We start from the raw sequence: 115,343 nt of genomic DNA, 5'->3' as shown, positions 1-115,343 counted from the left end.
AATCAAGCAATTGATGGCTGCTGGCGGAAAGGGACAATTGATTTCATATAAACGAATGACCGGATCGACGTTGTCTACTTGTTCAAGAGAGTCTGCCAACGCTTCAGCTGTCGCCACATGGTCCGGATGGGCATCAACAAATGTGGTAGCATAAATAATATCCGGCTGCAGGCGTTGGATGTGCTCCGCAATTATGCCGCTCAACTCTGGCCGATCTCTGACATGACCATCCGGCAAATCACAATAGGAAACCTGATTGATTCCGAGAATCGGCTGGATCTGGTTGATTTCCGCCTTCCGGACTGTTGACAGTTCTTCGCCGGGGAGTCGGCTGACACTTTGTCCTCCATCTGTAATAAACAAACAAGTAACCTTTGAACCGGTATTGGCATGACGGCGTATCGTTCCGCCAAGTCCGATCGTTTCATCGTCCATATGCGGGGCTAATACCAGGACGTTTTGATTCGGGACTACGTCTGTGAGTTTTTGGCTGTTCTGATAATGTTTTTTCATCACCAGCCTGGTAACTGGAACGACTACCGGCTCCGCTGATTTTAGTAAGGTATCTTTCATCATCATTGTTATGTCTCCCTTTGCTTCGTTTTGCTGCGCAGGCTTCCTGTAAGGTATTGCAAGGAGTGTGTTTTCAGGAGCCAGACTGACCCGATAAATAGTCCCGATCCGACTAATGCGATCATGATGATATGCAACAATACGGGCCAGTCTGTGACCACCCGGCTTAGCGGGATAATGACTGCTGCCATGATTCCTGTAGCGGCAGTGATCTTGGCAAACTCACCTGCCAGTATGCCTAGCGGCAGTCCCTTTACAAGCTTCAGGAAAAGAACGAATCCTGTCGCTGCATAAAGCAGACCGACTACAGAGGATGCGAGTGGAATGCCGACAAACCCCAAAATCTTTGTAAATAAATAATTGAATAGTAGATTCAGCACCACGGAAACGGCGCCGATTTTCATGATTAGTTTGCCCTGTTTTACTGAGTAAAAGCCCTTATTGATCATCGTATTTAAACTGAAAAACAGCACCGAGCCAAAATAGTAATAGGCGACCTGGCTTGTCGCCAGTGTAGCCTGATGCGTAAAAGCACCCCGCTCATACAACAGCTCAATGATTTGCGGCATAAGGATCATCATCCCGGTAATTGCCGGGAGGACAAGCAAATACATCAGATTAAGTCCCTCTACCATCGTTTGATTGAATTGCGCCTGATTTCGGATAGCCTGAGCCTTGGCAAGTGCCGGAAAAACCAGGGTCGCAATCGTGACACCGAAAATCGCCTGCGGAAAGTGGACCAGGTTTTTAGCATAGTTGATATAGGTCACGGTACCTTCGGGAAAGTAACCGGCAAATATATTGTCGACTGTCAGATTGATTTGTCCCACCATTACGGTCAAGCCAACAGGCAGGAACAACTGGTAAAACTGCTTGATTTCCGCCCTGTTGATTTTTTCCTTTAACCGGATTGCTTGTTTGGGAACGGCCAAAATCAGTTTGAAGAACAAAGAAACAATCGTACCCGAGAGATAGCCGGCTGCCAGTGCGTATGGACCAGCCGATTCCGCAAACAGAAAGGCGCTGGTTATCATGGCGGCTATCACGATGATTTGCGATGCTGCGGAAGTGGAAAACCGCTGTCTGGCATCCAAATAAGCTTCCAAAACAGCATTTAATCCGACAAACACCAGTGCGCCCATCAGCCAGACGGAAACCCCGACCGCAACCTTTGTCGCCTGCTCGCTAAATTCCGAATAAAGCAGCGGAATCAGGTACGGGGAAAGCAGTACGCCGATTACAGCAGCAATCGTCCCTCCGATGGCTGTCGACTTGAACACCTGTGATAAGTGGCTGTTTTCCCTGCCATTGGCAGCTGCCTCCAGATAGCTTGGCACTAAGGTGTTCTTCATCCCGTTCGTCATGAAAAGGAACAGCATATTCGGAATGATAAACGCAGCAAGAAATGCATCCGCCTGATAACTGTCTCCGAAGTAATAGGCGATCACCATGTCGCGGACCAGTCCGGAAATTTTCAATAACAGTGTCATCAACAAAAACAATAGTCCGGCTGCTCCCAATTTCGACTTCATCCTAAATACCCCGCAGTGTGCTTCTCGTTTTGTATTTTTGACAGCCCGCCAGAGGCGGAACTGTCTGTAATTCACCTCAAATATACCAAAGCTAAACAAAAGAAAAAGGAAAATTCATGATTCTTAACGTACTCTTAACGTACTTCATATTAGCTTAGTATTCTGTGAATCTTTGTTATTGGAACAGTCCTTCCAGTTCGTTTCTGACAGATGGTGATATGGCACTGTTCCCGCCCAAATAGTAATAAACTGGATCCCCGGGCAGCCCTTTCAACCAGCCTGCAAGCGCATCAGGCACTTCCTTCTCTTTCGTCAACAGAAGCGGTGCCTGTTTCCGAGTTGCCAAGGCTGTTCCGGACAAGGAATCGGCCATTCCATATCCTCTGGCAAAAAAGGCATTAGAAACTGCCTGTTTTGGATAATACTTCTCGGCAATCGCAACACTTGTCTCAAATCTAGTTTTACCTGATACCCGTTGTACTATACTGACCTTTTGCCGCAAAGTCTTTTCGACAGCTGTTGACACAGCGTCCGTTCCTCCAATGATGGTAACCTTGCGTATATTGTTATCCTTTATAAATTGTGAAACTTGATTGCTTAACCGTTCTTTTTCCGTCAACAGAATCGGAATCTGTTTTTCCGCTGCATAGGCAGCAATGGATAGCGCATCAGAAGATTTTTCGTCACCAGTCGTGATATAAACCTCGTTGGTTGTATTTGACTGAATCGTTTCCTTGGCAATGATGGCAGCCGTTTCATATCGTGTTGCCCCTGATAGCCGGATAACACTGGCATTTCCATAGCGGGACTTCAGTTTGTTTTCTATTTTTGAAGAGACTGCCGCAGTGCCCCCAAGCAAATAAATTTTGTAGGGCTTGGATCCTGAAACATAATGTTCCGGATTAAGCCGGTCGACTTCCTTCAAGGTAACCTCTTGCAGCGTATCTCGAGTGGTCAACAACAACGGGGAGTCAAACTTTGCTGCCAACACGCTCCCGGTCAGTGCATCGATTGGTAAGTCACCCCTTCCCAGTACAACACCATTGGCATTATTCCAGTGCCAACCGTAGTTGGCTATGCTGGCACTCGTTTCATACCGCCGGCTTCCTTCCAAGGCATATGTGAGGAGGTTCTGTGAACTGCTTAAGTAACTACTGGCGACGTAGCCATTTTTTCCACTGCTTGTCCTTACCGGATACCAGACAAATTGGGAAGTACTACTGTTCGAGGATTGAAATGAACCAGTAATTGTTACCCTTTCCCCTCGTTTTAACGAACCGATTTGCGAACCGGAGGGACTGTCCCTCAACGTCAAACTGTCAGCTGTAACATAAACAGGCTGATTGACGGAATAGTCTTGCCTGGTCGTTACCGGATTAGCTTTATAATGGATTGTTTCCTCGTCAAATCTTAGAATGCCATCGATTCTCGGACTTAATAGATAAGTAGGAAATGGCGGCAGGTCCTCTAAGAGACCGTAGTCAGCAATGTGTTGGTAGATTTTTTCCTGATAAGCAGATGCCGGATTTGTTTGCGGATTATTCCGGGAGGACAATCCATTATAAGCAAGAATGGCAAAATACCAATTTTCCAGCTTGTATTTATCATGGTCATTTATCTTCGGTATCAATCCTGCATTGGCATAGTTCCATTTTTGCTGTAAAATTTTCAACCCTTCCCGTATGTTGTAACGAATATCAGTAGAAAGCTTGTTGATTTCCCGCTGTTTTTCTGTTGGGTCCTCTATAAATCGATAATCGGATACTTGCATGATCCCGATGCCTATGCAATCGTAGCCTAGTTTGACATTGGTGCCGTCCCAATTCGGACAGTTTTTGCTATAGTGTGATTCTGGCGTTTTCCCCGCAGGCCAATACTGTTGCCAGCCGCTTTCCTGGTAGGCGATTGCCTTGACGATTTCCGGGGGAATGTCGGCGTTGATCGCCTCCTGAGTGAGGATCCGCGAAATTTCACTGTAGGAGGGGTTTTGGTACTTTTCCTCAACCGAAGCCAGGGCAGCAAATCGACTTGCGCTTTTCGGCATAGTTGAACGCTGATCGTTGCCCAGCTTTTCCACCTCTCCTTGTTCTAGTTTAAAAGTATCATCGAGTATCTGGGTCGGCTCTGTCATGATATCGTCGTTTTCGAATACTGGATAACTCACTGTTATCTCCGACCCTTCCATCTCTACGGCTGCTCGTGGATAGGTAGGAGAAGTGAAAACTTTTTGATAGTCTCGGACACCAGACAGCACTTCAAAATATACTTCCTGGCCAGTACCATCTAATCGATATTCCAAAAGCAGGTAGTGATTGGAACCCTCGGTCAATAACTGAACATCTGCAACATTCGCCAAAGTGGCTTTATTGCTATATAAAACATTGGCGTTTCTCATCACTTTAATCGAGGATGTTGTTTGGTCGTTGTTTACTTCAACGGTCACTCCGCCCTCAAATTCCAGGTATGTTTCCCCTCCCGGTATTCCGTCTTCCTCAGCGGCAGTCAATTGACTGGCCGTAATAAACAAAAATAGCAAGCTCAGGACAAAGCAGCCTGCTTTCTTTACACTTGTTTTATTCGCATAGTACTTCGACAAAATGTAACACCCTCTCCCTTTTTTTAACTCTATGAATCTTATAAAAAACGGAGATAAAGGCTTTGTCAACGCAGCTTTGAGGATTGTAAATCAAACGGGTCCACTTAGAAGTCAGATTAATTTTCCACATGTTAACTGCCGGTTCGGATAAGGCACTTTGTTCAATTTTGCTGGTTTACCAAAACTTCAAGAAAGCTAAACAATGTAAACAAACGTTTACTGTAAATCTTTTATGAACTTTGTTTAAGTTTTTGTAATTTTCTCCAAATAATATTCGGATTCTTTTACACTGTTGAAAAGTCCAATCATCAAAGGAAAAGGGGTAAACAGGATGAGGATTGCTGTATTGATTCCGTGTTATAACGAAGAACATACCATCGGAGCGGTTATTGACGATTTCCGGCGGGAACTGCCGGAAGCGGTAATTTATGTATATGACAACAATTCATCGGACCGAACGTATGACATTGCAATTGAGCATGGTGCTGTGGTCAAAAAGGAACCGAAACAAGGAAAAGGGAACGTAATCAGAGCGATGTTCCGCGATATAAATGCAGACTGTTATGTCATGGTAGATGGCGATCATACCTATCCGGCTGATACGGTTCATCAGTTGATTGGACCGATTGTACGGCGCGAGGCCAGCATGGTTATCGGTGATAGATTGTCGAATGGGACCTACGGCAGTGAAAACAAACGCAGGTTCCATAACTTGGGGAACTCGCTTGTGAAGCGGTCGATCAATTTTCTATACAAAAGTGATCTGGAAGATATTATGACAGGGTATCGTGCGTTTGATAAGGTTTTTGTGAAATCGATGCCGGTGATGAGTCCAGGCTTTGAAATCGAAACAGAAATGACCATCCACGCACTTGACAAACGCCTGCCCATCAAAGAAGTCCCCATTCGCTATAGGGACAGGCCTGACGGAAGTGAGTCGAAACTGAGTACGTTAAGCGATGGCTTAAAAGTACTGGGTAAAATCTTCACCTTGTTCAAGGAATATCGACCCATGATGTTTTTCAGTGCCTGGTCTGTCCTTTTGTTATTGTGTGGGTTGGCAACAGGGCTGCCGGTGGTTGCAGAATTTTTTGCCACAGGATACATCACCAAGATACCCTCTGCCATTCTGGCGGTCGGATTGGTGATTTTGTCGATGTTGTCCTTTGCCAGCGGGCTGATTCTCGACACAGTCGCTTCCACTCATAAAAAGCAGTATGAATTGGAACTTAATCGCATGTTTGATTTGTCTGGGGGATTTAAAGGTGATCAGTAATTGGGTGATTCTTTTGCTTAGTGTTATATCTGGAGTCTTGAGCGGAACAGCCTGTATATCGTTGATTCAATCCTTTACCCAGACAGCAATGGCAGTGATTATTACGGTTTATGCGCTAATGACCGTTTTTTTCTTAGTAGGTTTTCGTGTGATGGTAAATAGGTGGAAGTTGGCAAAAAGGCTGATGGGCCATCCACTATCGGCAGGCTTTATAGGTATTTTTTCATTGGCCGTGTTGTTCAGCTTAAAAGGTTCGCTCGATCATTTACAGGATAATAGCTGGCTAATTAGGTTGTTTGTCTGGTTTGGTTCCTATGCTACGATTTTCGTAGGAGTAACCCTCATCATACTCCTGCTCTATCCTATACAGATTAAAATAGCCTCAAGCAGCGCTTCCAGGTGGAAGATCATCGGCTATGCTCTGCCTTGCCTGGTGGTTTGGATTATTTACTTAGCTGCTTTCTATCCAGGAGGGATGACACCAGACTCCCTTTCTCATTGGCGACAAATCCACACACATGAGTTCAGCAGCTGGCACCCCGTATTTTATACATGGTTCATGATGCTGACGACGACATTCTGGCATTCTCCTGCTGCGACAGCTCTCGGCCAGATTTTTTTCCTTGCGGGCGTATTTGGTTTCGCGATGTACAGCTTTGAGAAAAACGGTTTAAAACCAATTTTGTTATGGGTAGTGACAGCAGTCTTTGCGCTCTCACCGGTCAACAGTGTTTTTTCAATCATGATATGGAAGGATGTCCTTTTCAGTACTTTTTTGCTATTCTTCACTGTCATTTCCTGCAAAGTTGTCGTCACAAAGGGAGAATGGCTTTATCCGTTAAGCAGCCATTTTCTGTTGGGCGGAGCTGTTATCGGCATTATTTTCATTCGAAACAATGGACTGCCAGTTTTTCTGGCCATGGCCCTTCTGCTGATGATTACATATCGGAATCAAGCTAAGCGGTTATTGATGACAACTCTAACGGTATGCGGTATCTATGTCATCGTTACCGGACCTGTATTTGATGTCTTGGAGGTGAAGCCGGCAGATCCTAATGAGGCGTTAGGTATCCCTACGCAACAGCTGGCAAGAGTAATTGCCCTCGACGGAGAACTGACCGTGGAGCAGGCAGAATACCTGAATCGCATTTTACCCTTAGCTGAGTGGAAGGAACATTACCACCCTTACTTAACAGATCGGATAAAGTTTCTCGACGATTATAATCGGGAGGTCATTTACGAGGATTACGGAAAATATTTTTCTACCTGGTTTTCTGTTGTTTCCAATAATTTTTCTATTGCGGTTGATGCCTACTTAAAACAAACGTCGCTCGTTTGGCAGATCAATGAACCACAGCATGGGTACACTAGCCTTTATTCTACAGAAATACATCAGCCAAATGATTATGATTTGAAATCGGCCTCTCTACTTCAGGGTGTTAAAAGTCTGCTGACAAGTTGGCAAACATTTACCGAATCCCATTTAAAACAATTAGTATGGCGGCCTGCTCTATACACCTTTTTGATTGTATTGTTGGCTTTTATCGGCTTTATAAAAAACGGATGGACAGCCTGGCTGGTGGCTTTGCCTGTTTTATTGAATACGGGCACCATTCTGGCCGGTTTACCAGCTCAAGATTTCCGCTATCAATATGCCAACTCAATGGCATTGTTCATCATTGGATTATTTGCCCTGCTCCTGTACAACCAACCTTTGCTGAAAAGGACAGATGACGATGATGAAGCTGCTTAATTCTTTGAAGGAGAATAAATGCGGGATTGCCATCATGATTGCCGCCTCCGCCTGCACTGCACTTGGCCAGCTTTGTTGGAAGCTGTCACTGGGGGAGATCAATCTCTTCCTCATCGGGGGACTTTCTCTCTATTTCCTAGGAGCTGTCGGAATGGTCATCGCCTTTCGGTTTGGCAGCTTGTCCGTCCTCCATCCTCTACTAAGTCTTGGCTATGTATTTGCGCTGTTCTTGGGGAGCATATTTCTTGGGGAAATCATCACCTCCAAAAATTATATTGGGACAGCATTGATCATTACCGGAGCTGTCCTGATCGGTGGTGGTGATGATTAAGTGGCTGATGATGATTGTTTTATTCACTCTTTTCGGCGCACTTGGCGGCTTCTTTTTTAAAAAAGCCAGCGGGCAGGATTTCACTTTGAATAGCAAATTGATAATTCATTTAATGGCGGGCGGCATGTTTTACGGAGCTGGAGCGATTCTTAATGTTTGGACGCTCAAGCACCTTCCGTATACAATCGTTTTTCCGCTGACATCCCTTACGTACGTATGGACGCTGCTCCTTTCTTTCATCTGGCTGCGTGAAACTCTTACAACCAACAAAATTGTCGGAGTACTCCTAATCGTAGCCGGTTCCATCTTTCTGGTTACTTAAAAGAGACCCAGCGCGGTCAACAAATCGGAGGTAAAGCAGGCTGAGAAGCTGGGGTCAGTCCCCCAACACACTGTCGTGGCAATGCGACGCAGTGTTACTATGTTGGGGGACTGACCCCATAGGTATGTTAGTTAAATAAAAAAAGAGCCGTTCAGTCGGCTCTTTTTATTTTTGGTTATTCTTTTTCTTGTATGGTTTAGCAGAGCCGGTGAATGGATTTATTTCATATGTTAAGTCGCGTCCGGCTTCCTTTTCTTCTTGTGATATGCTTTTTCCAAGTGCTGCATAGTACCAAATCCATGCACCTAATGACAGTAACCCGCCGATAGTTGTAACCCAAAATACAGCGTCTCCGTCCATGCTCCACCTCCATGTGGTTTATATTTCCATTTTACATGGAATATCGTTATTTCAACTAGTCAATTAACCTGATGACTCGCCAATGAAGAAACCGTTTCTTGGGAATTGACTATCGGGCGCCCGATGGAATGGTATTCGATGACGCTTGCCTTTGCAGCTTCCAAGTCGAAGCAGTTACGCCCGTCAAACAGAAGTGGTCTGGCTAACAGACGTGCGTATTCCGTTAAAGGGAGGTCCTTGACTTGTTTCCAATCCGTGATAATGACGGCACAATCTGCACCTTGTATTGCCTCCTGCAGGTTGTCGGTTAGCCTGACTGTGGCAGGCATCACTTGTCTTGCCCGTGACACAGCAACTGGATCATAGCCGCGAAGCGTTGCGCCTGCTGCCTGCAGTTGTTCTGCAACACGAATGGCCGGTGACTCCCGCATGTCATCTGTATTCGGCTTGAAGGTGAGTCCGAGCAATGCAATCGTTTTGCCCTCAAGAATTCCTAAGCGGGTTTGAATCATTTTCACCAGCCAATCACGCTGCTTGTCATTGACATGCTGGACACTGCCAAGCAACGGCATCGGGTAATCATGGCTTCTTCCCATGGCAATCAAAGCATTGGTGTCCTTAGGAAAACAAGAACCGCCATAGCCGACGCCGGCTTGGAGAAACTTACCTCCTATTCGCGAATCCATGCCCATCCCTTCTGCCACGTTATCGACATTGGCTCCAACATGGGCACATAAATGGGCCATTTCATTAATAAAACTAATTTTAGCCGCCAAAAAAGCGTTGGAAGCGTATTTAATCATTTCGGCGCTACGTAAATCCGTTTTGACGATCGGCAACTGAAATGGCCGGTTGATTTCTTCTAACAATGCTAGTGCATCCGGATCATCAGAACCTATTACGATTCGATCTCCGTGAAAAGTATCGTGAACAGCTGTACCCTGACGGAGAAATTCCGGGTTGGAAACAATGCGTATGTGAACCGGTTCTGCCAACGCTGACTCTATCATCCGTTTGATAGATTGATTGGTTCCGACGGGAACAGTGCTTTTCGTTACAATCACTGCATTCTGCTTCAAATGGGCAGCAATCGCTCTGCCTGCAGCCTCAATAAAAGTCAAATCGGCGGAGCCATCAGCCGTTTCCGGTGTGCCGACAGCCAGGTAGATAACCTCTTTTCCAGCCAGCCCTTCCCAATAATCGGTAGTGAAATCCAGACGGCCGCATTGAAGATTTTTTTCTAGTAAATCCTCCAGCCCCTCTTCAAAAATCGGGGATTTGCCGTGATTCAACAGGGCGATTTTTTCCTCATCAATATCCAAACAGGTAACCGAGTGGCCGATTTCGGCTAAACAGACACCCGTGACCAAGCCGACGTACCCTGTTCCAATGACCGCTATGTTCATGGCAGTTTCACCGCCTTTTTCTGCTTTCCGTATCCAATGGAGAGGAAATCAACCAACGGATGCTTCAGTATTTTCTTTCGTTTGCTTCCAGAAAATGCTACAGTTCGGGACGATTGCTCTTTCCTATTCATCAGATCGCTCTCCTTTGTCAGGCGTTACTTCTATTTATATTGAGCTGCATGTGAATCCATTCATGCATGGCCGTTGATTTCATCGTACCCGGTTGAAGGAGTCGCTACAATCCCCATGAGCATGCGGTTTTCCGTGCATTTACAATGTTTACAAACAAGAAAAACACAATAAAAGGCGCCCCTCTCGTCTAAAAAGGGACGCCTTTTACTTATTTTCTGTACTACCGAGTGTTTATTATGTTTTTGTTAACTTTTCTTCATATTCATCCGCGGTCATTCGTACGCTTCACCAGCTTATGCATGCTGTTGATCAACGGTTTTTTTCTTTTTTCCACTGCTCCGATTTCTGCAATCAACGCAAGCAGCAGCAAAATGAAGAAAGAAATAACCAACGAAAAGGTGAGCGATGCATTGGAAAACATAATACCGAGAATTCCGAAGACAGCACTGAAACCATAAATGATGAGGACGGTTGTCCGATGGCTGAACCCTGAAGCAAGCAATTGGTAATGGATATGCTTCTTGTCGGGAAGCATGATGTTTTCATGATTGTACAGCCTTCTCACAATGGCAAACAACGTATCGAATATCGGCACTGCCAGCACGATCACGGGAATGATAAAGCTGAACAAGGTCACATTTTTGAACAGGCCTAACAAGGATATCACGGCTACTGAATACCCAAGAAACATCGAGCCGGTATCACCCATGTAGATTTTTGCCGGATAGAAGTTATGAAATAAGAAACCGATATTGCTGGCGATCAATACAACACAGAAGTAAACAACGACCACGCGATAATCACCAAGTGCCATGATCAGCACGCTGATTAATGCAATTGCCGACACGCCGGAAGCCAATCCGTCCAGTCCGTCAATTAGGTTAATGGCATTGGTAATACCGACAATCCACAACAGAGTGACGATAAAACTCCAATTCCCAAGCTCCACTAAGCCGAATAGCGGAACATTGATCCGCTCGATGATCAGGCCGCCGTAAATCAACACCCCGGCAGCTGAAATTTGCCCAATCAATTTATACAAAGGACGAAGCTGAAATTTATCATCCAGGATTCCAAGTATGACGACGATGATCGCTCCGATACTGATTTCGAACATATGGCGGTGAACCGGCTGTAAGTAAACCAGGCCGAGAACCGTTCCTAAAAAAATGGCCAGTCCGCCAAGCCTCGGAATCGCGACTTTATGAATTTTTCTAGCCTCCGGCTTATCCATTGCACCGATTTTAACAGCGAGTTTTTTCACAGGAAAAACGAGCAAGGCAGTCGCCAACAAGGAAATCAGAAACGCAATGACAAGCTCTGATAGGTTAACCATAGAATCCCTACTTTAGTTGATTTCTCTCATTTTTAATATAAATCAAACTATCGATACTATTACAATTATGCAACACTCTATTTCAATTATTCACCGAGAGATACCTGCCCAAACATTCCAATGAAATGATGGAAGCAGGCAAAGACGTATGCACCGAGTAAGCACATACGTCTCTTTGCTGATTAAGCCTTTTCCTCCCGCTTTTTGTCACGGCGGAACAAACGGACGATTCGTCCCGACAATCCATCAAAGTAGGTGTAAACAACCGGAATCAACAGCAAGGTGAAAATGCTGGAAATTCCAAGACCGAAAATGATGGTGATGGCCAAGGGCTGCTGGGATTCGGCTCCTTCGCCTAAACCGAGTGCCAATGGCACCATTCCGAGAATCGTCGTCAGGGTTGTCATCAAAATCGGCCGCATTCTGCTGGCGCCTGCCTCGAGGATGGCATCGAAACGGGACAAGCCACGTCCTCGCAGAATATTGATATAGTCGACCAGCACGATGGCGTTGTTGACGACAATACCTGCTAGCATGATGATCCCGATGAACGCAGTGATGCTCAGCGGTTTACCTGTCAGGAACAGTCCCAGCAGAATACCGACGACTGTTGCCGGAAGCGAGAACATGATAACCAGCGGTGTCAGGAAGTTCTCAAACTGAACAGCCATTACGGCGTACACAAGAAAGATCGAGAATACCAGCGCTATGGCCAGATCAGAGAATGCCTCGGCCATATCCTCTACTTCACCGCCCATTGAATAGGAGTATTCATCCGGGAAGTTCAGCTGGTCTAATTTTGTTTTAACATCGCCGCTGATGCTGGCCAAGTCACGTCCCGAAATATCACTGGAGACATTGACCTGCGGCTGCTGGTTTTCCCGGGACAACGTAGCAGGACTTTGAATTTGCTCAAAGTCGGCCACTGAATCCAACGGAATCATCGAGCCTTGCGGTGATTGTATGTTCAAGTTTTCTAAATCAGCGATCGTGCTGCGTTGGTCTTCCGGGAAGGTTAGACGTACGTTCATATCATCGCCGTTTTCTCGATAGTTCATGACCACCTGGCCGCTGAACGCCATTTGAATCTGGCTCATGATTTGCTGGTGTGTCAGGCCTTGCTGTGCAGCAGCTTCCCGATCAACCGTCACGTTCAGCTCCGGTTGTGTGTCAGAAATAGAGGAGGTTGGATTTAGTACTCCATCCACTTCGCTAATTTCAGAAACGACTTGGTCCGCAAGCTCACGCAGTACTTCGTGCTCCGGACCGGTCAGTTGAATTTGAATCGGAGAACCGGTGCTCATTCCCGAACCGCCAAGTGAATTGACTGATATATCGGCACCGACGATATCTTCCATGTCCTTCTGCATATCGGCGATAACTTCATCGGTCGTTTGACTACGATCTTCTGAAGAAACCAGCTGCAAGGTATAAGAGGCTTGGTTTCCTCCTCCTCCACCGCCCATCATCTGGTTACCGCCGCCAATACTCAAGTAACTCGTGTCGAGGACGTCTTGATAATTCTGCAGCCGCTCACTGACTTCGGCAGCAATTTCTTCGGTCTCTTCTGTCGATGTACCGGTAGGCGTTTCCAGTGCAATCTCGATCTGTCCTTCGTCGGATGCAGGCATGAATTCAGCTCCGATGAACGGAATCAAGGCCAGACTTCCGACGATGCACAGGAAGGTCACAAAAACAGTCGTCTTTCGGAATTTCAATACTTTGCGAAGCACGCCTTTGTAGCCATTATTGACCTTATCCAGGAACCGGTCGAACCAGTAACGCCGGCCGTGGTCTTGCATGGCTTTGCTCAGCAGCTTGGATGACAGCATCGGTATCAACGTGATCGATACAACCAGCGATGCGATCAATGCAAACGAAACGGTCAAAGCGAACGGTGTAAACAGGCTGGATGCAATGCCTTCGACAAAGACAATCGGCAAAAATACGACCAGTGTTGTCGTCGTCGATGCAATCACGGCAGGAGCCAGTTCCGAGGCGCCTTTCTTGGCAGCTTCCACCATCGTAAAACCGCGCTGGCGATAGGTAACGATATTTTCTAATATGACAATCGAACTGTCGACCATCATTCCGATACCGAGAGCCAGTCCGCCCATGGTAAGGACGTTCAGTGTTTCGCCAGTAAAGTAAAGCAGCGTGAAGGTGGAAATGATCGCGATCGGAATAGACAAACCAATGACGATGGTTGCCCGAATGCTCTTCAAGAACAGCAACAGGACAAGAACGGAAAAGATTCCACCGATAATCATATTTTGTACCACGGAGCTGATCGATGATTTGATGAAAGTCGATGTATCGATCACGACATCGAGAGATACGCCTTCCGGCAGCTCTTCTTTCAGGTCATCCACAGCTGCCGTGACATTGTCGGAGACGTCGACGGTGTTGCCATCGGTCTTTTTCATGACGGAAAGGACAGTGGCCTGCTTTCCGTTGACCATGGTTGTTCCGTTTGACTCTTCAAATGTATCTTTTACTTTGGCAATGTCTTCTACGTGTACTTGGGTGCCGGACTGTGATTGGATGATCGTCTCACGGATATCATCGACCGAGTCGAAATCACCATTCACCCGGACTTGCAGATCCTGATCGCCTTTTTGCACGGTTCCCGCCGACCCGGATTGGTTCACCCCTCCGAGGGCTTGTGAGATATCCTGGGTGCTTAAGCCGTACTGTGCCATTTTCCCTTGATCCAGTTCGAGCTGGATTTCTCTCGTCTGTCCTCCTTCGACGGTAACCGAGGCCACGCCTTCCTGCCGTTCAAAGTATGGGACGACTTGATCTTCAGCAACGTTTTGCAGCTGGGACAGATTTTCACCTGTCAGTCCAACCCACATAATCGGCATTTGATCCGGATTGAAGCGGAGGACGGACGGATCGTCGGCACTGTCCGGCAGCATCCCTTTGGCTGAATCGACCTGTTCACGCACCTCGAGCAGGGCATTGTCCAGGTTGGTACCGGTCGAGAACATAATGATGACAAGGGAGGAACCCGATTGGGATTGGGATTGGACCGATTCCACCCCTTCTATCGAACTGAGTGATGCTTCGAGCGGCTGACTGACTTGCTTTTCGACTTCTTCCGGAGCAGCATCTGGATAATTGGTCGCTACTACGGCAATCGGCAAGTCAATTTTCGGAAACAAATCGATTGCTAAACTGCGTAATGAAACAAAGCCCAGCGCCAGAATGGCCAGGACAATCATGACCACACCTACCGGGCGCTTGACGGATGTATCTACTAACTTCACGGTTATTGCTCCTCCTTCTTGATGCTGACTTGCCCGCCATCAGTTAAGGTGAGCTGGCCTTTGACGACCACTGTATCCCCTTCAGCAACATCTGCTTCAATCGCTGTCACATCCGATTGGGTTTCGACTATTTCCACAGGCACTTCCACTGCCTGATCATCTTTCACAATATAGATGAATGATTTTCCACTGTCATCCACCAGTGCTGCAGTTGGAACAAGCAATGTATCCTTGACTACTTTTTCAGCCAATTGGACTACCGCAGTCATGCCCGGTTTGATATCATTGTCTTCATTTTCAAATGACAGCTCGACAGGATACAAGCCGGTATCGTCCGGAACCGACGCAGCATATTCAATCGTAGCAGTCAATTCTTTGTCCAAACTGGTAAACTGCACTTTCGCCTCATCGCTATCCTCAAATAATGCCAGGTCTTCTGCGGTTACGGTCACTTCCACTAATAGATTATCCAAATCGACTATGGTGACAAATGGTTCGGAGTTGGAGACCATTCCACCCTCGTTTGCTTCAAGCGAAGTAACTTCTCCGTCTGCAGGCGCTTCGATGTCGACGTTTCCCATCCCTTCCGCAGATTTGATGGTGGCAATGACATCTCCCTCTTCCACCTGCTCGCCTTTTTCCACTTCCAGCGATTCTACTTCACCGGGGGTCGGAGGAATAACGGGGGCTGTGGATTCGGGGGTTACCCTGCCATAAAATTGTTTATCCACGGACAAGTCCCCTTGTGTTATTTTCTCCACCTCAACGGGGGTGACGCTTTCTTCTTCTCCACTGTTATCAGTTTCCTGTTCAGAACAAGCTGCCAGTACCAGGGCAATTAGTGCCAGCAGCGGCCATGCGAATTTTTTCATGATTATTCTCCTCTCCATTTGCTGACATATGTATAATCCATATCCGACAGAGTATGCCGATATTGTCTAAAGTTCGGCCGTTAATGTCAAATCTTGCAGTCGAAGCAGCTCCGTGTTTTTTCGATTGCTTTGGTGCTTCATACTGAAAGAATTTCCCCACTGTGACTATACGACTTGGCGATGGTTTTGGTTTCAATTGATTTTTTGGGTAAATTTATTGCGAAAAACAGGCCATAATGACCAGTCAGTCGAGTCTTACTATATCACGTATCTGCCAGCATGACAATTACAGGGCATATTGGATAAAAGCGAAAAATATCCTGCCTCCTTTTTCGTGGTGGCAGGATATCGAATGCTTATGGATTATTGATTTTTGTCGTCTTCATTCATCGTGTCTTCATTGGTGGCATCATTGTTTTCATCGGTCAGGTCACCGGATTCCTGGTCTGTATCCCCTTGATCGTCCTGGTTGCCTTCCCCTTGATTTCCTTTGTCATCTGTGATGCCTTCGTCGGCGTTGTCCTCGTCCACATTGTTGTCGCCTTGATTCATGTCATCTTCATCATTGCCATTGTCCTCTACCGGTGCATCATTATTCTCTTCCGGCGGTGGATTGTCATTATCATTGTTACCGCAGGCAGCCATCAGCAGCAAGGCCAGCATGGACGCGCCTAACTTTAATAGCAAATGCTTTTTCATTGGTAAAACCCTCCTTTATGTTGTCTTCCATGTATAGCCTTCCCATTTTTCAAAAAAAGTTTCTAAAGTTTTTGTAAGGATGCACAAGCTTTGTCTCTTCTTATGAAGAGTTACCGGCCTGCTGTCTGGGAAAGTCTGAAAAAGAAACCTCTTAGCAAATGAGAACAGCTTACTCCTTTTCAGCACCTATCCCATTTGAGGGAATATGCCAAAGGACTCTTCCCTAGAATGCCATTCCCATAGAAAAAATATACATAGAAGGAAAAGAAGGAAGCATATAAGGAAGGAATAATAAGAAGAAACAGCGGGGATGAATAACGGAAAGAATAATGGAGAAGTAAAATGGGGTCAGAAAATGGGGTCAGAAAATGGGGTCAGTCCCCCAACACAGTAACACAAAATCGCGTTACCACTGTAAAGCGTTGGGGGACTGACCCCTCGAAGTTGTGTTATTGTTCTTGATCTTCTTGATCGGAATCGTCAGTCGTGGAGTCTTCGTTCATCGATGAGTCTTCGTCTGAACTGCTATCCTCTTCACTTTCTACATCATTTTCGGATGAATCACTGCCTTCGCGGTTCGGATCGCCCGTTCCGCCTTCTGTTCCATTGTCACTAGTGCCTTGGTCATTCTGGCTATCTGTGTCGCCCGAATTCCCATTGTCTTGTTCAATTTCACCGGTTTGCTGATCACTGTTTTCTTCCACGGGAGAGTCGGGAGACTGATCATCTTCCGGCGGAGGCTGCTCTTCATCTCCACTTCCGCAAGCAGAAATGATCGACAGCGCCAATACAGGTGCACCTAGTTTAAATAGTAAACGACTGTTCATGTTTCAGACTCCTCCTTGTTGTCTTTGCTTTTTTGCATCCGTCTGACGCAATGAATCGGTAAATTCTATCATGGTACACTATATCCCCATGGCCGGGAAGTTAAACCAGCGTCTAAAACGAAAATAGGGACAGTCCCTTCAGTGTGCCGATAAACGAAATTCGGCTGCAGGAGGGACTGTCCCTGGTGACTCCATCGTATTTATTTAATGGCGAACATGATTTCTGCTTCGCATGCCGTTTCGCCGTCGACGGTCGCGATCGCTTTTCCTTTTCCAATCGGCCCTTTTAGCTTAATGATTTCCACTTCCAGTCGTAATTGGTCACCTGGTTTCACTTGCCGTTTAAATCGACATTTATCAAGACCGGCTAAGAAGCCAATTTTCCCTTTATTCTCTTCTTTGTTAAGGATTACAACAGCCCCTACCTGTGCCAATGCCTCGACAATCAATACACCCGGCATGACAGGATAGTCAGGGAAATGCCCTTGGAAAAACGGTTCATTGATGGTTACATTTTTTTTGCCGACTACTCGCTTGCCCTCTTCGATTTCGGTTACTTCATCCACCAACAAAAATGGGTAACGATGCGGGATTATGTCCTTGATTTCATTAATATCCACTATTTCTTTCTCCTTTCATCCATCAGCGGGCAGAAAGCAACGTCTGTTTGATCAAAGATTTCTTTCTGCAACCTGCCTGTCTACTACAAAGTATAAAGAAAACTAGCTTTTCCGCCAAGCACCAGCAGAATCTTTTTTGTTTGAATCGTAAAAGCTAAAGAAAAGGTTGGCAAGTTTTTATAATTCTTTTGCCTAAACCAAATGTTTCAGGGAAATGGCAAGAAGGGAATGACTTTAATAGTTGGATAACTTATAGAGGAGGTAAAACCAGATGCTTTGGACCATATTGGGCATCATCCTGGCGATATGGCTGCTCGGCTTTATTTTTAACGTAGTCGGCGGCATTATCCATATCCTATTGGTGATCGCTGTCATCGTACTCGTTATAAAATTCATCCGCGGACGGACCACGTCTTAGCCAGGCTGATGATAAAGGGGACTGACCCCAAAAACCGCCCGAAGGCGGAAAAATCGTTGTTTTTGGGAATATGGGGTCAGTCCCCAACACGGCGAAAAAAGGGTGATCCTACTAAAAAAGCTGGGATCACCCTTTTGTTATTTATAAATTTTTTTTAAGAGTCGGTGCATATCTTCTTATTCTTGTTTGCCTGTTACGATGTTGACGATGTGCTCCCAGGTTGATACCTCCAGGGCCTCTGTAGGTTTTCCGTCTCCCAATACGCCATAGCCGAACATCAACCCGCAAATCAATGCCAACCCACACAGCACAAACACTACCACCAGCCGCAGCCAAATCGGAAAAATTCGGCGCCTCGCCTTTGGCAGTTTCTCTGTTCTTTTTTCCTTCTTTTGGTCCGAAGTTTCTTGTTTCTGCTCAGCAGACTTTTGTTGCTTTTTCTGCTGTTTTAACTCCTTGCGCTTGGCTGGACCTTGATTCACTTCTTTTGTTGGATTGTTCGTTTGCATGGCTTTGATGACTCCTTACTATTCATCTTCTGCGGCTTCTAAAACGATTGGATGCTTCTTCTCGAAATTACCGCAGTTGGTTTACCAATCCTGCCATTTGATCGCTCATGGAAATAGATCGGGCATTAAATTGGTAAGAACGCTGTGTCAGCAGCATATCAGTCATTTGCTTGGAAATATCCACATTGGAACTTTCCAGGGAACTAGTTTTCACACGCAAATCATTTTCACCGACTTGCTGAATGATTTCCCCCTCCTGGTAATTCAATGCGTCCAAGTCCGGAAGGCGGAAACTGTTATCCCCGGTTGGTTCTAACACGCGGGGACGTACCGCTTCGACAACCGCCAGTCTTCCTTCCGGTGCTGTTTGTCCGTTCCGAGTAACTTCAATTATTCCATTACCCGTAATGTGTATGTCTTCAAACCCGTCAGCAAAAGTCAACGGTCCGTTTTCTCCGATAATCGGATTGCCATCCTGATTGGTAAGCATAATCTGACCATTTTCCAACGGGTTCAAATAAAAGGAGCCAGCACGAGTAAACCTTGTTTCACTTACACCATTTTCCGTCACTTGCACTTGAAACAGCTGATCGTCATCAAGCAGTGCCACGTCCAGTGCCCTCCCCGTTTCCTGCAAGGAGCCGGCAGACAAGTCTGCATTGGTATGACCAAGCCTCGCGCCGGACCCTACCCGCAATCCATCCGGTGTCAGGCGGCCCTCAGCATTAGCCGGGTCTGATAAGTTGTCAATTTGTTGAAATAATAAGGAAGAAAAATTTGCCTGACGACTTTTATAACCATTGGTATTCGTATTCGCCAGGTTATTGCCGATCAGATCCAATTTGTTTTGCAACTGCCCCATCGTGACCGCTGCCTGTATCCCGATTCTGCTCATGCTAATCCCCCTATCTTACTCGGCCGATTTCATTGACGGCCTTTTCCATACTCGAATCATATGCTTTCAAAACTCTTTGATTGGTTTCGAATGAGCGGTATGCTTCCATCATGTCCGTCATCGACCGCAAGGAATCCACGTTGGAACCTTCCAGCATACCCTGCTGAACCGCAAAGGTGACGCCCGCTGCGGCTCTGGCATCAACAGCCGGACCGGCTCCTTCATCCATCCGGAAGACATTTTCGCCTTCCTTGATCAAAGAATTGGCATCCGCTGCATAAGCAACTCCCAGTGGGATATTTTGCCCGTCGATCTGTACGGTCCCTTCCTCTGTTACGTTAAATTCCATGTTGTTGGTCTGAATCGGATTGTCGGCTTGATCTAATACATAAAAACCTTGATTGGAAACAAGAAAGCCATCGCCGTCAACAGTAAAGTTACCATTCCGTGATAAGCGCTCTTCCCCTTCCCCATTTTGCAAGGTGAAGAATAGACTGCCGTTTTCATCAGGCAGATTCCCATTCACAAGCGCCATGTCCGTCGAGATACCAGTCTCTTGTAAATCTCCCTGGCTAAAATCCGGGATGTTTTCCTGTACATAGACACCTGAATTGATAGAGCCGATCGTCGTTGGCATCGCTCTGCTCAAGTTACGACTCGTCGGTACGTTCTGCTCTTCCATCCGCTGCAACAACAACTCAGGAAATGCCTTCAACGTGGCTTGATCCTGCTTATAGCCGGGCGTCTGTGCATTGGCAATATTGTTGGACAATGCCTCCTGCCTTCGCTGCTGCGCCAGCATTCCGGAAGCCGCTGTATAATATCCTCTTAACAAGATTCCTGCCCCTTTTTTCACAAACAGCTTAACGCCGTCTGCAATTTTATTCGTTATGCCACTTTCAGAGTGGTTTCCAAAATCACACGAAAAACTGCTTTTCCAGACATTTTTCGCAAAATCGTCAGTAGAAAACGGCCATTATACGATGCTTTTCTTATCGACCTTGTCGATGTTCTCCAGCATAATCCCTGTCCCTCTGGCTACACAATTCATCGGTTCATCCGCAAGCAGTACTGGCACTTTCAACTGATCGGCAAGCAATTGATCGAAGCCATGCAATAATGCACCGCCACCAGTGAGAATAACTCCGTGGTCGATAATGTCTGCCGACAGCTCAGGCGGGGTATGCTCTAATACCGTTTTGGCTGCCTGGACAATCATAGAGACCGATTCACGCAGCGCTTCTTCAATTTCCGCAGAATGAATGGTGATGGTACGTGGAAGTCCAGATACCATGTCGCGTCCGCGGATATCGATGCTTTCATCACGAGCTCCAGGGAATACTGTTGCTACATTGATCTTAATATCCTCTGCCGTACGTTCCCCAATCAACAGCTTATATTTTTTCTTCACATAATTAAGGATTTCATGGTCAAATTTGTCACCGGCCATCTTAATCGATTGAGCGGTTACAATATCTCCCATCGAAAGGACTGCTACATCTGTGGTTCCGCCACCGATGTCTACAACCATGTTTCCGCTCGGCTGAAAAATATCCATACCAGCTCCGATGGCCGCCACTTTCGGCTCTTCTTCTAAGTATATTTTCTTACCGCCAGATTTTTCGGCAGCTTCTTTGATTGCCTTCTGTTCTACCTTGGTAATGTTGGTCGGGCAGCAAATCAGCATCCGTGGCTTCGATAAAAAGCCGCGTGCGTTAATTTTATTGATGAAGTATCTCAACATCGCTTCTGTCACATCAAAATCGGCAATGACCCCATCTTTCAGCGGCCGAATAGCCTCAATATTGCCCGGGGTACGTCCGACCATGCGCCGTGCAGCGTCTCCCACTTCCAACACTTTTCCCGAGTTGCGGTCCATGGCAACTACCGAGGGTTCATTTAGTACGATTCCTTTTCCTTTTACGTGGATTAACACGTTCGCTGTCCCAAGATCTATTCCAATGTCCCTAGAAAACATGAATCTTGATCCTCCCTGCGTAATATTGATGCGTCGTATCCGTCCCTGAACACAATGCTACTAATGATATATTTTATCACAAATCTTTTCAATTAGTTAGCAGGAATCAAAAAAAATCTTGTTAATTTCCAATTTTTGCTGTGGAACGCTAGATACCAGCATATCGGAGTCTGACAAGGTCCGTACGGGAGTTTAGGGTCTTCCTGTATTTTGATGCGACATCCTATGCTAGATCAAAAGTTCTAGATTGGTTACATTGGATAAAAGAGGATCGGATTCCCAATGGGCTTGAGTCTTTTTTATGGCGGGTGTAATTAGATCGGCAATGGCATAAAAAGAAGGCTTCCGCCTTTGTGGGCGTCAGCCAGATTTACTGCATTCTATTTAGCTTACTGGTTCCGCAGGAGTATCTGCTTCAGTCGTATTGATGCTGTATTTTAATTTTGTCGCTTCGCCGCCGCGGAGATGGCGGATTGCTTTGTGGTGATCCAAAACCGTTTTTACTTCATTCGCCAGCTCCGGATTGATTTCCGGCAGCCTTTCAGTTAAATCTTTATGAACCGTGCTTTTTGATACCCCGAACTCTTTTGCTATCACTCTAACTGTCTTCCTGGTCTCTACAATGTACTTCCCAATCCTGATAGTTCTCTCTTTGATGTAGTCATGCACACCACTCGCCTCCCTGAGTTGTAAGTCCAAGGTGTGAAATTGAGACATAGGTGCTGAGAAAATAGTGACTGGAATATTCTATGTAAAAAGATACAAAGCGGCGCGGTTGTTATCTTCGATGTTTAGTGGAAAAGCCCCACAGTACGCTCACCTCAGACCATGCTTGAATGCTAGGTTTTTACCATTTTATTAAAACCAGTTCGCAATTATGATTAAATTAGCAAATTGGAGGGACAGTCCCCCACTACGCTGTCGCTTTAGCGCGACGCAGTGTTAGTTAGTTGGGGGACTGTCCCCTTTTATTTTTGTGCAGAAAAAAGCCTCCATCCAGGATGGAGGCCTTATCTATTTTAAAATAACTAAGGGGGTACATTTCTAACGAGTTCAGTTAAGAGGGAAGCATCTGGGATGCTATTTTTTTGTTTATTTTTAGTCTGCATGTTCCCTGCAGTAAAAATGGGCTGGTTGGTTTAGCCGGGGTTAGCCGATTTCACCGTACTCTGGATCGTAATGAAGAACAATCGGCTCGTCATCCACCGGTGCCTTGTCCTTGCCGTCTGCCAGGAATGCCGCTCCCGGTTGTACCAATGCAAATCCTACCACCAACACAAGCAATGCAACTAATCTTTTTACCATAAATAAAACCCTCCTAAAAAATTTTATTTATAAAAAGATTGTTCGATCCAGAAAGGTTGTTATGTAGTTTTCCAAGGAAGCTATTCTGGAAAAAGCAATCCTCTTACCAAAATAATCGTTTCAACAAATCCTTTATTTCAGAGGACAAGACGCGGATAAGATCAATTGGGGCGGGAACTGAATCCAAAGAGCCTCATCATGTCCGCTTGTCTTACTCCTCTTTAACACATTAAGCATCGTTTTTAAATCGACTGTTATTTATCGCCAATAACGGAAGGCGTGAGAAAAAATAATCACTTCTTTTTACAATAAAGTCGTTATAAGCACGAAGTAGTATTCCTTTATCCTGTTCTGCTAGACCAAGGTAGTATTTTCGAAAGGGAGATTCCAAGGAAATGCTTTTAAGGATTCTTTTTGCTTCTTCCATGTCTCCTCTGGCAATTGCCAAATGAGCTTGTTCACTTGGATCAGTGGTGGTAACTCCATCAACAACTCCAAAATGAGCCGAAATGAAGGGGTAATTTTGTTGTTCTATTGCCTTGATAAGAGTGGTTTTATTATAGAGAGTGGCGATACGTTTTGCTTCCTCCAAGTGATAGATACATTGGAGATAGTTTTCATATAAGTAGCTCAAGCCAAGGTGCATGTGAATATTTGCTTTTCTCTCCTGGCAATAAGGATAAGTTAAAACCTGAAATGCATACTTTCTTGCCAAAATCAACTCGTTTCTTTTCCAGTAGTATGTAAATAAGGTCTCATTGAGGCGGACGAAAAAGAGTGAGGTTAAAAAGGAATCTTCTATCTCGCTAATGAGTTCAGACTGGTGATCCAGGTAATCACCGAGTTTTTCAAATTCATTTAAGTCATAGTAGAGATAGATTTTCATAAATCCGACTAAACAATTCAGTTCTGCAATATTCGTTTTCATTTGATGTACTTTTTTCAGCAACTCGTGTTTCGGCTTGGCGCCTTGCTTGCGAAGGACGAAGAGTTCATAGAGGTAGGCCCATTTCCGATTAATAGGATTTATGCTTTGTTTATTTTGTAGAAGTAAAATATCCAATTCCTGAAAGAAACCATTCATATAAAGAAATTCCATGCCTGTCCTTTTCACATAGTCGGATGTCGAGTCCATGCAAAAAAGTCTTGTCATGTGAACGACCTCGTCCTCCGTGTGATCCATGCGAATAGTATTTACGTAGTCTTCTAAAGTCATGTGTTTATTTAACATGGGTTTCTCAACGACCCTTTCAATAAATTTACGTCGGGAAGGGCTTCTCGCCATATCATACCTCCTTCTTTCCTTACAAGATGCGAGTTAACTTGTCATCTTTATTTAATTATCGCATAAATATTACTTATTTCAACAGGAAAATACGAACATTAGTTCGACAATATATTACAAAATATTACAAATTTCTGACTTTTTCTACAATTTTGACTAGGTCTTTTTGCGCACGAAACCCCCCCGGTAAAATTACCGGGGGGGGTTTCCTATTATGCATTAGCCATTGCTGCGGAAGATTCACGATCTCCGGCCGAAGACTCCTCTGTTGAGCCGCTGTCATCGACATTTCCCTGGTCTTGTTCCGAATCTGTTTTTTCTTCGTCGGATTTAGTACCTTCCTCTGTCGAAGCATCCTGATCACTGTTTGTTTCTTCATCTGCTGTAGCGTCATTGTCCTGTGTGTCGTCTTTCTGATTTTGCTTTTCTTCAGAAGACTCAGCTTTCAGCTCATTTAGTTGCTGGTTGAAATACGATTCGGGATTGACTGGTGTATCACCCTGGCGCAGTTCAAAGTGGACATGTGTTCCACTTGCCTGGCCGAATAGATTTTTACCAGCTGTTCCAATAACGTCGCCTTGTTGAACCTTGGTCCCTGCTTCTACTGCTACCTCTTCCAGACTAGCATAGTAAGTAGTAACATCATTCTCGTGGGAAAGCTTGACCACATTACCCAAAAGTGGATCTTCTTTGACTTCCACAACTTCACCACTCAGAGAAGCAGTAACATCAAAACTTTCTCCTTCCGCTGCAGCAATGTCGACACCGGTGCTCTGATAGTACTTATTGTTGTATAGTACAAGTGCTTTTTCTTGATCTTCACTATCTGCACTATAGTCATAAAACTTTGTTACAATCTCGGCTTGTGCTTCTTCCTGCACCGGCATTTTGATTACTTCCTGCTGCTCCAACACTGGTTCGGCATCTTCACCCATATCAAATGGATTCTCGGAAATGCTGTCCATCTCGGAATCATTTTCCGCCTGCTCAGGGGTATCCAGGCTTTGATACCATAGAACTCCTGTTAAAAGCAATGCAGCCATCGTCAAGTAAAGTGCCGGGAAAAACCATTTCTTACGAAAGATACGTTTCCATCCATTTTTTGAAACGTTCTTGTTTTCCTCTCTCATGATCATCACCTCAGCTACCATTCTGAGCAGAAAATGAGAGATATATACATTTTAAAAAATTTTTTTATTAATTAATGTTCGACAAAAACCTGATTTTATACATCAAACAGAAAAAAAGGGGACTGACCCCAAAGCCGTTACCTAGTCAACAAACGGTGGTTTGGGGGTCAGTCCCCTTAATGAGGGATTTAGTGTCTACTTTACTTAAAAGCTGTTGCTTATGACCGGCATGGCAGCATTTTGGTTTTTGGGGGACAGTCCCCAAAATGGGGTTCGCTGTTTTTTTACTTGGGATGGGGTCAGTCCCTGTTTTTCTCCTTTTCCTCATTTCACCCTGTATTTCACGGTGGGAGGGACTGACCCCCCACTCACCGTCTGGAGCATCTCGATCTATTCTCATGAACCTATCTTCCTTTTTAAGAGTTGGAAGCGAGTTGGGGGGCGGTTTGGTCGATGTTGTTGATGTCTGCGCCCTTGTAATAGTATTGCAGGATTTGTTTATAGGTTTTGCCTTCTTTGGCCATGCCGTTGGCACCGTACTGACTCATTCCGATCCCATGGCCATATCCTTTAGTGGTGAAGATCAAATGATCTTTCTTTTGCTCGACTTCAAAGTCGCTGGAACGGAGTTCGAGCTTTTCTCGAATTTCTCTCCCAGAGAAGGATTTGCCTCCAATAGTTATAGAGGCGACTCGATGGCTTTTTGTCCGTTCGATTTCTGCTGCAGCTGCAGCATTGGTGTCAATTGTGATGCCGAGTGCCTGTTCCACTTCTGCAGTGGTGAATATTTGCTGATCTAAATATTTTGGTGACTCTTTATCCCATGGACTGGCGACGCTTCGTAAATAAGGGAGCTCTCCTTCCCAGTAGTTTTCCGAGTCCTCGGTGTAACCATTGCTTGTCGAGAAGAATGCTGGTGTAATCGGCTGGTCTTCATAGGTCACAATTTCCCCTTTGGTTTCTGCAACTGCTTCGACGATTTTTTTCATTTTCCAGCTGTAATCTGAACTCCAAATTTCACGCAGCTCTTCTTCATTTTTGTACACTTGATGTTGGACAGTATCGGTAACATCGGCGCCTTTCGGGTTTTCATCCGGGTCTAACGTCAAGTGGTTGACGATATACGTTCTTGCAGCCAATGCCTGAGCTTTCAACGCCTCCAATTCAAATTCTGCAGGCATTTCCGAGGCCACAACGTGGGTGACATACTCCTCAAGCGGGACGGTTTCCACCTCCTCTGTGTTGGAGCGGTACACTTTTACCGAAAATGGTGAATCCTCCTTCTTAAGGCTAACCTGCTCTGCTTCAGGTTTTTTGTCGACAGATTGCTTCGCTGTGCCGCCAGCCTGGATGAACGGAGCTACAATCAACGTTGGCACCACTAAGATGATAATGATCAGGCTGGATGCTAAAATCATGCTAGGACCTCTCCATTTGATGGTCGATGCTTGCTTTGATTTCTTCATTGGCGGCCTCCTTTTCTAGTTTGTCTACTAACTAATCTATACAGGAATGAAAAACAATAGAACTAGTTTTTCACCACTGGTGGTGAAACTGATAGATTGTCCTATTTCTATGGACGGAGACTGATTTAGAATTTTTGTCAAGATGTGGATAGAAGAAAACCTTGGCAGTCCTCACTGATTAACACAGGACAAGTACAAGTTTGCTTTCTCCCTCAATGAGGGCAATGTTATTACTTGAAGGATGAGAGGCTAAATTCCCCAGAACTGATTTGCGAGATACTCTCTCCTCTCCAACTTCCTTTATCGGAGTCATGGATTGCTTTTACACAACTCCAGCGCCTCTTTTTTAATTTCATCCGCCTAATGAAGGATCTTTCCTCCTTTCACGCGCCCCCTCTTTCATCTGTAAGATAGAAGTTTCCCCAGTCCAAAATCATCTGTCTTCTTTCGTGAAAAAACCCCGTCGCATCAGACGGGGTTTTGCCGGTTCTTATTGTAGCACCGTTTCTTTTATCGGTGTTTTGTCTTGGATTTCTTCGTTATATAAATGGCAAGCAACATAATGATTTTCTTCGATTTCCTGCCAAACAGGACTGACTTTGGCACATGCTTCCATAGCAAACGGGCAGCGCGTCCGGAATACACATCCGCTCGGCGGATTGATCGGACTTGGGAGTTCTCCTTCCAAAATCATTCGTTCACGCCCTTCTTCCACATCGGGATCAGGAATCGGGATTGCGGAAAGCAGCGCTTGCGTATAGGGGTGAAGCGGACGTTTATATAAGTCGCCTGCTTTAGTTAATTCGACCATGTTGCCTAAGTACATGACGCCGATCCGGTCAGAAATATGCTTGACCATCGACAGGTCGTGCGCGATAAATAAATACGTCAGTCCTTTTTCTTTTTGCAATTTACGGAGAAGGTTGACGACCTGAGCCTGTACAGAAACATCGAGAGCGGAAATCGGTTCATCGGCAATGATGAATTCCGGATCAAGGGCGAGGGCCCTGGCAATACCGATCCGCTGTCTCTGTCCGCCGCTGAACTCATGTGGGTATCGGTTGGCGTGATCACGGCTTAGTCCGACTTCCTCCAGAAGTTGATACACCCGGTCCAGCCGCTCTCTTTTGTCGGGATACAGTCCGTGGATTTCCATCGGCTCCGAAATGATTTCTTTTACGGTAGACCGAGGATTCAACGAAGCATATGGATCCTGGAAGATCATTTGCATGCTGCGGTGAAAGTTGAAGGTTTCCGTATCCTTCAGCTCATGAACGTTTTTTCCGTTGAAAACAACTTCCCCCTCCGTACGGTCATACAATCCCATGATGGTACGGCCGATGGTCGATTTACCACAGCCGGATTCGCCGACAAGGCCAAATGTTTCCCCTTCGTACACCTCAAAACTCACACCATCTACCGCCTTCAAGGTTTCATCCTTTCCGACTTGAAAATGCTTCTTCAGCTGGTTCACTTGTAGCTTTTGGGTTTGTTTCATTGCGCTCCCTCCGTCTCTTGCCAATACCGTCTAGCCCCACATAATTCTTTTTCATAGACGGTTCCGGCCAGTGTGGTGATTTCGATGGATTTTCCTGTTGTCGGGGAGTGGATCATCTTTCCGTCACCATAATACATGCCGACATGGTGCAGAGTGCCTTTGCCTTCTTCGTATGCGAAGAATAACAAATCTCCCGGCAACAATTGATCGAATGCGATTTCCTCTCCCCCAAGTGCAGCCTGGTCGGAAGCGTCTCTCGGTATTTGGTATCCGTTGGCCTTGTACATATTGTAGCTGAATCCGGAACAGTCATAGCCATAGGCACTCATTCCTCCCCATAAGTATTCCAAATCGAGAAATGCTTCGCCCGTCCTGACAATGTCCGTACCGTTTCCTTTTGCCACTACTTCCCCCGCCCGAACGATTTTCACATCCGACTTATTCAGATAGCCAGGGGTTGCATCCGGAAGTAAAACTTTTGCATGAGAATCTGTCGCCTCGAGGAGGGGCAGTTCCGTCAAGTAGCTCAGCTCCAATAAAAATGCTTGTTGCTCATCATATAAGGACGCCAGTTTTCTGGAAACAACCGCCTTCCCTTTCACCTGCTCAGCATTGGGTTTCAACTGTGCCTGACAAGCCGGGATCCAGCCGGGATAGCCGCGGGAATCTTTTTTGGATGGCTGGGTCGGCACAATCACCTGTAGCCAATCCTGCTTCTCCTCCAGCACGATTACTTCCTCTCCATATAGCAATTGGGATTGAACTAAATTTTTTTCACACAAGTCAAGCCGCGTCTGGTAGCTCAAACGGTTCAGCCAGACTGGCAAATCTACCGGGTTGGTTATTCCAGGCTGATCCACCTCACGTGGTGCTTCCGGATTGGTCCATAAAGTAGCTACCGGCACATTGATTATCCATCTATCTTGTTGCATGGTCATTGTACCTCCTCGCTCTCTGCTGTCATGTTTACCAGTTGAATGCCCAACCCTGTCTCCGCTGGGAATCGAATGATTTCCCCATCATAGTCGATTCCTCCCGTAATGGCATCCTGTGCCAGCATCAAAGGGGCATCAAAATCAAATCGGGTTATATTCGGCTGGCTTGCCGCCAGATGAGCCGCCGCCGTAATACCCAATTTTGTTTCAATCATACTGCCGATCATACATTCCATCCCAAAGGACGCTGCCAGCTTGGCAATTTTCAAACCGTTATGGATGCCGCCTGCCTTCATCAGTTTGATGTTAATCAGGTCGGCACTGCGTGTCTCCAGTACTTTCCTGGCATCTTCCGGGGAAAAAACACTTTCATCTGCCATAATGGGCGTTTCCACATGGTCGGTAACGAACTTCAATCCAGCCGTATCTCCTGCTTTCACTGGCTGTTCGACCAATTCAATATCAAGGCCGCCGTCTTCCATTTTCCGTATTGCTTTGACGGCTTCCTTTGCACCCCATCCCTGATTGGCATCGAGCCTGATGAGGATACGATCTCCGACATGACTGCGGATGGATTGGATTCGCCGAATGTCTGTTTCGATGTCATCCTTTCCGACTTTTACCTTCAGACAGCTGAAACCTTGCTCTACATACTGAACGGCGTCTTCTGCCATTTCTTCCGGTGTATTAACGCTGACCGTATAGTCCGTTTCCAATTGATTACGGTATCCGCCGAGCAATTGATAAAGCGGCAGACCGCAGTGTTGAGAAAAACAATCATAGACTGCCATATCGATGGCAGCTTTCGCACTCGTATTTCCTACCATACATTGATCAAGCGTTTGAAAAACATCTTCTATGGCCAACAGCGACTTGCCGATAAGTGCTGGTGCGATGACTTCTTCGACGGCATACTTGATGCCAGCCAGGCTATCTCCGGTAATCACATGGGTAGGCGGTGCTTCCCCCCACCCCGTCGTGCCGTCCGAACATATCACTTTGACATAGACAGATTCAGCCACTGTAACGGTTCTTAACGCTGTCTTAAACGGCTTCTTCAAGGGAACGGCAACGTTTGCCGTCTCGATCGATTGTATATTCATTTGGTTTTTCCCTCCATTCCCAAATTCAGCGCACTCCCGGCTCGATGACCAGCGTTTTTTTGCTGGCAGATAAATGTGCCTCGGCACCTAACGGGACTGCCACATGAGGCTGACAATGGCCAATTTTAAATCCTTTTACGACAGGTGCATCCAGATCAGCTAAATAGCCATTCAGTACTTGTTCAAGCGTTAAGGAGCTTTTCCGTTTCTTTGGTACAGCATTTTTGAAATCACCGACCACGATGCCGGCCGCCTGCTCCAATTTTCCAGCCATTCGCAACTGGTTGAGCATGCCGTCAATCCGGTATGGTTCCTCGTCGACATCCTCGATCAGCAGTAGCTTCCCTTCCGTATCGATTTCATAGGGGGTACCTAACGTACTGCAAAGCAGACTTAGATTGCCTCCTGTAAGCTCACCCTGGGCTTCTCCTTCTGCAATGGCTTCGAGCGGGGAGATTTTCTCTGAATACAAAATTTTTGTTGGTTCAAATAGCTGGTTGAACATTTTCCGGGAGAGGGAGGCAAAACCCGCTTCCCCGATGTCCGAGCTGACCATCGGTCCATGAAAGGTAACCAATCCGGACCTTTGCTGGAATGTTGTATGTAAAAAAGTAATATCGCTATAGCCCCAGAATACTTTGGGATTGGCGGCGATTAGCTGATAATCGATTTTGTCGGCGATTCTACCTGTGCCATAGCCTCCGCAAATGCAAATAATCCCGGCTATATGCGGGTCTCTGAACATCGCATGTAAGTCTGCCAGGCGATCCGCATCTGTCCCTGCAAGATAACCGTAAACATCGTTGCTGTGTTTTCCTGTTTTCACGTTCAACCCCAGTGATTCAATGAACGCGATACCTTTTTCAAGGTTGGCCGGATTAGGTGGACTGGCCGGAGCGATCAGGCCAACAGTATCTCCTGCCTTCAAACGATTCGGTAACTTCATGACTTCCCCCTCTTCCATTCGGCTGGCACCACAGCTGCCTTCCCCTGCAGCAGGACACCATATGGTTGTGGTCAACCATTCCTTACCTTATTGTAAGAAAAGGCTCATACCGCCCGCCTGGCGGATGGTGAATCCCTTTTTCCAGGCCGGGCAGTATAGAGCCAAATTTCCACTTGCTATAAGGTTATCCGTTTAGTTTTTGTCAGCCCACTTCAATTCCATATAACCTACAGGATGACGGACGATTCCGGATACATTATCTTTATGCAAGAACACTTGGTTGTAGAAATTGACCGGTACGATCGGCATTTCTTCAAACAATACTTTTTCCGCATTGTACATCAATTCCCAACGTTTTTCTTCGTCTGCTTCCTCTTTAGCCTGGGCAATCAAATCGTCATATTCTTGATTCGACCAACCGGTCCGGTTCATGGAAGAGTCTGTGACAAAGCTTTCCAGGAAGTTGATCGGGTCGCCATAGTCAGCCAGGAAGGAGCTGCGGGAAAGCTGGTGTTTCAGATCCTTCTGGTCCTGGAGGAATACGTTCCATTCAGCGTTTTCCAAAGTGATTTCAATTCCAAGGTCCTGCTGAAAACGCTGTTGGACCGTTTCTGCTATTTTCTTATTGTCATCGCTAGTGTTATAAGTAAGTGTAATCGGCGGCAATTCGTCATACCCTTCTTCTTCCATTCCTTCTTTCAACAGCTCTTTCGCTTGTTCCGGATCGTATTCCACCAAGTCACCGTTCGTTTCGCGGAAATCATTGCCGGAAGGATCTTCAAATCCGTAAGAGACAAAACCGCGAGCTGGTTTTTCCCCCTTTTTCGTTACATATTCAACGATCTCATCCTGATTGACCGCCATGGCCAGCGCTTTACGGATTTTCACATTTTGAAACGGCTCCTTGTTAACATTGAACCGATAGAATTGTGTGCCTGCCTGCGGGTCAATGACTACCTGGTCGCTGTCGAGTAAGTCTTCAGCTAAATCAGCCGGTATTTCCGAAGTATCCAAGTCGCCGCTTTGAAACATTTGGTATTCCGTGTTTACTTCATTTACCATCGCCCAATGGACTTCATCAAGTTTGACGGTATCTTTATCCCAATACTGGTCGTTCTTCACCATGGTAAAGTCGCTGTCATGGTTCCACTCACTCAACTTGAACGGCCCGTTAGCGACAAATGTGTCCGCTTCTGCATACCATTCCGGATTTTCTTCCGCTACCGCCTTATTGACCGGGAAAAATGCCGGGTTGGAAATTACATTAAGGAAAAAGCCTGTCGGTGCTTCCAGCGTCACCTTGAATGTCTTCTCGTCCACTGCTTCCAAACCTAGGTCATCAGCGCTGCCTTCCCCGCTGTTGAAAGCTTCCCCGCCTTTAATAAAGTAGCCGAGAAATGCGGACGAAAATCCTTCCTCCGGATCAAGCAGCCGTGTCCATGCATAAACAAAGTCGTCGGCGGTCACATCGTCGCCATTCGACCACTTGGCATTGTCCCGGATATGGAAGGTATATTCCAATCCATCATCCGAGATATCCCAAGATTCCGCTGTTGCCGCTTCAGGCTGGTGGTCCTGCCCCAATCGGGTGAGTCCTTCCATCAAATTGTTTAAAGACTGCCAGGAGGCTGCGTCGAACCCTTCCGGCGGATCGAAGGAGGTCGGCTCTACCCCATTGTTTAAACGAAGAACCTTGTTTCCGCCATTATCTGCTTCATCACTGGTTCCTTCGTCTGTCGCCTCTGTCTGATCTCCAGTATCCTGGTCTTCTTCACCGGCACTTTCGTTGGCAGTACATGCTGCCAAAACGAACACGGCCAGCAAAATAAATAAAAACGCCAAACCCTTCTTCATGTAAATCCCCCTTTTTGTTGGTTACTTTTTCGTCCCTGCCATAGGAGAGACAAGTTGTGCCCTGCGATCCTGCAGCCAGCAGTCCACTTCATGGGTGTTGCTGCATGATGCTGAATCGGGATACACTTTATCACACACCTCCATTGCAAACGGACACCTAGCTGTAAACGGGCATCCTTGTGGAGGTGAGAATAAATCAGGTGGTGTTCCGTCAATCGGAATGAGATCATCTTCTTCTATGTCCAATCGTGGAACAGAGTTTAGCAACCCTTTTGTATAAGGATGCTGCGATTCATAAAATATCTCCCGCTTGGTTCCGACTTCGATGATTTTGCCTGCGTACATGACAGCAATCCGGTCGGCGATTTTGGCAACGACCCCTAAGTCATGGGTGATCAAAATAATCGAAACACCTGTCCGTTCCTGAATTTTTCCGAACAACTCCAAAATTTGCGCCTGTATTGTAACATCAAGCGCGGTGGTCGGTTCATCTGCTATCAGTAAATCCGGATCGCAAATCAGCGCCATCGCAATCACTACCCGCTGACGCATGCCTCCGCTGAACTGGTGCGGATATTGTTTCAGACGCTCCTCTGGACTAGGGATGCCGACCAGGTCCATCATTTCCAGGGCTTTCTTTTTTGCTTCCCGTCCAGATATATCCTTATGCTGTTTCAATCCTTCGGTTAGCTGGTCGCCGATGGTTAAGGTGGGATTAAGCGCCGTCATGGGATCCTGAAAAATCATCGAAATATCGACTCCGCGTATTTTCCGCATCTCCTTTTCATTTACAGTTGTCAAATCGCGGCCCTTGTAGACAATCGAGCCATTCGCAATTCTTCCAGGAGGTGTAGGAATCAAGCGCATGATGCTATTGGATGTTACACTTTTTCCACAACCAGATTCGCCGACAATGGCCAAGGTCTCCCCTTTTTTCAGATCGAAATTGACACCCCGGACCGCCTGTACTTCCCCACCGTATGTTTTGAAGGTTACGTGCAAGTCTTTTACCTCTAGTATTTTTTCCATTGTTGTCACTCCCTGAGTTTCGGATCCAGGGCATCCTGAAGTCCGTCTCCTAACACATTAAAAGCAAACATCGTCAATGAGATAAATAATGCCGGAAAGAACAGGCGCCACCAGTCTCCTGACAGAATGGTGGACAGGGCATCATTCGCCATCACTCCCCAACTGGCATACGGCGCCTGAATTCCGAGTCCTAAAAAGCTTAAAAACGCTTCTGCAAATATGGCCGTCGGCACGGTCAACGTCATCTGGACAATGATCGGTCCCATTGTGTTAGGCAATAGGTTCTTGCGGATAATCCGCCATGATTTAGCTCCAAACGACTGGGAGGCGAGTACGAACTCGTGATTTTTCAGTTGCAGCACCTGCCCCCTGACGATCCGGGCCATTCCGACCCATCCAGTAACACTAAGTGCGACGATAATCGTAGCCAGACTCGGTCCCATAACAACAAGCAGCAAAATGACGACGAGCAGATATGGCAAACCGTAAAGAATTTCAATGATTCGCATCATGATGTTATCGGCCCGACCGCCTTTGTAGCCTGAGATACCGCCATAAACGACTCCAATGAAGAAATCGATCAATGCTGCCATCAGTCCGACAAACAAGGATATCCGTGCTCCATACCAGGTTCTCGTAAAGACATCGCGGCCTAACTCATCTGTACCGAACCAGTGCTCGGCGGATGGAGCCATATTCTGATTAGGAGGATTGATTTCCCTCACAGAATATGGGGAAAAAATTGGCCCGAAAATCGCCAGCAGCGCCAGAAGAATTAAAAAGATCAATCCTGCCATAGCAAGCTTGTTTTTAACGAGACGCTGCCAGGCATCACCCCAGTAGGACAGCGACGGCCGGGAGACCTTTTCTGCATCTTGCTCGCTTCTATCAAGCGGGCGGAACCATTCGTCCGGAATACCATTAGACTGGGGTTCCTTTTGTTTTTCCGCCAGACTCATGTCATTCCGCCTCCTTTTTATGCAATTTGATTCTTGGATCCAAAATACCGTAAGCAATATCCACGAGGAATAGCATGACGATCAGGAAGGCACTGTAAAATACGGTTGTCCCCATAATTACCGGGTAGTCCCGATTATTAATGCTTTCGACAAAATACTTGCCCATTCCGGGAATCGCGAAAATTTTCTCCAAGACAAAGGTTCCCGTTAAAATCCCCGCCAGCAAGGTACCCAATATCGTCACGACGGGCATTAAGGCATTTTTCAAGGCATGCTTAAAGACGATTTTATACGGTGACAACCCCTTCGCTCTGGCCATTTTGATATAATCCTGCGTGAGCACTTCGAGCATGCTCGACCTTGTCAACCGGGCGATGATGGCCATTGGTCCAGTTGCCAACGCGATTACCGGAAGAATCATGTGCTTCGGGCTGCTCCAGGTGGCCGCCGGGAGGATTTGCCACGTAACGGCAAACGATTGAATCAACTGAGTGGCCAAAATAAAATTGGGAATCGAGATTCCGAGCACGGCAATCGCCATGGCAGCGTAGTCGATGATCTTGTTATGACGGAGAGCTGCGATGATTCCGAGCAATATTCCCGAAATGATTGCCACGATCACGGATACCAACCCTAGTTCCAGGGAAATCGGGAATCCGCGTCCAAGCAAATCATTGACCGTTGAAGTCGGTTGTTTGATCGACGGCCCGAAATCAAACGTGACAATCGATTTTAAGTAGAGAAGATATTGGATATACATCGGTTCATCCAGATGGTAGTGCGCCTCCAGATTGGCCTGTACCGCTTCACTCGTCCCCCTCTCCTGGTTGAACGGTGATCCGGGAATCGCATGCATCAAAATAAACGTTAAGGTGACGATGATTAAAATAGTGACCAGCATGATCAAAAAACGTTTAGCTATGTATCGCAGCATGGCTTCCCTCCTAACTGAACGTCGTGCGCATAGCCAGTTCGGTCATGACCAGCATTGCCTGATACGCCTCAAGTATGTTTTTGGCAGGGAATCTGACGGTTGGACTCCCAGGTTCGATTTCTGTCCCGGGCATCAAATTGGCCCATTCCGCCTGACCATAATTGGTGAATTCAATCCGCAGCACCGGATTGTCCGGCGGGGTGAGCGGTTTGACATTTTGTCGGTTTTCCAGCGCAGCACTCGCCTGCCTTTGCAGAAGCTCTCCCGCCCTTTTCGGAGAAAGGGTTTTGACCGCAGACCGGGAAATAGTGGTTTTTACCGGAGCTGTGATAATGTTTGGAATAAGCTGCTCTGCTTCCTGACATGCGCAGTCATCGCCAGCTACCATTAACACTGGTACACCAAAGTATCCCGCTACATATGCATTGAAACCGAGTTCGCCGACAACCTGTTCGTTGATGAAAAAGTTGCGGACTCCAAATGTCATCGAATGAGACATCACGCCTCTTTGACCGGCACGGGCATGGTAGCCGAGAAACATTGCTCCTATGTAACTGTCATCTAAATTTTGCACCATAGAAAAGGGTTTTACATCGCCTGTGATGAGTGAAGCTTCTGGATGGATTGCGTCGATTAAGAGGTTGTTCATTTTGGAGTGGCTGTCATTGACTAGTATTTCGTCACAGCCAAATTCACTTGCAGCTTCGATTACATGGTTGGCTTCTTCTGTCATGATTTTTCGGGCACGTTCGTAATTGTGCTTGTCTGAGTCAACGAAGGTTTGATCCGGCAATCCGGTTATTCCTTCCATATCTACTGATAAGAAAAGTTTCATATACCCTGCTCCTTCTTTTGGTGTAAAAGCATAGAAATGGTTATCCTTTCATAGACATATTTTAACACAATTTTAAAAAAATTTAAACAACTCTTTCGTCTAGGCGGTTGCCATGTTTGTTTATCTTGCGAGAGGTACCAGAAGAAGGTTGAGATTAAAAGGAAATGGAGACTGCGGGATTAAAGAGAAATTATGTTTTTGCTATATGTTCTTGCAAAAGATTTATTTCCACGGTAATACCACCACGTTATCACTCCTCTATGTAAAATGTTCGTCCTTTCCGGACACAAAAAAAGAGCCATCCTGTCCGGACAGCCCGCTGGAATTTGTTCAGGGAACAACACAGCAGTTCCTTTTAGGATTGCTCTTTCATTCTATTACTTAGGATGATACAGAGGTTTGATGCTGTTGAGCGGCACTGACAATCACTTCGCCGTCGTCATTGACTCGTTCAATATCTGCTCCCAGAGAAGCAAATTTTTCAGCAAGATTAACATATCCTCGGTCGATATGCTTCAATTCTGTTACTCGTGTATAGCCTTCGGCAGTCAGACCGGCCAATATGAGTGCGGCACCTGCTCTTAAATCGGTGGCAGCTACTTCTGCTCCCTGCAAGTCTACAGGTCCTTCCACTATGACGCTTCTGCCTTCAATCTTCAATTTCGCGTTCATGCGGCGGAATTCTTCTACGTGCATGAACCGGTTCTCAAATACTGTTTCCGTGATTACGCTAGTACCTTCTGCTCTTAACATCAGAGCCATCATTTGCGATTGCATGTCTGTCGGAAAACCTGGATGCGGAAGTGTCTTAATGTCAGTGGCCTTCAGTTTTTCCGGGCCGATGACACGCAGACCGTCTTCTTCCTCTCTAATATATACACCCATTTCTTCCATTTTAGAAACCAATGAACGCAAATGGTCTGCTTCTGCACCTTTCACTAATACGTTACCACCGGTAATTGCTGCGCCAACCATAAACGTTCCTGCTTCTATACGATCAGGAATGATGGTATGCTCGACCCCATGCAAGGTGGAAACCCCTTCGATCCGGATGGTTTCCGTTCCGGCACCGATTACTTTGGCACCCATTTTATTAAGGAAATTAGCAAGATCGACAATTTCCGGCTCTTTGGCACAGTTTTCTAAGATGGTTTTTCCTTCCGCAAGTGCTGCAGCCATCATGATATTCTCTGTAGCTCCGACGCTTGGCACATCCAAATAAATTTTCGCACCTTGCAACCTGCCTTGTGAGCTGACTTCAACGAAGCCATTGCCTACATGGACATTTGCCCCCATTGCTTCAAAGCCTTTTAAATGCAAGTCAATCGGCCGGGAACCAATGGCACAGCCCCCTGGCATCGCTACTTTCGCATGGCCATACCTGGCCAAAAGCGGTCCTAATACAAGGACAGAGGCTCTCATTTTTCTGACAAATTCAAATGGAGCTTCCGTCTTAAGCGGTTTAGTTGCGTCTACTGATACGGTATTATTTGAAATGCTGATATCTGCATTCATATTGCTTAGTACTTCTTTTATCGTGTTAACATCTGCTAGTGCGGGTACTTCATGAATCGTGCTGGTTCCTTCGCTTGCAATTATACTTGCTGCGATGACAGGCAGTACGGCATTTTTGGCACCTTCAACTTTGACGGTACCATTAAGCTGCCTCCCACCACGGACGATGATTTTTTCCACTGCTCATTCTCCTCTGCGTCCAATTTCACTATATTAATATTCAGTAATTATGATAGGTGTTCCTATTGTCATGGTAGTATTGCCACTCGCATCTTCCCGAGCAGCCAGTTGGATATTCATTAGGCTGTCCTTGCCGGGGATAGTTTGTTCCCAGTAAGGAGTATACCCCGACAGAACGGTGAAATCTTTTTCCTGTATGCGATCTAGTGCTTGAACATTTAATTTTTCTACAAATTTTTCAAAAAAATAAACCTTATTCATTTTATCATTTGACGCTAGTGTCAGACAAGCAAATTTTTTTACATTTGTAGTAAATAATACTTTAGTCATACTCTTTGATCGAGAAAAGTAATAAGACCTTGTCTGTTCATTCCACCTTTCACCCATAAGTGAATAGCTTACTTGAATACTACCTTGTTCATTTTTAGGCACAATCATGATAAAAGTTTCGGTTGATTGCGTTTTTTTGTGGAGGTTGCTGGCAGTCCATTTTTCTGCCTGGCTCGTTTCCTCTCTATTAATATGGGACGCAGGGAAATAGCTTTCTAGTTTTCTAGCAATCTCTGACGCACGGTTCCTGTCCAGTTCATCTTTCATGACTACCTGCCATTTTTTCAGCGGGATTTGCTCTTGTTCCGCCGACTGGATTAATTGCTCAATTGGTTCTTTTTGTGTGGATGCATGAACGAATGATTGCAATGAAACGATAATTCCCAATGTTATTACGAGAAGGAACCGGATTTTCATTTATATTCTCTCCCTCAGCTTATGAATTAGTGCTTGGACTCTTTCACAAGTATTGACTGGAGAGCAAAAAAAATACGGTTCTTTTCTCGTCATGTTTTGACATTCATATTCACGTTTTCATAAGCTATCCATCAAAAAAGAAAAATTAGCTGCTGAGACCATTGCAAGAAGTCCAAAAAGAACCTGCTGACAGTCGTGCCAATTGCAATTGTAATAAAAATCAATAAAATATTCGCTTCCATTACGCGTCCTTTTTTAATAAGAGGTTCTAAATTAATGCCTTGTAGTATCCTCCACGTGATAATGATAAAAATCAAGTGAGAAATCATACTGATGAGCGCTTCTTGGCCAAGTGATTGCATCATTTGGATCACACCTTTTCTTTTTGTTCGCTTCGTTTGTTTACTAGTAAAACATTGCCACGGACAAAAAGAAATGTCAACGGGTGATTGTTTGTTTCTGGTAGTGTAATACCTTTATTTCAAATTACCTAAACGTAAAAATCGAACAAGTTGTGCAAATGGCGCCTTGTGGGTAGGAAGTAAGGATTGGCTTTGTCTGATTTCCACCAATGTTGCTGTTATTTCCCGGGGAATATCGACACTGACTTCTCCTTTTATGCAGAGAAACAGTAACATTTTATTTTTGTGACAATATACTGCCATTATTGTGTAATAATGGCGAAGAGTGAATAAGAGTCAACATTTGTCAGTTATTTGGTGAATTTTTCTGGTATCGGGGTATGCGATCAACATCATACCAGGAAATGCAATAGAGGCATGAGGACTGTAATAGGACAGAACACGCTGTGATTTAGTAGTTTTTTTGTGATTCTTTACAACAGCAAATACATGCCATTGGATTTGTAGATTAGAAGAATCTTACTACTAGGCTCCAGCAGAAGAACCGGAGAGATTCAAAGTCTTTGGGCAGGGAAATAGCAGTTCGAGATAACGGAGTACGCCTCTAGGCAAGATTCAGTCATTCTCAGAAAAGAGAATTGGTTGGAATACCACTAGAAGCAGGTATTACTTGCAATTCCCATCGTCAAAACATAAAAAAGACTTTAATGCTTTCACAGCAATTAAAGTCTTTTATCGTTCGTTTCTTATGTGTGCCTATCGATTTTCCACTACGTCCAGACGGTTAATTGCTCGTCTAAGCGCATTTTCAGCCCTTCTGAAGTCGATATCGTCTTGCTTAGTCTGCAAGCGTCTTTCGGCTCGTTCTTTTGCTTTACGGGCACGTTCCACATCGATTTCGTCCGGTTTTTCTGCCGACTGTGCCAAGATTGTAACCTTATCAGGGCGAACCTCGACAAATCCGCCATTCACCGCTAATCTTTTCGTATCGTCCTGTCCTTTCAAACGGATAGCACCGATCGATAACGGGGCAACCAATGGAATGTGTCCATGCAAAATACCGAGTTCACCGTTTTCCGCCTTTAAACTAACCATTTCGAAAGCATCTTCCATTACAGGGCCATCAGGAGTGACAACACTCACCATTAGTGTTTTCAATGAAACCCCTCCTCGGGCTGGAATATGGCTACATTCAACAGCCGTTTCTTTAAAAATGCCGGAAGGCCGGTAAAGCTGCTATTCGCTTTTCCCAGCCTTGAACGGCCTTATCCTTTATGCCATTTGTTGAGCTTTCTCGACTACTTCCTCGATCCGGCCAACCAAACGGAAGGCATCCTCTGGTATATCATCATATTTTCCGTCCAATATTTCCCGGAAGCCTTTTACGGTTTCCTGGACAGGTACATAGGAGCCTTTCTGACCAGTAAACTGTTCTGCAACGTGGAAGTTTTGGGACAGGAAGAACTGAATACGGCGGGCACGGGCAACTGTCAGCTTGTCCTCGTCCGTCAATTCATCCATACCAAGGATGGCGATGATATCCTGCAACTCTTTATAGCGCTGTAACGTACGTTGTACCTCACGTGCTACTTCATAATGCTCTTCCCCGACAACCTCTGGGTCCAGCGCACGGGAAGTGGACGCCAATGGGTCCACGGCAGGATAGATACCCTGTTCCGATAACTTACGATCCAGGTTAGTCGTTGCATCCAAGTGAGCAAACGTTGTTGCCGGAGCCGGGTCGGTATAGTCATCGGCAGGCACGTAAATTGCCTGGATGGATGTAACCGATCCTTTATCCGTCGATGTAATCCGCTCTTGCAACTGACCCATCTCTGTTGCCAGCGTTGGCTGATAACCAACGGCTGAAGGCATACGGCCAAGCAAAGCAGATACTTCCGAACCCGCTTGAGTGAATCGGAAAATATTGTCGATAAACAACAATACGTCCTGACCCTGCTCGTCACGGAAGTATTCCGCCATCGTCAAACCGGTAAGGGCAACACGCATACGCGCTCCCGGCGGCTCGTTCATCTGGCCGAAAACCATCGCTGTTTTACTGATAACGCCTGAGTCTTTCATTTCATAGTACAAGTCGTTTCCTTCACGGGTACGTTCCCCTACACCGGCGAATACGGAAATACCGCCGTGCTCCTGGGCGATGTTATTGATTAGTTCTTGAATCAGTACGGTTTTACCTACACCGGCACCACCGAACAAACCGATTTTACCACCTTTGATATATGGAGCAAGCAAATCAACGACCTTAATTCCTGTTTCCAGGATTTCAGTTTCCGTCGCAAGGTTTTCAAACTTAGGTGATTGGCGGTGAATCGGGTCGTGCCGTACACCTTCTGCCAATGGTTCATCCAAGTCGATGTTTCCACCCAGCACGTTGAAAACCCGGCCGAGAGTGACGTCGCCTACAGGCACCGAAATCGGTGCACCTGTATCTAGTACTTCTGTACCGCGCTGAACCCCCTCTGTCGATGACATGGCAATCGTACGAACACTGTCATCGCCCAAGTGAAGTGCGACTTCTAAAACGAGTTCGCTGCTGGATTCATTTTCATCTTGTGAGGCATATTGCACGCGTAATGCGTTATAAATTTCTGGAAGCTGACCGCTTTCGAATTTAACGTCCACGACAGGTCCCATGATTTGGGTAACGCGTCCTTTGCTCATCGATTTCCCTCCTAACTTACTATAATGGAGCTTATTCCTGTGCCGCTGCTCCACCAACGATTTCCGTGATTTCCTGCGTGATGGCTGCCTGACGCGCACGGTTGTAAGACAACGAAAGATCGTCAATCAGATCATTGGCATTGTCCGTAGCACTTTGCATAGCAGTCATCCGGGCAGCATGTTCACTTGCTTTTCCGTCCAGCAAAGCACCATAAAGCACGCTTTCCGCATATTGCGGCAACAGTACTTCAAGGATTTCTTCCTGGTTCGGTTCATACTCATAGCTGCTCAGCTGCTTGCCTTCCGTACTAATATTTGTCAAAGGCAGCAGTTTTGTTGTCGATACTTCTTGCGAAATTGCACTTACATAATGGTTGTAATAAATATTCAACTCATCTATTTCTTCATCGATGTACATCTGTACGGTCTCCGAAGTCAAATCTTTTATGTCAGCAAAATTCGGCTGGTCGGCCAGCCCGGTGATTTCCCTGGCAATTGGCATATCCCGTTTCGCAAAGAAATCTCTTCCCACACGGCCAACCGCAATTACGATATACTCATCTTTCGATTGATGCCTTGCCTGAATATCACGATATACTGTCCGCAGGATACTGCTGTTATATGCCCCCGCCAAACCGCGGTCTGACGTGATGACAAAATAAGCAGTCCTTTTTACTTCCCTTGCCTGCAGCATCGGATGCTTGGGAACATCGCCGCCATTAGCAATGCTTGCAACGACTTCCTGGATCTTCTCGCTATATGGTACAAACGATTTTGCATTTTGCTCTGCTTTATTCATTTTCGAAGCAGATACCATTTGCATCGCGTTGGTGATTTGCTTCGTTTTCTTGGTCGAGTTTATCCGAGTTTGGATATCCCTAAGTGAAGCCACGCTGTCTCACCACCCTTTCTTCAAAGGTTCACGCCGGAATAGAATGTATCTGATTCCGAGCGTCCTCTTGCCTTCTGTATCCTAAGCTTATGCAGATACTACAAAGCTCTTTTTGAATTCTTCGACAGCATTGTTCATATCTTCTGCTTCCGCAAGTTTTCCTGTTTCGCGGATGGTCTTCAGCAACTCCGCTTTGTTGTTGCGAAGCCATTCGTGGAACTCACCTTCGAAGCGTGTAATATCTTCGACCGGAATATCATCGAGATATCCTTGGGTCAATGCGTAAATGATCATAACCTGGTTTTCTACTTTCAACGGTTTATGCAGTCCCTGCTTCAACACTTCTACTGTGCGTGCACCACGATTCAGTTTTGCCTGAGTGGCTTTATCCAGGTCGGATCCGAATTGAGCGAAAGACTCCAGCTCTCGGTAAGATGCCAGGTCAAGACGCAACGTACCGGCTACCTTTTTCATCGCCTTGATTTGTGCGGAACCGCCGACACGAGATACTGATAAACCTGGGTTGATCGCCGGACGTACACCGGAGAAGAACAAGTCCGACTGCAAGAAAATTTGTCCATCGGTGATGGAGATAACGTTTGTCGGAATGTATGCTGAAATGTCTCCGGCCTGTGTTTCAACGAAAGGCAATGCGGTTAAAGAACCTGCGCCTTTGTCGTCACTTAGCTTGGCAGCACGTTCCAACAGACGGGAGTGCAAGTAGAAAACATCCCCTGGGAATGCTTCACGGCCTGGCGGACGGCGAAGCAAGAGAGAAAGTTCACGATAAGCAGCCGCTTGTTTGGACAAGTCATCATAAACTACAAGTACATGCTTGCCGTTGTACATGAATTCTTCGCCCATGGTAACACCTGCATAAGGAGCCAGGTATAGAAGCGGTGCTGGCTCAGATGCACCAGCAGATACGACAATGGTATAATCCAACGCACCGTATCGGCGAAGTGTTTCGACAGTCCCGCGTACAGTCGAATCCTTCTGTCCGATGGCTACATAAATACAAATCATATCCTGATCCTTCTGATTGAGGATCGCATCGATTGCGACAGTTGTTTTACCTGTTTGACGGTCCCCGATGATCAGCTCACGCTGGCCGCGGCCGATCGGTACAAGGGCATCGATTGCTTTGATTCCCGTTTGGAGCGGCTCATGAACGGATTTACGATCCATGACTCCAGGCGCCGGAGATTCGATTGGACGAGTTTTTCCCGTTTCGATCGCACCTTTTCCATCTACCGGCTGACCGAGTGGATTGACGACGCGTCCAAGTAATTCCTCCCCTACAGGCACCTGCATAATACGCCCGGTACGACGTACTTCGTCTCCCTCACGGATATCTTGATATGGTCCCAAAATGACGATACCCACGTTGCTTTCTTCCAGGTTTTGCGCCATTCCCATGACACCGTTGGAGAACTCGACAAGTTCACCAGCCATAACATCGTCAAGACCATGAGCTCGGGCAATCCCGTCCCCGATTTCAATTACTGTCCCAACATCATTGACTTCTATATCAGATTGATAATTCTCAATTTGCTGTTTGATCAGCGCACTGATTTCTTCAGCTTTAATGCTCATGCCATTTCACCCCTATCATCAATTATTTCGCGGATACGATATTCCGTTCGATTCGCTCGAGCTTGCCACTGATGGTTCCATCATAGATCGTGTTGCCAATCTTTAGTCTGACACCGCCGAGAATCGACGGATCGACGATATTGGTGATCTTCAACTCGGTTTTACCAAGTTTTTTGGCAAAAACTTGAGAAAGCTGTTCTTTTTCTACTTCGGACAATTCCCGAACAGAATAAACGCTTGCTTCCGCTATCCCTTTCACATCATGTACTAATTCGATAAAGTGACTAATTACGGATGGAATGAGTTCTTCGCGATGGCGGTCAACGAGCAATGATAATGTATTGACAACATCGGAAGAAAAATCCTTAAACGTCTCACGGATGAGTTGTTTCTTTTTCTCATTATTAACCCTTGGATGCTTCAGGAAAGGTAGTAATTCTTTATTGTTTTCGAACACTTCTTGTAAAATGTAAAACTGCTGTTCAAGCTGATCGACGGCGTTTTTTTCTTCTGCCAGTTGAAAAAGAGCATCTGCATATCGTTTGGCAACTATTGCTTCACTCATCGCTCTTCTCCTACCTCTTTGAGATATTCATTGATCAATTGCTCTTGATCCTGGGCATTGATCTCTTTTTCAATTACCTTGCTGGCGATTTGCACGGACAAGGTAGCAACCTGGTCTTGCAATGCTTTGATTGCTTTCTCTTTTTCCTGCTCGATGTCTTCCTGTGCAGAAATTTTGATGCGCTCCGCTGTTTCGCGAGCTGCTTCTATGATTTGCTGTTCTTGCTTTTGACCGGCTTTTTTCGCGTCTTCAATAATCGTCTGCGCTTCCTGACGAGTGTTTTTCAACTCTTCAGCAGCTTCGCGTGACGCACGCTCTGCCTCGGCACGGTTCTTTTCTGCCGTTTCGATTTCACTCGCTATATGGTCTTCCCTTTGCTTCATGACATTCATCAACGGGCCCCATGCAAACTTGCGCAAGAGGAGCAATAATACAATAAAGAAAAACAACTGGGTTATCATGTCTCCCACTAGGAGACCACCCGGCCCAGCATTAATGATCAGCCAACCTGTGTATTGCACAGCATTCACTCCTTTCATCGTCGGTAACCGGTTTATTCGTCAACATTGCTAAGTTTCTTCGAACGTAAAGGAAAGGCGAAAGTTCAAATAGATGAACTTCGCCAATGTATTTAAGTTTTATCTTAATGTTTTGTTACATGACGATAAGCGCGATTACTACCGCGATGATCGGCATCGCCTCAACTAGACCGACACCAATGAACATGGTTGTCTGCAGGGCGCTACGTAATTCTGGCTGACGAGCGATCCCCTCTACTGTACGACTTACAATCAAACCGTTACCAATACCTGCGCCTAGTGCGGCTAGTCCTACTGCAATTGCAGCTGCTAAAGCTCCCATAATAAAAATCCTCCTCTAAAATATATGAATTTAGTTAATTCCTGATTTTTCAGTATTTCATAAGTAAGACGTCCGGATTGTCCGGAACTTCCCGTTTACAAAAAACTGATTCGGGGTCCTCTCTGCCTGTTTGAATAAAGCAAGCAGCGGGAATACCCTTAGTATATAATTTTTAATGGTCCGAGCTCACTTTGTGAGACATGTAAACCATTGTCAACATAGTGAAAATAAAGGCCTGGATGGCTCCAATAAACAAACTGAATCCTTGCCATGCCAGCATCGGAATTGCTCCACCAAAGAATCCCAACGCACCAGAAGCGGTAAGGCTCGCCAGTAAACCTAAGAGAATTTCCCCTGCATAAATATTACCGAAAAGACGAAGACCAAGCGTCAACGTATTCGAGAATTCTTCCAGCAGTTTGATCGGGAATAAGAATGGCAAAGGACGGAAATAATCTTTTCCGTATTCCTTCACACCCCTCATCTTAATTCCATAGTAGTGTGTCAGGACGATTACCATGGTCGACAATGTCAGTGTGATGCCTGCATCCGATGTCGGTGACTTCCACCAAAGATGGTGCTCTGAGTCCACTGCCATGAAGGCGACACCGAGAAGGTTGCTGACAAAAATATAGGTGATCAGCGTCAGGCCTAACGGAAGGAATGTTTTCCCCGTTTTCCAATCCATCGTATCTCCAACAATCCCTTTCACGAAATCGATGACCCATTCCATGAAATTTTGGAGACCGGTTGGCTTCATCTGCAGCTTTCTTGATGCGGCGACCCCAAGGATGAAAACAAGGGCGGATGCGATCGCGATCATCAAAACGTTGGACAAATTGAAATCAAGCCAAGAGATTCCAAAAACGTCCTCGAGTAAGGGTTTTTTATGATCCAAATTTCTTCACCTCTCTTCCCAGCGCTAATCTTTGACTCTAAATATTGCAAAATCTATCATAATGACAACATAAACTGTCATTAATCCAATTAACACACCAATAAGATGGAAATATTCTTCAAACTGAAGGGCGATAAGCACAGCTGCCGCGGCTGCTGCCAATCGGGAAAAGGTACCAATACCTTTGGTAGAACGTTGTTCAGCTGCTGCTTTGCCGAACTGCTGGATCTTTCTTTGCATAAGCCATAGGTTGTAAAAGCCTATCACTGTTCCAAGGAGAAGTCCGAGGAAGATACGCGGATACGGAGTGAAAGCCGATCCTAGTACCAATAGTGCGAGAAGGTAGAACATCCATTTGCGTTGACGGGTTATCATATATTCGTATTGTTGCATGCTTTGTTCCCCCGTAGTGAAGATGCTTAGATATTTTAAATGGATGTTTCTTTATGTACCGGCTCCAATTCAAGGCCAATTCAACCCATTGAACGATTGTCGGAACTTGTGGAAATCAGCTTGGTTATATCCTCCATTCAGATGATAGATTTTCCAAACCGATTAAAGTGCAAAAAAATTTTGTCGATTCCGGCAAAAACTTTTTACAACTGTCCTGTTGATCAGGTCAGTTTGTACTCATGTTACAAGCTATACAGGTTTTAAACAAGGAATAAGCTTATTAAAAATGAAGCTTATGAAACCCTTACCATTCCACACTAGATTAGCATACAATAGGGGTAGTCCAATGTCAATCGGTTTCCCGGAGAAAGTAAAATTTGGAAAACCTTCCACGAGAACACTCTTAACCAGTACACTCCTCTTTATTATATAAGAAAGAAAATAGAGACAAAAGCGACAAATTTGTGACAATTCTTTAGAGTCGCGAAATTCGAAACATAGCCTGGGCGACAGGATTGAGGTCATGGTATTGGGGTCTGGTATTGGGGTCAGGCCCCACAGAAAGCTAAGGTACCAAATCAACGAGTATCGATACTTATGGGGACTGACCCCCTACGGAGTTTCATTAAATTATTCGCCTAACGGGGACACACCTTGTACGATAAAAACCCCGCCATTGAGGGTTCTTATCGACAACCATGCGTTTGTCAGCCGTTTTGGGGTCAGGCCCCTTAACCAGCAGCTCATGTAAAGAGGGACAGGCCCCGGTGATTGTAAAAAGGTGTCTGTTCTTAAATTTCCTGTTAAGGGGGGCCTGTCCCCTGGTTTTGACTGTCTCCGGGTTGTTATTCGATTTGCAGGGTGGTTGGGTAATTGTATTGGTGATCTTTATCGGTTTTGACGATGATGTTCGCCAGGTATTGGCCTTGTTTGCCAATTTCGTGTTTATCCAATACGCCTTCAATCAGACCTGGTTGTTGGTCTTGTAGTTCCAAGACGGTACGGTCAAACCGGAGGGTAGACGGGTTATAAAGGTCGATGGTCAATTCTTCCGCCCCTTCCGGGAGGTACATACGGTACTGATATTGGTCATCGGTGAATGGCTTTAGAGCAAATTCCATTCCCATCGCTTTTGGGTACTCGGCTTCGTTTACAAGAAACAAATATGGAAGTTGATACGTCTCTTTTCCCTTTTCACGTTGCAGCGTCAGCCAGCCTTGATGGATTCCGTTCTCCAACAGGGAGCTTGTCACCGACAACGTAACCGGTATCTCTTTTTTCTCTCCTGCTTTGACCGTGACAGTCTTTGGCAATTCCCATCTCAAGCCTCGCTCCTGCTTTGGAATATCAAACCGGAACTCCTGCGGTTGATCAGAAATGTTTTCTACCACCAGTTCATACGTACCTCTCTGTTTTCTCTCATCGATTTTCCCAAAAGACAGAAGCGGGTTATATAGGATTGTCTCCGTATTAATAGCGGCGTCAATCTGCATCCGGCCCATGCCTTGTACAATCGGTTCATATCTGTTTCCCTTTTCATCGTTTACCGGCAAAGCAGTCGTCAGCAGTGCCCCCTTCAACTGATCATGACTCCAATCTGGGTGAGCCTGTTTCACCAAAGCAAGGCCACCAGCAACATGCGGTGCTGCCATACTTGTCCCCTGCAACTCCTGGTAACCACCTGGTACAGTGCTAGTGATGGCTGCCCCGGGCGCCACAATTTCAGGCTTAATTTCCCAGTTGACAGTGACAGGCCCTCTCGAACTGAAGGACGCCATTAAATCCTGCTCCTTCTGATAGTTTGTTTCCAACCAGGTTTCCTGTGCGGCTGCATTTTTCACAAGCCATTGACCATCAGCTTGTGAAATGGACGCAACCGGAATATTTATTGGCTCCTTTCCATCATCTATAGAGCCCACAAAACTGCCTTTTTCGTTATTATAAATCACCACAGCTTCAGCCCCGGCTTTCTCTGCTGCCCGGGCTTTGTCGGCAAAGGGGACTGTCCCTCGTTCGATCAGTACCATTTTCCCTCTGGCGTCCTCGATTTTTCCGTTTTCTAGTTTCCGGTGGACAATCGGATATTTTTTTTCGAGCTCCCAGGGGACTGACCCCATAAACAAATTCAAATCGATCTTTTTATCGTGGAGCTGGTCATACAAAGAGGGGGTGGTCATAGGGGGCGTGGAGGCCCCGACCGAAATGGCTTTATCCGACGTGGCCGGTGATCCAACTGTCCAGTTTTCCGGTCCTTCGTTTCCATTCGCCACGACCACCGATACCCCTTTGTCAATGGCGCGGTTGACCGCAGCACTTGTCGGCCAGTCCGGGCCATTCACCGAGCTTCCAAGCGACATATTGATAATATCCATGCCATCTTTCACAGCTTTTTCCAAAGCCGCGATGACTTGTACCGATGTTCCCATTCCGCCTGGACCGAGTGCACGATAGCCATAGAGCTCGGCGTCTGGTGCTACTCCTGACATGTTGCCACGGGCAGCAATAATACCAGCTACATGACTGCCGTGTATGGTCGGCATCCCTTGCTCTACCTTGGTTTCCATCGGATCATCATCCAGGTCGACAACATCGAATCCTCCTTGATAGCTTGCAGCCAGGTCAGGATGTGTATAATCGATTCCCGTATCGATCACCCCTACTTTCACACCCCTTCCGGTGTACTTGCTCCCGGCCTCCGATTGAAAAAAGGACCCCTGTTTTAAAAACTCTACACTGTTTTCAGCAGTGGCTTTATAAGTCTGTACGGGGTAGCTTTTGCGCACAAAGTCTTCTGTTTCGATTTTTTCCAGCTGGTGTGCTTTCCCGCGAACCGCCAGTCCGGTAAAAAGGGTATCGTACACCTGCAAGACTTCTATAAAGGGATGATATTTTTCGATGAATTCCTTGTATGCATGAGGATCGCCGTCAACCTCGACGATGAGGGACTGGGATTCTTCGGTTTCTGCCGAGGGTTTTGTGGAGGGGATAATAGACAGCAGAATGGCGAGGACAAGAGCGCATGCAATATGTTTTACCATGAATGATTCTCCTCTTTTTCCCGTTAGTATCTGTTGGTTGATGCAGAATCATGCATATGGAAAGTTACATGTACCAGAGCTTACACAAAACGGCACACCATCTGAGTCAGGGATGTGCCGTTTGATTTAAATTTGGAATGGTGCTGGCCGCTCTTTCGTCTGCCCAAAATAGTAACGAATCGCTTCGGCTATTCTGGCCGAACCTTGTCCATCTCCATATGGATTGGACGCTTTGGCCATTAGAGCATGGGCTTTTTCGTCCGATAGTAGTTCATTGGCCATACGAAAGATGTTAACTTCATCCGTTCCGGCGAGCTTCAATGTTCCAGCCTGGATACCTTCCGGGCGTTCGGTGGTATCGCGAAGGACTAGAACCGGAACCCCGAGAGATGGTGCTTCTTCCTGGACCCCTCCGGAATCAGTTAAAATCAGATGGGCGTGGGCCGCGAAATTATGAAAGTCGACCAAACCGAGCGGTTCAATCAGTTTTACTCGCTCATCATTTCCGAGTATTTCGACGGCCGTTTCCCTGACTGCCGGGTTCAAGTGTACCGGGTAGACAACCTGAACGTCATCATGCGCTTCGACGAGCCGCTTGATGGCACGAAACATTTGCTGCATATTACTACCCAAGTTTTCCCGTCGGTGGGCAGTCATCAGCACTAACCGTTTACCGTTAAGCTCATCGAGTGTCGGACTCTTATAATCATCTGCAATCGTTGTTTTCAAAGCATCGATTGCTGTATTCCCTGTAACAAATATCCTCTCTTCCGGCTTGTTTTCCTGGAGCAGGTTTTGTTTCGCCTGTTCCGTCGGGGAAAAATGCAAGTCAGCCATGACCCCTGTCAACTGTCTGTTTATTTCTTCCGGATAAGGTGAGTATTTGTTCCAGGTCCGAAGCCCTGCCTCTACGTGGCCTACGGCAGTTTGATTATAATAGGCAGCCAACGAAGCGGCAAAGGTTGTCGTCGTGTCTCCATGCACGAGTACAATATCTGGATTGGTCTGTTTGATTACATCATCAAGGCCTTCAAGTGCCCGGGTCGTAATTTGAGCCAGCGTTTGCCGTGATTTCATGATATTCAAATCGAAATCAGGTGTAATTCCGAAAATATCCAGAACCTGATCAAGCATTTCCCTGTGCTGAGCAGTCACGGTCACAATCGTTTCGAATTGCTCAGGGCGTTTATTGAGTTCCAGGACAAGCGGCGCCATTTTTACCGCTTCCGGCCGGGTACCGAAAATCATCATTACCTTGATCGGTTTTGTCATGCTCGCTTCTCCTTACCTTTCGGGTTTATTTTGTACCAAACAACCGGTCACCTGCATCTCCTAGCCCTGGTACGATGTAACCTTTTTCGTCTAGTTTTTCATCCAAAGCAGCCAAGTAAATATCGACATCCGGATGTTCCTTCTTAATAACTTCCACACCTTCAGGGGCAGCAATCAAGCACATTAATTTAATATTTTTCGCTCCGCGCTTTTTCAAGGAGTGAATCGCATCGTTTGCAGAACCGCCAGTGGCCAACATTGGATCGATGACGATCAATTCTCGTTCTTCGATATCCGAAGGCAGCTTGATGTAATATTCTACTGGTTTCAATGTTTCCGGATCACGATATAGGCCTACGTGTCCGACTTTAGCTGCAGGAATTAAACGAAGGATCCCGTCGACCATTCCGAGTCCTGCACGAAGAATCGGAACCAGGCCGATTTTCTTTCCGCTCAACGTTTTTGCTTTTGCTTTGGTGACAGGAGTATCAATCGTAATTTCTTCTACAGGCAGATCTCTGGTGATTTCAAAGGCCATTAATCCGGCAACTTCATCTACGAGTTCGCGAAATTCTTTTGTCCCTGTACTATTCTTACGTATGTAGGTTAACTTGTGTTGAATCAATGGATGATCCAGTACATATACATTTCCCACGTTCCGATCACTCCTTTGGTATTTTTGCATCCTTAAAATTGTACTGAAAAAACAGCCAGCTTTCAAGGGAACATGTCATTCCATGTCGATGTTTTTCCGATTTCATACAAAAACCATCATCACGCTGGATGATGGGTCGTTTATTGTTGAGTGTCTTTTTCATGGATAACTTCCATTATTTTTTGTTTTATTTCAAGCCTGCATTCAGCCGATAGTGGATCCTGACGAGGATCGATATGCCGGCCACGAACCAGAAACCCATCAAACGTAAATAAATCGTTGAACTCTCGATGCTGCGCAGCGTCGTATCCTTTGATATGCAAGTTGTAGCCGTCGGCCGTTTCAATCACTCCACCTATCGATACAACGTTTTTCTCATTCATGCTATAACCCTCCTAACAAGGGTATACCCTAAACAAGTCATTTTTAAAAGTTAATTTTCTGCGTGAAGTTTTGGAACGGCAGAAGAAGTTCTCTGTCTATTATCTTCCGTACTTCTAAGTATGCTCATGACAACAACTGTTAGCCTCTAGGTTATCTAATTAGAAATAACCAATTCTTTAATGCTATGTTACCTCATCATTCAGTAGGAAAAAAACTCTCTAAAATCGACGCACCCACACGGAGACAAGGCTCGCAGACTAAACCGAAAAAGCATGAGCTGAGGATCCACTTGGTTAAGCGGTTTTCTTTCCCTAGTTAACAGAAGCCGCGCTCGCGGAAAGCGAAGAACCTTACCGGAGTGGCTACTAACACCTCCCTTGGAGAAAATGAGAATAGTGCATCATTTATCAAATTCATTCGTTGGGAAAAATAAAAAGAAAACCGAACGGCTCGAATAGGTGGTTACCCCCAAAAGTTAGAGTTTTATTATGTAGTTAATTGGCTGGATTGAATTCGGTATTCGACTGGACTCTATCCGGCCAATCTTGCTTTTGAACGTTCATTGTTATACCAGTAGATATATTCTTCAATCCGTCCCTTTAATTCTTCATAGCTTACCAAGGCTTCGCCATAATACATTTCTTGTTTTAAAATGCCAAAGAAGTTCTCCATTAAAGCGTTGTCTGCACAGGTTGCTTTACGGGACATGCTTTGGAATATATTATTTTCTTTTAATGTCCTTACCCACTGGTTGTGTTGGTAATGCCAGCCTTGATCGGAATGGATATTAGTGGTGCGATAGGTCGCACGAGTCTTTAGGATCTCTACCGTTTCTTTTAAGGGCTCCATGACAAGATGCAATGTTGGACGTTTATTTATTCCAAAGGCAACAATTTCCCCATTACAAAGGTCCAACATCGGATTTAAATACAACTTTCCATCATCTAGACATTTGAATTCTGTAATGTCGGTTACGATTTTTTGAAAAGGGATAGGTGTGCTGAAACGGCGGGATAACCGGTTTTTCGCCACTTTTCCTATGTGTCCTTTATAGGAATTATATTTACGTGACTTCCGTATGAATTTCACACATTTCAATCCTAGCTCCCGCATCATACGGTACACTTTTTTATGGTTGATGGAATGGCCTAATTTCTTTAATTCGGTAGTGATCCGTTTATATCCATAGCGTTCATGAAATTTCTTAAATAAGCGTGTAATCAGTTCCTTTAATTCTGTGTCCGGGTCTTCTTTCCAAAAGTTTTTAACATGATAGTGATAGGTTGCTTCCCGAATGCCCACAACAGGAAAGATATCTCTTAATCGGAATCCTGCTTTTTTGAGTTCGAATGCCAACTTTGCTTGTGCTTTTCGTGGAAGGCAGTCGGATTTTCCCGAAAAGCTTTCAGCTTTTTTAGATACGCATTTTCCAATCTTAATAATTCATTCTCCCGTTCCAACTCTTTTTCACGTGTTATCTTTTTTTCTTTCTTTTTCTTTTGGTTATCGGATTTATTAGACATAGAAGGTCGCCCCTTTGATTTTGGTTCCAGGCCTTCTGTCCCTTGTTTCCGGAACGCTTTCATCCAACGTGCAATTAAAGAAGGATTATTCATATTAAAGTGAATAGCAGTATCTGAATAAGAAGCACCTGTGTTTAAGATAAATTGTATCGTATCTAATTTAAATTGAACAGCGTACACCTTTTTCGTCTTCTTTCTTACTAGTCCATCCATTCCTTGAGACTCATAAGCTTTCACCCATTCATAAATAGGGGAATAGCTATCCATATGATTTTTTTTGCCAAAGCTCTATACCCAATGTGACCATCTACATACTCGGTGGTTAGCTTTACTTTAAATTCTTCGCTATATTTAACCATTAAAACACCCCCAAAAGTTAGTTTTTTCACTCTAACTTTTGGGGGTCGGTACCATAGGTGTTTTCGAATCATCGTTCGGTTTATCTTTAGTCACTATGCATTTGTCCCAGCCACTTGGTTTTGCATTATTGATATAGTGGGAACTTATCGGTTAATGCTTTTACTCGATCCTTCGCTTCTTGCAACTTCGCTTCGTCGTCATGATGCTTTAACGTAAAAGCGATGATGGAGCCTAATTCATCCATTTCTTCAAGTCCGAAGCCACGGCTGGTTACAGCTGCCGTTCCAATCCGGACGCCAGAGGTCACGAACGGACTTTCGGGATCAAATGGAATCGTATTTTTGTTGGTAGTCAATCCGACTTCATCCAATGCTTCCTCAGCAACTTTCCCTGTCAATTCCAGGCCGCGCACGTCCAATAAAAGCAAGTGGTTATCCGTACCGCCGGAGACAATTCGGATCTCCTCCTTTTGCAAGGCTTCACCAAGTCGTTTTGCATTATCGATGATTTGTTGGGAATACGTTTTGAAATCTTCCTGGAGTGCTTCTTTGAATGCCATCGCTTTTGCCGCAATGACATGCATCAATGGACCGCCCTGCATTCCCGGGAATACGGACTTATCAATTTTTTTGGCGTATTCTTCTTTGCAAAGAATCATGCCGCCGCGAGGGCCGCGCAAGGTTTTGTGTGTAGTGGTCGTCACAAAATCAGCATATGGAACCGGATTGGGATGAAGACCTGTTGCTACCAGGCCGGCAATATGGGCCATGTCGACCATTAAGTAAGCACCGACTTCGTCCGCAATTTCGCGGAACTTTTCGAAATCAATCGTACGTGAATAAGCGCTGGCACCGGCAACAATCAATTTAGGCTTTAACTCTTTCGCTTTGGCAAGAACACTATCGTAGTCGATCTGTTCTGTTTCTTTGTCAACGCCATATTCTTCAAATTTATAAAGCTTTCCGCTGAAATTGACAGGACTGCCGTGGGTAAGGTGCCCGCCATGGCTAAGATTCATCCCAAGCACCGTGTCACCGATTTCCAAGACTGAAAAATACACGGCCATATTAGCTTGTGCACCGGAATGCGGCTGAACATTCGCATGGTCAGCTCCAAACAGCTGCTTGGCACGGTCACGGGCAAGATTTTCTGCCACATCTACATATTCACAACCACCATAATAGCGACGTCCCGGATACCCTTCCGCATATTTATTGGTCAAGACAGATCCTTGTGCCTCCATAACTGCCTCGGAGACAAAATTTTCTGATGCAATTAATTCAATTTTGTCGTTCTGCCTTTTTCTTTCGTTTTCAATTGCTTGGAAAAGCTCCTGATCCTTTTGTTTCACATGTTCCATTGCCGTATTCCCCCTTGATTTGTTGGAATTTGTTTGGTGCGGGTTTAGAGCTTGCGGACAACATGCGCAAAAACAACTGGTAGGGGAATGCGCGCTTCCCCTTCACAGCTCCGCTTCATTTTTTCCCTCACATGTACAGACCGCTTTTCGCTCTGCCCAATCTATCAAAATAGTAACATTAATCAGTCACAGAATACACCCGAATCGTCTTGTGGATAGACAGCCCGTTCGCCACCAATTAATTTCGGACGGGTCCGCGCCATCGTCACCCTCGCATTTCCGGCAGCACGCTGCTTAAAGCGCAAAGGAACCGCTACCTTGCGCAAGTGCATCCCGATCATCGTTTCCCCTATATCCAGACCGACATCGGCGGAAATTGTTTCGGCAAGCACAGGCTGGTTCATTTGCTTATAAGCATAAGCCGCCATGGAACCTCCCGCTTTCGGGACAGGAACTGCTGTCACTTGCTGATAGCCACGTTGGATTAAGGTATCCTGTTCTACAACAAGGGAACGATTCAAATGCTCACAGCATTGAAAAGCCAACTGAACCCCGGCCTCCCGTTGCAGCCGCTGCAGTTCAGCAAAAATGACTGCGGCCACTTCTTCACTTCCAGAAGTGCCGATACGCTTCCCGGCAACCTCGCTAGTGGAACAGCCGACAACAAACAACTGCCCCTTCCGCAAATAACCGGAAGCCAGCCACTCATCGACAATCGCACGTATCTCCTGTTTCAATTGATCCACCATAATGCACCCAGCCTCCTGTCTAAAAAAGGGTAATCAAGGGGACTGTCCCCCATCCCTTTAGAGTATTAAAGGGTTTCGTTTGTTTCATATTTGGTAATTTTTCCTATTCTGTTGGCGTGACGACCCGCTTGAAAGTCTGTTTCCAGCCAGGTTTTGACGATTTCTCGTGCGAGTCCGGCGCCGATAACCCGTTCACCGATCGTGATCATATTCGAATCGTTGTGTTCCCGGGTCGCCTTGGCACTGAAAACATCGTGTACAAGTGCAGCCCGGATGCCCTTCACTTTATTAGCTGATATCGACATGCCGATCCCTGTTCCGCAAATAAGGATGCCTTTGTCAAATTCCCCGCTGGCAACCCGCTCCGCAGCAGGAATCCCATAGTCCGGGTAATCCACCGAATCCTCACAATCACAGCCTATGTCTTCGAATTCTATTTGCATTTCCTCGAGGAGGGAACCGATTTCCTTGCGCAGGTTCATTCCACCATGGTCGGAGGCCAAAATCACTTTCATTATTTACGCTCCCTTCTCCATTTTTGTGCTCAATCGCACTGGTTGTTTCAGTGGGACAACTTCTTCTTCTTTTATTTTGAACTGGTGAATTTCCTTTTTCAATACTTTGGCTTGATCTTCCAAAGAAGCAGCAAGCTGCTCAACACTCGCAATGACTGCAGACTGCTCATTGATGATCGCCGTCATTTCCTCTGCACTGGCGGAAGTTTCCTCCGCAATGGCCGAAACTTCTTGTGACTCAACCGACGTTTTTTGAATAGCCTGCAGCTGTTCATCTACCAGCCGGGAAATCTCCTCAATGGTAGAAGCAACCTCATTAATCGATACGGACATCGTATTGATCGCTGCATTGGTTTCTTCGCCCTTCTCTGCTTCCGTCCGGGCAAAAGTCACCTGGTCGGTGATTTGACTGACAACTTGTTGTACATCTGTCTGAATGGTGGCGATAAGCTCGGATATCCCTTGAACAGCCTGTGTACTTTGGTCAGCAAGCTTTCTTACTTCTTCTGCCACCACTGCAAATCCTTTTCCATGTTCCCCTGCCCGTGCTGCTTCAATAGATGCATTCAAAGCAAGCAGATTCGTCTGTTCTGAAATATCTCCAACCATGCCGATAATATTCTCGACTTCCTGGGCGTTCTTTTCAAGACGGGTGACATCTTCCAGAGAATTTTCCTGCTCCTGGGCCAATGACTGAATACCTGACACAAGTCTATGTATGACCGCCTTACTATCACTTAACTTTGCAACCATGTCCTGGGAATTTTTCCGGGATTGGTCGGCTTTGTTCTGGACTTGCTGGGCCAGTCTGGTTGATGCTTCGATCGATTCAGCCGTGTTTTGGATTGAATTAGACGAATTTTCCGCTCCGGCGGAAATATGCTGGATCGCCTCTTCGATTTCTTTCGTTTGGGCGGCGGCACGCGAAGAAACCGTTTTGATTTGTTCTACTTTATCGTTGGTTTTTGCGAAATTGTTTTCGATTTTATGAATGATTTGCTTCAAACTTCCAAGCATTGTATTGAACGCAAACGACAGTGAATGGATTTCATCCTTGGATTTGGGAAGCTCCACTTCCTTCGTCAAATTCCCCTGTGCTGCTTCAACAGCCACTGATTCCAGCCTGGTCAACGGGCGCGTGATAAAACCGGCCGCTGCATAGGCCAAAATGCCAGACCATATGATTCCAAGGGCCAAGGTGGCCATGACAAACCAAAATTCTGAAATAGGAACGAGGGTTTGAATATAATCATATAAAAGATACATGAATACGGCGCTGATCGAATAGGTAATTAGGGCAAGCAAAGTCGTAAACAAAACCAATTTCCAGCGCAAACTGCCTTTTTTCGTCTTTTCTTCCATCACATTCCCTCCACTTTTCTGATGCACAAACCAAGACGGCTTTCTCCCGATACCATATTGAGCCGGTTTTTCCCAGTTACCGCACCTTATTAACAAGCTTCTTTATCTATTGTCTATCTTTTTGGCCAGTAGTTCAATATACTTTTCGATTTCCTGCAAAGTTTCTTGATACGTGTTCAAATTTCCGCCAAAAGGATCGGATATGTCGAAATCCGGCAGGCTTGCCTCCAGCTGCTGGATGTGGGTGATTTCTTGTTTTAGGTGGTGATGGAGTTCTGTATCAAGCTTGTGCGGATCTACGGTTTTCCCCTTTTCTTTCATGAATTTTGCCCGCTTTTCCTCTAAATCGGCATAGGCTTTCTTTAACTGGTCCCACGTATCCCCGTCTCCCTCCAATACATATTCCTTCAGCGTGTACAGCTTCTCACTAAAAGAAGGGTATTGCATGGCAAGGGACTGTTTGTGTTGGGATGTCATGGTCAGTACCAGGTCTGCCCAGTTCAGCAGCTGCACTGTTACCGGCTGCGATTGGTGATCCAGATTAATGTTCTTTTCCCCCAATACCTCGATCGTACTATGGGACGCCTGCTGTCCAGTTCCTGCAAAAATCCCGGCAGACTGTACCTCGACGCCCGGCAGCTTGTCCCGCAGCAGCGCTTCCGCCATTGGGCTTCTACATGTATTACCCGTGCAAACGAACAGTATCTTCATCTTTTTTACCTCCAAATAGGAAAGGAACAGGTATTCCGGCAGCTGTCCTTCCAATGTTACTAATATATCATACCTTTTTTCTTGCTCCATTATATCATTTAGCCCCACATTCCCTATGAAAAACTTTCTTTATGAAAGATAGGTGGAATGAATAAAATAGCTTTATTTACGAAAAAAGCCGTCTGCCGTGTAGTCGGCAGACAGCCTGCTTTGTTCAGACTAACCAAAAATAATTTTCAACCCGAATGCACACAGGATGCTTCCGCCCAGAAGCTCGCTGTAAACTCCCATCAGTCCTCTAGCCTTCCTTCCAAGCAGCAAGCCGGACCAAGTCAATATCGCACTGAACCATCCGAACAGGACAATCGCCAGAAAAGTGCGGACACCCGACATTCCCAAGCTCAAGCCAACCGAAAAACTATCCAGACTGACGCTGATTGAAAATAATATAAGTCCTGCACCAATCGGCTGGATCAACTTTTTATCTTCCCGGTTGAAGGAGGATAAAAGCATCTGCACACCAAGTGCGAACAATAGCAGTCCACTCCCCAAAATTGCGAACCCCTCGATTTTGGTGGAAATGAATTTCCCCACCCCGATTCCCATAAACGGCATCAACATATGAAACAAACCCACTGTGACGCCGATAATAAAAATCCGTTTCAGCCTCAGGTCCTGCATCCCCATCCCAAGACCAACTGAAAATGCATCCATCCCCAAAGCCGCAGCCATAAAAATCAACGAAATATACTCGCCGATATTCACACCAGACATCCCGCCAACCCCTCTCCGGACATGCTATTCCACTATATGCCAAAGAGACAAGGTATATTACCCGGAATTGGACAGGGAGATAGAGTTCGGATATCTGGACCAGTCAGATTCAAAGCAAGTTTCACAGTCAGCAGATCGGAGTCCGACCCGGGATCCGGGGTCAGTCCCCACCGTAAGTCAAATCCCGGCCATACCCCTAATTTGGCCCTCGTTGGGGACTGACCCCAAAATAGCTGATTTGATTGACTAATGCTATTGAGTGCTATTGGGGGGACTGACCCTCGACGGAAAAATCCTTGATATATCAGGTTTCTGCTAAAACAATCAGCTTTCTGGGCTTGTTTGGGGACTGTCCCCCGACATATCGGATCGGCCACTACATTCGGTAGTTGAATTAAAGGAGGGACTGTCCCCACGATGCAACCAGATTAGCGCTGTTCTGGTCCAGGGGACTGTCCCTCCTTTTTTTTAGAATTGGTTGATTTTTTTGGTTGCTGCTTTTTGGAGTCGGTTCATGATTGCATGGCCGACTCCTGTTTCCGGGAATGTTTCGCAGAGAATGATGTCGACATCTGATTTTTTGAATGAGCGCAGAGCGTCGTATAAGTGCGCAGCCACTTCATTCAAGTTGTCCCGTGAGCCGCATACATTGATATGGTCTGCATTCAATCCTGCCGCTAATTCTTCGCTGGCGATTATCCCGACTTTATCTCCAGCCTGGAGATGTACATCAATTTGCTCCTGCATAAAGGAAGGGTCACCGTCCACAAGCCACATCGGCGCTTCTGGGGCATAATGGGTATACTTCATGCCTGGCGCACGTGGTTTATCAACAGCTCCGTCCTCCGGTAAATCTCCTCCTGCAGATGCAAGTGCCGGATCGACCATAACACTTCCCACAACTTCCTCGAGCTGTTCTCGCGTTACTCCGCCAGGACGTAGAATAATCGGCATTACTCCGGTACAATCCACCACGGTCGATTCAACGCCAACTCCTGTTGGACCTCCATCCAGGAGTCCAGCAATTCTGCCTTGCAGGTCTTCATAAACATGTTCCGCTGTGGTCGGACTAGGCCGGCCGGACTTATTGGCACTTGGGGCCGCCAGCGGAAGCCGACAAGCTCGAAGAAGCGCTTGAGCCACCGGATGGTCTGGAATGCGCACCCCAATTGAGGGAAGTCCTGCTGTTACATTTTCCGCAATTGTACCGTTACTTTTCAATATCAGCGTCAATGGACCGGGGGTAAAGGCTGCCAACAGCTTTTCGGCAACTTCCGGAACTTCTGTTACATACTCATCGACTTGATTGCGATCCGCTATATGGACAATCAACGGATTGTCAGATGGACGCCCTTTCGCCCGGAATATTTTATCCACGGCATCTGCCTCTTTTGCGTTCGCTCCCAATCCGTAGACTGTCTCTGTCGGAAAAGCCACTACTTGATTTTGTTCCAGCAAGGCTGATGCTTCTTCAATTGCCTGGTCTGTTTCTTTGGTTATTTGATCGATTCTCCATACCTTCGTATCCATCACGGTTACTAACTCCTTTAATTAATCAAACGTTTGATTAGTACTATACCCCTTCGAGAATTTGCTTATCAACAATTTATCCACATTATGAAACTTTTCTGGCAATTCTGCATTATATTGTGTATAACCCCGTAAAAGCCAGCCAAAAACAATACAATCCCTGTTAAAAACATATTGCAAAGGGATTGTATTGCCTCATTTTATTGATAGAAACAAGGAGTATAGGCCTACTAACAGCTCTACTACACACGAAAAACTCATACCGACGACCTGTACGACGAGTTATCCACCACTCTCCACAAATTATCAACAGTTTTTATTAACAGCTGTGCATAACCTCTGTTATAACACAGTAATTGTTAATAACTCCTGTGTTTATCCCCAGGGGCAACTAGCCAAGACATTGCAACGTCATTTCCATCCCTGGATACCAACAGCCTTTTTTTCTTTTCCCAAATAGTTCCTCCACCAGTTCCCCTCCGGCAGTACATGCCCTTCGGCAAAAGACGGAAAAGCAGCTTGTTCAAATTGCAACAGCACCAGTAACGTATCGAGGGCTGGCTGGTGACTGTAAATGTACACACTATCGGCTTCCTTCTCCCCGGCCAACGCCATCGCCGTCTCCAACACAGTCCAAGGAAAAGAAGATGGCACTCCTTCTTTAATGTACAGGCTTTTCAGCCAAAGAACCTGCCCCTCTATAGGAAGCAAGGCGAAAAAAGCTTTGTACTCTCCTTGGACTTCTATCAGAAATCCATTTTCCTTCAAGTTTTGTTTTCCGCGAAAAGTTTCCCATGATCCAGCAAAAAAACGCTGTAGCACCTGGTTATCCAACTTGTTTGTATGAATCAGTTTCATCCGTACACTCCTATCCCGTTTCGGTAATCGGCTCTTCTGACAGGAACCGCTGTTTAAACTAGTCTATGAGTGATAGATGCGTGATATGATAGATTTAACTGAACCATTCTAATAAGAAAAATTTCACTTTTACTTCCTTTTCTTCCTTCGGCTCTGATTTTTCCGCGTCCTCTTGAATTTCTTCTTCTGGATCTGCGACAGTGGAACCATCTGCAAAGTCGAGAAAGCACAACGGCGGAAACAATACACACCACCAGTTTGCACCTTTTCCGGCTCCGAGCGTAATCAGAATCGCTTCATACTCGCCAGCGGGATAAACATAGGAACCATATACTTTATCCGGAAACGTCACATTACTTCCATACTCTACTTGATAGGTTTGATCTGAACCTTCCTCTTCCAGCACTTGCTGAACGATAGCTTCTATTTGGGGAAGCTTCTCCCGGATCAACTCTCTCGCTTCTTCTATATCGGAAATGTCCCTAACCCATTTTGTAATATCGGCATTGACCCGGTCGCGAATCAAGCGCTTTAAAGCCTGGTCGCTATCGCTATCGCTGTTCGCCAAAATTCTAAGTCGGATCGCTTCGTCCGGTATGACTTGATAACCGGATGCATCCGTTTGTCCTAACTGCCCAAGCCCTTTTGTTGGGAAAAAACCGATCAACGCTAAAAATATAAGTAAATAGATAAAATAATTGCGCATTTCTCCTGCCCCTTTCGCTAACTGTTTAACTCCAGTATGGACAGAGGCAGAAGCTTTTAAACTCTCAATCTACTATTTTTATACCTGTTACTCGCTAATCTTTGCAAACACCATACGGTCCTTGCCATTGATGTCTTTTCTTACTTCGATAGAAGCTCCGGAAAACCTGCTCCGAATCAATTCAGCAACCTGCTCTCCCTGCTGATGCCCAATTTCAAAAGCTATAAGCCCCGGACTGGCAAGGAGATAACAAGCCTGATCAATAATTTTGTAGTATGCAGCCAAACCTTCTTTCTCGGCAAACAAAGCTAATGCAGGATCGAAATTCTTCACTGTCTCATTAAGAGAAGCTTTTTCCTGATGAGCAATGTAAGGCGGGTTGGAAACGATGATGTCCACCTGCCCTTGAAGTTCTACTACTGACTGTAAAAAATCACCTTGTTGAAAATCAATTTCGGCTCCCAGTCTGTCTGCGTTTTGTTTCGCTACTTGCAAAGCCTGTTCGGATATATCCGTGGCAGCTACTTCCCATGATGGTTTTTCCAACTTCAGGGTGATGGCGATTACCCCGCTACCGGTTCCCACATCTACGAGTCGAACAGACTCTTCTCCAAGCTCCCTGGCATATTCCAGAACACCGAGGACCAATTCTTCTGTTTCCGGACGGGGAATCAAGACATGCTTATTAACGAGGAAATCGCGAGCGTAAAATGCCTCCGTGCCAGTCAGATGCTGGACTGGTATTCCTGTTTCACCATGCGCTTCCACATCTGCGATAAACTGATCATCCGTTTCCTTTGGTAATAATTCACGCTGAGCGGCTAAAAATCCAGCCCGCTCTAATCCTGTGTGATACTGCAACAAAATCTCGGCAACTCGCGGTTCCCGATCATGCTCTTGTAAAAAAAGAGAAGCCCAGCGAAGGGCTTCATTGATTGTACGTCGTTGTGCTGTCATGTCATTCACCGATTTGTTCCAATTTTTTGGTTTGTTCTTCCATCAATAAAGCATCGATGATTTCGCCGACTTTCCCCTCCAAAATCTGGTCGAGCTTCTGGATCGTCAAGCCGATGCGATGGTCCGTCACCCGATTTTGTGGAAAATTATAGGTTCGGATTCGTTCCGAACGATCTCCTGACCCTACTGCCGACTTTCTCGTTTCATCGTATTCCGCTTGTGCCTCTTGCTGGAACTTATCATAGATTCTGGCACGCAAAACTTTCATGGCTTTTTCCTTGTTTTTAATTTGCGATTTTTCGTCCTGGATCGATACCACGATTCCTGTAGGCATATGAGTCAAACGCACGGCAGACATTGTCGTGTTGACGCTCTGGCCACCAGGACCGCTGGATGCAAACGTATCGACACGGATATCCTTCTCATGGACATCGACTTCCACTTCTTCGGCTTCCGGCATAACGACCACTGTTGCAGTGGACGTGTGAATCCTGCCTCCTGATTCGGTTTCCGGAACACGTTGCACGCGGTGGGCGCCATTTTCAAATTTGAGTTTGGAAAAAGCACCCTCACCATTAATCATGAAAATGATTTCTTTATAACCTCCGACGCCTGTCGTGTTGGCTTCCATTACATCAATCTTCCAGCCTTCCGATTCAGCATAACGGGAATACATACGGTAAAGGTCGCCGGCAAACAGGGCAGCTTCGTCGCCGCCAGCAGCACCGCGGATTTCCATGATGACGTTTTTGTCGTCGTTCGGATCCTTCGGCAGCAAAAGAATACGCAACTGTTCTTCCAGCTCTTCTTTCCGCTGGGAAAGCTCGCTGATTTCTGACTTGACCATATCCTGCATTTCTGTGTCCTGTTCCTCTTCCAGCATCACTTTAGCATCGTCCAGCTGGGTAGTCACTTCTTTATATTCACGGTATGCCTGAATGACATCTTCCAGGCCGGATTGTTCTTTCGAATATTCACGCAGCTTTTTCGTATCACTGATTACTTCAGGATCACTTAGCAATTCATTCAATTTATCGTAACGGTCTTCCAAGGATTGCAGTCTGTCTAACACTTCATCCACCTCTTTCTCCTTAACAGTATAATTATAGTACAGGAGAAAAACCCCGTCAAAAAAAGCTTGGCAGCGATTTGACGCGGATCACCAATTTTTGCGATGTCACCTGCTCAGCGTGACATCCAGCCGTCAAGCAATTCAATCAGGCCCATTCCCAATGCCAGTGCAGGACCTAACAGAAAAATACCGGCAAGCAAATATAAAATAGCCTCCCACAGCGGGTGGCGCCGCTTGCGAGGTTCTTCTTCTATTTTCTGTTCCAGTTCGGTCAATCGCCGATTAAGGCGATTTACTTCTTCGGCCAACTCCTGTTCCGAGTGATTTTCCATGTCTGATCCCCCTTGACAGCAATATTGCCAACCACAAAGCTTCTTTCTATGTTATTTTAACATAACAGCATTGGCCTGCTGTCCCTCACCCAGTTAGAATTTTGTTTATAAAGGCACTAAACCCGTTTCCATTCCTATGTAAAAATCAAAAGAATGGCACGGATTCCCCATCCGAACCCGTGCTTTCCCGACCACTAGATCAATCAACGTATGAACACCCGCACATGGTAATTCCCATTAACCTGGTCATCGACCGACCGCCGAATTTGATTAACTTTCGCCATTTGCTCTCCAGAATTAAAGTCTCCCTGTAAAACAGCATCGATTCTAATCTCTTCGTCCAATATTTCCACATTTTCCACCGTCACATCATCGACCGATTCGGCCGCCTGGACGATCGCCGCTCTGCTAGTGTCCTGGACAATTTCGCGGTCGCCATATTCATCGAAAATCCTCGGCTGGGTGCCCCGCAATTGGATATACCCTTCTTCCGTCGTTTCCACTTCTTCCCCCTGCGGCATACTCCCTTGTTCCTGTCCATTATTGCCTGTTCCACATGCATTCAGTATTGCCAAACAAAAGATGGCCGTCAATATTCTATACATACCCAACCTCCATGCTTTTTCCCTCCATGCTTTTTCCTTAGCATGCTTCTGCGGCACAATAATATCCGCTCCCTTCGGGTGTCGATTCAAGAAAGAAGCAAGAATCCAGTAGCAGAGGAGGAATGCCACCAGTTAGACCATCTTTAGTTCGGCATTTTGATTATGAAGGGTAGGCGGCGAAGAACCGCGGGAATGAGCACTGAGCAGCACGAATTCACGTAGACTCCTGCAGGATTATTGGCCATAGCGAGACCCCACAGGCGAAGTCGAGGAGGAGCACGGAACATCCGCGGAAAGCGAAGTGTTTTCGTGCTGCGGATTTTCCGGATATACTCTTACTTACCCGCCTAATCCCGTCTTCTGATACATAGAAAACAGGATGCCGAAATGGCATCCTGTCTTGAAATCATTATTTCGTTGTCGGAAAAGCTTCAAGGTTTAGCGCTTGCCTGGGCCGGTTCGGCACTTCGTGGTGATGGCGGCAGCGAGGCTCGTACGACTCAGAAGCGCCCACCAAAATGATGGGATCGTCATAGGAAGCAGGCTTATCATCGATCAGACGCTGTGTTCTGCTTGCCGGAGACCCGCAAACCGGACAAATCGCATTAAGCTTTGTCACCGACTCGCTCAACGCCATCAATTCCGGTACTGGGCCGAACGGTTCACCCCTAAAGTCGGTATCAAGTCCGGCAACAATGACTCGATGGCCATGATTCGCCAATTCATCGACAATGCCGACAATCTCTTCATCGAAAAACTGAACTTCGTCGATACCGATTACATCAACATCTGCATCGATATACTCAAGAATATCAGCTGCTCTATCGACCGGACGGGCCAAAATCGACGTTCCGTTGTGGGAAACAACCGATTCCTCGGAATAACGACTATCAATGGCAGGCTTGAATACCCGGACAGATAAATTACCATATGTAGCTCGGCGTACCCTTCGTATCAATTCCTCCGATTTACCCGAAAACATGCTGCCGCAAATCAGCTCTACCCATCCACTTTGTTTCATTACATACATCAACGGGACACTCCCTTCAAAATTGCAAAGACACTGGATCATCTTACTGCCGAAGTTCTTCCTCTATTTACATAGTTATTGCCTTGTTCATCTATTAAAAAACGTTCTTTTCGTTTTGTTTCAGTAATAATTGCACCCATCCTGCTACAATACAAAGTAAAAAAACAGGCAAAAAGTTAGACGATTTGCCTGTTTTTCATAGTTATCTTTGGTTTTTCCACCAGGATGTTCCCCTGATGAGGATTAACCAAGGTTATATTTTTTCTTGAATCGATCGACACGACCGCCAGCTTTATCCGCTTTTTGCTTACCTGTGTAGAACGGGTGAGAAGCTGAGCTGATTTCCACGCGGATCAACGGGTAAGTGTTGCCGTCTTCCCATTCGATTGTTTCTTCAGAAGACTGTGTAGAACCGCTAAGGAATTTGTAGTCAGAGCTAGTATCAAGAAATACTACTTTTCTGTATTCCGGATGAATTTGTTCTTTCATGTTCTTTCCACTCCTTTTGCCCTGAATCCTTTGGAAACAGAGTTATTGTAAGCCCGCAATCCGAATACGAACCGAAAAGAGGCGTCAGAATGTCCGTCCATTAGGACAACAATCTTTTCTAAGCTCACATAGACTGATTATACCAGTGTGAAATTGCCTTTGCAAGCGGCAGTTAGGAAAAAGTGTGATGGTCTCACATGGATAAGCAAGCCATCATCACGCATGGAAGCCATGGACCAGGACCGGTAGACGGAACTATTTCCGCCATTTACCAGAAAACAACCTATGCCCTTCTAGCTGTTCCTTTCCGCTTCATATCTTCCTCCATGGACTGGAAAAATTCTTCGTTATTTTTCGATGCCCTCATCCGACGAAGGAAACGCTCGACAAAGTCATTGGAGTCTTGCATTGTTTTCCTGATCGCCCAAATTTTATCCAGATGATCTTTGGAAACAAGCAATTCTTCTTTTCTCGTACCAGAACGCAAAATATCGATTGCCGGATAAATACGACGCTCCGCGAGACTTCGATCCAGGTGTAGTTCCATATTACCTGTTCCTTTGAATTCTTCGTAAATAACGTCATCCATGCGTGAGCCCGTATCCACCAGAGCAGTTGCCAGGATGGTAAAGCTTCCGCCTTCTTCGATATTACGCGCAGCACCGAAGAACCGTTTAGGACGATGGAAGGCTGCCGGGTCGATACCACCGGACAACGTACGTCCGCTTGGCGGAATGACCAGGTTATAGGCCCGCGCCAATCTGGTAATGCTGTCCATCAGCACGATGACATCCTTTTTGTGCTCCACGAGCCGCATTGCCCGTTCCAGCACAAGTTCGGACACTTTAATATGGTTTTCCGGTACTTCATCAAACGTAGAGCTGACCACATCGACATCCGGGTGTACAGAGCGTTCGATATCCGTCACTTCTTCCGGACGTTCATCAACCAGCAGAATAATCAGTTTCGCATTGGGATGATTTTTGGAAATACTGTTGGCGATTTGTTTCAACAGCATGGTTTTCCCCGCTTTTGGAGGGGCAACAATCAGTCCGCGTTGTCCAAATCCTACTGGTGTCATTAAATCAATAATCCTTGTCGACAGCTTTCTTGTTTCTGTCTCCAAACGCATTAAACGGTCTGGATACAACGGCGTCAAGGCAGGAAAGTGGACACGTTCTTTGGCGGTCTCCGGATTTTGGCCGTTTACCGCATCTACATGAAGCAAACCGTAATATCGCTCATTTTCTTTTGGAGGACGCACCTTTCCAGACACCTTATCACCATTGCGCAGGTCAAATCGTCTAATTTGGGATGCTGAAATGTAAATGTCTTCAGCACTTGGTGAATAATTGATTGGGCGAAGAAAACCAAATCCTTCGGAAGGAATGATTTCCAAAACCCCATCCATGAACAAAAAGCCATCCTTTTCCGCTTGGGCTTTTAAAATGGAAAAAACAAGTTCGCGCTTGGTGAGCTTTGCATAATAGGATACTTTGTATTCCTTTGCTTTTTCATATAATTCTTTCAATGTTAATGTCTCTAAATGAGAAATGGTCAATTCAGCCACAAAATCACCACACCTATTAAATTTTAGTATTTTATCGTACATAACCCTTTTGAATTGCTGTATCACTACAGACAGATGCCGGTACCACTAAAAGACACAGCAGCACTTCAGGTTTATTTTCAATCGTAATAAATGGATTGGGTAGTAATGCACTTCCTGTGGAGCCTCGTTGGATAGCTTTGATAGATTAAGCGGATGGAGGAAAATCCTGTAGGAAAGCCGGCGAGTGTTCACTAAAGGCTTTTCTTTTCAACACTATGGGTAAACGCGACTTGCCGCCCTGTCTCGTTGGCAAAAGCCTGCGTTGTACTTATACTATCATTCATGCAAATACTCATGCATTCTAATAGCATAAAAAGCCGATCCAAGAAGAAGTTGAAGGAAAGCATAAAACTAGAATAGAAGTTTTTACATGATTATGTCAATCATTATTTCCAAACTAAACACTTATTAAACTTCTTCCATAGTACCGTTTCTTTCTTGAATATTCAACTATAATTTATCCGGTAGCCACCAAGAATACTGTATCCCCTTACAAATCCCTGTTGACAACTCCATCGCTCGTTCTTTATATGGGCATACAATTAAAGTGGAGTGCTAGTCTGAGGACATGGGAAAAGCCTGTCCAGCCTGTGGGCGGACCGGACAGCTTTTCCTTTTAGCGCTGGCTTAATCAACTCGGCTAGCGCCCATTCAATCACTAATCAAGAATTTTGAAACTGCTCCACTTCTTCAGCGGTCATTTCCTCCCGCCAAATTTTCGCGCCCAGATTGGACAGCTTCTCTGTAATTTGTTCATACCCCCGGTCTATGTGCTCCAAACCGGTTATTTCCGTCACGCCTTCGGCCATCAAACCGGCCGCAATTAATGCAGCACCTGCCCGCAGGTCACTCGCTTTTACTTTCGCACCTTCCAGCTGGACTGGTCCGGAAACGATTGCCGACCCGCCTTCCACCTTGATTAGTGCATTCATTCTGCGCAGTTCATCAATATGTTTCAATCGGGCCTGATAGATTGTATCCGTCACTACACCGGTCCCTTTCGCCTTGGTCAGCAAAGAGGTGAACGGCTGCTGCAGATCGGTTGGAAAACCAGGGTGAACAAGCGTTTTGATATCGACACTCTTTAACTCTTTTCCAGGCTGGATGAGCAGCTGCTCATCTCCTTCGTCGATCGATACGCCCATCTCACGGAGTTTGGCCAGCAAGGATTCAAGGTGCTGTGGAATAACATTGTCAATCAATACTTTTTCTCCCTGGGCAGCTGCCATGATTGTGTAAGTCCCTGCTTCGATTCTGTCTGGGATGATGGTATGCATACAGCCTGTCAGGTTTTCACATCCCTCAATCCGGATAACATCCGTTCCGGCTCCCTTTATTTTCGCACCCATGCTGGTGAGCAGTGTTGCCACATCAATAATTTCCGGCTCCTTGGCTGCATTTTCGATGACTGTCTTCCCTTTTGCCCTAACTGCAGCAAGCATAATGTTTATCGTAGCCCCGACACTGACGACATCCAGATATATCCGGGCACCCCGCAATTCTTCCGCCCGCAGGTAAATCGCGCCTTGTTCATTGGTCACTTTAGCACCAAGCGCCTCAAAGCCTTTGATATGCTGATCAATCGGGCGAGGTCCGAGATGGCATCCTCCTGGCAACCCAATTACCGCCTCTTTGAATCGACCGAGCATCGCTCCCATGAAATAGTAAGAAGCCCGAAGCTTTTTCACTTTTCCGCTTGGAAGCGGCATATTGATCATATTGCTTGGATCGATATGAATCGTCTCGCCCTTCCAGGAAACGTCACCGCCGATTTCCTCCAGTAAGTCACCCAATACGTCTACATCCGATATTTTCGGCAAGCCCTCGATAATCACTTTCGATTCTGCGAGTATTGCAGCCGGCAGCAATGCAACCGCACTGTTTTTCGCTCCGCTGATTCTTACTTTACCATTCAAAGGTCTGCCGCCTTCTACGAGTATTTTTTGCATCTGGAACTCCTCACTCCCTGAGATTGTTCGAAACAGTTTTTCTGACAGCAGCTGTCCCTACCGTTGTCATTTGGTTTAAACACAATGTTAATTTAATAGGAATAAGTATGGTGATCCATCCGAACAACCTGCAGTATTCTAGTTAGTCAACCTTATTCTACACAATTTTTGCCAAACAATACTAATTTTACTTCTTCCAATCCGACAAAAGAGTTTGATACCCTGTGCCTTGATTCTTATTTGGCAGGAACAGTCGGTAACTTCCCCTTGTTTATATCGCCGCAAAACGACCTGAGCCTTAATTGCTTCCAGGCTTCCAGCTTTTTCTTCAAACAAAGGCTGTGAAATTGCTCATCTCTTTGAAGCCCTGATTTTTAAGAAGATAGATGTGACGCTTGATTGTCTCCCTAGGAGCAATCACCACGGAAAACTTCATTGTACCACTCTTCTTCAAAATTAACCTGGGATGAAGAGCACGTGCCTCTGTACCCATTGATATTTAACACAAAGGGAACATATGAAATGAATGTGTTTTGTTTAGTATGTATCTTAGTTGATTGTAGTAGGAATGATGGCTTGAGAGTAGGATGGTATGAAAAGGAAACTGCCCGTATAGACAGTTCCCCTTTTTCACCATTTTTAAGCAGCTTTAGGCACGGTTAGAAGAACCAAACTCACGCATTTTGCCAATAACGGTTTGTTTGATCGCTTCTCGTCCAGGTCCCAGGTATTTACGAGGATCATATTGGTCCGGCTGTTCAGCAAGTACTTCACGTACTTTTTTCGCCTGGGCGATTTGATTTTCCGTGTTTACGTTGATTTTGGACGTACCAAGAGAAAGCGCACGTTTAATATCTTTTGTCGGGATACCTGTTCCACCGTGCAATACTAACGGTACATTCACCAAGTTGAATACTTCTTCCATACGGTCAAAGCCTAGGTTCGGTTCCCCTTTATAAGGGCCGTGTACAGAGCCAAGTGCAGGGGCGAAGCAGTCAACGCCTGTCTCATTGACAAGTCGTTCACATTCGGCCGGGATAGCATAAGCAGCTTCGGCATCTTCGACGATAAGATCATCTTCCTGACCACCGATACGGCCAAGCTCAGCTTCTACTGAAACGCCGTTAATGTGGGCCACCTCTACTACTTTCTTTGTCAATGCAATGTTTTCTTCCAGCGGAAAATGGGAACCATCAATCATAACGGAAGTGAATCCGGCATGAATAGCCTGGACACATTTTTCAAAGCTGGAGCCGTGGTCCAAGTGAATGGCAACCGGCACTGTCGTACCATACTCCTCCATCAACGCTTTCACCATCGATACAACCACTTTGAAACCACCCATATATTTTGCGGCGCCTTCAGAGACACCGAGGATTACTGGGGATTTTTCTTCTTCTGCTGCTTGAAGAACGGCTTGGGCATATTCAAGATTATTCAAGTTGAATTGTCCGACACCATAGTTATTCTGCTTGGCTTCTTCAAGCATTTCTTTCATTGAAACTAATGGCATGCTGTTTTTCCTCCTTAGGGTATGTTGTCCTGCTTAGTATGCAATATCCAGTCAATAAGTATTTTTGATTGGGTACAGTATAAGAATACCAACTACCACCCCTCGGTGCAACAAAACAGTTAAAAGATACCGCTTACCCGTTTTTTTCAGATTATTATGTAATCAATTGTTGGTTTTTTTCGCCAATATCCGGTTGACTCTCTCTCTTGCGTCCTCGATATTGAACGGTTTGGCGAAGATCTCTTCCACCATGGGGAATTGATCCTTTTTCCCTTCTAACTCTTCGGCCAAGCCGCTCATTAAGATTGCCGGAACCACAACACCACTTTCCTCTAGGCGGTGCAAAAGTGCGCTCGCATCCATGATTGGCAGCTTATAATCAACCATCAGTAAATCAGGCGGTTGATTAACAATTTTGTCAAGTGCCTCCTTGCCATTTTCTGCTGTTTTAATTTCATACCCTTCTGTTTTCAAAATTTCCTCCAGCAGCAAACGAATTCCCGGTTGGTCATCAACGATCATTACGGTTTTTTTTCATTTGTTCTTCAACCCTTCCTGATTTGAAACTATTACGTGATATGTAAGCATTTTTCTATTTCTTTCCCGTTTTCCCTATAGGTTTAGCAGTGCACCCCTCTTTGTTAAACGGATTCCCGTCAAATTACCCATCAAAAGAGTGATACTTTTTACCCATTAATCATATTTCCACATGTTGGGTGGAATGTAAAGATGCCAAGTCTATTATTTGTTCGATATAAAGGTACAATTTCCTGCTGAATTTGAAGAATTATGTCTTCTTGTTTAGATTTCATCCCTTTCGTTCCGATAAAGCTATTTTTGGGATAACTTGTCGCTTTCTCCCCTGTTAGCTCAAGTTTATTAGACCCAATAGCTAATAAGCTCCAAAGAAAACAGGCGGAACTATCCTCATTGAGTAAAAGGAAGCCCTGTGATTAGCGAAAGAAATACCCGGAGCATCCTGCGTGAGCATTAGTTCATGGAAGCTTTGCAACCAACCGCGGAAAGCGCAGGGCTTTTCTGCGACGATTGGCTTAACATTATTCTCACAAAGATTAGAAAGAAACAATGAGAACGTGTCGCAGTTTATGCCTATTTTGACAAAAAAGTCATCCATTCAGAAAGCTGACACACAAAAAAAGCGCACCGTTTGTCTTGGGACGCACGGCTGCGCTTTTTGTAACACACTTATCTATTGATTGTCTCTAAATGTCGCAGAAGCAGCAATAAACCCATCAAACAGCTGTTGCGGTCGATTTGGTCTTGATTTGAATTCCGGGTGGAACTGGGAAGCGACGAACCAAGGGTGATCTTCCAACTCAATCGTTTCAATCAACCGGCCGTCCGGACTTGTCCCGGAGAAAACAAACCCTTCCGCCTCCATCTGTTCCCGATAAATGTTGTTGAATTCAAAACGGTGGCGATGACGTTCATATACGACGTCTTCCTCTCCATATGCTGCCCGTGTTTTAGTGCCTTGTTTCAATCGGCAAGGATACACGCCAAGCCTCAGGGTACCGCCAAGATCCGACACATCCTTCTGTTCCGGAAGCAGGTCGATAATTGGATGCGGAGTATCGGGATTGATTTCCGCCGAGTGCGCCCCATCCAAACCGAGGACGTTACGAGCAAATTCGACTGTCGCCAATTGCATGCCAAGACATATTCCCAAGAATGGGACCTTGTTTTCCCGTGCATATCGGATCGCATCGATCTTGCCTTCAATTCCTCTGTCACCAAAACCGCCGGGAACCAATATTCCATCCACACCCTCAAGTTTTGCTGCCACATTTTCTGCCGTTACTTGCTCGGAGTTAATCCAGCGAATATTGATGTCCGAGTCGTAATGATAACCGGCATGCTTCAATGCTTCTACTACCGAAATATAAGCATCCGGAAGTTCCACGTATTTTCCGACCAAACCGATCGTTACCTGGTTGGTAAGACTGGTAACTTTATGGACTAATTCGTTCCACTCTGTCATATCGGCCGGTTCACAAGCAAGACCGAAATGATCACAGGTTAATTGGTCCAACTGCTGAGCTTGCAGGGAGATCGGAACATGGTAAAGCGTATCGGCATCGCCAGCCTCTACCACGGCCTTCGGATCAATATCGCAGAACAAAGCGATTTTATCCTTCATGTCCTGGCTGATTTCCATCTCTGTACGAAGCACAATGACGTCCGGCTGGATACCAAGGGAACGAAGCTCTTTCACGCTATGCTGTGTGGGCTTTGTCTTCATTTCCCCGGCTGCTTTCAGGTAAGGGACCAGCGTACAATGCAGATACATAACATTGTCCCTGCCGATATCGCTTTTGATCTGCCTGATTGCTTCTAGAAAAGGCAGGGATTCAATATCCCCTACTGTTCCGCCGATTTCGGTGATGACTACATCTGCATTGGTCTGTTGGCCTGCACGAAATACCTTGTCCTTGATTTCATTGGTGATATGAGGGATCACTTGGACTGTTCCTCCGAGGTAATCGCCTTTTCGTTCTTTCTTGATTACCGTCGAATAGATTTTACCTGTGGTTACGTTGCTGTACTTGTTAAGATTAATGTCGATGAATCGCTCATAGTGTCCCAAGTCCAGGTCTGTTTCCGCTCCGTCCTCCGTTACGAAAACTTCTCCATGCTGGTACGGACTCATTGTACCAGGATCGACATTGATATATGGATCAAATTTCTGGATGGTTACATTTAATCCCCGATTTTTAAGCAAGCGTCCCAGCGACGCTGCCGTTATTCCTTTTCCAAGTGAGGAGACAACTCCTCCTGTTACAAAAATATATTTTGTCACCCTGCATCCCTCTTTCTATGTTAATGATTCATTGAATGAACTGGTCCTTTTAAAAATAATCATCATATTACAACCGGCAAACAATAGCAAGCTTTTGCTTATCGGTTAGACTTTTCCAATCAGCTGTTTTTTATGAAGGGAAGGCAGTTTTCTTTATGATAGTGTTTATCCTATCCTTCAATAAAAACGAAAGCACTCTAAAAAGCATGCCTTCTGTGCTTGTTAGATGAGCGACGATCCTCCGCCGGAAAAGTGAAACAATCCAAGTACTCCCGAAACTGAACTAAAGGAGCCAGTTTCTGCATCTGCCACGACCATGCAACCCTGTTTGGGAAAATGGTCATTTATTCATGCTAGCAAGATTCCTTTACACTACAGCTTGTCCAGAATAAACACATCATGCGGAAAGTGAATATGCATTTTTTCTCCCATAAAATAGGAAAAGCGCTCCCCTGTTCAGGGGAACGCTTTTATAAACGAACAATAATTTAAAGAGCCCAAATAAAATTTTACTCACTTGCCTATGGAAAGTCAAGCGTCGTTTTACTTAGTTATAATTGTCATCATTCTCATCGTCGTCATCTTCATCACCGACATAAGAAACGTCTTCCTCGACAACTTTCTGATCTTCATCATCAAGTTTACCGCTGCGGAAGTCGCCGTCGTACTCGCTATCCTCATCCGCATTATCGGTATCGTCATCCTCGTCGTTAAAATCTTCGTCGTTGTCATTGGCGAATTCATCAGTCGTGTCGATGTCGTCAAAATCAAGATCTTCTTCCAATTCATCAAGATCCTCATCGACTTCCTCTTCCACGTAGATGTCCTCTTTTTTCCGTTTACTTGTTTTTGCTTTTGCTTTTTTCTTTTTCTTTTTCGGTGCTTCCGTGATTTCCTCTTCAATCTGCTCGATTGGATACCAGTCTTTCAGTCCCCAGAGGTTGGATCCAATCGTCAAAAAACGACCGTCCGTGTTTAAGTCGGTATAAAATTGCGCGATATTTTCATCTTTTTGTGCGTCTGTGAAGCCTTTCAGTTCCGTAATACGCTCATATACTTCCCTGAAATCCTTTGCCTTCTTCTCTTCGGCAAGAATTTCACTTGCCAGTTCGATCATGGATAAATCCGCAATCTCCTCGTGGCTGTAGTTTGTCAAGCTCACGGTCAAGCACTCCCTTTACGTCAATTTATTAAACTTCCAGACAGGTTTCCAGCTGGAGCCGCTGCCTGTTTCTAGTTGGTATTAGATCAATAAGATTGCTTCGATCTTTACATATTGGCTGCCCGGTACAACCGGCATGCCATACTGATAACAAATCCTCTCATACATTATATGGTTATAAAAATCAAATTGCAATAATAGCCTATATTTCCAAGGGAAGCGTTAAAAGCGTACCGTTTCTCCGGACAAGAGGTTTGGCAAGTGATTAGAAATTAACGGCTGCTATCTTGTCTAGAACCGGTTCCTGCCGGCTCGCCAATCGGCAGGTTCTTTTCGCATGGATGAAAAACAACTACGCTTTTCCAATCACCTTCCATATCCAATTACTTTTCACATTTTTCGCGGGAAATAAACCTGAAAAGATTAAAAAAAAAATCCATTTACCCTTCCGTTCATTATCCAAAGTTGATTCATAGAAAGGATGCACGTAAAACGAAACGGCATCCTTTCCATTAAGATTGCATATTTTTCATCGGATTTTCTAACACACTTGGTAATTAATCAAGCTTTGTAACTCACTTTTTGCGTGCACAGTTTCAAGCTTTTTAGATACCAATAACCAGACTTTCACGAAGGAGATTCCCGAAGGCGCTAGACCGAGGAGGCTCTACAAGCACACGGTGCAGGGACCCTCTTGTTTAAGCAAGCTAACAACTGTCTGTTGGAAACCAACATATTCGCTGGTCCCTACATATTGCGTCGATATTGACCGCCGACTTGATAGAGGGCACTCGTGATTTGCCCTAAGCTCGCCACTTTGACCGTTTCCATCAATTCAGCAAAAATGTTCCCTCCTGAAGCTGCTGTCTGCTTCAAGCGATCAAGTGCCGCTTGCACTTCTTGTTCATGCTCCTTATGGAACCTCTCCAATTCTTTAATTTGGTGCTGTTTTTCCTCTTCAGAGGCACGAGCAAGCTCCATGCTGTCCATATAATCTTCGGCAGGCGGGTTCGGATTTAGATAGGTGTTGACGCCGATTAGAGGCAGCTCTCCAGAATGCTTTTTCGCTTCATAGTAAAGAGATTCCTCCTGAATTTTGCCGCGCTGATACTGCCTTTCCATTGCACCAAGGACACCGCCGCGATCGTTGATTCGTTCAAATTCCTGTAAAACAGCTTCTTCGACCATATCGGTAAGCTGATCAATGATAAAAGAGCCTTGCAAAGAATTCTCGTTTTTGGTCAAGCCGAACTCTTTATTGATAATCATTTGGATTGCCATCGCCCGGCGGACGGACCCTTCAGTCGGCGTCGTGATGGCTTCGTCGTAAGAATTAGTGTGAAGGGAATTGCAGTTATCCTGAATGGCAATCAACGCCTGCAAGGTCGTCCGGATATCGTTAAAGTCGATTTCCTGGGCGTGGAGAGAACGACCAGAAGTTTGAATATGATATTTCAATTTTTGACTGCGTTCTCCCGCCCCATATTTGTCCCTCATCACGATAGCCCAAATTCTCCTTGCGACACGGCCAATCACGGTATACTCTGGATCAAGGCCGTTTGAGAAAAAGAAGGACAGGTTCGGCGCAAATTTATCGATATCCATTCCTCTACTCAAGTAATATTCGACATAGGTAAACCCGTTCGCGAGTGTAAAAGCCAATTGCGTAATCGGATTGGCTCCAGCTTCGGCGATATGGTAGCCGGAAATCGAAACAGAGTAGTAGTTGCGCACCTGGTGATCGATGAAATATTGTTGTATGTCGCCCATCATCCGAAGGGCAAATTCAGTAGAAAAAATGCAAGTGTTTTGGCCCTGATCCTCTTTGAGAATATCGGCCTGGACCGTGCCCCGGACAGTGGCAAGCGTGCTGGCCCTGATTTCCGCCGCTTCTTCGCTTGTCGGTTCCCGTCCATTCTCACTAGCGAATTTAGCAAGCTGCTGATCAATGGCTGTATTAAAATACATAGCCAGGATGATCGGGGCCGGACCGTTTATGGTCATGGACACCGACGTTTTCGGATCGATCAAGTCAAATCCGTCATACAGTTTTTTCATATCGTCCAATGTACACACACTGACGCCACTTTCACCAACCTTGCCATAAATATCGGGGCGCGGGTCCGGGTTTTCACCGTACAGGGTCACGGAGTCAAACGCCGTGCTGAGTCGTTTGGCCTCATCATCCTTCGATAAGTAATGGAACCTGCGGTTGGTTCGCTCTGGAGTGCCCTCCCCGGCAAATTGACGCTTCGGGTCCTCCCCTTTCCGTTTGAAAGGGAAAACACCGGCGGTAAATGGAAAAGCACCCGGAACGTTTTCCTTCAACAGCCAAATCAGACGGTCGCCCCAATCGGTGAAGCTGGGGAATGCTACCTTAGGGATTCGCAGTCCGGACAGACTCTCAGTACTGATATCCATGGTCACGTCTTTCCCTCTGACACGAAAGGTCATGTCGTCCTCTTGATAGCGCTCTCTTGTCTCCTCCCAACTTTCCAGCAGCTGTTTGCTGCCTCCATCAAGCAACGCTTGCTGCTTCTCAAGCTGCTCCTGTAGCGGTTTCTCCACTTCCTCATATTCGACCATCTCCACCGTCGCCTGCAAATGCTCGATTTTTCTGGCGACAGTGGCTTGGTCCTCTGCCTTTTTATGATAATTTTTGACGATAGAAGCGATATCCCGCAAATAATGGCGACGATCGTTAGGAATGATCACATTTTGTTTTTCGACGTTTTTCGCTTTGGCGAAGGAGGTCGTATTTTCCCAGCCAAAATTCTCATTCAATTTTTCGACAATCGCCGCGAACAACGTATTTGTACCAGCATCATTAAATTGACTGGCAATGGTTCCAAACACCGGGAAAGTCTCCTTATCCTGGTGGAACAGCATGCGGCTCCGCTCATACTGCTTACGGACCTGGTTAAGTGCATCTTCCGAACCCTTTTGCTCAAACTTATTGATGACGAGAAAATCAGCATAATCAATCATATCGATTTTTTCCAGCTGGGATGGCGCACCGAATTCCGCGGTCATTACATACATGGATAAATCACAGACATCCGTTATTGCAGCATTACCCTGGCCGATGCCGCTCGTTTCCACGATAATCAAATCCGTCCCAGCTCCCTTGGCTATATCAATAACGTCATTGATTGACCTGGATAGCTCACTGCTGGAATTGCGGGTTGCCAACGACCGCATAAACACCCGATCGGAAAAAATAGCATTCATGCGGATCCGGTCACCTAGAAGCGCCCCGCCTGTTTTCTTTTTGGTAGGGTCGATGGACAAAACAGCCAGCTTTTTATCCGGAATTTCATTAAGAAAGCGCCGAATTAGTTCATCTGTCAAGGAACTTTTACCTGCGCCGCCTGTACCCGTAATCCCCAATACTGGAATGGTCTTGGTTTCCTGGTTGTCGCGGACTGCTTCTATTGCTGCCGCCTGTTCAGAATTAGCATTGTTTTCGACGACACTGATCAGCTTTGCCAATGCCTTATGGTCCCCTGTAGACAGTCTTTCGACCTCATCCGCCAAATCGACCGGCGGTGCAAAGTCGCATTCCTCCAACATTTGATTGATCATTCCCTGCAAACCGAAAGAACGGCCGTCTTCCGGAGAAAAGATTCGTGCCACTCCATATTCGTGCAGCTCCTTTATTTCGCGCGGAATGATGACACCCCCGCCTCCTCCGTAAACCCGAATATGGCTGGCGCCCTTTTCTTTTAATAAATCCACCATATACTTAAAATATTCGACGTGCCCGCCTTGATAGGAGGAAATTGCTATTCCCTGCACATCCTCCTGGATGGCGGCATTGACGATCTCTTCCACGGACCGGTTATGCCCGAGATGGATTACCTCCGCTCCACTTGCCTGCAGAATCCTGCGCATAATATTGATCGACGCATCATGTCCATCAAACAAGCTTGAAGATGTCACAAATCGGACCGGATGAACCGGTTGGTAAATCTCAACCTTTTCCATCTAAAATCCTCCCCTTCCTAATCACTAAAGTAACCCGTCAACAGCCTGCTGCACGCAAACCATCACCAAGACCAAGCCCCGCCAACAAGAAAGCGACTTGTCGTTCTGTGTACGAAGCGATTGTAAACTCTTTTTGCAGCATCCATCGGCGGAAACCCCACATTTGTCCCTGAATGAAAATGTTGTTGGCAATCAAGGAAATATCTCTTTGTTTAAGCCGGTGCGGAATACTATCCTCCAGCAGCTGCTCCAGCATGGTGACCATTGCTTTTTCCTTTTGCATCACATACTCTTGCGCCTCTTTAGAAAGCGATTTCATTTCCTGGTACATGATGACCACTTCATCCTGCATCTCATCCATCAGCAAATAGTAGGCACGGACCGCCTGCACTAAATGGTCTAAACTGGCATTTTCGTTTGAAAAGGCAGCCTCCATACGCGCCTTCACCTTTTCGTATATCGAGTCGCAAACCAAAAAAAGGACGTCTTCCTTGGTGCGGATATATTCATAAAGCGTGCCAATGCTGAACCCCGACGCTTTAGCTATCTCCCTGGTCGTGGTCCGATGGAATCCCTTTTCTTTAAATAAGGTGACCGCGCCCTTGATCATCTGATTACGCCTCCGCTCGATTAGTTGCTCATCTTTAATCGTTGAAGTGACTTTACTACCGTTCATTTCCCATCACCTCCCGCTTCCATTTTTGAACCAGATTCACCACCAAGGTATATGCCTTTACTCGATGAATATGCTCCGGATAAATGTAGAGTGCCTATTCTTTCGTCAACATCCGGCCGATGACAAGACGCTGGATTTCATTCGTTCCTTCATAGATTTGCGTAATTTTGGCGTCTCGCATATACCGTTCGACTGGATAATCCTTCGTATAACCATAACCGCCATAGACCTGGACTGCTTCAGTCGTAATCCGCATCGCTGCATCGCCGGCAAACAATTTCGACATGGCTGATGCCTTGCCGTATGGCTGTCCGTTCGATTCCAGCCAGGCAGCCTGGTAAGTTAGTAAACGGGCAGCCTCTATATCGGTCGCCATATCTGCGAGTTTAAACGATATTCCCTGGTTTTGGGCGATTGGTTTTCCGAACTGCTCCCGTTCCTTCGCATAACTGACGGAGGCATCCAGTGCTCCTTGTGCAATTCCAAGTGCCTGAGCTGCAATTCCGTTTCGGCCGCCGTCCAATGTCGTCATGGCTATCTTAAACCCTTGCCCCTCTGCACCAAGAAGGTTTTCTTTTGGAACACGGCAGTTTTCGAAAATCAGCTCAGTCGTCGGAGAAGAGCGAATCCCAAGCTTCCTTTCCTTTTTCCCGAATGTAAAACCAGGGGTCCCTTTTTCGACAATAAAAGCACTGATGCCACGATGCTTGGCATCCTGATCGGTTTTGGCAAAAACGATATACGTATCGGCGACGCCTCCATTGGTGATCCAGACCTTACTTCCGTTCAACACATAGCTGTCACCATCCAGGCGTGCGGTTGTTTTCATCGAGGCCACATCGCTTCCAGCACCGGGTTCGGATAAAGCATACGCGCCAAGCTTTTCTCCCCTCGCCAGCTCCGCCAGATAGGTCTGCTTCTGGTTTTCAGATCCGTATTTGTATAACGGCCAGCTTGCCAAGGAAATATGAGCTGACAGCGTCACGCCGGTCGACGCGCAGACACGTGAGAGTTCCTCGACTGCAATGACATAGCTGACAAAATCAGAACCGATTCCGCCGTATTTTTCCGGCCAGGGAATCCCCGTCAAACCTAGTTCAGCCATTTTATCAAATATCTCCCGGTCAAACCTTTCTTCTTCGTCCCGCTCGGCTGCAGTCGGTTCTACTTCGTTTTTGGCGAAATCCCGCACCATCTTTCTTAACATTTCCTGTTCATCGGTTAATTGAAAATCCATCGTTTTTCCCCCTTTTAAACTAGTCAATCTTGCAGCAGATGCTTGCTGATCACGATATGTTGAATTTCGCTGGTACCTTCGTAAATTTCGCAAATCTTGGCGTCACGGAAAAGTCTCTCGGCTGGATAGTCTTTCGTATATCCGTAACCGCCGAATATTTGCACCGTTTCGATTGCTGCCTGAACCGCGGCTTTAGATGCAAACAGCTTTGCCATGGAAGCCTCCTTACCGCACGGTTTATCTTGGGAACGCAGAAAAGCGGCCTGGTAGGTCAGCAATTTCGCCGCTTCCACTTTAGTGGCCATATCCGCCAGCTTAAAGGAAATCCCTTGCTGGTCGGCAATCGGTCTGCCAAATTGTTCGCGCTGTTTCGCATAAGCGACCGAATGGGTTAATGCTGCCTCGGCAATGCCGAGCGATTGTGCGGCTATTCCTATCCGTCCCGCATTTAAATTGGCCATGGCGATTTTAAATCCATCACCTTCGTTTCCCAGCAGCTGTTCTTTCGATAGATAGCAGTCCTCAAAGTTAAGTTGCACAGTACTGGAACCGTGAAGTCCCATCTTCTTTTCTGATTTTCCGACAGAGAGTCCGGGAGTGTCTTTCTCAACGATAAAGGCACTTACCCCTTTATATCCCCCTTCTTGACTGGTTCTGCCAAAAACGATAAATGTATCGGCATACCCGCCGTTGGTAATGAACATTTTCGTCCCTCGAAGCAGATAGCCATCTCCCGTCGGCTTGGCTGTCATTTTTAAGTTGGAAGCGTCAGAGCCTGCCCCCGGCTCCGTCAGCGCAAATGCTCCCAAATACTGGCCGCTTGCCAGTCTGGGCAAATATTTTTGCTTCTGCGCTTCGCTGCCGAAGGATAAAATCGGATTGGTTCCAACCGACGTATGTACTGATAGAATGACCCCCACTGTCGCACTTACCTTGGATAGTTCGTGAAGGGCAATAATATACGAGGTGTAATCCATAGCACTGCCTCCGTATTCTTCCGGAATGGGGATGCCCATAAGTCCGAGCTCCCCCATCCGTCGTACGATTTCAACAGGAAACCGATCTTCCGTTTCCATTCGCTGTATTTCCGGAGCGACTTCCTTTTCGGCAAAGTCCCGAACCATTTTGCGCATCATTCGTTGCTCGTCGGAAAATGTGAATTGCATTCTGTCCGCCTCCTTCCTTTTATTGCTTATTCCTGATAGTTGTAAAAACCGCGACCAGTTTTCTTTCCGAGCCACCCGGCTTTTACATATTTGCGCAGCAGCGGACAAGGACGGTATTTACTGTCACCTAATCCTTCGTGCAGCACTTCCATGATATAGAGACATGTATCGAGACCGATGAAATCAGCCAGCTGGAGCGGTCCCATTGGATGATTCATCCCCAATTTCATCACAGTATCGATATCCTCCGGAGAGGAAACCCCTTCATATACTGCATATACCGCTTCATTGATCATCGGCATTAAAATACGGTTGGCAGCAAACCCGGGATAGTCATTGACTTCCACTGGTGTCTTTTCCAACTGAACTGCCAGCTGTTTGACTGTTTGGTACGTTTCCTCGCTTGTCTGCAAGCCCCGGATCACTTCGACCAGCTTCATAACTGGTACCGGGTTCATGAAGTGCATGCCGATTACCTTTTCCGGCCGGCTTGTAGAAGCAGCAATTTCGGTTATCGGCAATGATGATGTATTGGTAGCCAACAGGGCATGTTCTGGTGCATGCTCATCCAAATCACGGAAGATTTTCGTTTTGATATCCATATTTTCCACGGCAGCTTCAATTACCAAGTCACATGTTTTGACATCTTCCAACTTGGAACTTGGGGTCAGCCGGTTTACCGCTGCCTGCCTGGCCTCCCCAGTTAGTTTGCCTTTTTCCATTGCTCGCTGAAGCCGTTTTTCGATTCCTGTTATTCCTTTTTGCAACGAGGCTTCTGAGACATCATATAGTAATACCTCCAGACCCGCTGTCGTACAAACCTGGGCAATTCCGGCTCCCATCTGGCCAGCCCCTACAACCATCACTTTGTTTATTTGCATGGCTATTTCTCCCCTCGCTTGTAGTATCATCATTTATGGAAATGCTGAATTCACCGCACCTCGAGCAAAACCGCATCTCCCTGTCCGCCACCACTGCAAATGGCGGCAATCCCGAGCCCGCCACCTTGTCTCTTTAACGCATGAATAAGCGTCAAAATAATACGCGCACCACTTGCTCCGATCGGATGACCTAAGGCAACCGCGCCGCCGTTAATGTTCACCTTTTCCAGGTCCAGATCTGCAATCGCACTGCTGGCTAGTGATACGGCAGCAAAAGCCTCATTCACTTCGAACAAATCGATTTCATCCAAGGACTTTCCTGTTTTTTGCAATAAGGCATTAATCACCAGGCCGGGAGTCTGTGGGAAGTTTTCCGCCTCGACTGCTATTTCCTCGTGGGCAAGCACATAAGCTATCGGTTCCAACCCCTCAGCATTCGCCCTTTCTTCCGACATCATCAGCATGGCACAGGCCCCATCATTGACTCCGGGCGCATTTCCAGCCGTTATGGTTCCTTCCTTATCAAAGGCCGGACGCAAGGAAGCTAGTGCTTCCAAAGTGGTCTCTTTTCTCGGTGCCTCATCCTGATCTACCACAACCGGTTCTCCCTTCCGGCGCGGTACCTCGACCGGCTCGATTTCTTCTGTGAAAATCCCTTCATCGATTGCTTTGACTGCCCGCTCTTGGCTGCGCAGCGCCCACTCATCTTGCTCCTGCCGGGTGATGCCGAGCTCTGCTGCTGTCTTGTTACCGTAACTACCCATATGGACTCCGGCAAACGAGCAGGTCAATCCGTCGTGAATCATCATATCCTTCACTTGTTGATCACCCATACGGAACCCGCTTCTGGCATTTGGCAGGAAATATGGGGCATTGCTCATGCTCTCCATCCCGCCAGCGATGATGACCTCTTCCTCGCCAAGCCGGATTAACTGATCGGCCAGCGTCACACTGCGCATGCCCGAGGCACACACCTTATTGATGGTTTCTGTCTTTACTTCCCAGGGAATACCTGCCTCCCTTGCAGCTTGCCGGGACGGGAGCTGCCCCTGTCCCCCCTGCAAGACCGTGCCCATGATTACCTCATCCACCTTTTCAGGCTCAAGATTGCTTCGTTGAAGCGCCCCCGCAATCGCCCTGCCTCCTAATTGCGCAGCAGTCAGCGAACTGAGAGCTCCTCCCAGTTTGCCAAAAGGCGTTCTTGCCCCTGCCACAATTACTGAATTTTTCATGTTTTATTCCTCCCTTATATTGTTAACGCTTTCATTTTCCCGATTGAACGTTCGCTCAATTTAACAGCAAAAGGCAAGGAACTGTTCAGCAGAGCAGTTCCTTCTCCTATTCGCTCTTAACATCACTTTTATATCTAGTAATAAACTTCGCTGTTTATGCCGTTTTTTCCTCTTTCGTCTCAAAAACGGATAACGCTAAGATTTCCGCTACATCCATCGTACTGATATCTTCCTCTACTTCTTTGGCTTTCGTCCCGTCGCTCAGCATGGTTAAACAAAATGGACATGCACTCGAAATCATTGTCGGGTTGACCTTCAGCGCTTGTTCTGTCCGGGCCACGTTTATCCGGTTTCCTGTTTTATCTTCGGTCCACATCAGCCCGCCTCCGGCTCCACAACACATGCCATTTTCCCTGTTCCGATCCATTTCGACCAGGCTTATGCCGGGAATCCTTTTCAGTATTTCCCGCGGTGGATCATAAACGCCATTGTATCTCCCTAAATAACAGGAATCATGATAGGTCAGCGTTTCATTGATTTCTTTGCTCGGTTTCAAACGCCCATCGGTGACAAGGTCATATAACAACTGGGTATGATGGTACACTTCCGCTTCAAATCCAAAGTCAGGATATTCATTCTTAAAAATGTTATAGGCATGCGGATCGATGGTGACGATTTTTTGTACGTTGTGCTTTTGAAATTCTTTGATGTTTTTCTCAGCAAGCTCCTGAAAAAGAAATTCATTTCCGATCCGTCGGGCTGTATCGCCGGAATTGGCTTCTTTGTTTCCCAGGATGGCGAATTTCACGCCTGCTTCATTCATTAATTTTGCGAAGGCCATGGCAATTTTTTGACTGCGGTTATCATAAGATCCCATCGAACTGACCCAGAATAGATACTCAAATTCCTCCCCGGCTTTTTTCAACTCTTTCACTGTTGGAATCGCAACATCCTCATCAAGATCGCGCCAATTCTCCCGTTCTTTTTTCGACAACCCCCACGGGTTTCCCTGGCGTTCGATATTCATCATCGCCCGCTGGGCATCCTGGTCCATTCTCCCTTCTGTCAACACAAGGTAGCGCCGCAAGTCGATGATTTTATCGACGTGTTCATTCATGACTGGACACTGGTCCTCGCAATTCCTGCATGTGGTACAGGCCCAAAGCTCTTCTTCCGTTATCACATCGCCGATCAGGCTGGTACTGTTCACAGACTCCAATCCTGCGGCAACTTCGTCCTTTGCGGCCCCTGCGTTTCTTGCCATTTGGGCCAGCTGATTTCCTTCCGTATTGGCAAAAGCATAGCTAGGAACCCAAGGCGATTGGCCGGTGACAGCGGCACCTTTTTCGGTCAGATGATCGCGGAGTTTGACGATCAGGTCCATCGGCGACAGCATCTTCCCTGTCCCTGTTGCCGGACAAACATTGGTACATCGTCCGCATTCGACACATGCATATAGGTCGATCAGCTGCAGCTGGTTAAAGTCCTCGATTTTGCTGACTCCGAAGGAAACTTCTTCCTCATCGACCTCATCATCCACATCAAAGTCCAATTTTTTCAGTTTGCCCGGGGGCGTCTGCCTGCTTAAAAAAACGTTGGCTGGAGCCGCAAGAAGATGAGCGTGCTTCGATTGTGGCACATAGACGAGAAAGCTGAGAAGTGCCAAAAGGTGAACCCACCAAGCAACGAAAAACACGGCAGCCGCAGCAGCAGGAGAAAGCCAATAGAAAGCGCTTGCAATTAAGGATGCAACAGGCTCTGTCCAGGCCGTTTCATGCCCATGCCAGATCATCCCCATCCCATTTCCAAGCAAGACGGACAACATCAGCGTACCGATAAACAACAGCACAAGCCCTGCTTTGAATCCCCGCTTCAGCCGGACGAGTTTTTCAATATACCGCCTATAAAAAGCCCAGACCACCGCAACGAGAATCATTAAAGTGACCAGTTCTTGAAAAAAAGTGAATCCTGGATAAAGCGGCCCTAGAGGCAAGTGTGCACCTGGAACCAATCCTTTTACAATGAAATCAATGGCCCCGAATTGAACAAGAAGGAAACCATAGAACATCATCACATGGATGGCGCCCGACTTTTTATCCTTCAACAGTTTTTTCTGACCAAACACGTTAACCCAGACACGGTTCATTCTTTTTTTGATTTCCCCGTCAAACTCAAATTTTTTCCCCATTTTGATGTAAGCAATCCTCGTCCTGACTACCCGAACGAATAAGTATATACCATAACCGGTAACAGCTAAAAATAAAATCCAATTAAGCAGCAATAGTCCGTTCATTATCCATCCCCCCAGCTTGTCGTAATGATCTGTTGATGTGACAGTTATTAAGGATTAGTCCGATTCGTTTTCCCAGAATCGCTTCCTCCTCTGCACAAATGCTTATACATCTACTTTATATTATGAATGAACATTCAGTCAACAAGAATATGCGAATTTTTCCACATTTATAGATAGTTTTCAGGCAAAAATGCATACTTCGGTAAGCTCGTTAAAAACTAGTTGGAAAAAGAGGAAGGAGGCACTACTATGAAGGAGGTTATTCTATCCCTGTTAACCGGCTTGGTCGTCGGTTTTATTTTTGCCTGGGGAAAGCTGCCCATACCCGCTCCGCCGGCTCTTGCGGGAGTAATAGGAATCATCGGGATCTATCTAGGTTTTAAATTATTTCATTTTGCTGAGCCGTTGATCCAAAAACTATTTTCTTAGCAACGAATGGATACCGTGGTGCTTCCCCCTTTTTATGTAAAGAAAGCATCTTCTAAAGTTAAACGAAGTCGAGAAGCGGTCTCAGGGCATAGGAGGGGAAGGCACAGAATGAGGATGCCTCTGACCCCCCATTGCTTCATTCCAAAAAGCTTACCAATTATTCTCCCAAGTAGGAGATACTTGAATCGGATGAACGCCTTTTTCCGCTCTCCTGAATCTGTTTGATCTTCCTCCCGCGAATGAACGTTTCCGATCCTGACGTACTTTATTCCTCCCTCATCATCTGCAAACATAAAAAAGAGAGGAAGAAACGTATTTCTTCCTCTCCTTTACGCGAAAACCTAATCCTTAACCGCCTATTAAGAATTGTTGTTATTGTTTTTTCGCTGTTGGCCACGGCGTTCTCCGCCTTTTTGACCGATTTCTTCATAGAATTCTTCGTCATGGTTTCTGGAAGTAGCGTTACCGCCTTTTTGGCCAATCTCTTCATAGAATTCTTCATCGTGATTTTGAGAAGTAGTTTCGCCGCCTTTTTGGCCTATATCTTCATAAAATTCACGATCATGGGTCTTGGAAGTGGTTTCGCCACCTTTTTGACCGATCTCCTCATAGAATTCTTGGTCATGATTTTGCGAAGTAGTTTCGCCGCCTTTTTGACCAATCTCTTCATAGAATTCGCGATCATGATTTTTGGAAGTAGTTTTTCCGCCTTTTTGACCTGCTTCCTCTACTGACATCTTTCTATTGTTGTTATCATTCTTAGCCATACTGTAAAACTCCTTTCCTTAAAGTTAATTATTATCTCTTACATTACTACTAGTTCCACCATCCACCGGCTGGTTAAACCTATCAAACGAATTTTTTTGTATGAAGGAGCCGGAAATTCCTGCTATTTTTAATTATGGGTTTTAGGGGTAAAGGTAAATAATTGTATAAAGAGAGGTGAAACAGCATGCCGAAGATAAAGGACGAGAAAGACTATGTCGATATTCAGATGGGCAGGTTCCAACTGTTCTTTAGCAAAAAGTATCGTTTAATATCTTTAACGAATGATATCGCCCTTGGCCTCTGGTTTTTGTTAGGCAGTATCTTCTTTCTCTGGAAACAGACACAGACAATCGGGACTGTGTTATTCATACTAGGAAGTGCCCAGCTGTTAATCCGTCCATTGTTGAAAATCATCCACGCCTTTTACTTAAAGCGGACGCCTCCCCATCATGAAGATTAGCTATAAAAAAGACTGACCACCATACGGCCAGTCTTTTTTGAGTTTATTTGCATGTCAGAGTAGATAGAAACTGCGCAGTAACTGTAATGTAAATTGCCGTTTCCTATTTAAATAAGAGTGTTAACCACCACCGCTTCGGCAGCATACTTCGCTTTCCGCGGGCACGGCTTCAGCTAACTTGGTAAAGAACACCGCTTTACCAAGTGGATCTTCAGCTCGCGCTGTTCCCGCAGGAGTCTGCGTATGCTACCTGCGCTAAGAAGCGTGCTGATTATCGTAAGCGTAAAAACCTTTTCCATTGAATCCCAACAAGACATCTTAAAAAGGCTTGCCAGGAATCGTGTACTTCTCCTTCATAAAAAACAGTTGGGGTTCCGTCTTTTCTCCTTCTCTTGGACTCTGCTTGTTATCCTAGTTACACGCAGTACCAAGTGATTCAAGAGAAAAATGTCTCGTACACTCGTTTATAAACAGGCAGCTGTTCTCAGCGGAGGAAATACCTGTAGACTCCTGCGGGAGCAAAGGCCTCGGTGAGATCCCGCAGAGCGTTAGCTCGAGGAAGCTCACCAGCCGCCCGCGGAAAGCGTAGGGTATTTCCGTAGCGCTGGACTACACCACTACTATAAAAAGGCCCAAGGTCTTCCAGGAAAGTTACTGTATAGATTATATTTTTTGTGCAATAACAACAATTTCTTAAAACAAACAAATTCAAAATTAAAACCGAACGAGTTTATATCATCGTTCGGTTTTAAACTTGACTGCTATAGCTGTAGCTATATTTTGGTCTCAGCCTTCCTGAAGCGGACACCCCCACATATCTGTTACATTCGTTCTGGAGCTTCTACTCCGATCAGGTCGAGGCCGTTGGCGATGGTAACGCGGACTGCCTCCATCAATGCAAGTCGAGCCTTGGTCCGTTCTGGCTGATCTGTGTCCAACACCTTCTCCGCGTTGTAGAAGCTGTGCAACGTAGAAGCCAAATCAAAAATATATTGTGTGACGCGGTGCGGCGTGCGTTTCACCGCTGCCTCTTCGATAGCAGAAGTGAATTCGCCCAACCGCTTCAAAAGTTCTTCTTCTTTTTCGGTTGCGAGCAAGGTTCCATCGATATCTTTGCTGACTGCAAAACCTTTTTCTTCTGCCTGTTTGAGCATCGTACAAATCCGCGCATGGGCGTACTGGACGTAGAATACTGGGTTTTCGTTGGATTGCGAGCGGGCCAAATCCATGTCAAAATCCAAATGGGAATCGCTTGAACGCATGACGAAGAAATATCGCATCGCATCAATGCCGACTTCCTCCATTAATTCTCTTAGCGTAACGGCCTTCCCCGTACGTTTACTCATCTTGACCCGTTCCCCATTTTGGAACAAGTTGACCATCTGGATAATTTCTACTTCCAGCTTATTCTTTTCATAGCCAAGCGCCTGGATTGCAGCTTTCATCCGTGGAATATAGCCGTGATGATCGGCACCCCAAATATTGATCAATGTATCAAATCCGCGATCCAGTTTATTTTTATGGTAAGCGATATCCGGAGTTAAATACGTATAGCTTCCATCCTGTTTGATCAGGACGCGATCCTTGTCGTCTCCGAAATCAGTCGTCCGGAACCAAGTCGCCCCGTCCTGTTCATATATATGGCCTTCACTCTTCAACGCTTCCAACGCTTGATCGATTTGACCATCCTGATAGAGAGACGTTTCCGAAAACCAATTATCAAAAGGCACCCGGAACTGAGACAAGTCGCCTTCCAATTTTTTCAGCTCATATTGAAGACCGTATTCCCGGAAATATTGGAGACGTTCTTTTGCTGGTGAGTCGCTCCATTTGTCGCCGTATTCCGCTACAAGCTGTTTGCCCAGTTCGACAATATCTTTGCCGTGATAGCCATCCTCTGGCATCTCCCACTCTTTGCCGAGCGCCTGCATGTAACGGGCTTCGACAGAGACCGCCAAGTTATTGATTTGGTTTCCGGCATCGTTGATATAATATTCACGTGCTACTTGATAGCCGGCCTTTTCCAGGATATTGGCCAGTGAGTCACCCACTGCTGCACCACGAGCATGTCCTAAATGAAGATCCCCGGTCGGGTTGGCCGATACAAACTCAATCTGGACTTTCTGACCATTACCGGTCTGGGAACTCCCATACGCTTCTCCCGCCTCCAAAATGGAAGGGACTAATTCCGTTAAGTATTGGTTGTCCATAAAAAAGTTGATGAACCCTGGACCGGCTATGTCCATTTGCTTGATAGATGCTTTGGAGCGATCGAATTGTTCCACGATTTTCTCGGCAATTTGACGTGGGGGCATTTTGGCGATTTTCGCCAGCTGCATGGCAATATTAGTAGCATAGTCGCCATGGTTTTTGTCCTTCGGCTGCTCCAGTACTATGACCGGCATTTCATCCTGTTTTGCCAGACCTGCATCAACCACTGTGCGGCCGATTTCCTCTTTTAGTTTTTCTTCTGTTTGCTGCATGATATTCATCGAGACGCCTCCTCCTAGTTGGATCAAGACAGGCAGTCCGCTCTCTAAGCAGCCAAGCCTGTATCTATCCTTCGCAATATATGTTTCCAAGGATTCCGGTCCATTGGACAGTTCTTGGATGTTTACCTGTTACGATTTCCTCGTTTATAGTATTTCTTGCATAACAGCGACATTTACCATGGTTCAACGCGCAAGTTGAAAGCCCAAGGTCAAGCGGTGCCTTCGCTTCCCTTCACCGTTCATCTTGGTTGTATAACTGATAAACAACTCACCATGCTTTCCCTCTTGCAGTGCTTTAAAAAGTATTTGGTCTGTATGTGTTTCCATGTGCATCGTACCAAATTCATGCCGGTAAACATTTTCGGTCTTTTGTTTTTTTCGGAAAACTTGGTGCATATGCACAGCGCCTGTCCGTTTCACACTGACCTTTTCCGGCTGTATGGTAATCAAAGCCTGGATATCCTCCCCCTGCTCTTGGTGCTCTGTAAAGGTCAGGACAGCGGTATTCCCTTTTCGTATATAACTGCCCGTTTCTTCCACAACGGTGACATCCTTTTGGCCTAAGTCAAAAATTTCGGTCGTTAACTTTATGTCTACGGCTGTTTTATCTGCTGGCAACTTTCCACACCCCTTCATGCGGGTTTTTCGATAGACATTCCTAAATAATTAATTATAAGAATGAATGCGAAAAAACTCAAGTCCCATTGTATGTCAATTGTTGAGCAATCCCAAATCAACCAGTCCATCCACAATGTACAGGAAAGGCGATGGCTTACACAGATACAGAAAGCCGGTCGACTGGCGTACTTGAAAAAACGGGCAAAAATTCAGGTAAGGGCACAGTATCGAGTCAGAATACCGCAGAAAAAAACGCTGCTCACAGGCAGCGTCAATGTACGGCGTTCAATTTATTCATTTCCAATAACGGCAGCTTGGCAAAAAAGTGATCACTCCGTTCGCTTATAAAACGGCGGTAAGAAATTTCCAGCATTTCGAGATCGCTGGTAGCTTTTCCTAAGTAGTATTGCTGAAAAGGGGTTAAACTTTCGAAGCTGCTCAGGATACTGATACAAGTCGGGATGTCTCCGCGAGCCAGAGCCAGATGGGCCGCTTCAGACTCAACCGGAGTCGAAATGCCCGCCGTTCTGCCGTGGAAGGCTGCAATAAAAGGAATGGTATAATTGTTGATTCCTTGTATAGCAGTTAAATCCTCGGTCATATTGGCCAGTCGCTTAGCTTCGAGGGCGTGTTCCATGGCCTGGTGATAGCTGTCGAACAAATAGCCCAGGGCCATCGTGTTATGAATATCAATTTTTTTGCGTGGACAGTGGGTAGTTTGCAAGATTCGATAACCGTGTTTTCTAGCAATAATCATTTCATTGCGTTTCCAATGGAAAGTCAGCAGCATTTCATCCATCCTCACCGAAAACAATTCGCGAAGCATCGGGTCCCCGATTTTGTGGATGTTTTCCAGCAAGCCGTCCAAATAACCACTTAATCTTCCAAATTCTTTCCGTTCAAAATGGGCATATACCCGTAGAAACATATGAAGGGATTCTATTTCGACACTGTCAGCTTCAAGCTTGTTCAACAAGCTCAGATATTCACCCGTTTTTAGCTTTCTTTTTCTGCGAAGATGGATAATCTTGTACAACTGTCCCCATTGACGATTCACTGGATTATCCGATTCCAGATTTTTTTCGATGAGTTGCTCGAGATCATCCAAAAAACCATAAGCATAAAGGAACTCCATGCCAACTCGCTGGTTGGCATCTGCCTCAGCCTTCAGACAATAGCTGCGGGTTACGTCAATCGCTATGTTTATATTCTCGGAAGTAGATAATGATTGAAAAACATGAAAAAGGGGAAGCTCCCCTTCCTGCAAAAAAAACTGATTCCTTGTCCGGCTTCCGGTCCCACTGTCAACAAGCGTCATCTTTTTTTCCTCAATGTTTTTCATAGCTACCCCTTTCCATGCCTAATTCTACAAATAGCGACAATTTATTTTCTATCATACCATATTTTCAAACTATTTTGTCATATTTATCCTCTAATTACCAAAAATTGTGCTGTATACTGTCGAAATCCAACCCAACAGGAATTATTTCTGTACCCATCCAAGCAGTATCTCTCTTACAAACTTACTGGCAGCAATCACGGTCTGTTCGGTCGGGTCATAAACCGGGGCAACTTCCACAAGGTCCGCACCTACCACCTCGAGATCCGCATCGGCAATCAATTGAATGGCCTCCAGCAATTCCTTGGAGGAAATCCCGCCTGCCTCAGCAGTACCGGTCCCTGGTGCATAAGCCGGATCGAGCACGTCAATGTCTATCGTTACATAGACCTTTCTTCCGGCAAGCTTTGGCAATATCCGTTTCAACGGATCCACAACCGAAAACTTCGCCATATGCATCCCGCTTGTTTCTGCATATTGGAACTCTTCACGCATACCAGAGCGAATACCGAAGGAGTAAACATTTTCCGGTCCGATCAATTCGCACGTCTTTCTGATCGGTGTCGAATGGGAGAGTGACTCTCCTTCGTACTCCTCGCGCAAATCGGCATGGGCGTCGATGTGAAGCACCGCTATTTCGGGGTGCTTTTCATAGACAGCCTGAATGATCGGCCATGATACCAGGTGCTCTCCGCCCAGTCCTAATGGAAATTTCTCTTTTTCCAACAGCTTTTTGGCATAATCATAGATCATGTCGAGACTCCGTTGAGGATTTCCGAATGGAAGTGGAATATCTCCCGCATCAAAAAAGTTCACTTCTTCCAGGTGCTTGTCCATATAGGGGCTATATTCTTCAAGACCAAGCGATGCTTCCCTAATGCGGTTAGGTCCAAATCGTGATCCTGGCCGGAAGCTGACCGTCCAATCCATCGGCATACCATAAATGATTGCCTCTGCTGCTTCTGCATCCTGCCGCGACATAATAAAAACTTTTCCTGAATATGCTTCATCAAATCGCATTCCTATCCCCCCTTTTATTCCGTCAATTCCTTCACAAATTTCGGCAGTGCAAACGATGCATAATGAAGTTCCTTGGTATAGTATTTCGTCTCGATTTCCTTAAAGCGTTCCGCTTTTACTTTTAACGGGTCATGGATTTTACTGCCGATTGTGAATGTCCACAGACCGCTCGGATAGGTCGGGATGTTTGCTGTATAAAGACGAGTGACAGGAAAGATCTCTTGTACATCATGATATACCTGTTTAATCAAATCAGCTTTAAACCAAGGGTTGTCCGTCTGGGCGACAAAAATGCCGTCGTCCTTCAGTGCTTTGGCAATCCCATCATAAAAGCCTCTCGTAAATAAGTTAACTGCCGGTCCTACCGGTTCTGTAGAATCGACCATAATCACATCGTATGCCCGTTCGCTTTCGGCTATATGCATAAAACCATCCGCAACCTTGACTTCAACTCGCGGATCATCTAAATCACCGGCAATTTCCGGTAAATACTGTTTAGAGTATTCAATCACTTTTCCATCTATCTCCACAAGCGTTGCAGATTCTACCTGTTCATGCTTGAGTACTTCGCGGATTACCCCGCCATCTCCTCCTCCGACGACCAAAACATGCTTTGGATTCGGGTGAGTGAATAATGGCACGTGAGCAACCATCTCATGATAGACAAACTCATCCTTTTGCGTGGTCATCACCATGCCGTCCAACACCAGCATATTTCCCCATTCTTCCGTTTCCAATATATCAAGCTTTTGAAAATCCGTTTGTTCGGAATGCAGGGTGCGCTTGATTTTTGCTGTGATTCCAAAATCTTTTGTTTGTTTTTCTGTATACCATAATTCCATGCTCATTCTCCTTTTCTTCTTCGAAAAAATCTTAAGTCCGCTGCTTACCCATCATTGTCATGCCAAGAGCTCATGCGTCTCATTGGACCTCTACGCCTTTCTGCTCTGTTTTCGTTTCGATAATAAATCCGGAAAAAAGATAAGCTGCCCTAGCCTCTTAATTTATATCATTCACCGACACTACTAGTGTTATTTACCTGATCAGACTACTTGAAACGCAAGATCATCTTTCAAGACGCGACATATCCTGTATAACATTTTATGTAAATCCTCTTCCTCTTGAAATCAAAACATAAGGCAACAATATTAAAAATCTTATACTTAAGCATAAATAAAAATCAACCGTTATGCTACGTTTATTTATCCGCTTTCCTACCCATACTGGTAAAGTTAACGTTTTACTTCTAAACCATCTTCTCCTATATTCATGAAAATCAGGTGGACGCCATGATTTCTTTTATAAAAAAACAACTTAAAAAAATTGAAAATAAATCGCTGCGACGGGTCGTCCTTTCGATTCTGCTGGCAGGCTCCGCCGTTGTGCTGGCCGTTGTGACAATTTATTCCACCGCGCTGGTACTCGGCCCGCCTCCAATGAGCAAAGGCGGGAATACCATTTATTACAGTGAAGAGGAAAAAGTCATCGGTGAAGAGCATGGTCCGGAGAGTAGATATTGGGTTAGTCTGGACGAAATGTCCCCCATGCTGATAAAAGCTGCATTGACTACAGAGGATAAACGGTTTTACTCCCACCACGGCCTGGACGTAAAACGTATTCTTTCAGCAGCCTGGAAGGATCTACAGGCATTGTCCAAGGTACAGGGAGCAAGTACCATTACCCAGCAATTGGCAAGAAATTTGTACTTATCCCATGAAAAAACCTGGACACGAAAATTGAAGGAAGCCTTTTATGCGATTCGTCTGGAAATGTTCTACGATAAAAAAGAAATCCTCGAAGGCTACCTTAATACGATTTATTACGGCCATGGCACCTATGGAGTAGAAGCGGCCAGCAGGTATTTCTTTGACAAATCTGCCAAGCAGCTTGATTTAGCCGAAGCAGCATTGCTGACAGGAATCCCGAAAGGACCTTCCTATTACTCGCCATACCGTCACTTGGACAATGCGAAGAATCGGCAGGAGCAAATCTTGGCTTCACTAGAACAGTCTGGCCTTATTTCGGAAGACGAGCAGTACCTTGCAGCCAGGCAAACAATACAATTGACGGAACACGCTAACGAAGCAGAGAACAAAACGGCACCCTACTTCCTCGATACAGTACTGGCGGAACTGCAGAACATACTGGACATGGATGCGGAGGCCATCCGTTCCGGAGGATACCAAGTATATACCACGCTCAACCTTGAACAACAGCAGCAAATGGAGGAAACCGTCACCAAATCGATTAGCAATTCCTCTGAGCTTCAGGTTGGAGCCGTAGCCCAGAACCCGAAAAACGGTGCTGTTAAGGCAATGGTGGGAGGTAGGAATTACACCGTCAGCCAGTACAATCGTGTCACCCAGGCTAAGCGAATGCCAGGTTCCTCATTTAAACCGTTTTTGTATTATGCTGCCCTGGAAAATGGTTATACCCCTGTCACCTCCCTGCTCAGCAAGCCGACTAGCTTTGAGTTGGAGGATGGGACGGTCTATCAGCCAAGCAATTACAACGGATACTATGCCAATGAGCCAATTACGTTGGCCCAGGCGTTAGCATTATCGGATAATATTTATGCAGTAAAAACGAATCTGTTCTTAGGCCCGAAAGAACTAGTAAAAACAGCTAAGAAGTTCGGAATTGAGGAGGATTTTACTGCGGTGCCGTCATTAGCACTGGGAACAGGAGCGGTAACCGTCAATGAAATGGCTGCAGCATACGGGATGCTTGCCAATGGAGGAAAGTCTGTAGAACCTTTCACCATCAAAAAAGTGACCGATTCACACGGCAAGGTCCTATATGAACGAAAGAAACAGGATTCCTCCCCTGTATTGGATCCGGTTAGCACTTTTATCCTGACAGATTTGATGACCGGCATGTTTGATGAGTCGCTAAATGGATATATGCGAGTAACCGGTGCATCGATCGCCGACGAATTAACCCGCTCCTATGCCGGCAAATCAGGAACAACAAAGACAGATAATTGGATGGTAGGGTTCAGTCCTGACCTTGTTACAAGTGTATGGACTGGCTTCGATGATAACAAACCAGTAGAAAACACCAATGATTTGCAAGCGGCTAAATCAATTTGGGCGGGATTCATGGAAAAAGCCCATGCCAACATCCCGTTTCATGCCTTCCCGGTCCCGGACGGGGTGGTGGGGGCATATGTTGATCCTGTTTCCGGTGAATTGGCCACTCCTTATTGTGACCAACACCGGTTAATGTATTTTGCCGAAGGGACAGAACCGACAAGTTACTGTTCGCTTCATCATGACGAGGCAGAAGAAAATCAGGAGCAACCGCCGGAGGATGGGGACGAGGAACAGGACAGCGGCTGGAAGCGTTGGTTTAAATGGCTATCAAGAAGCTGATTGCTGTCTTCACAAACTGAAATCAACAAAGCAGCCTCATAAGAATGCGTGCATAAACAAACCTTCATTGCCACTATCGCTACGGAAATACACTACGCTTTCCGCGGGCGGCTGATGAGCCTCCTCGGGCTCCATTATGCGGGGTCTCGATGCCTTTCCTCCCGCTGGAGTCTCCGTGTATTTCCTTCGCTTATAACCTGCTATCTTTCTTAAAATGATAATGAATGCACTACCCTATTGATAGGATGAAATGTCTTTTGCCTCTGAACAGGTTAGGGGAGTGTGAACGGAAAGGATGGGGTCCGTTAGCAATTTCTAGGCACCTTTTTTTGTCAGAAAAACGTGAGATGTTTCTACAGCGCGTATTCCCACTCCTTTCTGGGTATAAGAAAGAATGAGTCTGATGTAGCTCTTAAGGGGTCAGCTGCATAAGAAAAAGGCCGGAACGGATTCCGGCCTTTTTCTTTGTCCTAGTACACAGTTTTACCATGTGATACATATTTTACAAACTTATTCGCAAAACCTCAAGATATTCAATCATTATTCACAATTCGGTCACAAAGTGTTCACTATTTGCTTTGGTATGTCCTTTATTCAGGAAAGGCTTGTTTCAACTCATCAGCAGAGTTTTCCCACATTTCTTTATTGAAATCACGAAGAAAATCGCCCAGCAACTTTTTCGAGTGCTCATCCATATGGTCGACAATCACTTGGCCCTTCATGGATTTATCCATATGGTTCACATGTTCCGGCATTGATTTGTAGGCACGCTTGATTGATCGATCCACCCGTATTTCACTGCCCGCCACTCCATGGTAATAAGAACCGAAGTCTTTTTTTTCAACGGTCACCCAGACAATCCAATATAGCTTGCCATTCGGAACCGCCTCTTTATCCGGCAAAAATTTAACGCGCCGTTCGACCTCACTACGGGCATGCATGGCTCCCATATCGACAAACGCCCGGTCTTCAGCTGGATCAATGATTACCGGTGAAATGTTTTCTAAACTGATTGAGCCAACACCATACCCACCATGACCGTCAGTGGAATCATCCTTCATTATGGTGAATTGATTCTTTTTCTTCTTGGAAGGTTGCTCTTCACTCATTTTTAGCTCCTCCTTCTATTTCATCTGCATCAGATTCGCAGCCTGTTTCCTTCTATGATATGCTGTTTTCATTGTAGCATAGGGAAAAATTCAATTTCATCTTTCAAGATTTACAGACAGCAGGGATTTTCCCTTATTAACGCGAATTAATTAACTTGAATTTTTACAGAGGGAGGTACGTAACCATGCCATATGTAACAGTAAAAATGTTGGAAGGCAGAAACGATGAACAGAAGAAAGCACTCGTGGAAAAAGTGACGGAAGCCGTCGTCGAAACTACCGGCGCTTCCAAAGACAAAGTCGCCGTCTTTATTGAAGAAATGAGCAAAAACGATTATGCCGTTGGCGGAAAACGACTAAGTGACGAATAAGTACGGACGATGAAGGAAAATTATTCCCAATAATAACAGCCAGCGGAACTCCGAAAAGGAATTCCGCTGGTTTGTTTTTCAGCCATGATTTTCACTTCGTCCGATGTTTTCCTGCCCTACGAAGCCAAACTGATCTGGCGACGGCTTTCTTTCAAACGATTCCCCTGCAGGCTGCAGTTGTTTTCGGGCAACGAACCAGCGTTGCTTCTCTATCCGCACCCCAACCCGCTTTTGCTGCACTTCTTGAATGCCTTCTATGATTAACTGCATGGCGAGTATCAATACAATAAACGCCACAAAAACAGGAACGACAATCCATTCGTGTCCACTCATAAACGCATTACGCGAACCACTGATAATCCCCGACCATTCAAATGTCACCGAGTATGGCCACGCTTTATAGGATTCATTCAGCATGATACTTGTGCCGCCAAGAAATATATTGAATAAGCCGAGATGAATAAGAATCAACAGTACCTGTATAAACTGCTGCCCGAAGATGATCCCCAGTTTGGAATGAAGGTGTGGCATAATATGCCGGAACAATATGTGGTTGGAATTTCCACCTAAAACACGCGCACCGTCGATATATTCTGTATTGGTGATCAAACGGATTTCATTCCCGATCAACACCGTCGTCAACGGAACAACCAATAATGTCAATACCCCGGCTTCGACTAATATCCGTTCTGTAAACGAGTATTCAAAACCGGAAGTCGTACCAGTCAATACGGGAGCAAGTAAAATCACGGCAATCACACTCAACGGCAGGAAATGAAAGCTATCGACAAACCGCTCTATTCTGCGTTTCCAACGCTCTTTGATAAACAATGCATAAGGAACCGCCAGTAAGAATCCCAGCGCCATTCTTAACAGCGCAATAATACCGGCAAAAAGAATTGTGTACTTGGCCCCGGTCAGCAATTGATCGAGGATGCTGTATCCGTTCTGATCGGTTCCCAACAGAACATACTTCGATGGCGGGTGCGGCTTGCTGCTGAGCAGATTCCCATCCTCATCATAAATTAATGTGAAATTTTCCACAGGCTCTTCATGGATGACAGTGTGGATGACACTGACAGCCAATATAGTAAAAATAACAGCAAAACCGACCAGAAACTTCTTATTTCTGAAATGAGCGGCAATACCCTTTACATAATCCCCGAGTCGTTGTTTCCACGAGAGGTGCGTGGGCTTGGAAAAGGTGTGGATGAACTTTTTGTCATTCATTTGCAACGCTGTTTTCTCGGTGAATATCTCGATACCCTGGTAAAGGATATAAAACGGCGTAAAAACCATGATCAAAGCAGCTGCAATCACCATTGGACGGAAATCTTCCATCACGAAACTGAAAAGACCGCGGATATTAAATATATATTCGATTACAAATAAACTGGACAACGTTCCCCATAGAATAATTTTTGAATGATAAAAAGTGCTCTTTACTATATTCCGTAGTACATGAACAGCGATGATAGCATTGTGTCTGATCCCCTTGCTGAGTGCAAAATCCACATAATCCTTGGTCAATTCTTCCTCCATCAGCAATAAAATGACGCGAAAAAGAGAAATCATCGGCAAAACAGCCAACACAGTGATTGGTGCTATGTAAATCCGTTCGTCTCCAAGGGTAACGAACTTCATCAAGTGGACTCCAGTCTGCTTGAAGATAAAAACGATGAACATTTGCAGCAAAAAAGCTACCATTAAATCGGGTATTGCTTCTAAGAATACTAAGATTCGTTTTACTACGCGAATAATCATTTTGGGCAGCAGCTGGGTAAGCAGTGCCAGGATCAACGCCAGACCGAAACCAAGCAATAGTGCGGCACCAAGAATGCGCATGGAGTAAAAGTAAGGATCCCACAAAAAAGCAAAAACATTCAACTGTTCTTGTCTGAATTGGTACACCCAATTTTCAGGCTGCACTATTTCTCTGGCCAGTTTCCATGTGTTTTCTGCATATAACCCCAAATCAACAAGGCCATTCCCCTGCAGCAAGCTTGGTGCGGAACTCAACGCCACTATCCCAAACAATCCAAGTATGTAATAGCCAAGGAATTTTATTAGTTTCACAAGCAACTTCCTTCCCATCCCCTATTAATTGACATCCCCATAGTTCATTGTAATCATTTTTCTAAAAATTCACAACAAAAGATGAGAAGCCTTGGGTTTTATTACCCGCTTCTTCATAAGGGATAGCCGTATCGCACAAACTGTCCCTATTCGACAGTCGCTATTCAGCCATATAACTTCAGTTGAAAAGCGCACAATTTTGAATACACTTATATTTATCCATTTGGCGGATTACTCATCTGGGGTATCGTCGGGAAAAAAGCTATAAATGGCCCACTCCCCAATAAAATGATAACTGCTATCTTGGCAAGTGCATTTTTTCTATATTTTAAAAACAATGGTAATGGAATAATTAGTTCCTCTTATTCCTATCATCAAGCTTTCTTGAACAGAAGAAACATAGTAAACCGCAACTTAAGACAATAAGTAAAGGAATGATTGCTAGTAAAGGCATAATGATTGTCCAATAAAGTAAATACGCACTTATAGCAAATAGAAACCAACTGACAATAAATAAAAAACTTGATGCAAACTCTTTTATTGCAATCAAATCCCCCTCCTCTGTATTGCTGTCTAAGCACTTACCTAATGTATACGTTTATATTTAGGAAAAATTGCTATTTAGCTTTTTCAATTCAATTAAATTTCCAACAAATCCTATAAAACCTGTAACGGAAAATACTATAGGGATGATCAATGAATTTACAGTAGATGGCACCTCAAGCATTAAACGATACACACCAAATAGACAAACAATAAGGCAACCATTTAGTCCAATAATCAATTTTGTTTTTTTATCCATATAGAATACCTCCTATGGTAGAAAAAAAGTCATTTCTCATCCAGATAAGCCCCCGTTCGTACAATAGCTTAAACGACCTGCACTTCATTCTCTTTTAAATAAACTGTTAAACCGAATATACTTCCATAAAACAATGACATTAACAATGCGTATGACCCATAGCTCAGGTCGAATAGTATATTACCCCCAAATAAAGGGGTAATAAAGATTAGAAAAAAGGGATACTGTATGGATGCTATTACATCTAAAATGCCATTACCAATCGCAGCTTGTTCAAAGGTGGTGATGGTACATACAATTCCACCTGATAGGATCCCGAATATTGAGAATACCTTTAATAGCTTACTTCCTTTTTTAGCATACATTAGTAACATGACCATAAATAGTATCGTTACAAATGAGTTGAACATGTTGATGCTTGAATCAGGATGCTTGATTGACGGCATCAGATTTATTTCAAAAGCCAACAAATAGGAGCCTATTAACAATATATATTTCATATTAACCCCCTTCGAATAACTTTTTTACTAAACCATCTATTAGTAAATTGGCGACTGTTGTTCAACAATCACCCATAATAGTGGATTTTTCACTAAGGTTTGTTCCATATAAAAGTACGAACGATGAGTGGACTAATTACTATAAGTAAAAGAACAAAGGCGTTTCCATAAATACCGATGTTTCTTGTTACTCCTTTACTTCCAGACCACGAAAAAACGACCCCGATAACTGAGCTACCTATAATCAAAGGGAAAACTGCCTCATCTGGCACGATGTCAAATCCGTTGAAAAATGCAATATAAACCACTAAATTGAAAACAAAAAAGAATGATCGCCATCATATTGAGATACTTTTTCAACTCTCGCCCTCCCTCTTAATACCATTATATTACTATTACTTTCCTCCCCCTTGTTAAACAATCCTGTCCTTGTTTGGAGAAAAATCCTTCAAAACTTTATACTTAATGAGACTGTATTTATTGGAGTGATGTCATCTATGTTCGATTTCAACACTCTTTGGTATAAAAGAAAAAGACCAAATCAAATGCGATTTGGCCTGTATATTACCAGTGTATTTCTAATTTATGCTTCTCCACGTTAACGGTACTACCTCGATGAAAAAGATTTTTGCTCCTTCACCAGGCAACATAAAATCAGAGGAGTGTTTGCCGGCGAAGGTTATCGATGAAATCCCACGCCTCGACAATCTCTGTCTCCTGATAGTTTTGTGTTTTTTTGACGGTTTGGACTTTTTCTTCCACTTCCTGTTTGGACAAATCATCAAAGTACAGCATCGTGGATACCAATTCAAGGAATCGGGAGCTTTTTCCCTTCATATTGTTGATCATACCTTCAAGCGGCGGGAGTTCTACCTGAGAATGGTTCAAAAACTCTTCTCCCTGTTCCGTCACGCGGTATCGGTATTGGTAATAGTTACTTTTGTCTTCCTTTACCTCGGAAATAAATCCAAGATTGCAAAGCTCTTCCACACGGAGGGTCAATTCCTCTGAATATGGTCCGTAGAAGTGAAACTCGTACTTTTCCTCGAATGGAATGTCGCACTTTTTCAGTATGTAAATCATTTTCTGCAGCTTTTTCCTACCGACAACTTCGTCTGCCGTCGAGAAAAACTTCATGATTCTGGCGTGATTTTCTAACATACTCACCATCTCCTATTCTGGCCGAATGGCCAACTTGTAATTGCTTATCCGAATAATATCTCAAAAATCCGCGCCTTCTCTGGCCTATCTGCCGGAAGTTGTTCCAACACATCCTGCGGGAAATACAATTTATGATCTGTGCGTTTTTTGCCGGAAATCGCTTCGACAATATCCGACTGGCGCGATAGTTCCTTCAGTTCATCTTTCTTCGGCTGTAATAAGTGAATCGGGAGCCGTTCCTCTTCCTCACCAGGACGATAAAAATCATACGGCAGATCAGAGGAGGAATCGACAACCAGGTAATATTCCGGATCGATGTCGATGGCTTGAAACAGCTTGTATAATTCCATCCACTCTGTCATTTGCTGATTCGGGTTGAACTCGATATATTTAAACAAGCGCCGGTTGATAAACCGTTCACACAAATCGCGTAAAACAGTGTCGTCTTCTTCCAGCCAGGCTTGAAAATAATAAAGGACAATCGATTCATCAAGCCGCAGGTATTCCTCTAAATCGACGTTTTCTGCAAAAAACGAGAGGAAATGGGTCGGTTTCTGCTTAAACCGATAATTTTGCTCGTATAAATATTTGGCACGATGGAGTATTTTCGACAAAATCACCTCTGCGCTTCTGGTAACAGGATGAAAATAAACCTGCCAATACATTTGATAGCGGCTCATGATGTAATCCTCCACCGCGTGCATTCCTGTCTGCTTGATGACGACTTGATCCTCCATCGGCCGCATGACCCGTAAAATTCTTTCCATATCGAAATGTCCATAGCTTACTCCGGTGAAATAGGCATCCCGTTGCAGGTAGTCCATCCGATCGGCATCGATTTGGCTGGATATCAAGCTGACAACTAATTTGTTCTCATAGGTTTTATTGATAACATCAGCGACGTCCTGTGCAAATCCCTTCCCGACACGTCTCAATATTTTATTGATCTCCGTATCTCCAAGAACGATTTTTTTGGTAAAGTCCTCATGATCCAGCTTAAATACTTTTTCGAAGGAATGGGAGAACGGACCATGCCCCAAATCGTGCAGTAAGGCCGCACACAAGCATAACAGCCGTTCATCGTTATTCCAGTTCGGACGGTTTTCAAAGTTGAACAATATCCGCCGGACAATTTCATATACACCGAGCGAATGGTTGAACCTACTGTGCTCAGCTCCGTGGAACGTCAAAAACGAGGTACCCAGCTGCTTGATCCTTCGGAGCCTTTGAAATTCCCTTGTGCCGATCAAATCCCAAATCACTTGATCTTTGACGTGGATATACCTATGTACAGGGTCTTTAAACACTTTTTCTTCACTTAACTGCTCATCTTTATATGCCATGTCCAGGTCCCTTCTATTGATATCAAAAAGGCAGCAGGAAATTATCCGTGCAACCCTTATCTTTTCTGTACCCAACTAATTCCATTTATAGTCAACCTAATTGTTAAAGAAAAAGACGGAAAGCCTGCAACAAGTTTCCCGAGAAAGTCTTTACCATTACGGTCGACGAATTTCGACGTTTTTTTATTGGTGCCTTTGCCTATTTGATTCATAAACAATTATTATCATTATATAATAGAAATGCTGACACAAAAATGGTTTTTTTGCACGAAATGGATTTTTTGTGATTATCAGTCGGTTAGACAATTTGCTATAATGGATGGGCGGTCGCGGAAGATGCGGCTGTCAGCCCGACCTGACATTTGGCGGGAATCAAAGGAGATATTAGTATGGAAGATTGGAAACAACTGTTCAGTGGGACAGTCCGCTATATCGACCAACGTGGGAAGTCGGCCAGAGATGATGCGATCGCATCCTTTGCTTACGATGACGCACTGGCTATTTCTGTTGGGAACGGGACTTCTCCTCCGACAGCGAGACTTTGGGTGCACGATAAAACCATCATTCTCGGCATCCCTGATGCCAAGTTACCTAACGTGGACGCAGCCATCCAATGGCTCGAGCAGCACGGCTATCAAGCAGTCGTCCGGAATTCCGGAGGACTCGCGGTGGTCCTTGATGCAGGCGTTCTCAACCTGTCTTTTATTTTACCGGACGCCAAAGGAATCGGTATACATGAGGGCTACCAATTTATGGTCGCGTTCATTCAGGATTTGTTCCGGAATCTTACGACGGAAATAAAGGCTTTCGAAATAAAAGGTTCTTACTGTCCGGGTGATTATGATTTAAGTATTGGTGGACGGAAATTCGCCGGTATTTCCCAACGCCGTGTTAAGAATGGCTCTGCTGTCCAAATTTATCTTTGTGTAGAAGGAAGCGGACGCGAACGGGCCGAACTGGTACGTCAATTTTATGGGATCGGGATGAAAGGGCAATCCAATAAATTTGAATATCCGGAAGTAAAGCCCGAAACCATGGCCTCGCTTGCTGAAATGCTTTCCATTCAGCTCACAGTTGATGATGTGTGCAAATGGATTTACCAGGCTCTAAAGTCTGTGAGCACGTCGATAACCGAACAATCCCTGGACAATGCCGAACAGCAATCGTTCGAGAAAAGGCTGGAACAAATGAAGGATCGAAACATCAAAGCACTGGGAATTTGAACCCGGTGCTTCTTGTTTTACTGCCGCCGATGAACCTGCCGCTCTATCCGATTCGTTTCTAATGCCTCCCAATCGATGTCATGCCCAATACCAGGAGTGTCTTTTATCGCGATTTCCCCATTTTGCAGCATAACCGGCGGTGTAATAATATCCCGGTGCCAATAGCGATCAGATGCAGAAATATCTCCAGGATACATAAACTGCGGCAGACTAGCGATAGCAATGTTATGGGCGCGCCCTACACCTGCTTCCAACATTCCCCCGCACCAGACAGGTATATTCTTTTCCCGGCAGAAGTCATGTATTTTTTTCGTTTCACTCAGACCGCCGACCCGGCCGATTTTAAGGTTGATTACCCGGCAGCTGCCCAGTTCGACTGCTGCCCTGGCATCTGTTAGAGAATTGATGCTTTCATCCAGGCATATCGGGGTCTCCAGCTGGCTTTGCAGAATGGAATGTTCATAAATGTCGTCGTGACCCAATGGTTGTTCAATCATCGTCAAACCAAATTCGTCCAGCTGCTTTAATATATCGACATCTTGCACCGTATAAGCAGAATTAGCGTCAGCCATCAGCTGGACATCTGGGAAATGGTGACGTACTTCCCGAATGACGGCTACATCGATTCCAGGTTTGATCTTCAATTTTATCCGCTTATAACCTTCCTCCAGGTGATGTTCCATCACAGCAAGCAATTTGGAAACAGACGGTTGGATTCCAATACTGACACCTGACTCTACCCGATGTTTTTCCCCGCCCAATGCAGTGGCAAGCGACATTCCCTGTCGCTTAGCATATAAGTCCCAAACCGCTCCTTCCACTGCCGCCTTTGCCATATTGTTGCGGCGAATCACTGAAAAGCGGCTGCTGATTTCATCTGGATGTCGAATGGGCTCCTTGAAAAGCAACGGCAGTAAAAAGTCCTTGATTACATGTTCGGTTGTCGCCACTGTTTCTTCTGTATACCAAGGGACCGGAAAGGCGACCGACTCGCCGTAACCGCTATTTTCATTCCCGTCGACAGCTTCTACGATAAAAAAGTCTTTTGTAGAGAACGTCCCGAAACTGGTTTGGAAGGGATTTTTCAAATCCATGACCAGCCGGTGCAAGATGACTTTATCTATGTAAAAAGGTTCATTTTCCAAGCAGACTCCTCCTTCTCTTACAGGGAAATGTTCGTTTGTTCTCCAGGTGGTCTTTATCGTAATACTTTGCAGGCGCTTTGTCTATCGACGTGCCACTTCTTTCGGTCGCGAAAAAAGTGGTCTCAAAAGTGAATAGTGCTCATCCCGCGCTGCGGAAGCTCATGCACGCGAGAAAAAATAAAAGCTTGTAGAAAAATACGAGGTTTCTCTACAAGCTTTGTTTGTCTTATTCTTTTTTTATAAAGCTTGTGCGGCAGTTATAATTGCCAGTTTGTAAACGTCATCTGCCACACAGCCGCGGGACAGGTCGTTGACCGGCTGGTTCAGTCCTTGCAGAATCGGACCGACCGCATCAAAATTCCCTAGCCGCTGGGCAATCTTATAACCGATGTTCCCGGCTTCAAGTCCAGGGAAGATAAATACATTCGCGTCCCCTTTCAGCTCGGAATCAGGTGCCTTCTTCTCTGCTACTGCCGGTACAAAGGCCGCATCAAATTGGAATTCACCATCCAATGGCAGATCAGGGTTTTGCTCCTTGGCGATTTTAACAGCCTCTGCCACCTTCTCTGTTTCTTCCGACTTAGCCGATCCCTTCGTGGAAAAACTCAGCATGGCAACACGCGGATCAATATCGAAAAGCTTAGCAGTCTCCGCACTGGCTCCAGCAATTTCCGCCAGGTCCTGACTATCCGGCGCAATATTGATGGCGCAGTCTGCGAAAATATACTTTTCTTCTTCTTTCACCATGATAAATACACCAGAAGTTTTTTTGATTCCCGGTTTCGTTTTAATAATTTGCAATGCGGGACGCACGGTATCCGCAGTTGAATGAGCTGCTCCACTGACTAGTCCATCAGCTTTGCCCATATATACGAGCATCGTCCCAAAGTAGTTTTCGTCGAGCAGCATTTCTCTTGCCTGTTCTTCCGTATTTTTACCTTTACGGCGTTCTACGAAGCTTGCCACCATGTCGTCCAATGCCATATAATTTTGCGGATCGATTATTTCAGATGCCGAAACGTCCACTTGAAGTTCCTGCGCTTTCTGTATTACTTTCTCTTCATTTCCGATTAATACAGGTTTTAAAATTCCTTCCGCACCAAGCTGGCTTGCAGCTGTCAAAATGCGCTCATCCAAACCTTCAGGAAATACAATTCGCTTGCTATCTGATTTCACTTTATCTTTTAAGCTTACAAATAAATCACTCATTCGAAACCCTCCAACATTCATTCTGTTATATATGATACGCCTTTTTCTGTATAAATGAAAGCCTTCTGTTCAGAAAATAGCCATGCAAACCTTATCATGTCCCCATTTATGTCCAAATCATGACACTTATAGCCGGCATTCTTTTCAAGGTTTTTGACTGGTGCCTTAAACCCATTGTCAGACAGGCGTTTTGTTGATATTTGAAGGCGTAAGCCGTCTGGGTTTCCGTTAATGATTATCTTTCCCTAATTATGTTATATTAAAAACATACTTAACCTTGAAGGAGTGACCTACTATGCCAGAAGCAGTTGAAACAATGGACGGCTGGTACTGTTTACATGACTTACGAACAATTGACTGGACTTCCTGGAAGCTTGCAACAAGTGACGAACGACAGGCTGCTATCCACGAATTTCAGCAGCTCCTCGAAAAATGGGAGCAAGTCGAACAAAATCGCAACGGCAGCCATGCCTTATATACAATAGTTGGCCAAAAAGCGGATTTTCTATTAATGCTGTTACGCCCCACATTGGAAGAATTGAATCAAATCGAGACGGAATTTAATAAAAGCAAGCTAGCTGAGTTCACGAAACCTGCTTATTCCTATGTGTCGGTCGTCGAGCTTTCCAAGTACAGGCCAAGCAAAGACGGCGAGGATCCGGAACAAAAGCCGGAAACCCAAGCGCGGCTGAAGCCGACGCTTCCAAAATGGCAGTATATCTGCTTCTATCCAATGGACAAGCGCCGCCAGGGCGACGACAACTGGTACATGCTGCCGTTTGAAGATCGTGGCAAGCTAATGTACGAGCACAGCAAAACAGGCAGAAAGTATGCAGGAAAAATCCGGCAAATCATCACCGGATCCATGGGATTGGATGATTGGGAATGGGGCGTTACTTTGTTCGCCCACGATTCACTGGAAATCAAAAAGCTCGTATATGAAATGCGCTTTGACGAAGTAAGTGCCCGCTACGGCGAATTCGGCGCATTCTATGTCGGCAGCATTTTAACTCCTGAACAAGTGCCATCGTTCCTGCAAATTTAAGGTAAATCTGAAAGCCTTGGCCATCCTATCCATTTGATAAGAAGGCTAGAAGCTTGGACAAAAGCATAGTGCTCAAGATAAGACCGAACGATATTCTAAATCGTTCGGTTTCTTTGTTTACTATAAGGCAAACACCTAATTAGACACTTTCCATTTTGATGGTTATGAGTGCTCGCCATCGCTACATGAGGATACTGCGGTTTTCTTTACCAAGTAGCGGAAGTCGTACCTGCGAAAGCGAAGTAGCTTGCCGGAGTGTATAACTGCTCCATACTAAGAAACAACAGACCACTATTCGCCCGCACTATTCTCTCCTCTCCTTTTCACCTTTCCTTTCTTTTTGGTCATAGAGCTTTTGTCCGCAGCATACATATACCTATTAGAGAGCATTGGCAGTAGGGAAAAATTCTCTCGTTCACATCAAGAAAGAGGTGACATCTATAGCGGTCATTCCGTATAACGAGCAAGACGCAAGCTTCATGAGAAAGGTATAAGTCACGGCTTTTTTACTCCGCCCAGATGCAATGAAAATGTACGGGGAACATCGAATGAGTTTTCATACAGGCAAGGGGCCTGAAAAAATATCGAGTGGATGATGAAGGGAGAGGTTAGCAAGATGAGTAAGGATAAAAGACAGATGCCTTCTGGTGCACAAGGCAGCAGCAGTGCCGGTTATCCATCACAAGGACAGCAAAGTTATGGATACGGGCAGACACCAGGCTATTATTATCCGCAGCAAATGATGCAGGGCGCCCAACAAGGATACTATCCGGGGATGCAGGGAATGCCACAGCAGCAAATGCAGCCGCCACAGCAACAACCTCAACAACAGCAAACGGCAGGCGTGTCTGATATTCCCGGCATGCTGCCGACCGAGCAGTCTTACATTGAGAACATATTACGACTCAATCGCGGCAAAAGGGCTACCGTTTATATGACGTTTGAGAATAATGATCGCTGGAATGCCATGATATTTAAGGGCATCATTGAAGCTGCAGGAAGAGACCATTTAATACTTAGCGACCCGGAAACGAACCGCCGCTATTTGCTGCTCATGGTTTATTTGGATTATATTACCTTTCCGGAAGAAATCAATTATACCTATCCGTACGGCGGGGGATCCGGCCAGGCAGCCACTTACCAGCCACGGCGCTGACAGCTCAATGATACAAGTGAAACCGGCAACTGCGTTTATTCTTTTTCCTCACTATAAAACCCTTGCAGGTTTTGGCATGCAAGGGTTTCTTCTGCTGACAAAAGCCAGCAATACAAACGTCGATGTAAATCACAAAAAGGGGGCATTGCCTGGTGAAACATCCCTATAAAAAATTCTTTCAATTGCAGCTGCTCATGATGGGACTTGCCTTGCTCTTAGGGGTGATCGCCCTCGTCAAAGCGAGCCTGATCATGATTATAGCAGCGTTCTATTTCCTGGCATTCAGCTTTATTTTTGAAGGACTTGCCGAACACAAAAAGCAGCATACCCTTCCGTTCGCTCAACAAATTGCCAGAGCATTTTTCATCATCATACTCATCAGCTATTTGGCGATCATACTAATTTAATTGCAGCATATCCAAGGACAATCCAGCCTGCCAGGAAAGCCAACCCGCCAACCGGCGTAACCATGGCAAAAAATTTGATACTTGTTGTAGCATATATATACAAGCTGCCCGAGAACAACACGATGCCGACAAAGAATAACCATCCAGCTGTGGACAGACTGGCCGCCTGAAAGCGGACGGCCAGCAGCCCAGTCACGAGCAGCGCCATCGTATGGAACATTTGATAATTAACAGCCTTCTCCCACGTGGCCAAAGCTTTTTCTGAAATCTTCCCTTCCAATCCGTGAGTCCCGAAGGCTCCCAATGCCACTGCAAGAAACCCATTGATAATCCCTAAAATCAAAAACAATTTCATCTGGTTTCACCTCTGTTAAAAGTCAAAAATCGAATTGCCGTTTGCTTCTTCATGATCGATTGTTTGCTTGCCAGCAGACTTGACTTTTGATTGACCAGTTTGACTGCCGGCATGCATATCGCCCATCATTTTCACCAATTCCTGTTCCGGCCCTGCTGCAGCTGCAGCACTATCTTCTTCCAGCATTAAGTCGCATAGCAGACGAACCGTCCGGACATGCTCCCTTATTGCGGCGGTTTGGTCCTTTTTCGCCAGAGCTTCCTGCAATTCACTCATCATTTTTGTTAAAACGGTTTGATCGGAAATTGCCATGGAATCCCTCCTTCTATTTTCCCAAGTAGACTAGCCATACCTGCAAACTGCCGACAGCTACTCCTATAATTACTTCAACGAACTAAGTATAACACGGAAGGAGGCGTCGGTTCACTTCGCATCCTCCCATGATCAGACCTTACAAAACACCGAGGGCATTCAGGAAAATCAGCAAAATGATCACCGGTGCCAAGTATTTTACGATTACGTACCACCAGCGTCCCACCGCTTGATGCTGCAAATCAGCGGCAGTCAACGCTTCCCTTCTGCTGAAATACCACCCGACGAACAGCGCTATCACCAGGCCGCCAATTGGCAGAAAAATATTAGAAGCTATATAATCCATGGAATCCATGATATTAAGCTGGCCAATCGGCGTGAACCCTGACCATGCCCCCATGCCAAGGGAAGCACCGATTCCCAAGATAAAGATAATAATTCCGGTAATGATCGAAGCCTGTCTCCGACTCCATTTAAAAGTGCGCATCAAATAAGCTACCGGCACCTCCAATAAAGAGACCGACGAAGACACCGCGGCAAGGGTCAAGGATAAGAAAAACAAGATTCCTACAACTCCGCCAAACGGAATTTGACTGAATATATCCGGAAGCGTGATAAATACAAGCACAGGACCTGAGTCTGGTTCAATACCAAATGCAAATACCGCCGGGAAAATAACGATTCCGGAGATAACAGCGAAAAATGTATCCATCAAACCAATGCCGACAGTGGCTCCCGGCAGTTTATGATGATCCCCTAGATAGCTTCCATACGTCATCATGACCCCTACTCCCAGACTCAAGGAGAAAAAGGCCTGTCCGAGGGCAGCAATATAAACAGACGGATTGCTGAGCACGCTCCAATCAGGCTGGAACAAAAAGCGCAATCCTTCCATCGCACCATCCAGTGACAAGCTGAAGATGGCGAGGATAATTAATAGAACTGCCAATGCCGGCATAAAAATCTTGTTGGCAAGTTCGATCCCTTTTTTGACCCCCGTCAATACAATCGCTATGGTCAGTACCATAAAAATACCATGCCACATCAGCGGCTGTGCAGTGGAGGAGGTAAACGTCTCGAAGGTAGCTCCATAACCTTGCTCTGGTACCGTGAAAAAATACCCTGATAGATAATTCCAAAAATAATACATAGACCAGCCTGCTACCACACTGTAAAATCCTAAAATCAACAGCGCCCCAAATACTCCAAGAAACCCAGCCAGATACCAAGGCTTTTCGGGAGCGAGCGTCCGATAAGAACCCACTACGTCACTTTTAGCCTTACGGCCGATGCTGACCTCGGCGAGCAATAATGGTATTCCGACAATTAAAATACTCGCAAGGTACAAAATCAAAAAGGCTCCGCCGCCATTTTCGCCGGCTACATAAGAGAAACGCCAAATGTTGCCCAGTCCGACAGCAGAACCCATCGCTGCAAGCATGAAACCGAGTTTCGATGCCCAGCTTTCCCTTGTGGAATTCATGATCCAACTCCTTTCTACATACATCTTTTTTGTCTTACTACCGCTGGACCAAAAATTACCAGCATTGCGCTTTTTACAGCGATTCGTTTACGTTTTTTAAAACATACTTTCCTATCATAATAAAAAACATTTCTTAATACAATAACCCGAGGAAGACTAGTTTTCAATAGGAATTTTCCTGGATACCACTGGTATTTTATGCTAGTTTGGTAGTCGACCAGATATAGGAGGTGGAATGCTAGATGGGGGCGTGGTTCGATGTGTCTTCAACCGATATGTTTCAACCATTTTCAACAAGCCATTTACTTATGCTGGCTGTCTATGCCTGCGGCGTACTGGCCATGATTTTTCTGCGCAAACAGATGCAGCAAAGGCATGTCCATGCAATCATCCGCTGGCTTTTGTTCCTTCTGCTGCTTTCCAGTGAGCTATCTTATCAGGGGTGGGCCATTTACCACGGAGTTTGGCGCTTCCCGGATCATATGCCCCTCCACCTTTGCGGCATAGCGTCCATTTCGGCAATGTTGGCACTAATCTTTCAGAATAAACCGATCATACGGCTTACTTACTTACTTACTTTCTTGCCATCATTCCAGCCATGCTGGCGTTGATTACGCCGGATTTGCCTTACGGGGCGGAACACTTTCGTTTCTGG

The 115,343-nt window shown here is 45.6% G+C and carries 108 protein-coding genes (2 of these 108 only partly in view); 15 read left to right on the top strand and 93 right to left on the bottom strand.

Annotation, left to right across the window (positions count from 1 at the left end; translation table 11 throughout):
* From BLR82_RS13225 to BLR82_RS13215, 3 genes are all read right to left on the bottom strand, one after another.
* Positions 1-579: the 5' portion of a PIG-L deacetylase family protein gene (locus BLR82_RS13225; protein WP_074599931.1), read on the bottom strand. 330 nt of this gene lie to the left of the window's left edge; 579 of the gene's 909 nt are visible here — the first part of the coding sequence; its start codon is at positions 577-579; its stop codon lies off the left edge, out of view.
* 2 nt (positions 580-581) lie between these two features.
* Positions 582-2,105, bottom strand: a complete 1,524-nt coding sequence (gene murJ, locus BLR82_RS13220) for a murein biosynthesis integral membrane protein MurJ (protein ID WP_074599930.1) — start codon at positions 2,103-2,105, stop codon at positions 582-584.
* Positions 2,106-2,280: 175 nt separating this feature from the next.
* Positions 2,281-4,701 (bottom strand): cell wall-binding repeat-containing protein, encoded by a 2,421-nt coding sequence (locus BLR82_RS13215; protein ID WP_074599929.1) that lies wholly within the window; start codon positions 4,699-4,701, stop codon positions 2,281-2,283.
* Between the two features lie 331 nt (positions 4,702-5,032).
* On the opposite strand from BLR82_RS13215, the gene BLR82_RS13210 reads away from it, so the two are divergent.
* Genes BLR82_RS13210 through BLR82_RS13195 form a run of 4 tightly spaced genes read left to right on the top strand, consistent with a single transcriptional unit; the run spans position 5,033 to position 8,383 of the window.
* Positions 5,033-5,977, top strand: a complete 945-nt coding sequence (locus BLR82_RS13210) for a glycosyltransferase family 2 protein (RefSeq protein ID WP_074599928.1) — start codon at positions 5,033-5,035, stop codon at positions 5,975-5,977.
* Positions 5,967-7,730: a DUF6020 family protein gene (locus BLR82_RS13205; protein ID WP_074599927.1), complete on the top strand. Its 1,764-nt coding sequence runs from the start codon at positions 5,967-5,969 to the stop codon at positions 7,728-7,730. The genes BLR82_RS13210 and BLR82_RS13205 overlap by 11 nt, the downstream gene beginning before the upstream one ends.
* Entirely contained in the window at positions 7,714-8,061 is a 348-nt protein-coding gene (locus BLR82_RS13200; RefSeq protein ID WP_074599926.1) for an EamA family transporter, read from the top strand. The genes BLR82_RS13205 and BLR82_RS13200 overlap by 17 nt, the downstream gene beginning before the upstream one ends.
* Positions 8,054-8,383 carry an EamA family transporter gene (locus BLR82_RS13195; protein WP_074599925.1) on the top strand — a complete coding sequence of 110 codons (330 nt, stop codon included), beginning with the start codon at positions 8,054-8,056 and terminating at the stop codon, positions 8,381-8,383. Before BLR82_RS13200 ends, BLR82_RS13195 begins: the two co-directional genes overlap by 8 nt.
* A gap of 165 nt (positions 8,384-8,548) precedes the next feature.
* Here BLR82_RS13195 and BLR82_RS13190 read toward each other — a convergent pair whose 3' ends face one another.
* The 9 genes from BLR82_RS13190 to fabZ all read right to left on the bottom strand — a co-directional run bounded on the left by BLR82_RS13190 (position 8,549) and on the right by fabZ (position 17,910).
* Positions 8,549-8,743, bottom strand: coding sequence for a hypothetical protein (locus BLR82_RS13190; protein WP_074599924.1), 195 nt, complete (start codon positions 8,741-8,743; stop codon positions 8,549-8,551).
* 59 nt (positions 8,744-8,802) lie between these two features.
* Positions 8,803-10,149 carry a UDP-glucose dehydrogenase family protein gene (locus BLR82_RS13185; RefSeq protein WP_074599923.1) on the bottom strand — a complete coding sequence of 449 codons (1,347 nt, stop codon included), beginning with the start codon at positions 10,147-10,149 and terminating at the stop codon, positions 8,803-8,805.
* Complete coding sequence (locus BLR82_RS21490; RefSeq protein ID WP_281242195.1) at positions 10,146-10,280, bottom strand: hypothetical protein; 135 nt, start codon at positions 10,278-10,280, stop codon at positions 10,146-10,148. The genes BLR82_RS13185 and BLR82_RS21490 overlap by 4 nt, the downstream gene beginning before the upstream one ends.
* A 263-nt stretch (positions 10,281-10,543) precedes the next feature.
* On the bottom strand, positions 10,544-11,617 hold the full coding sequence (locus tag BLR82_RS13180) for a glycosyltransferase family 4 protein (protein ID WP_074599922.1): 1,074 nt from the start codon (positions 11,615-11,617) through the stop codon (positions 10,544-10,546).
* Between the two features lie 182 nt (positions 11,618-11,799).
* On the bottom strand, positions 11,800-14,889 hold the full coding sequence (locus BLR82_RS13175; RefSeq protein ID WP_074599921.1) for an efflux RND transporter permease subunit: 3,090 nt from the start codon (positions 14,887-14,889) through the stop codon (positions 11,800-11,802).
* Between the two features lie 2 nt (positions 14,890-14,891).
* Positions 14,892-15,761 carry an efflux RND transporter periplasmic adaptor subunit gene (locus tag BLR82_RS13170; protein WP_074599920.1) on the bottom strand — a complete coding sequence of 290 codons (870 nt, stop codon included), beginning with the start codon at positions 15,759-15,761 and terminating at the stop codon, positions 14,892-14,894.
* 363 nt (positions 15,762-16,124) lie between these two features.
* Positions 16,125-16,460 carry a hypothetical protein gene (locus BLR82_RS13165; protein WP_074599919.1) on the bottom strand — a complete coding sequence of 112 codons (336 nt, stop codon included), beginning with the start codon at positions 16,458-16,460 and terminating at the stop codon, positions 16,125-16,127.
* Positions 16,461-16,909: 449 nt separating this feature from the next.
* Positions 16,910-17,287, bottom strand: coding sequence for a hypothetical protein (locus BLR82_RS13160; RefSeq protein ID WP_074599918.1), 378 nt, complete (start codon positions 17,285-17,287; stop codon positions 16,910-16,912).
* Between the two features lie 200 nt (positions 17,288-17,487).
* A complete protein-coding gene (gene fabZ, locus BLR82_RS13155; RefSeq protein WP_074599917.1) occupies positions 17,488-17,910 on the bottom strand; it encodes a 3-hydroxyacyl-ACP dehydratase FabZ in 423 nt (140 codons plus the stop codon).
* Positions 17,911-18,178: 268 nt separating this feature from the next.
* Between fabZ and BLR82_RS20825 the strand changes: the two genes are divergently transcribed.
* Complete coding sequence (locus BLR82_RS20825; protein ID WP_139186963.1) at positions 18,179-18,325, top strand: lmo0937 family membrane protein; 147 nt, start codon at positions 18,179-18,181, stop codon at positions 18,323-18,325.
* Positions 18,326-18,501: 176 nt separating this feature from the next.
* Here BLR82_RS20825 and BLR82_RS13150 read toward each other — a convergent pair whose 3' ends face one another.
* The 64 genes from BLR82_RS13150 to BLR82_RS12830 form a co-directional block, all read right to left on the bottom strand.
* Positions 18,502-18,834, bottom strand: a complete 333-nt coding sequence (locus BLR82_RS13150) for a DNA-directed RNA polymerase subunit beta (protein ID WP_074599916.1) — start codon at positions 18,832-18,834, stop codon at positions 18,502-18,504.
* Positions 18,835-18,901: 67 nt separating this feature from the next.
* On the bottom strand, positions 18,902-19,729 hold the full coding sequence (locus tag BLR82_RS13145; protein ID WP_074599915.1) for a flagellar hook-basal body protein: 828 nt from the start codon (positions 19,727-19,729) through the stop codon (positions 18,902-18,904).
* A 10-nt stretch (positions 19,730-19,739) separates the two neighbouring features.
* Entirely contained in the window at positions 19,740-20,564 is an 825-nt protein-coding gene (locus BLR82_RS13140) for a flagellar hook-basal body protein (RefSeq protein WP_074599914.1), read from the bottom strand.
* 141 nt (positions 20,565-20,705) lie between these two features.
* The gene (mreB, locus tag BLR82_RS13135) at positions 20,706-21,707 is read right to left on the bottom strand and encodes a rod shape-determining protein (RefSeq protein WP_074599913.1); all 1,002 of its coding nucleotides are present in this window, start codon (positions 21,705-21,707) and stop codon (positions 20,706-20,708) included.
* Between the two features lie 384 nt (positions 21,708-22,091).
* On the bottom strand, positions 22,092-22,376 hold the full coding sequence (gene spoIIID / locus BLR82_RS13130) for a sporulation transcriptional regulator SpoIIID (protein WP_074599912.1): 285 nt from the start codon (positions 22,374-22,376) through the stop codon (positions 22,092-22,094).
* Positions 22,377-22,856: 480 nt separating this feature from the next.
* Positions 22,857-23,012, bottom strand: a complete 156-nt coding sequence (locus BLR82_RS21085) for a hypothetical protein (protein WP_175486809.1) — start codon at positions 23,010-23,012, stop codon at positions 22,857-22,859.
* Between the two features lie 229 nt (positions 23,013-23,241).
* Positions 23,242-24,297, bottom strand: a complete 1,056-nt coding sequence (locus BLR82_RS13125) for an AimR family lysis-lysogeny pheromone receptor (protein WP_074599911.1) — start codon at positions 24,295-24,297, stop codon at positions 23,242-23,244.
* A gap of 212 nt (positions 24,298-24,509) precedes the next feature.
* Positions 24,510-25,427 carry a stage II sporulation protein SpoIIQ gene (spoIIQ, locus tag BLR82_RS13120; protein ID WP_074599910.1) on the bottom strand — a complete coding sequence of 306 codons (918 nt, stop codon included), beginning with the start codon at positions 25,425-25,427 and terminating at the stop codon, positions 24,510-24,512.
* Positions 25,428-25,843: 416 nt separating this feature from the next.
* Complete coding sequence (spoIID, locus tag BLR82_RS13110; RefSeq protein WP_074599908.1) at positions 25,844-26,893, bottom strand: stage II sporulation protein D; 1,050 nt, start codon at positions 26,891-26,893, stop codon at positions 25,844-25,846.
* A gap of 490 nt (positions 26,894-27,383) precedes the next feature.
* Complete coding sequence (locus BLR82_RS13105) at positions 27,384-28,391, bottom strand: ABC transporter ATP-binding protein (protein ID WP_074599907.1); 1,008 nt, start codon at positions 28,389-28,391, stop codon at positions 27,384-27,386.
* Complete coding sequence (locus BLR82_RS13100; RefSeq protein ID WP_342721591.1) at positions 28,388-29,323, bottom strand: C40 family peptidase; 936 nt, start codon at positions 29,321-29,323, stop codon at positions 28,388-28,390. Before BLR82_RS13100 ends, BLR82_RS13105 begins: the two co-directional genes overlap by 4 nt.
* A 2-nt stretch (positions 29,324-29,325) precedes the next feature.
* Entirely contained in the window at positions 29,326-30,429 is a 1,104-nt protein-coding gene (locus BLR82_RS13095; RefSeq protein WP_074599905.1) for a mandelate racemase/muconate lactonizing enzyme family protein, read from the bottom strand.
* A gap of 25 nt (positions 30,430-30,454) precedes the next feature.
* The gene (locus BLR82_RS13090; protein ID WP_074599904.1) at positions 30,455-31,375 is read right to left on the bottom strand and encodes a S66 peptidase family protein; all 921 of its coding nucleotides are present in this window, start codon (positions 31,373-31,375) and stop codon (positions 30,455-30,457) included.
* Positions 31,376-31,567: 192 nt separating this feature from the next.
* The gene (locus BLR82_RS13085) at positions 31,568-33,229 is read right to left on the bottom strand and encodes a peptide ABC transporter substrate-binding protein (protein ID WP_074599903.1); all 1,662 of its coding nucleotides are present in this window, start codon (positions 33,227-33,229) and stop codon (positions 31,568-31,570) included.
* A gap of 21 nt (positions 33,230-33,250) precedes the next feature.
* On the bottom strand, positions 33,251-34,258 hold the full coding sequence (locus BLR82_RS13080; protein ID WP_074599902.1) for an ABC transporter ATP-binding protein: 1,008 nt from the start codon (positions 34,256-34,258) through the stop codon (positions 33,251-33,253).
* Positions 34,259-34,263: 5 nt separating this feature from the next.
* The gene (locus BLR82_RS13075; RefSeq protein WP_175486808.1) at positions 34,264-35,217 is read right to left on the bottom strand and encodes an ABC transporter permease; all 954 of its coding nucleotides are present in this window, start codon (positions 35,215-35,217) and stop codon (positions 34,264-34,266) included.
* 1 nt (position 35,218) lies between these two features.
* Positions 35,219-36,151 carry an ABC transporter permease gene (locus BLR82_RS13070; protein ID WP_074599901.1) on the bottom strand — a complete coding sequence of 311 codons (933 nt, stop codon included), beginning with the start codon at positions 36,149-36,151 and terminating at the stop codon, positions 35,219-35,221.
* 10 nt (positions 36,152-36,161) lie between these two features.
* Positions 36,162-36,986 (bottom strand): M55 family metallopeptidase, encoded by an 825-nt coding sequence (locus BLR82_RS13065; protein ID WP_074599900.1) that lies wholly within the window; start codon positions 36,984-36,986, stop codon positions 36,162-36,164.
* A 381-nt stretch (positions 36,987-37,367) separates the two neighbouring features.
* Entirely contained in the window at positions 37,368-38,681 is a 1,314-nt protein-coding gene (gene murA / locus BLR82_RS13055) for a UDP-N-acetylglucosamine 1-carboxyvinyltransferase (protein ID WP_074599898.1), read from the bottom strand.
* Positions 38,682-38,714: 33 nt separating this feature from the next.
* Positions 38,715-39,428, bottom strand: coding sequence for a YwmB family TATA-box binding protein (locus tag BLR82_RS13050; protein ID WP_074599897.1), 714 nt, complete (start codon positions 39,426-39,428; stop codon positions 38,715-38,717).
* 131 nt (positions 39,429-39,559) lie between these two features.
* A complete protein-coding gene (locus BLR82_RS13045; RefSeq protein WP_074599896.1) occupies positions 39,560-39,793 on the bottom strand; it encodes a DUF1146 family protein in 234 nt (77 codons plus the stop codon).
* A gap of 753 nt (positions 39,794-40,546) precedes the next feature.
* Positions 40,547-40,948, bottom strand: coding sequence for a F0F1 ATP synthase subunit epsilon (locus BLR82_RS13040; RefSeq protein WP_139186962.1), 402 nt, complete (start codon positions 40,946-40,948; stop codon positions 40,547-40,549).
* A gap of 114 nt (positions 40,949-41,062) precedes the next feature.
* Positions 41,063-42,475 carry a F0F1 ATP synthase subunit beta gene (atpD, locus tag BLR82_RS13035; protein WP_074599895.1) on the bottom strand — a complete coding sequence of 471 codons (1,413 nt, stop codon included), beginning with the start codon at positions 42,473-42,475 and terminating at the stop codon, positions 41,063-41,065.
* A gap of 31 nt (positions 42,476-42,506) precedes the next feature.
* Positions 42,507-43,367 carry an ATP synthase F1 subunit gamma gene (gene atpG, locus BLR82_RS13030; RefSeq protein WP_074599894.1) on the bottom strand — a complete coding sequence of 287 codons (861 nt, stop codon included), beginning with the start codon at positions 43,365-43,367 and terminating at the stop codon, positions 42,507-42,509.
* Between the two features lie 87 nt (positions 43,368-43,454).
* Positions 43,455-44,963: a F0F1 ATP synthase subunit alpha gene (gene atpA / locus BLR82_RS13025; protein WP_074599893.1), complete on the bottom strand. Its 1,509-nt coding sequence runs from the start codon at positions 44,961-44,963 to the stop codon at positions 43,455-43,457.
* A gap of 22 nt (positions 44,964-44,985) precedes the next feature.
* The gene (locus BLR82_RS13020) at positions 44,986-45,528 is read right to left on the bottom strand and encodes a F0F1 ATP synthase subunit delta (protein ID WP_074599892.1); all 543 of its coding nucleotides are present in this window, start codon (positions 45,526-45,528) and stop codon (positions 44,986-44,988) included.
* Positions 45,525-45,989: a F0F1 ATP synthase subunit B gene (gene atpF, locus BLR82_RS13015; protein WP_425440903.1), complete on the bottom strand. Its 465-nt coding sequence runs from the start codon at positions 45,987-45,989 to the stop codon at positions 45,525-45,527. The genes BLR82_RS13020 and atpF overlap by 4 nt, the downstream gene beginning before the upstream one ends.
* Before the next feature lie 193 nt (positions 45,990-46,182).
* A complete protein-coding gene (atpE, locus tag BLR82_RS13010) occupies positions 46,183-46,389 on the bottom strand; it encodes a F0F1 ATP synthase subunit C (protein ID WP_026570770.1) in 207 nt (68 codons plus the stop codon).
* Positions 46,390-46,561: 172 nt separating this feature from the next.
* The gene (atpB, locus tag BLR82_RS13005; protein WP_074599890.1) at positions 46,562-47,287 is read right to left on the bottom strand and encodes a F0F1 ATP synthase subunit A; all 726 of its coding nucleotides are present in this window, start codon (positions 47,285-47,287) and stop codon (positions 46,562-46,564) included.
* A 24-nt stretch (positions 47,288-47,311) separates the two neighbouring features.
* Positions 47,312-47,680, bottom strand: coding sequence for an ATP synthase subunit I (locus BLR82_RS13000; RefSeq protein WP_074599889.1), 369 nt, complete (start codon positions 47,678-47,680; stop codon positions 47,312-47,314).
* Positions 47,681-48,525: 845 nt separating this feature from the next.
* Positions 48,526-50,718 carry a S8 family serine peptidase gene (locus BLR82_RS12995; protein ID WP_074599888.1) on the bottom strand — a complete coding sequence of 731 codons (2,193 nt, stop codon included), beginning with the start codon at positions 50,716-50,718 and terminating at the stop codon, positions 48,526-48,528.
* 126 nt (positions 50,719-50,844) lie between these two features.
* Positions 50,845-51,990, bottom strand: coding sequence for a non-hydrolyzing UDP-N-acetylglucosamine 2-epimerase (gene wecB / locus BLR82_RS12990; RefSeq protein ID WP_074599887.1), 1,146 nt, complete (start codon positions 51,988-51,990; stop codon positions 50,845-50,847).
* A gap of 25 nt (positions 51,991-52,015) precedes the next feature.
* Complete coding sequence (upp, locus tag BLR82_RS12985) at positions 52,016-52,645, bottom strand: uracil phosphoribosyltransferase (protein WP_074599886.1); 630 nt, start codon at positions 52,643-52,645, stop codon at positions 52,016-52,018.
* Positions 52,646-52,785: 140 nt separating this feature from the next.
* Entirely contained in the window at positions 52,786-53,028 is a 243-nt protein-coding gene (locus BLR82_RS12980; RefSeq protein ID WP_074599885.1) for a hypothetical protein, read from the bottom strand.
* 532 nt (positions 53,029-53,560) lie between these two features.
* Entirely contained in the window at positions 53,561-54,385 is an 825-nt protein-coding gene (locus BLR82_RS12975; RefSeq protein WP_083334844.1) for an IS3 family transposase, read from the bottom strand.
* Positions 54,349-54,765 carry a helix-turn-helix domain-containing protein gene (locus tag BLR82_RS12970; RefSeq protein WP_175486807.1) on the bottom strand — a complete coding sequence of 139 codons (417 nt, stop codon included), beginning with the start codon at positions 54,763-54,765 and terminating at the stop codon, positions 54,349-54,351. The genes BLR82_RS12975 and BLR82_RS12970 overlap by 37 nt, the downstream gene beginning before the upstream one ends.
* A 271-nt stretch (positions 54,766-55,036) precedes the next feature.
* Positions 55,037-56,272, bottom strand: a complete 1,236-nt coding sequence (locus tag BLR82_RS12965) for a serine hydroxymethyltransferase (protein WP_074599883.1) — start codon at positions 56,270-56,272, stop codon at positions 55,037-55,039.
* Between the two features lie 182 nt (positions 56,273-56,454).
* Positions 56,455-57,021: a TIGR01440 family protein gene (locus BLR82_RS12960; protein WP_074599882.1), complete on the bottom strand. Its 567-nt coding sequence runs from the start codon at positions 57,019-57,021 to the stop codon at positions 56,455-56,457.
* Positions 57,022-57,086: 65 nt separating this feature from the next.
* A complete protein-coding gene (gene rpiB, locus BLR82_RS12955; RefSeq protein WP_074599881.1) occupies positions 57,087-57,536 on the bottom strand; it encodes a ribose 5-phosphate isomerase B in 450 nt (149 codons plus the stop codon).
* A 3-nt stretch (positions 57,537-57,539) separates the two neighbouring features.
* Positions 57,540-58,898, bottom strand: coding sequence for a methyl-accepting chemotaxis protein (locus BLR82_RS12950; RefSeq protein ID WP_074599880.1), 1,359 nt, complete (start codon positions 58,896-58,898; stop codon positions 57,540-57,542).
* Positions 58,899-59,000: 102 nt separating this feature from the next.
* The gene (locus tag BLR82_RS12945; protein WP_342721580.1) at positions 59,001-59,699 is read right to left on the bottom strand and encodes a low molecular weight protein arginine phosphatase; all 699 of its coding nucleotides are present in this window, start codon (positions 59,697-59,699) and stop codon (positions 59,001-59,003) included.
* A 129-nt stretch (positions 59,700-59,828) separates the two neighbouring features.
* A complete protein-coding gene (locus tag BLR82_RS12940; protein ID WP_074599879.1) occupies positions 59,829-60,383 on the bottom strand; it encodes a manganese efflux pump MntP in 555 nt (184 codons plus the stop codon).
* A 468-nt stretch (positions 60,384-60,851) separates the two neighbouring features.
* Complete coding sequence (locus BLR82_RS12935) at positions 60,852-61,913, bottom strand: L-threonylcarbamoyladenylate synthase (RefSeq protein ID WP_074600084.1); 1,062 nt, start codon at positions 61,911-61,913, stop codon at positions 60,852-60,854.
* A 411-nt stretch (positions 61,914-62,324) separates the two neighbouring features.
* A complete protein-coding gene (locus tag BLR82_RS12930; RefSeq protein WP_074599878.1) occupies positions 62,325-62,771 on the bottom strand; it encodes a hypothetical protein in 447 nt (148 codons plus the stop codon).
* Between the two features lie 94 nt (positions 62,772-62,865).
* Positions 62,866-63,477 (bottom strand): stage II sporulation protein R, encoded by a 612-nt coding sequence (gene spoIIR, locus BLR82_RS12925; RefSeq protein ID WP_074599877.1) that lies wholly within the window; start codon positions 63,475-63,477, stop codon positions 62,866-62,868.
* An 87-nt stretch (positions 63,478-63,564) separates the two neighbouring features.
* Positions 63,565-64,434, bottom strand: coding sequence for a peptide chain release factor N(5)-glutamine methyltransferase (prmC, locus tag BLR82_RS12920; protein WP_074599876.1), 870 nt, complete (start codon positions 64,432-64,434; stop codon positions 63,565-63,567).
* 1 nt (position 64,435) lies between these two features.
* Entirely contained in the window at positions 64,436-65,506 is a 1,071-nt protein-coding gene (prfA, locus tag BLR82_RS12915) for a peptide chain release factor 1 (protein ID WP_074600083.1), read from the bottom strand.
* A gap of 113 nt (positions 65,507-65,619) precedes the next feature.
* Positions 65,620-65,838 (bottom strand): hypothetical protein, encoded by a 219-nt coding sequence (locus BLR82_RS12910; RefSeq protein WP_074599875.1) that lies wholly within the window; start codon positions 65,836-65,838, stop codon positions 65,620-65,622.
* Between the two features lie 203 nt (positions 65,839-66,041).
* Positions 66,042-66,443, bottom strand: coding sequence for a hypothetical protein (locus BLR82_RS12905; protein ID WP_139186959.1), 402 nt, complete (start codon positions 66,441-66,443; stop codon positions 66,042-66,044).
* Between the two features lie 409 nt (positions 66,444-66,852).
* Entirely contained in the window at positions 66,853-67,473 is a 621-nt protein-coding gene (locus tag BLR82_RS12900) for a thymidine kinase (protein ID WP_074599873.1), read from the bottom strand.
* Between the two features lie 243 nt (positions 67,474-67,716).
* Positions 67,717-67,962: a type B 50S ribosomal protein L31 gene (locus BLR82_RS12895; RefSeq protein WP_026570790.1), complete on the bottom strand. Its 246-nt coding sequence runs from the start codon at positions 67,960-67,962 to the stop codon at positions 67,717-67,719.
* A gap of 283 nt (positions 67,963-68,245) precedes the next feature.
* On the bottom strand, positions 68,246-69,532 hold the full coding sequence (rho, locus tag BLR82_RS12890; protein WP_139186958.1) for a transcription termination factor Rho: 1,287 nt from the start codon (positions 69,530-69,532) through the stop codon (positions 68,246-68,248).
* A 704-nt stretch (positions 69,533-70,236) separates the two neighbouring features.
* Positions 70,237-71,523: a UDP-N-acetylglucosamine 1-carboxyvinyltransferase gene (locus BLR82_RS12885; RefSeq protein WP_074599871.1), complete on the bottom strand. Its 1,287-nt coding sequence runs from the start codon at positions 71,521-71,523 to the stop codon at positions 70,237-70,239.
* 649 nt (positions 71,524-72,172) lie between these two features.
* Complete coding sequence (gene fba, locus BLR82_RS12880) at positions 72,173-73,036, bottom strand: class II fructose-1,6-bisphosphate aldolase (RefSeq protein WP_074599870.1); 864 nt, start codon at positions 73,034-73,036, stop codon at positions 72,173-72,175.
* A gap of 162 nt (positions 73,037-73,198) precedes the next feature.
* Entirely contained in the window at positions 73,199-73,558 is a 360-nt protein-coding gene (locus tag BLR82_RS12875) for a response regulator (protein WP_074599869.1), read from the bottom strand.
* Between the two features lie 688 nt (positions 73,559-74,246).
* The gene (locus BLR82_RS12870; RefSeq protein ID WP_074599868.1) at positions 74,247-75,857 is read right to left on the bottom strand and encodes a CTP synthase; all 1,611 of its coding nucleotides are present in this window, start codon (positions 75,855-75,857) and stop codon (positions 74,247-74,249) included.
* Between the two features lie 547 nt (positions 75,858-76,404).
* Positions 76,405-77,019, bottom strand: a complete 615-nt coding sequence (rpoE, locus tag BLR82_RS12865) for a DNA-directed RNA polymerase subunit delta (protein ID WP_074599867.1) — start codon at positions 77,017-77,019, stop codon at positions 76,405-76,407.
* 747 nt (positions 77,020-77,766) lie between these two features.
* Positions 77,767-81,006 (bottom strand): fused isobutyryl-CoA mutase/GTPase IcmF, encoded by a 3,240-nt coding sequence (icmF, locus tag BLR82_RS12860; RefSeq protein ID WP_074599866.1) that lies wholly within the window; start codon positions 81,004-81,006, stop codon positions 77,767-77,769.
* Between the two features lie 37 nt (positions 81,007-81,043).
* On the bottom strand, positions 81,044-81,682 hold the full coding sequence (locus BLR82_RS12855; RefSeq protein ID WP_074599865.1) for a TetR/AcrR family transcriptional regulator: 639 nt from the start codon (positions 81,680-81,682) through the stop codon (positions 81,044-81,046).
* A gap of 94 nt (positions 81,683-81,776) precedes the next feature.
* Positions 81,777-82,919, bottom strand: coding sequence for an acyl-CoA dehydrogenase (locus BLR82_RS12850; RefSeq protein WP_074599864.1), 1,143 nt, complete (start codon positions 82,917-82,919; stop codon positions 81,777-81,779).
* A 23-nt stretch (positions 82,920-82,942) separates the two neighbouring features.
* On the bottom strand, positions 82,943-84,085 hold the full coding sequence (locus BLR82_RS12845) for an acyl-CoA dehydrogenase (protein WP_074599863.1): 1,143 nt from the start codon (positions 84,083-84,085) through the stop codon (positions 82,943-82,945).
* A 26-nt stretch (positions 84,086-84,111) separates the two neighbouring features.
* Complete coding sequence (locus BLR82_RS12840) at positions 84,112-84,966, bottom strand: 3-hydroxybutyryl-CoA dehydrogenase (RefSeq protein ID WP_074599862.1); 855 nt, start codon at positions 84,964-84,966, stop codon at positions 84,112-84,114.
* A gap of 50 nt (positions 84,967-85,016) precedes the next feature.
* Positions 85,017-86,198 (bottom strand): acetyl-CoA C-acetyltransferase, encoded by a 1,182-nt coding sequence (locus tag BLR82_RS12835; protein WP_074599861.1) that lies wholly within the window; start codon positions 86,196-86,198, stop codon positions 85,017-85,019.
* 154 nt (positions 86,199-86,352) lie between these two features.
* Positions 86,353-88,491, bottom strand: a complete 2,139-nt coding sequence (locus BLR82_RS12830; protein WP_074599860.1) for a (Fe-S)-binding protein — start codon at positions 88,489-88,491, stop codon at positions 86,353-86,355.
* A 249-nt stretch (positions 88,492-88,740) separates the two neighbouring features.
* Between BLR82_RS12830 and BLR82_RS12825 the strand changes: the two genes are divergently transcribed.
* Positions 88,741-88,920, top strand: a complete 180-nt coding sequence (locus tag BLR82_RS12825) for a XapX domain-containing protein (protein WP_074599859.1) — start codon at positions 88,741-88,743, stop codon at positions 88,918-88,920.
* Positions 88,921-89,279: 359 nt separating this feature from the next.
* Here BLR82_RS12825 and BLR82_RS12815 read toward each other — a convergent pair whose 3' ends face one another.
* Positions 89,280-89,687 carry a KGG domain-containing protein gene (locus BLR82_RS12815; RefSeq protein WP_074599857.1) on the bottom strand — a complete coding sequence of 136 codons (408 nt, stop codon included), beginning with the start codon at positions 89,685-89,687 and terminating at the stop codon, positions 89,280-89,282.
* 185 nt (positions 89,688-89,872) lie between these two features.
* Here BLR82_RS12815 and BLR82_RS12810 point away from each other — a divergent pair, with 185 nt between their 5' ends.
* Positions 89,873-90,148 (top strand): YrhK family protein, encoded by a 276-nt coding sequence (locus tag BLR82_RS12810; RefSeq protein ID WP_074599856.1) that lies wholly within the window; start codon positions 89,873-89,875, stop codon positions 90,146-90,148.
* 821 nt (positions 90,149-90,969) lie between these two features.
* Here the strand turns inward: BLR82_RS12810 and argS are convergent.
* From argS to speE, 5 genes are all read right to left on the bottom strand, one after another.
* On the bottom strand, positions 90,970-92,640 hold the full coding sequence (argS, locus tag BLR82_RS12800; protein ID WP_074599854.1) for an arginine--tRNA ligase: 1,671 nt from the start codon (positions 92,638-92,640) through the stop codon (positions 90,970-90,972).
* A gap of 183 nt (positions 92,641-92,823) precedes the next feature.
* Positions 92,824-93,258, bottom strand: coding sequence for a YwiB family protein (locus BLR82_RS12795; protein WP_245693803.1), 435 nt, complete (start codon positions 93,256-93,258; stop codon positions 92,824-92,826).
* A 271-nt stretch (positions 93,259-93,529) separates the two neighbouring features.
* A complete protein-coding gene (locus tag BLR82_RS12790) occupies positions 93,530-94,600 on the bottom strand; it encodes an AimR family lysis-lysogeny pheromone receptor (RefSeq protein WP_074599852.1) in 1,071 nt (356 codons plus the stop codon).
* 141 nt (positions 94,601-94,741) lie between these two features.
* Entirely contained in the window at positions 94,742-95,617 is an 876-nt protein-coding gene (speB, locus tag BLR82_RS12785; RefSeq protein WP_074599851.1) for an agmatinase, read from the bottom strand.
* A gap of 14 nt (positions 95,618-95,631) precedes the next feature.
* Entirely contained in the window at positions 95,632-96,459 is an 828-nt protein-coding gene (speE, locus tag BLR82_RS12780; protein WP_074599850.1) for a polyamine aminopropyltransferase, read from the bottom strand.
* A gap of 447 nt (positions 96,460-96,906) precedes the next feature.
* Between speE and BLR82_RS12775 the strand changes: the two genes are divergently transcribed.
* Positions 96,907-98,991, top strand: a complete 2,085-nt coding sequence (locus tag BLR82_RS12775; RefSeq protein WP_074599849.1) for a transglycosylase domain-containing protein — start codon at positions 96,907-96,909, stop codon at positions 98,989-98,991.
* Between the two features lie 590 nt (positions 98,992-99,581).
* Here the strand turns inward: BLR82_RS12775 and BLR82_RS12770 are convergent.
* Positions 99,582-100,100 carry a YwhD family protein gene (locus BLR82_RS12770; RefSeq protein ID WP_074599848.1) on the bottom strand — a complete coding sequence of 173 codons (519 nt, stop codon included), beginning with the start codon at positions 100,098-100,100 and terminating at the stop codon, positions 99,582-99,584.
* A gap of 185 nt (positions 100,101-100,285) precedes the next feature.
* Between BLR82_RS12770 and BLR82_RS12765 the strand changes: the two genes are divergently transcribed.
* Positions 100,286-100,471: a 2-hydroxymuconate tautomerase gene (locus BLR82_RS12765; RefSeq protein WP_074599847.1), complete on the top strand. Its 186-nt coding sequence runs from the start codon at positions 100,286-100,288 to the stop codon at positions 100,469-100,471.
* A gap of 78 nt (positions 100,472-100,549) precedes the next feature.
* Here BLR82_RS12765 and BLR82_RS12760 read toward each other — a convergent pair whose 3' ends face one another.
* The 5 genes from BLR82_RS12760 to BLR82_RS12735 form a co-directional block, all read right to left on the bottom strand.
* On the bottom strand, positions 100,550-102,547 hold the full coding sequence (locus BLR82_RS12760) for an ABC transporter permease subunit (protein WP_074599846.1): 1,998 nt from the start codon (positions 102,545-102,547) through the stop codon (positions 100,550-100,552).
* Between the two features lie 604 nt (positions 102,548-103,151).
* Positions 103,152-103,349 carry a hypothetical protein gene (locus tag BLR82_RS12750; protein WP_074599844.1) on the bottom strand — a complete coding sequence of 66 codons (198 nt, stop codon included), beginning with the start codon at positions 103,347-103,349 and terminating at the stop codon, positions 103,152-103,154.
* A gap of 68 nt (positions 103,350-103,417) precedes the next feature.
* Positions 103,418-103,849 carry a hypothetical protein gene (locus BLR82_RS12745; RefSeq protein ID WP_074599843.1) on the bottom strand — a complete coding sequence of 144 codons (432 nt, stop codon included), beginning with the start codon at positions 103,847-103,849 and terminating at the stop codon, positions 103,418-103,420.
* 654 nt (positions 103,850-104,503) lie between these two features.
* Complete coding sequence (locus BLR82_RS12740; protein WP_074599842.1) at positions 104,504-105,010, bottom strand: YwgA family protein; 507 nt, start codon at positions 105,008-105,010, stop codon at positions 104,504-104,506.
* A gap of 44 nt (positions 105,011-105,054) precedes the next feature.
* Positions 105,055-106,353, bottom strand: a complete 1,299-nt coding sequence (locus BLR82_RS12735) for an HD domain-containing protein (protein WP_074599841.1) — start codon at positions 106,351-106,353, stop codon at positions 105,055-105,057.
* A gap of 389 nt (positions 106,354-106,742) precedes the next feature.
* Between BLR82_RS12735 and BLR82_RS12730 the strand changes: the two genes are divergently transcribed.
* A complete protein-coding gene (locus BLR82_RS12730) occupies positions 106,743-107,576 on the top strand; it encodes a lipoate--protein ligase family protein (RefSeq protein ID WP_074599840.1) in 834 nt (277 codons plus the stop codon).
* A 17-nt stretch (positions 107,577-107,593) separates the two neighbouring features.
* Here the strand turns inward: BLR82_RS12730 and menC are convergent, their stop codons facing one another.
* A complete protein-coding gene (gene menC, locus BLR82_RS12725; RefSeq protein WP_074600082.1) occupies positions 107,594-108,670 on the bottom strand; it encodes an o-succinylbenzoate synthase in 1,077 nt (358 codons plus the stop codon).
* 288 nt (positions 108,671-108,958) lie between these two features.
* Entirely contained in the window at positions 108,959-109,930 is a 972-nt protein-coding gene (pta, locus tag BLR82_RS12720) for a phosphate acetyltransferase (protein WP_074599839.1), read from the bottom strand.
* A 295-nt stretch (positions 109,931-110,225) separates the two neighbouring features.
* Here pta and hemQ point away from each other — a divergent pair, with 295 nt between their 5' ends.
* The 3 genes from hemQ to BLR82_RS12705 all read left to right on the top strand — a co-directional run bounded on the left by hemQ (position 110,226) and on the right by BLR82_RS12705 (position 112,538).
* Positions 110,226-110,975, top strand: a complete 750-nt coding sequence (gene hemQ / locus BLR82_RS12715; RefSeq protein ID WP_074599838.1) for a hydrogen peroxide-dependent heme synthase — start codon at positions 110,226-110,228, stop codon at positions 110,973-110,975.
* 616 nt (positions 110,976-111,591) lie between these two features.
* The gene (gerQ, locus tag BLR82_RS12710; protein ID WP_083334841.1) at positions 111,592-112,131 is read left to right on the top strand and encodes a spore coat protein GerQ; all 540 of its coding nucleotides are present in this window, start codon (positions 111,592-111,594) and stop codon (positions 112,129-112,131) included.
* A 152-nt stretch (positions 112,132-112,283) separates the two neighbouring features.
* Positions 112,284-112,538: a hypothetical protein gene (locus BLR82_RS12705; protein ID WP_074599837.1), complete on the top strand. Its 255-nt coding sequence runs from the start codon at positions 112,284-112,286 to the stop codon at positions 112,536-112,538.
* Here BLR82_RS12705 and BLR82_RS12700 read toward each other — a convergent pair.
* The 3 genes from BLR82_RS12700 to BLR82_RS12690 form a co-directional block, all read right to left on the bottom strand.
* Positions 112,525-112,893, bottom strand: coding sequence for a DUF423 domain-containing protein (locus BLR82_RS12700; protein ID WP_074599836.1), 369 nt, complete (start codon positions 112,891-112,893; stop codon positions 112,525-112,527). The two genes, BLR82_RS12705 and BLR82_RS12700, sit on opposite strands and share 14 nt — an antisense overlap.
* 15 nt (positions 112,894-112,908) lie before the next feature.
* Positions 112,909-113,205, bottom strand: coding sequence for a YwdI family protein (locus BLR82_RS12695; protein WP_074599835.1), 297 nt, complete (start codon positions 113,203-113,205; stop codon positions 112,909-112,911).
* Positions 113,206-113,344: 139 nt separating this feature from the next.
* Positions 113,345-114,688, bottom strand: coding sequence for a sodium-dependent transporter (locus tag BLR82_RS12690; protein ID WP_074599834.1), 1,344 nt, complete (start codon positions 114,686-114,688; stop codon positions 113,345-113,347).
* A gap of 242 nt (positions 114,689-114,930) precedes the next feature.
* Between BLR82_RS12690 and BLR82_RS20605 the strand changes: the two genes are divergently transcribed.
* Both BLR82_RS20605 and BLR82_RS20600 read left to right on the top strand, forming a co-directional pair.
* Positions 114,931-115,299, top strand: a complete 369-nt coding sequence (locus BLR82_RS20605) for a TMEM164 family acyltransferase (RefSeq protein ID WP_083334840.1) — start codon at positions 114,931-114,933, stop codon at positions 115,297-115,299.
* Positions 115,287-115,343, top strand: the 5' portion of a protein-coding gene (locus BLR82_RS20600) for a TMEM164 family acyltransferase (RefSeq protein ID WP_083334839.1). Its footprint extends 309 nt past the window's final position; 57 of the gene's 366 nt are visible here — the first part of the coding sequence; its start codon is at positions 115,287-115,289; the stop codon falls past the right edge of the window. The genes BLR82_RS20605 and BLR82_RS20600 overlap by 13 nt, the downstream gene beginning before the upstream one ends.

The sequence above is a fragment of the Sediminibacillus halophilus genome (assembly GCF_900103695.1).
GTDB classification, from domain to species: Bacteria; Bacillota; Bacilli; order Bacillales; family Amphibacillaceae; genus Sediminibacillus; species Sediminibacillus halophilus.
Note: the sequence above shows the minus strand (reverse complement) of the source record. Positions and strands in the feature narration are given on the sequence as shown.

Bases quoted from the DNA above. Each gene is read 5' to 3' on its own strand.
- murJ (WP_074599930.1), bottom strand. From the start codon at position 2,105: ATGAAGTCGAAATTGGGAGCAGCCGGACTATTGTTTTTGTTGATGACA.
- BLR82_RS13210 (WP_074599928.1), top strand. From the start codon at position 5,033: ATGAGGATTGCTGTATTGATTCCGTGTTATAACGAAGAACATACCATC.
- BLR82_RS13200 (WP_074599926.1), top strand. From the start codon at position 7,714: ATGATGAAGCTGCTTAATTCTTTGAAGGAGAATAAATGCGGGATTGCC.
- BLR82_RS13195 (WP_074599925.1), top strand. From the start codon at position 8,054: ATGATTAAGTGGCTGATGATGATTGTTTTATTCACTCTTTTCGGCGCA.
- BLR82_RS13190 (WP_074599924.1), bottom strand. From the start codon at position 8,743: ATGGACGGAGACGCTGTATTTTGGGTTACAACTATCGGCGGGTTACTG.
- BLR82_RS13185 (WP_074599923.1), bottom strand. From the start codon at position 10,149: ATGAACATAGCGGTCATTGGAACAGGGTACGTCGGCTTGGTCACGGGT.
- BLR82_RS21490 (WP_281242195.1), bottom strand. From the start codon at position 10,280: ATGAATAGGAAAGAGCAATCGTCCCGAACTGTAGCATTTTCTGGAAGC.
- BLR82_RS13180 (WP_074599922.1), bottom strand. From the start codon at position 11,617: ATGGTTAACCTATCAGAGCTTGTCATTGCGTTTCTGATTTCCTTGTTG.
- BLR82_RS13170 (WP_074599920.1), bottom strand. From the start codon at position 15,761: ATGAAAAAATTCGCATGGCCGCTGCTGGCACTAATTGCCCTGGTACTG.
- BLR82_RS13165 (WP_074599919.1), bottom strand. From the start codon at position 16,460: ATGAAAAAGCATTTGCTATTAAAGTTAGGCGCGTCCATGCTGGCCTTG.
- BLR82_RS13160 (WP_074599918.1), bottom strand. From the start codon at position 17,287: ATGAACAGTCGTTTACTATTTAAACTAGGTGCACCTGTATTGGCGCTG.
- BLR82_RS20825 (WP_139186963.1), top strand. From the start codon at position 18,179: ATGCTTTGGACCATATTGGGCATCATCCTGGCGATATGGCTGCTCGGC.
- BLR82_RS13150 (WP_074599916.1), bottom strand. From the start codon at position 18,834: ATGCAAACGAACAATCCAACAAAAGAAGTGAATCAAGGTCCAGCCAAG.
- BLR82_RS13145 (WP_074599915.1), bottom strand. From the start codon at position 19,729: ATGAGCAGAATCGGGATACAGGCAGCGGTCACGATGGGGCAGTTGCAA.
- mreB (WP_074599913.1), bottom strand. From the start codon at position 21,707: ATGTTTTCTAGGGACATTGGAATAGATCTTGGGACAGCGAACGTGTTA.
- BLR82_RS21085 (WP_175486809.1), bottom strand. From the start codon at position 23,012: ATGGTAAAAAGATTAGTTGCATTGCTTGTGTTGGTGGTAGGATTTGCA.
- BLR82_RS13125 (WP_074599911.1), bottom strand. From the start codon at position 24,297: ATGGCGAGAAGCCCTTCCCGACGTAAATTTATTGAAAGGGTCGTTGAG.
- spoIIQ (WP_074599910.1), bottom strand. From the start codon at position 25,427: ATGAGAGAGGAAAACAAGAACGTTTCAAAAAATGGATGGAAACGTATC.
- spoIID (WP_074599908.1), bottom strand. From the start codon at position 26,893: ATGAAGAAATCAAAGCAAGCATCGACCATCAAATGGAGAGGTCCTAGC.
- BLR82_RS13105 (WP_074599907.1), bottom strand. From the start codon at position 28,391: ATGAAACAAACCCAAAAGCTACAAGTGAACCAGCTGAAGAAGCATTTT.
- BLR82_RS13100 (WP_342721591.1), bottom strand. From the start codon at position 29,323: ATGCAACAAGATAGATGGATAATCAATGTGCCGGTAGCTACTTTATGG.
- BLR82_RS13095 (WP_074599905.1), bottom strand. From the start codon at position 30,429: ATGAATATACAATCGATCGAGACGGCAAACGTTGCCGTTCCCTTGAAG.
- BLR82_RS13090 (WP_074599904.1), bottom strand. From the start codon at position 31,375: ATGAAGTTACCGAATCGTTTGAAGGCAGGAGATACTGTTGGCCTGATC.
- BLR82_RS13085 (WP_074599903.1), bottom strand. From the start codon at position 33,229: ATGAAGAAGGGTTTGGCGTTTTTATTTATTTTGCTGGCCGTGTTCGTT.
- BLR82_RS13080 (WP_074599902.1), bottom strand. From the start codon at position 34,258: ATGGAAAAAATACTAGAGGTAAAAGACTTGCACGTAACCTTCAAAACA.
- BLR82_RS13075 (WP_175486808.1), bottom strand. From the start codon at position 35,217: ATGAGTCTGGCGGAAAAACAAAAGGAACCCCAGTCTAATGGTATTCCG.
- BLR82_RS13070 (WP_074599901.1), bottom strand. From the start codon at position 36,151: ATGCTGCGATACATAGCTAAACGTTTTTTGATCATGCTGGTCACTATT.
- BLR82_RS13065 (WP_074599900.1), bottom strand. From the start codon at position 36,986: ATGAAACTTTTCTTATCAGTAGATATGGAAGGAATAACCGGATTGCCG.
- BLR82_RS13050 (WP_074599897.1), bottom strand. From the start codon at position 39,428: ATGAAAATCCGGTTCCTTCTCGTAATAACATTGGGAATTATCGTTTCA.
- BLR82_RS13045 (WP_074599896.1), bottom strand. From the start codon at position 39,793: ATGATGCAATCACTTGGCCAAGAAGCGCTCATCAGTATGATTTCTCAC.
- atpD (WP_074599895.1), bottom strand. From the start codon at position 42,475: ATGAGCAAAGGACGCGTTACCCAAATCATGGGACCTGTCGTGGACGTT.
- atpA (WP_074599893.1), bottom strand. From the start codon at position 44,963: ATGAGCATTAAAGCTGAAGAAATCAGTGCGCTGATCAAACAGCAAATT.
- BLR82_RS13020 (WP_074599892.1), bottom strand. From the start codon at position 45,528: ATGAGTGAAGCAATAGTTGCCAAACGATATGCAGATGCTCTTTTTCAA.
- atpF (WP_425440903.1), bottom strand. From the start codon at position 45,989: ATGATAACCCAGTTGTTTTTCTTTATTGTATTATTGCTCCTCTTGCGC.
- atpE (WP_026570770.1), bottom strand. From the start codon at position 46,389: ATGGGAGCTTTAGCAGCTGCAATTGCAGTAGGACTAGCCGCACTAGGC.
- BLR82_RS13000 (WP_074599889.1), bottom strand. From the start codon at position 47,680: ATGCAACAATACGAATATATGATAACCCGTCAACGCAAATGGATGTTC.
- BLR82_RS12995 (WP_074599888.1), bottom strand. From the start codon at position 50,718: ATGGTAAAACATATTGCATGCGCTCTTGTCCTCGCCATTCTGCTGTCT.
- wecB (WP_074599887.1), bottom strand. From the start codon at position 51,990: ATGACAAAACCGATCAAGGTAATGATGATTTTCGGTACCCGGCCGGAA.
- BLR82_RS12980 (WP_074599885.1), bottom strand. From the start codon at position 53,028: ATGAATGAGAAAAACGTTGTATCGATAGGTGGAGTGATTGAAACGGCC.
- BLR82_RS12970 (WP_175486807.1), bottom strand. From the start codon at position 54,765: ATGGATGGACTAGTAAGAAAGAAGACGAAAAAGGTGTACGCTGTTCAA.
- BLR82_RS12965 (WP_074599883.1), bottom strand. From the start codon at position 56,272: ATGGAACATGTGAAACAAAAGGATCAGGAGCTTTTCCAAGCAATTGAA.
- BLR82_RS12960 (WP_074599882.1), bottom strand. From the start codon at position 57,021: ATGGTGGATCAATTGAAACAGGAGATACGTGCGATTGTCGATGAGTGG.
- rpiB (WP_074599881.1), bottom strand. From the start codon at position 57,536: ATGAAAGTGATTTTGGCCTCCGACCATGGTGGAATGAACCTGCGCAAG.
- BLR82_RS12950 (WP_074599880.1), bottom strand. From the start codon at position 58,898: ATGGAAGAAAAGACGAAAAAAGGCAGTTTGCGCTGGAAATTGGTTTTG.
- BLR82_RS12945 (WP_342721580.1), bottom strand. From the start codon at position 59,699: ATGGAGCAAGAAAAAAGGTATGATATATTAGTAACATTGGAAGGACAG.
- BLR82_RS12940 (WP_074599879.1), bottom strand. From the start codon at position 60,383: ATGTCTGGTGTGAATATCGGCGAGTATATTTCGTTGATTTTTATGGCT.
- BLR82_RS12935 (WP_074600084.1), bottom strand. From the start codon at position 61,913: ATGGATACGAAGGTATGGAGAATCGATCAAATAACCAAAGAAACAGAC.
- BLR82_RS12930 (WP_074599878.1), bottom strand. From the start codon at position 62,771: ATGAAACTGATTCATACAAACAAGTTGGATAACCAGGTGCTACAGCGT.
- spoIIR (WP_074599877.1), bottom strand. From the start codon at position 63,477: ATGCGCAATTATTTTATCTATTTACTTATATTTTTAGCGTTGATCGGT.
- prmC (WP_074599876.1), bottom strand. From the start codon at position 64,434: ATGACAGCACAACGACGTACAATCAATGAAGCCCTTCGCTGGGCTTCT.
- BLR82_RS12910 (WP_074599875.1), bottom strand. From the start codon at position 65,838: ATGGAAAATCACTCGGAACAGGAGTTGGCCGAAGAAGTAAATCGCCTT.
- BLR82_RS12905 (WP_139186959.1), bottom strand. From the start codon at position 66,443: ATGTATAGAATATTGACGGCCATCTTTTGTTTGGCAATACTGAATGCA.
- BLR82_RS12900 (WP_074599873.1), bottom strand. From the start codon at position 67,473: ATGTATGTAATGAAACAAAGTGGATGGGTAGAGCTGATTTGCGGCAGC.
- BLR82_RS12895 (WP_026570790.1), bottom strand. From the start codon at position 67,962: ATGAAAGAACAAATTCATCCGGAATACAGAAAAGTAGTATTTCTTGAT.
- BLR82_RS12885 (WP_074599871.1), bottom strand. From the start codon at position 71,523: ATGCAAAAAATACTCGTAGAAGGCGGCAGACCTTTGAATGGTAAAGTA.
- fba (WP_074599870.1), bottom strand. From the start codon at position 73,036: ATGCCATTAGTTTCAATGAAAGAAATGCTTGAAGAAGCCAAGCAGAAT.
- BLR82_RS12875 (WP_074599869.1), bottom strand. From the start codon at position 73,558: ATGATCGTTGATGACCAACCGGGAATTCGTTTGCTGCTGGAGGAAATT.
- icmF (WP_074599866.1), bottom strand. From the start codon at position 81,006: ATGGAAAAGGTTGAGATTTACCAACCGGTTCATCCGGTCCGATTTGTG.
- BLR82_RS12855 (WP_074599865.1), bottom strand. From the start codon at position 81,682: ATGAACGGTAGTAAAGTCACTTCAACGATTAAAGATGAGCAACTAATC.
- BLR82_RS12850 (WP_074599864.1), bottom strand. From the start codon at position 82,919: ATGGATTTTCAATTAACCGATGAACAGGAAATGTTAAGAAAGATGGTG.
- BLR82_RS12845 (WP_074599863.1), bottom strand. From the start codon at position 84,085: ATGCAATTCACATTTTCCGACGAGCAACGAATGATGCGCAAAATGGTT.
- BLR82_RS12840 (WP_074599862.1), bottom strand. From the start codon at position 84,966: ATGCAAATAAACAAAGTGATGGTTGTAGGGGCTGGCCAGATGGGAGCC.
- BLR82_RS12835 (WP_074599861.1), bottom strand. From the start codon at position 86,198: ATGAAAAATTCAGTAATTGTGGCAGGGGCAAGAACGCCTTTTGGCAAA.
- BLR82_RS12830 (WP_074599860.1), bottom strand. From the start codon at position 88,491: ATGAACGGACTATTGCTGCTTAATTGGATTTTATTTTTAGCTGTTACC.
- BLR82_RS12825 (WP_074599859.1), top strand. From the start codon at position 88,741: ATGAAGGAGGTTATTCTATCCCTGTTAACCGGCTTGGTCGTCGGTTTT.
- BLR82_RS12815 (WP_074599857.1), bottom strand. From the start codon at position 89,687: ATGGCTAAGAATGATAACAACAATAGAAAGATGTCAGTAGAGGAAGCA.
- BLR82_RS12810 (WP_074599856.1), top strand. From the start codon at position 89,873: ATGCCGAAGATAAAGGACGAGAAAGACTATGTCGATATTCAGATGGGC.
- argS (WP_074599854.1), bottom strand. From the start codon at position 92,640: ATGAATATCATGCAGCAAACAGAAGAAAAACTAAAAGAGGAAATCGGC.
- BLR82_RS12790 (WP_074599852.1), bottom strand. From the start codon at position 94,600: ATGAAAAACATTGAGGAAAAAAAGATGACGCTTGTTGACAGTGGGACC.
- speB (WP_074599851.1), bottom strand. From the start codon at position 95,617: ATGCGATTTGATGAAGCATATTCAGGAAAAGTTTTTATTATGTCGCGG.
- speE (WP_074599850.1), bottom strand. From the start codon at position 96,459: ATGGAATTATGGTATACAGAAAAACAAACAAAAGATTTTGGAATCACA.
- BLR82_RS12775 (WP_074599849.1), top strand. From the start codon at position 96,907: ATGATTTCTTTTATAAAAAAACAACTTAAAAAAATTGAAAATAAATCG.
- BLR82_RS12770 (WP_074599848.1), bottom strand. From the start codon at position 100,100: ATGAGTGAAGAGCAACCTTCCAAGAAGAAAAAGAATCAATTCACCATA.
- BLR82_RS12765 (WP_074599847.1), top strand. From the start codon at position 100,286: ATGCCATATGTAACAGTAAAAATGTTGGAAGGCAGAAACGATGAACAG.
- BLR82_RS12750 (WP_074599844.1), bottom strand. From the start codon at position 103,349: ATGGATAAAAAAACAAAATTGATTATTGGACTAAATGGTTGCCTTATT.
- BLR82_RS12745 (WP_074599843.1), bottom strand. From the start codon at position 103,849: ATGAAATATATATTGTTAATAGGCTCCTATTTGTTGGCTTTTGAAATA.
- BLR82_RS12740 (WP_074599842.1), bottom strand. From the start codon at position 105,010: ATGTTAGAAAATCACGCCAGAATCATGAAGTTTTTCTCGACGGCAGAC.
- BLR82_RS12735 (WP_074599841.1), bottom strand. From the start codon at position 106,353: ATGGCATATAAAGATGAGCAGTTAAGTGAAGAAAAAGTGTTTAAAGAC.
- BLR82_RS12730 (WP_074599840.1), top strand. From the start codon at position 106,743: ATGGAAGATTGGAAACAACTGTTCAGTGGGACAGTCCGCTATATCGAC.
- menC (WP_074600082.1), bottom strand. From the start codon at position 108,670: ATGGATTTGAAAAATCCCTTCCAAACCAGTTTCGGGACGTTCTCTACA.
- pta (WP_074599839.1), bottom strand. From the start codon at position 109,930: ATGAGTGATTTATTTGTAAGCTTAAAAGATAAAGTGAAATCAGATAGC.
- hemQ (WP_074599838.1), top strand. From the start codon at position 110,226: ATGCCAGAAGCAGTTGAAACAATGGACGGCTGGTACTGTTTACATGAC.
- gerQ (WP_083334841.1), top strand. From the start codon at position 111,592: ATGAGTAAGGATAAAAGACAGATGCCTTCTGGTGCACAAGGCAGCAGC.
- BLR82_RS12700 (WP_074599836.1), bottom strand. From the start codon at position 112,893: ATGAAATTGTTTTTGATTTTAGGGATTATCAATGGGTTTCTTGCAGTG.
- BLR82_RS12695 (WP_074599835.1), bottom strand. From the start codon at position 113,205: ATGGCAATTTCCGATCAAACCGTTTTAACAAAAATGATGAGTGAATTG.
- BLR82_RS12690 (WP_074599834.1), bottom strand. From the start codon at position 114,688: ATGAATTCCACAAGGGAAAGCTGGGCATCGAAACTCGGTTTCATGCTT.
- BLR82_RS20605 (WP_083334840.1), top strand. From the start codon at position 114,931: ATGGGGGCGTGGTTCGATGTGTCTTCAACCGATATGTTTCAACCATTT.